Genomic DNA, 114,407 nt, shown 5'->3' with positions numbered 1-114,407 from the left:
CAGGCCGTACGGACGATCCGCAGCGTGGAACACCTCGTTGTCGTTCTCCACTCCGAAGCGGCCGAGTGCATATTCGAAATGATGCTTGTTGGGTGCGGACAGTCGAACCTCCGCGATGATCGGGAATTCCTCGAGGATTGCCTTGCCGATGTGGAAGAGCGTCTGCTGCAGGGCAAGTGAATGTACCTGTGCGAACTGCTTGACGATCTGTGCCTTGATGCCCGCGTAGACCGATTCCCAGTCGACGTCGGTGGTGACGAATCGCCACTGGGCGACCAACGTCGTCGCCATGACGCGGTCGTCGGTCGGCTCGAGAACGGTGTACGGATCTTCGAGAAAACCCGAGAACTCACTACCGGTCGATTTGAGGATCACCAGGTCCTTCAAGCCGCCGATCACCCATGTCCCGGTATCGGCGATGGTGATCGACGCCGTCCGAACTTCCTGACCCTTCCGAATCCAGGTGTAGTCGTGCTCGCTGCCGTCGACAATCGCACGCTCCCAGGCGTATTCCTCGATCTCGATCCGCGCGCCACTGACCGGTTCGATGTCGTCGACGAAATGACGGGCGAGTTCGAGTCCGTACGTCTCGATCGAGATCAGGCCCTTTTCCTTGGCGTAGGAGTAGGCCGTTTGTTTCTGCGTGTCGGTCGGCAGAACCTTCGATTGATCACCGGTGAGGTACGCGTCGGCGAAATCTCCACGCAGGCAGGTGGAGACGTTGATGTCGTGAATTTCGTGACGGGGGGTGTCTCGATAGATTCGGACTACTCGATTTTCCGCTTTGCCGTACTGGTGACCCGATAGTTCGATCGATCCGCTCAACCGTTCGGTGTTCGTACTGCCGGTTGTGATGTTGCCGGTCGTGATGTTTTCGGTAGTCACGTGTTCAGCTCCCGCGATAGGTGGAATAAGCAAAGGGCGACAGCAACAGTGGGACGTGATAGCCCCGTGCCGTGTCGTCCACCCGGAAGGTCACTGTCACTTCCGGGTAGAAGTTTTCTTGTCCGTTGGTCTCGAAATACGTTCCGGTGTCGAAAGTCAGGGTGTAGTGACCGGCGGTAAGGCCGCTGGGAGCAAGTTCGGGGATGCGGCCGTCGGAGTCGGTCTCCGCAGTGGTGACGGAGGCGCCGTCTCGATCACGAAGTTCGACGCGAATCCCCGCCGCGGGGTTGCCCGTCGTCGCGTCGAGAACGTGCGTGCTGAGGGTCTTGCTCATGCTGTGCCTCCGGCGAGTGCATCGATCAGACGGGCGAGTCTGATCCGATTGATGGCGGCCAATTCGGTTCGAAGCACGGAACGCTCGGTCGCCGGGTCGTTTCGGAGACGACCTCGAAGGATGTCGAGGAGCTCCGTTCCAGATTTCCCCGACGCGCAGACCAGGTAAACATGGCCGAATGTCTCTTCGTACTCGGCGTTCTTCCGTCGAAGTTCCGCGAGTACGTCTTCTGTCGCCGACGAGACTCCCGACTGTTCACGGGTAGAGGCCGCGCTCTCGCTTCGCTCACCGATTCGTGGGTGGCCGGAGAGAGCGTCGTCGATCTCGGACTCGGGAAGCTCGGCCAGCACCGCATCTGCTTTGTCGAACAGAGCTTCCAGATCGGCGAACGGGCGAGACGAGGCGATTTCCTGTGCCCACACGGCGGAATGGCAACACTCGAGCAGCGCCGCGACTGCCTGGTGGTCACCGAGCGCATCGAAGGCTCCGAGACCACTGGAATTCGTTGTAGGCATGTCCACAGGATTACTTGAGCATGTTACGGATCTGTAGCGCAGCAATTACGGGAGATGATGTGTCTCGATCTTATTTCTCCGGCTGCTCTTCCCCGATCACGGTTTCTCGGCGACCGATACATTCTCAGGTATGACCGATACTCCGAAGCTGTCTTCCGTCGTACCGTCCCTGGCGAACCTCCGAGACATCGGTGGCCCCGAATCGAGCTTCGGTGGCACCGTCCGCACCGGGAGCGTGTTTCGTTCCACCGATCTGGCATCGCTCAGTGCGGACGGCGCACAGACCCTCGCCGATCTGGGCATCGTCACGATCTACGATCTGCGCACCGAATCCGAACGCGAGACGGCACCGGATCTGACGCCGGACGGTATCCGAGAAATCGGCCTGGACGTATTGGCGGACAAGCAGTATCGCGCCATTCCGGCTCAGATGCAGCAGATGATCGCCGACCCGGCGTTTGCTGCCGAAGCATTGGGCAGCGGCCAGGCGCTCGAGTACTTTCAGGGAAGTTACCGCGATTTCGTGACCTTGCCGAGTGCGGTCGCGTCGTACCGGCAACTGTTCGTCGACTTGGCCCAGCCGCCCAGCTCGCCGGCACTCATTCACTGCACCACGGGCAAGGATCGCACGGGTTGGGCCGCCGCCGCGTTACTTCTGTTCCTGGGCGCTTCCGAGGACGCGGTCTTCGCGGACTACCTCGAAACCAACAAGATTTTGTTGCCGATGTTCGCGCCGCTCCTCGAGCGATTCGAGGCGAAGGGGATCGACCCGACCCTGCTCGAGGGTGTCCTCGGTGTCAGGCGCGAGTACCTGGAGGCGTCGATGGCAGAGCTCGCGGAGGTACACGGATCCATCGAGGCCTACTTCACCGACGGCTTGAAGATCGACGCGTCGACCCAGGACCAATTGCGGAGCAACCTGCTCAGCTGATCAGGACCTGCTCGGCTCGTCTCGGCGGGAAGTTCGTCGCCTCGTCACGAGGCTGACGATACCGATCCCGATGGCGATGCCGAGCAGGTCGGCGCTGCCGTCCCAGATCGAACCGGAACGCGAAATGGGCAGCGCTGCTTGAAGAACCTCGGACGTCGCAGCAAAAATCACGAGCCACACCGCGGTGAGCCACGCAGGGATCCGGGCGTGCAACGAGGTGATCGCCAGCACCGCGAACATCAATGTGTGAGTGATCTTGTCGGTGTTCTCCGGGCTCGACGGGACAGTGGAACCCGGGGAGAAGAGCATGATCAGGGCAATGACCACGGCGATCGCCAACGGCCAGTACCGGGTGTTCTTCAATTCGTCTGCCCCTCGACGACGACGAGTCCGAGTGCACCTTCGGCGAACCTGGTGACGGCGTTGGCGGCTGTCGTGAGCGCCTCGGTGTGCCCGTCGCGGGCCCAGCCGGTGAGCAGGGCGGTGGAGTCGAGAGGCGTCAGAACGACCTCGGCGAGAAGCTCACCGGTGTTGGGTTGGCACACTGCCCAGGAGTAGACGCTGTTTTCGTGCCACTGAGCGCTTCGCTGACTCACGTAATCGGGGTCGGTGATACCACCATCGGCAAGGGCGGGGCGGTCGTCCACACGCTCGTCTGCGCGCAGTGCGCGTAGATACCAGCCGCCTGCGTTGATCTCGATCGGCTCCATCAGTCGGAGTCCCGCTCGCGGCGGCGCTTGGCTTTGCGTTCCCGGTCGGTACCGAACAGCAGTGCACCGGCCAGGGGAATCGCGAGGAACCACAACCAGGTACCGGTGACGAAGAACAGGATCACCGCGAGAATCGGGACGACGGCCATGACGCGACCGGACCAGTCGGTGTTGAAGCCTCGCTCCGCCGGTGCGTCGGGAGGCGTCACCATCGACAGGGGAGCGGTGCCGGGGGCTTGGTAGTTGCCCGGAAGATCGGCGAACACCGGAACGAGTTCACTGCGAGTTGTTGCGGCACTGACGATTCCGCTTCTCTCGTCGAACTCGGTGACGGTGAGGCGGCCTGCGGCGAAGTGCTCGCTCAGGAGATCGAGTGCCTGCTCGCGTTCTGCAGTGCCGATGCGAATGTCGGGGACGTCAGCCATCGTTACAGCCTACTCAAACGACTGTGCGCCTTTCCGGTAGTGGGGACTACCGGAAAGGCGCACGGGGCCGGAGGCCCTACTTCAGTTCTGCGAGAACCGTTCCCTGCGTGATTGCTGCACCCGGCTCGACGGACAGTCCGGTGACGACACCGGCCTTGTGCGCGTTGACGGGGTTTTCCATCTTCATGGCTTCGAGAACGGCGATCAGATCGCCTTCTGCGACTTCCTGGCCTTCGGTCACTGCAACCTTGACGACGGTGCCCTGCATCGGAGCCGTGACAGCGTCACCCGATGCTGCACCTCCGCCGGCGCCGCCGCGCTTGCGCGCCTTCGGCTTCTTGCGGATCGCACCGGAGGCAGCGCCGCCGCCGTTGCCGAGCGAGAACTGGCCCGGGAGGGAAACCTCGACGCGACGTCCACCGACCTCGACGACGACGTTCTGACGCGGCAGAGCCTCGTCCTCGTCGTCTACGGGAGCACCGGCGCCTGCGTACGGCTCGATGGGGTTGACCCAGTCGGTTTCGATCCACTTGGTGTAGATGTCGAACTTCTCGCCGTCACCGATGAACGCCGGGTTCTCGACGATGTGGCGGTGGAACGGGAGAACGGTCGCGAGGCCGTCGATCTCGAACTCGGCCAGAGCGCGCGATGCCCGCTGGAGGGCTTCTTCGCGGGTGGCGCCGGTGACGATGAGCTTGGCGAGCATGGAGTCGAACTGTCCGCCGATGACGTCGCCGGCAACGACACCGGAATCGACGCGAACGCCGGGGCCCGTGGGCTCACGGTAGACGGAGACCGGGCCGGGGGCAGGCATGAAGCCGCGGCCGGCGTCTTCGCCGTTGATGCGGAACTCGAAGGAGTGTCCACGCGGGGTGGGATCTTCCTTGATGGAGAGTTCTTCGCCGTTGGCGATGAGGAACTGCTGACGCACGAGGTCGATGCCCGCGGTCTCTTCCGTGACGGGGTGCTCGACCTGCAGGCGGGTGTTGACCTCGAGGAAGGAGATGGTGTCGCCCTGAACCAGGTACTCGACCGTTCCGGCGCCGTAGTAGCCGGCTTCCTTGCAGATGGCCTTGGCGGATGCGTGGATGCGTGCGCGCTGGTCGTCCGTCAGGAAGGGAGCGGGAGCCTCTTCGACGAGCTTCTGGAAGCGACGCTGCAGCGAGCAGTCGCGGGTACCGGCGACGACGACGTTGCCGTGCTGGTCGGCGATGACCTGAGCCTCGACGTGGCGGGCCTTGTCCAGGTACTGCTCGACGAAGCACTCGCCGCGACCGAAGGCTGCGATGGCCTCACGGGTGGCCGACTCGAACAGCTCGGGGATTTCCTCGATGGTCTGGGCGACCTTCATGCCGCGTCCACCGCCACCGAAGGCAGCCTTGATCGCAACCGGGACGCCGTATTCCTTGGCGAATGCGACGACCTCGTCGGCGCCCTTGACGGGATCCTTGGTGCCTGCTGCCATCGGCGCCTTCGCGCGTTCTGCAATATGGCGTGCCGTGACCTTGTCGCCGAGGTCGCGGATGGACTGCGGTGACGGACCGATCCAGATGAGGTTCGCGTCGATGACGGCCTGGGCGAAGTCGGCGTTCTCGGAGAGGAAACCGTAGCCGGGGTGGATGGCGTCGGCGCCGGACTTCTTGGCTGCGTCGAGGATCTTGTCGAACACGAGGTAGGACTCGGCGGACGTCTGTCCACCGAGGGCAAATGCCTCGTCTGCGAGCTTCACGAACTGCGCGTCTGCATCGGGCTCGGCGTAAACGGCAACGCTGCCGTAGCCGGCATCCTTGGCCGCCCGGATGACCCGTACCGCGATTTCACCGCGGTTCGCGACAAGCACCTTCGTAATGTGCGCGCTGGCATGACTGGGCACTGAGCCTCCTGTGGTTCGCATAGTCTGTCTCCGCGGTGTATTCCTCTGGGATTTCACCATCGGGGGATTGGCATCACTTCGGAGTGTATGCATCGCTTCGGCGCTGGTTGTAACCGGATCGCTAAAGCCCACTCCGGCTTAGGAAACGGTTTCGAAAACTACCGATGAGTAGCTGTCGGAGGTGGCGGCGTCCGGTTCGGTGACGATTTCTTCGATGGTCCGGCGCAGTGCGGCCACGTAGGCGTGAACCGCGGCGTTCGCCGTCTCGTTGCCTGGGTACCTGACCGCGAGGTTGAGTCCCTGGGGTGTGCGGTTGATCCAGATGTAGACGTCGTGCGTATATGCCTTGCTTCGAAGTGCTCTGGCGTTCCATTCGGGCCACTGTGCGGCTTCGGGCACGAAGCGAACGTCCATGTAGGACACGACGAATCGCGGTCGGATCGGGGTTTCGAGGTGCTCACCGATCCGATCGAACGGGACAGCTGCGGCAGGCTTGACCGAAGCGATGGATTCGGCGGCGCGTGTCGCGAGGTCGCCGAACGAACAGTCCGATCCAACGGCGAACTCGACCGGGCACAGTCCGACGAACCAGCCGAGCGCACCCGCCCACTCCTGAGCGCTGCGGGTGTGAACCGGCGTCACGACCTCGAATCGATCGGATCCCGCGACTTCGCGACCTACAGCGGCAAGTCCGCCGAGAAGTCCGGCGAAGTACCCCACGCCGGTGGCTGCACACGTCGAACTGAAGGCCTTGGACTGGTCGGCGTCGAGCAGCCAGGTCGACAGGCCGTTCTGAGAATCGGTTCCACGGTCACCGATCGGTAGCGGGAACTGGGGTAGACCGTCCGTGCCGAGAGCCTTTCGCCAGATCTCGACCGCAGCCTTCTCGGCTTCCATGTCGGCCATCTGCTCGCGTTCGACGGCACCGAAATCGACGTAGCTGCCCACCGGAAACAGATTTGCAGCACTACCGGTCGAGGCCTCGCGGTACAGAGCTGCGATCTCGTGAGCGACCAGCACGATCGAGAACCCGTCGATGATCGAGTGGTCCGCCGCGAAGAACACGGTGAACGGACCGTCGCCACCGCGGGGCGTCAACGTCGCGAAGACGTACGACGGCCAACTGTGCGGGGACGCGTAATCGTCGAACAGGCGGTGAAGGTGGTCGAAGTTGTCCTGGCTGGACGCGTCGTAGCCGTGGCTGACGACCCCGATGTCGATTCCGCCGAGCGGGACCGTGTGCCGGGTGATCTCGCCGCTCGAGGGTTCGAGGACGGTATGCGAGCGCAGAACTTCGTGACGGTCGATCCACCGGCCGAGAGCGACTCGGAACGCATCGACGTCGAGCGGGCCGGAAATCTCGAAAGCTGTTCCCAGCCAAGACTTGTCGCCTGCGCCTGCAGCGGAACGGTTGAGATGTGCCTCGTGAATGTAGGAGACGGGCCGCGGATCCGGAACCCAGGGCCCGGTTGCGCACGGCAACCATTCGACGAGTGCGCCGGCCGGAATCGCATAGTCGGCCAGTTCGGTGAACTCCATGTTTTCAGCCCCGCAAGTGCCGCTTGATGCGCGCGAGCATGGCCGACATTCCGCGCAGACGGAGCGGGCTCACGGCTTCTGCGAGACCGAGCGCCGAATAGAAGTCGTCGGGTACACCGAGGATCTCGTCGGCGCTGTGGCCGTCGAGCCCCTGCGCGAGGATCGATGCGAAACCACGCGTCGTGGGAGCCTCGGGGGGAGCGCTGAAGTACAGACGGACGTTGTCGCGATCCGAATCGTCGACCGAGAGGAAGAGCGGCGACTGACATTCGGGGACCGGCTCCATCGCGCTCTGCTCGAGCTCCGCCGGCAACGGCGGCAGCTCTCGGCTGAACTCGAGAAGAAGGGTGAGCTTGTCCGAGGCGCCGACGGCCGCGAAGTCGTCGACGATCTCGGCCAGAGCCGAAGGAAGAGCGCTCATGACGCCGATACAGAGGACGGAACGGCGCCGGGCTCTTCGCCCTGGACGATCGGGACGCGCACGGCATTGCCCCACTCGGTCCACGAACCGTCGTAGTTACGAACGTTCGGGTAGCCGAGAAGATGAGTCAACACGAACCAGGTGTGACTGGAACGCTCACCGATGCGGCAGTACGCGACGATGTTGTCGTCGGCCGACAGGTCGCCGTAGATCTCGCCGAGTTCGGTACGGGTGCGGAAGCGGCTGTCCGGTGCCGCTGCCTTCGCCCACGGGATGCTGAGCGCGCTGGGAATGTGTCCACCACGCAACGCACCCTCTTCGGGGTAGTCGGGCATGTGGGTGCGCTCGCCGGTGTACTCCTGCGGAGATCGCACGTCGATGAGCGGCCCGTCGCCCAAGTGCGCGAGAACGTCGTCCTTGAATGCGCGGATGGGAGCGTCGTTGCGCTCGACGACCGGGTAATCGGTCGACGTGATGTCGGGAACGTCGAAAGCGGTGTCGCGGTTCTCGGCGATCCACGCATCGCGGCCACCGTCGAGAAGACGGACGTCCTCGTGGCCGAAAAGAGTGAAGACCCACAGTGCGTAGGCCGCCCACCAGTTGCTCTTGTCGCCGTAGATGACCACGGTGTCGTCGCGGCCGATGCCCTTGCGGTTCATCAACTCTGCGAACTTCGCACCGTCGATGTAGTCGCGGGTGACCGGATCGTTGAGGTCGAGATGCCAGTCGATCTTCACGGCTCCGGGGATGTGGCCGACGTCGTACAACAACACGTCTTCGTCGGATTCGACAACCTTGAGGCCCGGCGCACCGAGATTCGCCGAGAGCCATTCCGTCGAGACCAACCGGTCGGGATGCGCGAACTCGGCAAACGCGGTTGAGGGATCGGGGGCAACGGGCACGGGCGTACTCCTGAAGACGAATCGTTCGGTTCGAACACGGACTTGATCGATTCTATGCGCTGTGCGCAAGTTGAGACGCCCGGAAGCAGGTTCTGCCTGCTCGTGCCCGTTGCCGACCCTAAATCCTCGGTGTTCCTGCTCCGACGCTCGAATCTCTCAATTGTTCGGTGACACTTCCGATCGGCGTCACGCCCCGGGCGCAGACCTCTCTCAGAATCCGGTCGAGTTCGGTGAGGAAATTCACCATGGTGTCGTTTGCCGTCTCGGTGTCGGGAAAGCGTGAACGCAGCGAGAGACCACGGTTCGTTCGCGAAATCCAGAACTGGGCATCGTCGGCGACCGTCACATTGCTGATGTGATGGGCGTTGAGGAGATCATGATCGTCTGTGCCGGGTAGTTTGCGGTAATCGATGTAGGACACCATGAAGACGTCGGTGCGCGTGCGTCGAATCTTGTCGCCCAAAGCATCTCGAACCTGGGCCATGGTGACGCCCTCGAGCGTCAACGCAACTCGGAACGACGCGTGCGTATGTGCAAGGGATGCACCGAAATCCGCATCGGGAGTGATCTGGACCGTGATCGGCGCGCTGGTGGTGAGCCAGCCGATCGCGTCGGCCCAACGCGGATCTTTGCGAATGTGAAGCGGAAATTGCAGCGGAAGCGTCGACTGCCCGGTGTACGAGTGGACGGAAAGTCCCATCGCAGTGAGGATTCCGGTGAACACGCTACCGCCGGCGGATAGGCAGATCTCGTCGAACGTCGCCGTCAACTCCTCGTCGAGCAGCACGCGCACATCGGCGCCCTGCGGCGCGGGCTTTCCGCCCTCGACGCCGAGATCCAAGGGGAAACTCGGTGATGTGCCACCGCAGATCTCGTAGAACCTTGCCCACTCGCGGATTCGAGGGTCGTTGTCGACTGGAAGCAGAGCGTCTGCCTCCAGTTCGCAGTACCGCACGAAACTTCCCGGGTCACCCAGTCGGCTCATCACTGCGTCGACGGCCTCGTGGTCGGTCAGATCGGGTAGGGCGATCAGTCCCTCGTAGATCTGTCGCAGTTCCCCGAGAGCGATGACCAACGAGTAGCCGTCGACGAGTGTGTGATCGAACGCGCTCAGGACCGTGTAGTGCTCTTCGCGTTCGACCGTGGCAAACGTGTATGCAGGGAAGGTCAGTGGATCGCATACCGTCGTGAATCGCTTCTTGAGATGCGCTCGGAGGTCTTCGGTCGAATCGAATTTCAGAGGTTCCGAAGTCTCGATGTGTGTGCCGTCGGGATCGAGTCCCATTCGGGTGGTGGTGAACTCGCCCACCTCGAATCCTGTGTGCAGAGTGTCATGGCGACTGATGAACAGGCGCAGCGCGAGATCGAGTGCAGGCCGATTCAGTTCTCCGGGAAGGTCGAATGCGGCTGCCATCCACACACTTCGGCCCATGCCGTGTGTTCGCGCAGTCTCGAGGTGAAAATGCTGGTTGTACGACGGTGGTACTTCCGACTCGGTGACGGCGCCGTCCGCGGGCTGGAGCGACCATTCGGTGACGATTCCGGGCTCGAGTCCGTATCGATCGATCGAGGTGACATGCATCAGGCCGCTCCCTCTGGTGCCGCGAACGAGTAGTCGCCCTGAGCTGCAACAGTTTTGATGATCTTGGAGACGTGCTCGGCGAAGCGGGTGGCCGATTCGTGGGCAATGGGGGTGTCAGGGTGGGACACGGCGATCCAGGTTCCGGTGTGCATCCGGTTGATCCACATCGACGCGATCTGAGTCTCTTTGCCGCCGACGATTCCCGTTGCCTTCGTCTCGGCATAACTGTACGGATCCGGCATGCGGCGGCCGTCGATGTACGAGACGATCGGCGGCGGGGTGAGCGTCTTCGACAGTCCGCCGGGTGCGGAATCCGACTCGGCCAAGCTCGACAGAACCAGATCGATGACCTGCTGCACGGAGACATCGAGGAGTGCCTTGCCGTCGTGGTACCCCTGCTGCCCGAGCTTTGCCAACTCGGTGAAGCGTCGCTTGTCGTCGACGTCGATGCCGACCGGGATCAGGTTGATGTACCAGCCCTGTGCAAACGAGTCGGTCTCGGTTCGTGTGCTGACCGGCGAGAGGGCGATGTACTTGTCGCGCCCGGCCAGTTCGAATTCCGCAATCGCGAGCGCGGTGAATATTCCACCGATGAAGTTGGCGCCGTTGGCTTTACAGACCGCACCGAACTTCTCGCACTCGATGTCATCGGCCAGGTCGAAGCGTGAACCGATTGCCGGTTTGGGCGCGTCTTCGGCCCCGAGCGGGAGCGGAAATCCGGGGAACGAGCCGCCGCTGCGCATGAGGTAACCGAGCCACTGGTGCACTTCGGGTGACTGCATCGTCAGTTCGGTTGTTCGCTCGCGTTCGACGCGACCGAACTGTGCGTAACTTCCCGCGGGGCCCAGTTCGGGATGTGACCCGGTCGTTTCCGCTGCGTAGAGCTGACGCAATTCCGCGTACATCAACACCATCGAGTTCATGTCCGAATGGGCGTGGTCGACCGCATGGAACAGGGTGAAGCTCGGATCGGCTTCGAGGTCGGCATGGTGGTGCTCGACGGCACCGAACACGAAGGCCGGCCACTGCAGCGCGCTGGTTTCGGTGGCGAACTTGGTCGCGACGAGCGCGCGGATCGCCTCGGATTCGGAGACGTCGTCGCCCACGCGGTACTCGAGTTCGATGCTTTCGACCGGCACCACGTGTCGACGGACCTCGAACGAGGTGTCCGCAGCGTCGGTGGTTGCTTCGTCGAACGAGAACCAGCTGTGCAGCGTGTCGTGGCGACGGATGTAGCGCTGAAGGGCTCGCGTCATGGCGTCGCGGTCCAGTGTTCCTGCAAAATCGAAGGCGATACCGATCCACGGAGACTGCGGATCGCCCTTCTCTGCGGTGACGCGGGCGCGTCGCAGGTGGCGATCCTGCATCGTGGTCGGGGGTAGTTCTCGGTCGATCTCGGCTTCGGCGGCTCGTTGAGCGGAAGCATGCGTGACGCCCCATTCGATTACCCGCCCAGGAAGCGGGTGCCAATGGGTGATCAAGTTCAGATCCATCGAGTAGAACTCCTGCGTGTGTCGTCGAGAAGCCTGCTCTGAAAATGGGCAGACGACGAACTATCCCATCTGGGGGACTGAATTGTCCGAAATACTACAATCTAAACAAGAACAGGTTCTAGAAGCGTTGTGTTCGATTAGGATCATTCGGTGCTTCCGGACCCTTTAGGTGACGCTGTCGGCGCCGACCACAAGGGCGGGCGGCGAGCTGGTTCTCTGACGCCCTGGCTCGGGTTGGCGACGAGTCTGGCGGCGGCATTCATGCAATTGCTCGACGCGACCATCGTCAACGTCGCGCTTCCGAGTATCGCCGTCGATCTTCAAGCAGGCGTATCGGCGCAGTTGCTCATGGTCAGCGTGTACATCCTGGCTTTCGCGTGTTCGTTGATCACTGCAGCGCGGCTGGGGGACCTGTTCGGCCGTAGAGTTGTTTTTCTGACCGCCTTGTCCGTATTCGTGGTTGCCTCGTTGCTGTGCGGGCTCGCGCAGAGCGCGACGATGTTGATCGTCTTCCGGGGTCTGCAAGGATTGGCGGCCGGTTCGATGTCCGCCCAGACGTTCGCCATCATCTCGGGTCTGTTTCCGAAGGCCAGGCATCCGCGAGTCTTCGGGATCTACGGTGCGACCATCGGGCTCGCAACGGTCAGCGGGCCTCTGATCGGCGGGCTGCTGATCGAGTGGAATCTGTTCGACTGGGGCTGGCGCCTGATCTTCTTCGTCAACATCCCGATCGGCATCGCCGCCTTGATTCTCGGATATTTCCATCTCGTCGATGCTCGCGCTGAGCATGTGCGCTCACTGGACCTCATCGGCGCCGCACTGTCATCACTGGCGCTGTTCCTGCTGATCCTTCCCCTGGCCGAGGGAAGGGCGCGCGGATGGCCCACAGGTCTTGTCGTAATGCTCGCGATGTCGGCGCCGGTGGCAGTGGCGTTTGTGCTCTACGAATCGCGTTTGGCGAAACGAGGCGGCGATCCGGTCCTTCGTCTCGAGCTTTTCCGCGACCGAGCCTTCACAATCGGCGCGGTTCTTGCGTTCGTTTTCTTCGGAACCCTGACTTCCTTGATCTTCACCATCAGTCTCACCCTTCAGTTCGGCTTCGGGTTCTCCGCATTGCGAGCGGGCGTCATGACGCTGCCGTGGGCCGTCGGAATGGGCGTGGCGGCGGTTCTCTCATCGGCGGTGTACCGGATGCTCGGAAACCGTGTTCTGATCCTGGGGATGGTCGTCTTTGCCGGCTCGCTGATCGCGCTGTCGATCATCCTCGAACGCGAAGGAACCGATCCACGCTGGCTCGCGCTCGCCGGTCCGCTGCTTCTCGGGGGCGCAGGTCTCGGACTGTTCGTGGCACCACTGCAAACCGCGATCCTTGCGACGGTCGAACCCGCGCACGCGGGTTCGGTGTCGGGACTGCTTCCTACCGTTCAGCAGGTTGGCAGCTCCATCGGACTGGCCTTGATCGGAGTGGTGTTCTTCTCGCTCGTCGCGGGGCAAGCTCCGCAAGCAGTGCAGGGGGAGCGGCCCGAGTACGTTGCGAACCTTGAAGCTGCCGGCGTTGGTCCCGGCCTGATCGACATCGCCGAAAAGGCCTTTGTCGATTGCGCAACAAGCCAATTGGCATCCGGAACACCGATGGAGGTGGCGCCGGAATGTCGCCGGGACGGCTCCGCCGGTGCCGGGGGTCAATCCGTTCAGGTGGCAGTTGATGCCGCGTACGCATCGACTCGCGCGGCGGCCGGCGAAGCATTTCTCCAAGCGCAGCGCCGTGTGCTCGCGATCATCGCAGCAATTGCGCTCGGTATCGGATTGGCGTCGACTGCTCTGCCGCGGGTCAATTCGCCGGTCTGAAAATTGCCCTTGACTCGAACGGGTGTTCGAGTACCCTGTATGCAGGGGATCGGGGGATTCAATGAGTGTCTTGTTGTCGGATGTGGTGTCTGGTTCTGCGGTGGGGTTACGTGGACGTCTGTGGCAGTTGTCGGCTGCTGAGTTACGTGCGGCTGCGGTGTCGGCGAGCGCGGAGATTCTTCGTCTCGAGGCTGTGCGGGTGGCTGTGGTCGACGAACTCTCGTTGCGGCCGGATGATCAGGTGATCGCCAGTCGCGGGGTGGGTGCGTGGTTGGCGGCTAACACGATGTTGCAGGTTCGGGACGGGAAGAAGATCGCCGCGTTGGGTGCGGCTTTGCGGCCGTTTCCGGCGGTGGCGGCTCGGTTCGATGGCGGGGATTGCTCCTTCGATCATGCCGTGTTGATCGTGGCGTTCTGTGAATCACCACCGAAGGGGATGCCGGAGGACGCGCTACCGAAGTGCATCGATTTGTTGCTCGCTGCTGCGTCGGGTGTGGAAGCGACGACGACGAAAGTGCGGAACGTGATCGCGACCTTGGAGCGGTTGTTCGAATCGGATGAGATCCCGCCCGCCGAAGATGTCGATCTCAATGAGTTGCGGATCGCGTCGACGCTCAATGGTCGGGTGGTGGTGCGTGGGGATTTCGATGCCCTCACCGGGGAAATGTTGCTGTCGGCGTTGTCGAATCTGACGATGCCGACCCCGGCACCGGACGGGACTCCCGATGCCCGGTCGGCGGCGAAGCGGACTGCGGATGGGTTCACCGAACTGATCCGGCGTTATCTCGATTGCGCCAAGACCGGTACCGATGGTGGTCAGCGTCCGCATGTGAACGTGCACATCAATGCTCGTGATTTGGCTGAGCATCGGGATTGTGCCGCACAGTCTTCGGATTCGGGTGATGACGGCTCACTGGAGCTGTCCGATCTTGATGTCGGGCACATGCCCTGGCTGGGACCGCTGTCGGTGTCGCAGACCAGGCTTCTCGGGTGCGATTGTTTCCTCTCCACCGTCCTGCTCGACGATCACGGCGCGCCGCTCGATGCGAAACCAGGGAAGAGGTTGGTCACCGCCGAACAGCGAGTGGCGTTGATTGCCCGAGACAGAGGCTGTGCGTTCCCGGGTTGCACATGTGTACCGGCGTGGACCGATGCGCACCATATCCGGCACTGGGCGAACGGCGGCCCGACGGTGATGAACAACCTGGTCCTGCTGTGCCGTTCGCACCACCGGTTGATGCACCGGAAATCAGGGTTCGTCGGGAAATGGGATATCCGTATCGGTGTCGACAACAAACCGTGGTTCATTCCGCCGCCCTCGATCGACCCGCAGCAGCAACCGAGGCCGGCGAACACCACCTTCAAAACCTGAAGGGTCAAACCTTTTCGGTGACAACAAAAACGACCAGCTTCGCATCGGCATGGACCCGATGCGGGGCTGGTCAGTGGTGCTTGGAGAAAACGTGCTTGGAGAAAACGCGTCAGAAGATGCTCTGCGTGCGCCAGAGATCCGAGACGGAAACCCCGACACGCTCGAGAAGTGTTCGTACCAAAGGTAATCCGATACCGATGACACTCGAGGGATCACCCTCGATCCTCTCCACGAACCAGCCGCCGAGACTGTCGAGCGTGAATGCTCCGGCGACTTGGAGCGGCTCGCCCGTTGCCAGGTATGCCTCGAGATCCTCGGTGGACGGTTGCGCGAAATGAACCACTGTTGCGCTGTGATCCGAGGCCATGCGGACGATGCGGCCGTCGGCGACGCGTAGGACACAGTGCCCGGTCAAGAGAGTGGCGCTGCGTCCGGCCATTGCGGCCCATCGCTTACGGGCGATATCGACGCTGCCCGGCTTGCCTTGAAGTTGCCCGTCGATCAGGAGCATCGAATCGCACCCGACAACGACTACGTCGGTGAGATTGTCGGCGGCAAGACCGGGAACGATCTCGGCGGCCTTGGCCTCCGCCAGTACCGTCACGACTTTTTCGGGGGCGGCGTCGGGTCCGAGGTTGTCGGCGATCTTGTCCTCGTCGACGCCGGAGACACGCACAAGCGGCGAAACCCCGGCCGCCCGCAGAACTGCGAGGCGAGCCGGGGACGCTGAAGCTAGAACCAGTTGAGTCACGTCAGCAGAGTGATCGTCAGCTGCGACGGATCGCGGGGTTCAGGTACGCGTACGGCGAGAACGGCGCACGCGTGCGGTGGAACTGAGTCGGATCGCCCCAGGTCTCCGCGGGAACGTTCGACTCGGGAGCTTGACCGCTGCCGGCAGCCGCAGCAAGCACGCTGACCAGTGCCGCGATCTCGACGTCCGTGGGCGAACCCTTGACGATCTTGATGACCGACGCGTCGGAGGTCGACGTCTCGGTCAGCTCCGTGAGCGAAGCATCCGTCGCGGTTCCCTCGACGACCGCACCGTTGGTCGGTGCGGTCTCCGCCAGTGCGACATCTTCGCTGAGAATGTCCTCGGTGGTTGCGGTCATAGGGGAATGTTCCCATGCTTCTTGGGCGGAAGGGAAACGGCCTTGCGCTCTAGCAGTCGCAATGCGGAAACGATTTGTCCGCGGGTGTGCGACGGAGGAATGACAGCGTCGACGTATCCGCGCTCAGCGGCGACGTACGGGTTGACGAGTGTGTCCTCGTACTCGTTCTGCAGCTTGAGGCGCAGTGCATCGACGTCTTCGCCGTTCTTCGCGGCTTCGAGAAGCTGCTTGCGGTAGACGAATCCGACTGCTCCGGATGCACCCATGACGGCGATCTGAGCGGTCGGCCATGCCAGGTTCACATCGGCGCCCATGTGCTTGGAGCCCATGACGTCGTACGCTCCGCCGTAAGCCTTGCGGGTGATGACCGTGATCTTGCCGACCGTTGCCTCGCCGTACGCGTAGAGGAGCTTCGCGCCGCGACGGATGATGCCGTTGTATTCCTGCTCGGTTCCGGGGAGGAAACCGGGAACGTCGACGAGGGTGATGATCGGGACGTTGAACGCGTCGCAGGTACGCACGAAGCGAGCGGCCTTCTCCGAGGCGTCGATGTCGAGGCAGCCCGCGAACTGGGTGGGCTGGTTGGCGACGATGCCGACCGAGCGTCCGTCGACGCGACCGAAACCGACGATGATGTTCATCGCGCGCTCGGCCTGGACCTCGAGGAACTCGTCGTCGTCGAGGATGCGACGAATGACCTCGTGCATGTCGTACGGCTGGTTGGCCGAGTCCGGGATGAGGGTGTCGAGTTCGATGTCCTCGGCGGTCAGGCTGTCTTCGATCGAACCGACGATGGGGTCGGTGATCTCGCCGCGGGGAGCTGCTGCCTGGTTGTTGGACGGCAGGTAGCTGAGCAGGTCCTTGACGTAGTCGAGTGCGTCCTGCTCGCCGGAAGCGACGTAGTGGGCGACGCCGGACTTGACCATGTGGGTGCGAGCGCCGCCGAGGTCTTCCATCGTGACGTCTTCACCGGTGACCGTCTTGATGACGTCGGGGCCGGTGACGAACATCTGGGAGGTCTCGTCGACCATCACGACGAAGTCGGTCAGTGCGGGGGAGTACACGTGGCCGCCGGCGGCGGGTCCCATGATCAGTGAGATCTGGGGGATGACACCCGAGGCCTGGACGTTGCGGTGGAAGATCTCGCCGTAGAGGCCGAGCGAGACGACGCCTTCCTGAATGCGCGCGCCTGCACCTTCGTTGATGCCGACGAGGGGCCGTCCGGTGCGGATCGCGAGGTCCATGACCTTGACGATCTTCTCACCGTAGATTTCGCCGAGCGATCCGCCGAAAACGGTGGCGTCCTGTGAGAAGACACAGACGTCGCGGCCGTCGATGGTGCCGTAACCGGTGACGACGCCGTCGCCGACCGGGCGGTTGTCAGCGAGACCGAAGTTCACGCTTCGGTGCCGTGCCAGTGCGTCGAGTTCGACGAAGGAGCCCTCGTCGAGGAGGGCGGTGATGCGCTCGCGGGCGGTCAGCTTGCCTTTGGCGTGCACCTTGTCGATGGCGGCTTCGCCGCTCGGTGCCTGCGCCTGGGCTTGGCGATTCCGCAGGTCCGCGAGCTTTCCCGCGGTCGTGTGGATATCGGGTGCGGCCGCCGCCTCCGGCGCGTTCGGCTCTTGGACAGTGGTCATGGACGTGAGCTTAACGAGAGTGCGTGGGGGGCTTCGAAGGCAGGTCCGATTGTCGCTGTCTTGCAGGCTCAAGCTACTGACCAGTACATTCTCGCCGTCGTCATAGGCTGGGGCTATGTGGACCGACTTGAACCGACCGCCCCTCGACGGCAATGCCCTACGACGCGCACTCGTGCGCAGTGACAACGACGACGCGCGCGTTTTCTGGAACCGCCTCGACGTTGTCGAGGAGACCGGTTCGACGAACGCGGATCTCCTTGCGCGAGCGGCAGATCCGGATGCCGACCGTCACGTTCTGATCGCCGAATATCAGGCGAGTGCCCGTGGCCGTCATTCGCGCACGTGGGTGAGTCCGCCGCAAGCGCAGATCTCGATGTCGGTTCTGCTGTCGATGCCCGGAATGAATCTCGCGGACATGGGTTGGCTCCCGCTACTGTCGGGAATCGCGGTCGTCGACGCGCTGCGCAACGTGGCCGAAGTGCCCGCAGAACTCAAGTGGCCGAACGACGTTCTCATCGGTGACAAGAAGGTCGCCGGCATTCTGGCCGAGGTGGCGAGGACGGCGCCCGATCCCGCGGTGGTGGTGGGGATCGGGCTGAACGTGAGCCTCGGCGTCGAGGAGTTGCCCGTCCCGACCGCTACGTCACTGCTGATCGAAGAAGCATCGACTGTCGACCGCGACACTCTCGTTCGCGCAATCGCCCGTGAATTGGCGACGCAATTCCGTGCTTGGGAATCGTCGAAATGGGATACATCTGTGTTGGCTGCCGAATACCGGCAGCGCTGCGGGACGCTGGGCAAACGAGTCCGCGCGGTCTTGCCGGGCGACAAGGAGGTGTTCGGTATCGCGACCGACGTCGACACTTCCGGACGCGTCGTCATCGAAATCGAGGGAACAGATGGGGAGACCTTTGCGGTCGCAGCGGGTGATATCACGCACCTTCGCGCCGCCCCGGTCACCGAATCGTGAACGTTGCCGGATTTTCTGGCACCAAAGTGCTAATTTTTGGCCCGGACCGGTTTTGAACCAACCGTCCGTCCTTCATTTCACTCAACTGCGGGATTTACCGAGCTGCCTAGGGGCGTCATGACCACACCGATCGTTGTTCCGACCGAAGCCGAGACGGCCGAGAGCGCTCGCCGCGTACTCACCGGCGTGACGGTGCTGCTCGGTGTCCTCACATTGGGACTGGGTATCGCGGTACTCGCGTGGCCGGATGCCACCCTGTTCGTGGTCGCGGTTGTCATTGCGATCCAGCTGTTCGGATTCGGAATCGTTCAGATCATCCGTTCGTTCGCGGACGTGACGGCTTCGGGTGGAACTCGCACGCTCGTCGCGATCTCCGGCGCGTTGGCAGTGCTCCTCGGATTCTTGGTTCTCCGTAGCCCTTTGCAGACGGTGGTTCTGATCGCGTTGGTGATCGGTGCCTGGTGGGTATTCCGTGGCGTTCTCGATCTGGTCGACGCGGCGTCCGGGCACACCGTCGATCGCGGTCTGTCGATCGTGCTCGGAGTCATCAGCATCGTCGCGGGTGCAATCGTCCTTCTGCAGCCCGAACTCTCGCTCGACGTCTTCCGCATCGTGGTCGGCGTGTGGATGGTGCTGTACGGCATCATCATCGTCGTGACCCCGTTGGTGCTGCGAAAGATCGCGCAGCCCTGAGCGTTGCCCTGAAGGCGGGTGTGCCTGAAAGTCGGTGTGCCTGAAAGTCGGTATGCCTGAAAGTCGGTGCGGGGTGGCAGACTTCCCGTCATGGGATATCCCGAAGACGCCCTCGCTCAGGACGAGGAACTGATACTGCATCGCCATCCTCATTGGAAGATGTTGGTGCTTCCGGCGCTGACGTTCGTACTTGCGACGGCCGTCGCCGGTTTCTTGTTGGGCCTCGCACAGACGAGATTGGACGGCACGGCTCGCACCGTGTCGTCCATTGCCGTCGGAATCATCTGGCTCGGTGTCGTGGCCTGGCGATCGGTTGCGCCGTTCACGGTCTGGAAGTTCACGCATTTCATCGTCACCGATCGGCGAGTGCTCATCCGCCACGGAGTGCTCACGCACACGGGTATCGACATTCCCATGGGACGGATCAGCAATGTTCAGTTCCGTCACGGCCTGATCGATCGAATGCTCAAGACCGGAACTCTGGTCATCGCATCTGCCAGTGACGATCCGCTCGAGTTCGACGACATTCCTGACGTCGAGCACGTTCACGCCCTGCTGTATCACCAGGTTTTCGATTCCATGCAGCAGCCACCATCGCAGGCACCGCAGTGGCCGTCAGGTGAAAACGACGACCCGAATGATCGAAATGGCTGGTAATCAACGTGCAAAGGCGTGTTGTCCGTAGTCTGTTCGTGTGACTGCCGTATTGCTAGCCGAAGACGACGAGGCCATTGCTGCACCCCTTTCCCGCGCCTTGGGGCGTGAAGGGTATTCGGTGACGGTCGAACCGACCGGACCCGCTGCGTTGCAGCAGGCGCTCGAAGGTGATTTCGACCTGTTGATTCTCGATCTCGGCCTTCCGGGCATGGACGGCCTCGAGGTCTGCCGACAGATTCGTGCGCATCGCACCTCGCTCGCCGTGCTGATGTTGACCGCCAGGACCGACGAAGTCGACTTCGTGGTCGGGTTGGACGCGGGCGCCGACGACTACGTCAGCAAGCCGTTTCGTCTCGCCGAGTTGATGGCACGTGTGCGAGCACTCCTGCGTCGCCACGGTGGCCGCGAGGACACGATCGTCGAGGTCGGTGGCATCAGGCTCGAGCCCGCGGCACGACGCGTACTCGTCAACGGCTCCGAAATCGCCTTGGCCAACAAGGAATACGAGCTTCTGCGGGTCCTCCTCGAGCACGCCGGGGAAGTGGTCTCGCGCGATACGATCCTTCGTGAGGTGTGGGGCGACGTCGAGCTTCGTGGATCGAAGACGCTCGACATGCACATGTCGTGGCTGCGCCGCAAGATCGGCGACGAGGGCCCCGCCGTGGAACGCAGGATTGCCACCGTCCGCGGTGTCGGTTTCCGAATCAACACCGACTAACTTCTCGAGAATCAGGAACTGCCGGCATGCGGCGTCGCATATTGCAGTCGATTCTCGCTGTCGTGATCATGACGGCGTTGCTGCTGGGGGTTCCGCTGATCTACACGGCGTGGCTCTGGGTGGAGGACGTGACGCGAAGTGATCTCCGGGTGCGCCTCGACCGGATGGCCGCTGAGGTCATCGCGCAAGAGGGGACGAACGGACTCGTCGAAGGTGCGTTGAACACAGATTCGCTCAAGGTTCTCACCCCGAACGACGGGCGCCTCGTCGTCGTGTATCCGACCGTCGTCGACGGCGCCGCACGCGTCGACGTCGGTGAGGCGACGGTCAAGAACGCACTCGTCGAATCGCTCGCGATGGGAACGTCCGGCTCGTTGCGTCTCGAGGTGCCGTCGGAGAACCTGCGCACCCAGCAGAAGCAGGCGGTGATGGCTGTCGGCGTGCTCGTGCTTCTGTCCATCACGGCAGGCACCGTGGTTGCTGTGGTCACTGCGCGTCGGCTTGCCGATCCGCTGCAGGATGTGGCCGACCGGGCGGCGCGCCTCGCCGAAGGCGACTTCCGGCCGGATCCTCGTCGGCACGACATCCCCGAACTCGACCGCGTGTCCGACGTCCTCGATGCGGCAACCGTGGAGATTTCGGTGCGGCTGCAACGAGAGCGCGCGCTGGTTGCGGACGTCTCGCATCAACTGCGCAGTCGACTGACTGCAGTGCGGCTGCGCCTGGACGAGTTGTCCGTTCACGAAGATCCTGACGTCGTGAACGAGGCCGAGGAAGCCATGGCGCAAGTGGACAGGCTCACCGACGGAATCGACGACCTGATTCGCTCGTCGCGCACCAGTGGGTCATCGGCGAGTCTGGTGTCGGTAGTCGGCGAGCTGGAACAGGTGACTCGCGACTGGCAGGCTCAGTTCGACGGAGAGGGACGCAGGCTGCGCCTACGCGGCGATCGCACGGTGATGGCTGCGACCACAGGTTCGCGTCTGCGTGAAGCTGTTTCCGTTCTGGTCGACAATTCGTTCGAACACGGTGAAGGCACGTGCACGGTGTCGGTGCGATTGATCGACGGTACGGGTCGCAGCTCGTCTCGCCGTGACTCGATGGTGTGCGTCGAGGTCACCGACGAAGGCTCCGGTGTGGAGAACGATCTGGCGCCGCACATCTTCGACAGAGGATTTTCGGGGGCGGGGTCCACCGGCGTCGGGTTGGCGCTCGCACGTGCACTGATCGAAGCCGACGGGGGCCGACTGGAACTGCAGAGGCGTAAGCCTGCCTTGTTCGCCGTCTTCCTGCCGGTGGCCAACACGGCGCCGACCGCGGACGTCGTTCCGCGCCGCGAACCGCGCTGACCGAAAGGCCGGCGCAGACGGAAAACTCAGGAGTGCCCGAGCTCCTCTTCGGCGTCAGGAATTACCGGCTCAGGCGCTGTGGTTTCGGATAACGCTGTGGTTTCGGGCAACCCTGTGGTGTCGGACAGTTCGAGCGGTTCCGGATTCTCGTCGGGAAACACGAACTTGCGGAAGGCCCAGAATCGGAACGCCATCTGCAGCAGGTTGCCGATGACATATGCACTGATGAAGTCGGCGATGTTCTCCGTCGCCAAGCTGACTTCGGGTACGCGCAGGTTGAAGACGTAACTGGAGATGTACAGCGGGATGAAGCTGATGACGACACCGATGGCGCTGATGATGAAGAACAGCGCAGCTTCGTGCGCTGGTTCACGGCCACCACGGTTCTTGAACGACCACTCGCGGTTGAGAATGTACGACGCGATCACCGCGACGACGCCGGCGATGATCTTGGCCGTGATCGGCTTGGATTCGAGGATCGACAGCTTGAGTGTGTAGAAGATGCCCGAGTCGATGAGGAAGGTCGTTCCGCCGACGATCGCGAATTTGATCAGCTCGCTGTGACGCAGAGCGATGTCACGAAACGGTTGGGGTATGCGGGCAATGACCCCGTCGACAAATGGCACAACAGATGAGTTTACGAAACGAAACCGCGTTACCACCAATTTGCCGCGGATTCATCAGCAGAATCACAGATTGGGAACGCTGAATGAACGGGCGAACGCGGCACATGACAACATAGAGAGCCGTGACCGGCAACAACGATCCCGCGCAGATCCCCGCCCGCCCGACCACCCCTCGACCGGCAAAAGCATCCATGCCCGTCGTCACCATGATCGGTGGCGGACAGTTGGCCAGGATGACTCACCAGGCGGCGGTGGCCCTGGGCCAGACGCTCCGAGTGCTCTCCGGGACTTCGGACGAGCCGGCAGCTCAGGTCAGCCCCGACGTCGTGCTCGGCAGCCACACCGACCTCGACGCTCTTCGACGCGCAGCGGTCGGTTCCAACGCGTTGACGTTCGACCACGAGCACGTGCCCACGGAGCATCTCGAGGTTCTTGTTGCCGAAGGCGTGAACGTTCAGCCGCCGCCGCAGGCTCTGATCTTCGCTCAGGACAAACTGCTGATGCGTCGCAAACTTGCCGAACTGGGCGCGCCCGTACCTGTGTACGCCGAAGTGACGTGGGCAGAAGACGTCGTGCGTTTCGGTGCGCAACACGGTTGGCCGCTTGTCATCAAGGCAACTCGCGGAGGCTACGACGGCCGCGGAGTCTGGATCACCGACGATCAGGACGAAGCAGAAGCCATCGTCACCGAGCAGCTGGACAAGGGTGTTCCGCTGATCGTCGAGGAAATGGTCTCGATGCGTCGGGAACTGTCCGCCATGGTCGCGCGGTCGCCGTTCGGCCAGGGCGCTACGTGGCCGGTCGTAGAGACCGTTCAGCGCAACGGCCAGTGCGCCGTCGTGATCGCACCTGCTCCCGCCCTTTCGAGCGCCGTTGCCGAGGAAGCCGAACAATTGGCGTTGCGCATCGCGTCCGAGCTCGGTGTTGTCGGCTCGATGGCCGTGGAACTCTTCGAGACGACTGACGGCACTCTCGTGGTCAACGAGCTGGCCATGCGCCCGCACAACTCCGGTCACTGGACGATGGACGGCGCCCGCACCTCTCAGTTCGAGCAGCACCTGCGCGCGGTTCTCGACTACCCGCTCGGAGATACGTCGCCGATCGCGCCGGTCACCGTGATGGCAAATGTTCTCGGTGCGCCGGAAGCTCCCGAGATGACGATGGACGAGCGCGTCCATCACCTGTTCGCGCGGATGCCCGACGCGAAGATCCACCTGTACGGCAAAGGTGAGCGCAAGGATCGCAAGATCGGACACGTCAACATCGTGGGCGGCGCCGGATCCATCGACGATCCGAATTACGTTGCCGCAGTTCGGGAACGCGCCGAGCGCGCAGCATATTGGCTTTCGTACGCAGTTTGGACCGACGGATGGGATGTACACGGTGAGTGAGAGCGCGCAGGTCGGCCTGATCATGGGCAGCGATTCGGATTGGCCGACCATGGAAGCTGCAGCCGAAGCTTTGGCCGAGTTCGGTATCCGCTTCGAGGTCGGTGTCGTCTCGGCGCACCGCACGCCTCAGCGGATGCTCGACTACGCCAAGGAAGCTTCCGGCCGCGGAATCAAGGTCATCATCGCCGGTGCCGGTGGCGCCGCGCATCTTCCGGGCATGGTTGCCTCGGCCACGCCGTTGCCCGTCATCGGTGTTCCGGTGCCGCTCAAGTACCTCGACGGTATGGATTCGCTGCTTTCTATCGTCCAGATGCCGGCCGGCGTCCCGGTGGCGACAGTGTCGATCGGTGGCGCCCGCAACGCCGGTCTGCTGGCTGCTCGGATTCTCGGTGCTTCGGATCCCGCACTGCAGCGGCGGATGGTGGCGTTCCAGGAGAGCCTCGAGTCGATGGTGCTCGACAAGGACAAGGCGCTCCGCGAGAAACTGCTGGGCTGATTCTCTCGTGTGTGCACGACGCGGGCTGCCGCTGATCCGAGCGAGTCGGGGCAGCGCGCAGTCCGCATTCGTCACCCGCGTCGCCCTGTTCTACGCCGGGATTCTCCGCGCGGACATCCGCTTCGACGACGAGTCCGGGATCTTCGTCGCTTCCGGGCTGCGCAGCGGGTTCGCCAGAGGGGGAACAACTCTCGGTGGTGTGTATCTCACGCGGCGAAACACGACGCGATCCGTCCTTCGCCACGAGGCAGTCCACGCGGACCAATGGGCCAGGTACGGAATCATATTCGGGTTGTTGTACCTCCGTGAGGAACTGCGTCACAGGGGGCCGCGGAACCGATTCGAAATCGAGGCCGGACTCGAAGACGGCGGTTACCGCACCTGAGTGAAAGCTCGTCAGTAAAAGCTACTCTTGGCGGCATGGCTCGTTTTCCGACTAGTGAACGCTTCGTCCGCTGGAGCGCGGAACATGCTCGCGGTGTGGACATCTGCATTGCGACGGTTGCCGCACTGTTCAGCGTTGTCGTGGCGGTCGAGGCGAGTCCGCTGGCGGTGTTCATCTCGCTGGGTATGACCGTTCCGTTGGTTTGGCGACGCTCGCGCCCCGAACTCTCCGGCATGGTGATCGCAGGATTCGCGGTTCTACACGTGATCTTCATCGGCAACACACTGCTCGCATCGGCCGTTGTCGTACCCATCTCCCTGTACGCGCTGGCCGCCTATGGTGCTCGGTGGAGTTCACTCACCGGGCTGGTGCTTGCGTTGCTCGGCTCGATTGCCGGGACTGTTCGATACTTCGGCTACGACGGAATCCCGGTGTCCTCGCAGGTCATGCAGTCCGTGGCCGTCATGATCTTCATGCTCGCGGTCTGGGCGTTCGGTGATTTGCGTCGAGTTCGCACCAAACAATTGGAAGGTCTGACCGAGCGCGCACGGTTGCTCGAACTCGAGCGTGCGCAGGAAGCGGAAATCGCGACGATCAGCGAACGCTCGCGGATTGCGCGCGAGATGCACGACATCGTCGCGCATTCGTTGACCGTTGTCATCGCTCAGGCCGACGGTGGACGCTACAGCGCGGCCAAGGATCCTCAGGCTGCAATTCAGGCACTCGAGACAATTGCCTCCACCGGCCGCCAAGCGTTGACCGACATGCGATCGCTGCTGTCCGTCCTGCGTGAGGACACGCCCCGTGATTTCTCGGTGATCCCGGGCGCCGGCGACATCGACAGTCTCTTCCACGAGTTACGCAGCAGCGGACTCGACATCGCCGTCAGTGTGACCGGGGAACCACGCGAACTCTCTGCGGGTGCGGGGTTGACGGCGTATCGCATCGTGCAGGAATCGCTGACGAACGTTCTCAAACATGCGGGGCCTGGAGCACAGGCGAGCGTCGAGATGACATGGGCTGAAACCGAACTCGTTCTCGGTATCACCGACGACGGACGAGGCGGCAGCGCCGCGCTGGTCGAATCGTCACCAGGCGGACAGGGACTGATCGGAATGGCCGAGCGAGCCAAGCTGCACGGAGGCAAAGTGACCGCCGGACCGAAATCAGGCGGCGGATACAGCGTCCGGGCCGTCTTGCCGTACGAACGAACGTCTGGGTAGGTCTTGAAACGTCCGAAGGTCTTAAGGTGAGTGGCATGGACGAACACGTGGCTCCGATCGCAGTGGCACTGATCGACGATCAGCAGCTGGTCCGCGCAGGTTTTCGAATGGTCATCGACTCACAGCCGGATCTGTCGGTGGTTGTCGAGGCTTCGGACGGTCAGCAGGCGTTGACCGAGTTGGCCGCCCGTCATGTCGACGTCGTTCTGATGGATGTCCAGATGCCGAAGATGGACGGCATCGAGGCGACTCGTCGGCTCCTGGCCGACCCCGATGCGCCGAAGGTCGTGGTGCTCACCACCTTCGACAACGACGAGTACGTGATGTCGGCTATCCGGGCGGGCGCCAGTGGTTTCCTGCTCAAGGACGTGCCACCGGAGCAGTTGCTCGACGCCATCCGCACCGTGCACCGCGGGGACGCGGTGATCGAAGCCCGGGCCACTCGGCGACTGCTTCAGCACGTCGGGCCACTCCTGGAAGGCTCGGCGCCCGAAGCGCAGTTGCCCGAAGAGTTGACGCCGCGCGAGGTCGAGGTGCTCGAAGCCATGGCGTACGGGCTGTCGAATTCGGAGATCGCTGCGAAATTCCACGTCTCCGAGACGACAGTGAAAACCCATGTCGGACGGGTTCTTTCAAAGACTCATTCTCGTGATCGTGTACAGGCAGTCGTCTTCGCCTTCCAGATCGGACTTGTCCGGCGCGCAGATCTCCTCGGCACCGAGGGCTGACACGCCGCCCTGTCCAGTCCTACCCCGGGATGACACCGGGCTCTCCAAGATCGCCCCGCACTCCGACGCGGAGACCACTTGCGCTGCAATAACGTCGATTCCGTCATAGCGAGAAGCTTTACGGAGGGCAAAAAATGCATGCGCACACCACGACGGAACCAGCCGCAGTGCCGGCGATCACTGCCCGCGGTGTCACCAAGGTGTACGGCACCGGTGAGACCACGGTTCACGCGCTCGGCGGAGTCGACGTGGACTTCGGTCGCGAGCGGTTCACCGCGATCATGGGCCCGTCCGGCTCCGGAAAGTCGACGCTCATGCACTGCCTGGCCGGACTCGACACGGTCTCGGGTGGGCAGGTTTTCCTGGGCGACACCGAAGTCACGAAACTCGGCGACACGGAGCTCACCGAACTGCGACGCGAGCGGATCGGATTCGTCTTCCAAGCGTTCAACCTGCTACCGGTGCTCACTGCTCGGGAGAACATGCTGCTGCCGATGAAGCTGGCAGGTAGTGAACCCTCGTCCGAGTGGATGGACGAGGTGATCGGAAAGCTGGGCCTGTCGCAGCGCCTCGACCACCTGCCGCACGAGTTGTCCGGCGGTCAGCAGCAACGTGTAGCTGTCGCCCGTGCATTACTGCCCCAGCCCGACGTGATCTTTGCCGACGAGCCTACCGGCAACCTGGATTCCCGTTCCGGGACAGAGGTTCTGGGACTCTTGCGCACCAGTGTCCGGGAGACCGGTCAGACGGTCGTGATGGTGACACACGATCCGGTGGCGGCGTCGTACGCGGATCGAGTCGTGTTGATCGCGGACGGGCGTATAGCCGGAGAGATCGACCATCCCACCGTCGACTCGGTGATCGGTGCCATGCGAGCTCTCGGTGCCGACGACCTGGCCGATGTTCCTGCAGTTTCGGGTGCACTGCGATGAGAGGTCTGGCTTTTGCGCAGGCGCGGGCACATGCCGGGCGCTATGTGGCGTCGATACTCGCGGTGGTGATCGCCGTCGGATACATCGTCGCGACTTTGACCTTGAGCTCGACGGTCGACGCGAGTGTGAGCAAATCACTTGCGACGCAATACGAAACCACAGATGTCGTCGCGTCCGGTCCAGGCGTGACAGAAGCACTGCTGAGCGCGGTGCCGGGCGTCTCGGCGGTGGCCGACGACGTGTCGACCTATGTTCGTGTCGACTCCGAGGCAAAGGGCGCGTCCTACGGGGATGCGCTCTCGATTGCCGACAATCCCGAATTGCGTTGGGAGAAGGTGTCGGAGGGATCGATTCCGGCCGGTCTGGGGCAGGTGTTGGTGAGCGCGGACTCCGGGATACCGATCGGTGCCCGAATCACAGTCACGGCACGGGATTCGACGGTCGGTGCCGCCGCACCCACCGCGGAGGTAGTCGGACTGGTCGACCTCTCCGGTTCGGCGCAACGACTGGGCGGGATCAAGATATTCACCACCGCCGAGCAGGTGAGCGCGTGGGCCGGTGACAGTGCCGAACGTGAGTTCCGTGTCGCCGGTGACGGTTCACGCTCTCAGCAACAACTCGTGGATTCGATCGCGAGCGCGTTGCCCGCGGACTCCACCGTGCTGACCGGCGAAGAAGCCACAGACAACGCCGCAGCCGAATACATGGGCGGCACCAAGATCCTCAGCACGGTGTTGCTCGCCTTCGGCGCCATCGCCGTTGTTGTTGCCGCGCTGGTGATCGCCAATACATTTGCCGTGCTGCTCGCGGCGCGCACTCAGGAACTTGCGTTGCTGCGATGCGTCGGCGCCACGGCCAAACAGGTTCGCCGGAGCATTCGCAGTGAAGCCGCGGCGGTCGGCGTGATCGCCTCGGTGATCGGCGTCGGACTCGGTGTCGGACTTGCCTGGGCAATCGGTCGCGTAGCAACGGCCGCAGATGTGCCGGTTCCTCTTTCGTCACTGAGCGTCACCCCGGTGACCGTGCTCGTCGGTCTTGCCGTCGGCATCGTGATGACGATGCTCGCTGCATCTGCGCCCGGGCGGGCGGCAACGAGGCTCTCCCCGCTGGCAGCACTGCAGCCGATGGAGTCCAAGCCTGAGAGCGTTCAGGTATCGGTGGTGCGCCGGGTTCTCGGCGTCGTGACCCTGCTCGCGGGCATCGCGATGACCGTCCTGGGAGTGACGAATCAGCAGGTGCCGGCGGCAACCGCCGGTGGACTGTTCTCGTTCCTGGGGATCGCGGCACTGTCCGGTCGAATCGTGCCTGCACTGATCAATGCGGCCGGCGGAGTGTTGGCGAGACTGATCGGTCCGGTGGGAAGCCTGGCAGCAGGCAACGCCGGTAGGAACCCACGCCGCACCTCGGCGACGGCCACCGCATTATTGATCGGTGTTGCCTTGACGAGCACGCTCGTCGTGGGAATCGCGACGGTCAAGGAAGCCGCACCCGCGGCGATGGACAGTCAATTCCCCGTCGACGTCATGGTGAGCAGTTCAGGTTCGGCACCGCTTCCCGCAGGGTTGGGCACAGACATCGCCGCGGTCAACGGTGTCGGCGCGGTGAGCGGTCTGGACAAGGCCGAACTGACGATCGACGGGCGCGGTTCGTTGGCCGGATTCGGCGTCGACGCTGCTCGGGTGAAAGATGTTCTGCGTACCGAGATCTCGGTACCCGCGGCCGGTCAGTTGGTGCTCTCGCCCGCTGACCTGACCGAATACAAGCTTTCGGCGGGCGATACGGCGACGGTGCGTGGGGATCGCGGCGTCGTGAACGTCAGCGTGGTCGAGGGCGTGAAAGGTCAACCAGCACTACTGGATCGAGGCGATCTCGGTGCAGCGGCCACCGCGCCGACCACCGATTCGTACTGGGTAAGGCTGGGGACGGATACTGACGAACAGGCTTTGGCCGCCACCGACCGCATCACCGAACTGGCACGCCAGGGAGCGCCGGGCAGCGATGTTCAGGGCATGACCGAGATGCGTTCAGCTCTCGATTCGATCCTCGACACCATGCTCATGGTGGTTGCCGGATTGCTGTCGGTAGCGGTGTTGATCGCTTTGATCGGCGTCGGAAACACCATGGCACTGTCCGTTCTCGAACGGCGCCGCGAATCCGGACTGCTTCGCGCACTCGGACTGACCAAGAAGGGAATTCGAGCCATGTTGATCTGGGAAGCACTGCTGGTGGCAGGAGTCGCATCGGTGATCGGAGTGCTGTTCGGGATGGTGTTCGGTGTAGCCGGTACCGCATCGGTATTCGGGATCGAGGACGTCGCCCTCAGCGCAGTGCCGTGGGTGCAGTTGGTAGCCATCGTGTTGATCGGCGGAATCTGCGGTGTGATCGCGTCACTGCTCCCCGCTAGGCGGGCGGGGCTGGTGTCACCGGTAACAGCTCTCGCGAGCTAGCGTTCAGAGCTGTTTCGTGACCTTCTCGGTGCCCACTCGGCGCGCGGTAGCTTCCGCGTCCGGGTGGGCCACCTGCACGAGTGAGGCACCCGCGGCGAGAACTGCCAGAAGCCCGTCGATCAATTCGTCTGCCGTGTCCCACGTGCGACTGGAGAGGACACGATCCGTCGACACCAATTCGACGTTCTTCGCCGATGTCCGTGCCGCGTCGATCGTGTCCGCTACGGACCGGCCTTCCAGCGCCGAACCGGCTCCGGCGCTACGGAACTGGTCGCCGTGCACACGGATGGAGGTTGCGTAGTCGGCGACGCCGAGCGGAAGATCGCTCAAACCTTTGCCGAACGCGTCGAGGGAGAGTGCGGCTACTTCCGGTACGTCCGCAACATCGTCCAGTCGGTCGGCAGTGACAAAAGCCAGTTCGGCGTCGGCGTCGGGGGAGAGGACCACCTCACCGCCTGCCCACCACACACCCAGCAAGACGGCGACGCTCTGCCAGTGCGCGGGAAGCAGCACGGCAACTTTGCCGCCGGGCTCGAGAGCGAACTCGTCGCGAACCATGTTCGCTGTCTTTGCCGCCCAATTGGCCAGAGTGCTCGCAGACAATTCGATGCGCTCGCCGGTGGCGTCGTCGTAGTAGGTCACGCGAGGGCCGGCCGGGTCGGCAGCCAGGATCGGTCCGAGGAGGGCGTCGGTCAGGTTGTCTACAGGCGAAGGCACGTCGTCAGCTTACGCAGCCGCTCAGTTCACACAATTTTTCAGTTGACACAGCGCGGGCCGTTGGAGGCCGCGTCGATCGGCGGACCGGGAGGGGCGGGAGTGGGGCTGGTCTCGGTGGTGCTCGACGATTCAGTCGTGCTTGTCGCTCCTTCGGACGGGGACACCGCGTCCGCGGACTGCGGGCCGCTGTAGTCCTCGGCAATGACAACCCGAACCTTGCCCGAGGACAATGACGAATCCGCCTTGACCGTCAGACCGCCGAGTGCCTCGGCGACCGCGAGTGCTGCGTCGTCGTCCGCGGACTTTGCGAACACCGTCGATTCGGTGACGTCGGAGCCGGTGTTGTTGCCGACCTGACCCTGCTTGTACCCGAGGGCACTCAACGCTTCGGAAACCCCGCTGGCCAACCCTGCGATGTCACTGGCGTTTGCGACGTCGACCGTGATCGAGGACGCATTCACCGTGGTCGGTGCTTCGGAGGTCTCCTCCGAGTCCTCGCTGTCGGCGCCGACCAATCCCGCGATGTACTTCTTGACGGCCTTGGGATCGACCTTGACGATGGACTCGCCGTAATCGGTCATGCCGTTGATGTCGAGAACGGGAATTGTCTCGAATTGCACCTTGCCGCCGGCCAGATTCTGCAACTGCTTGGCGAACTCGATGATGTCCCAGTCGTCGTCGATCACGACGGAACGCTGGACAGCCGAGGTCAGCTGACTGAGCTTGCCGGGGTCACTGAGGGTTTTTGCGCTGAGTACCTTGCTGACGAGAGAAGCCATGAACACCTGCTGGCGAACGATCCGGTCCAGGTCGCCGCGAGGAAGATCGTGTCGTTGTCGCACGAAGCTCAGCGCGTCGGCACCGTCGAGTGTCTGTTTCCCGGCCGCGAAATTGGCTCCGGACATCGGTTCGTCTACCGGCGCGTTGAGGCACACGTCGACTCCGCCCACTGCGTTGGTCAGCAGGACGAATCCGAGTAGTCCGACTTCGGCGTAGTGATCGACGGTGATGCCGGTCAGATTCGCCACCGCTCCGATGAGCGCGGTCCGGCCGGCTTCCGTCGACTTCTTGTCTGCGTCGCTGTCGGACGACCCGTTGTTGACCAACTTCAGCCGTTCGGTTTCCTTGGTGGCACCGAACGCGGCGTTGATCTTCGACATACCGATACCCGGGACGTTGACGTACGCGTCGCGGGGAATCGAGATCGCGGTCGCGGAACTCCCGTCGTTGGGGACGCGGATCAAGATGATGGTGTCGGTATTGGACGCAACTTCCTCACCTGCGCGCAACGAGTCGAGCTCGCTTTGTGAGAGCGGGTTGCCGTGCGCGTCCGTTCGACTGTCCGTTCCCACCATCAGAATGTCGATGGCGCCGTCCTTGCCGCCACCGAGGCCGAGTCCGCTGGCAGTGGCAAGGCTGTTTCTCAACGAGTCCACACCCCGCCACGCGAACCCGGTGACCAGCAGTACGAGCACGGACAGCACCGCGACCGCTATGCGAGCCGGGCTCGTCTTGGTCCGAATCGGCGCAGGTCGTGGACGCGCGCGGCGCTGCGGTTGCTGGTGGGACACCCCTTCAGGTTACTGGTCCGATGCTCGGCCGCGGGTACCTCGACGCGGCGTGCCAGACTCAACCGTGTGACGAATATCCTGCTCACCGGCGCCCGAGGGCAGCTCGGAACACGTATCGATGCTCTCGCAACGTCGGCGGGTCACACTGTGACGGCCGTCGGTTCCCGCGAGCTCGACATCACCGACAGCCGCGCGGTCGACGACTTCGTCTCGCCTGATTCGGTGCTGATCAACTGCGCTGCGTACACGGCCGTCGATGCTGCCGAGACCGACCAGGAGGCGGCGAGGGCGGTCAACGAGATCGGACCGCGGAATCTCGCGCAAGCCTGTGCGCGGGCGGGTTCGCGGTTGATCCACGTTTCGACGGACTACGTCTTTCCTGGCGATGCAAGCTCGCCATACGACGTCGATGCACCGACCGGTCCCGCGACGGTCTACGGCCGAACCAAACTGGACGGCGAGATCGCTGTTCGAGAGTCGGGGGCTGACGCGGCCGTTGTCCGCACCGCGTGGGTGTATTCCGGTGTCGGCACGGATTTTGTCGCCACGATGAGAAGGCTCGAAGCCGAACGCGAATTCGTGAACGTCGTGGACGACCAGATCGGGTCACCCACGTACAGCGTCGATCTGGCCGGCGGCATCGTCGAACTCGCGCTGCTGGACTTCACGGGTGCGTCGACATTCCACGTGACGAACGGCGGGCAAGCAAGTTGGTACGAGTTGGCGCGAGCTGTTTTCGAGGAGATCGGAGCAGACCCTGCTCGGGTGCGCCCGTGCAGTAGTGCGGAGTTCGTACGCCCTGCCCCGCGCCCGGCATATTCGGTCTTGTCCGAGCGCGCGTGGGTTACCGCGGGAATGACGCCGCTGCGTCCGTGGCGAGAGGCTCTGCACGCCGCTCTGGCGTGAGCATTGTTCGGGACAGTGGCCGCGGACGGCTAGGCTGACCGGCGTGAGTCCCAAGCTGGCCGTGGTAACGGTGACCTACTCGCCAGGCGAGCATCTCGAGAATTTCTTGAGCACGCTCGCTGTGGCGACGACAGAAAAACCCCAGGTCATCATGGCCGACAATGGGTCGACCGATGGTGCCCCCGAGGCCGCCGATGCCAAGTACGAGCATGTCCGTCTGCTTCGAACCGGCGGAAACATCGGGTACGGGGGAGCGATAAATCGGGCTGTAGCGGAGATCGATTCGTCGATCGAATTCGTCGTGATTTCCAACCCGGACGTCCAATGGGCACCCGGTTCACTCGACGAATTGGTGGCTGCGGCAAATCGGTGGCCAAGGGCCGGTGCACTGGGGCCGAAGGTCCTCGAACCGGACGGCAGTGTCTATCCGTCGGCGCGAACGGTGCCCGACATCACCTCGGGCGTCGGGCACGCGTTGCTCGGTACCGTATGGCCGAAGAACCCGTGGACTGCTCGTTACCGTCAGGAGAACGAGGCCGTCACCGAGCGTGCAGTGGGGTGGCTTTCCGGGTCGTGCCTGCTGGTGCGACGCGACGCCTTCGACACCATCTCAGGTTTCGACTCTCGTTACTTCATGTACATGGAGGACGTGGACTTCGGTGACCGCCTCGGAAAAGCCGGGTGGCTCAACGTATTCGTCCCCTCGGCCGTCGTCACCCATGCCAAAGGCCATGCGGCAGGACGTCATCCGGAACTGATGTTGCCTGCCCATCATCGCAGTGCGTACCAGTTCCAGGCTGATCGCCATCCGCACTGGTGGCAGGCTCCGCTACGACTTGCCTTGCGCGGTGGCCTCGCGGTGCGATCCAAGATCGCCGTAGCTTCTGCAGTTCGCGAGCGCGCTCGCACCGACAACTCGACCGACAACCCATCAGTTTCGAACCACGGGGGAAAATGATGTCCGATTCGAATCCGACCGACGCCGTAATCCTGGTAGGCGGCAAGGGCACTCGGCTGCGTCCGTTGACGCTGTCGGCGCCCAAGCCGATGCTTCCGACAGCCGGCCTTCCGTTCCTGACGCACCTGCTCGCCCGCATCGAGGCAGCCGGAATCAAGCACGTCGTGCTCGGAACGTCCTTCAAGGCAGAGGTATTCGAGGACTACTTCGGCGACGGCTCCAAGATGGGCCTCGAGATCGACTACGTCTTCGAGACCGAACCGCTGGGCACCGGTGGCGGAATCCGCAACGTGCTGCCGAAGTTGCGCGGTGACAACGTCATGGTGTTCAACGGCGACGTGCTCGGTGGCACCGATCTGAACGGCATTCTCGAGACCCACGAGAAGACGGACGCCGACGTGACCCTGCATCTGGTTCGTGTGGGAGACCCGCGAGCATTCGGTTGTGTTCCGACCGACGAGGACGGACGAGTCTCGGCATTCCTGGAGAAGACCCAGGATCCGCCGACGGATCAGATCAACGCCGGCTGCTACGTCTTCAAGCGCGAAATCATCGAACAGATCCCCGAAGGACGACCGGTATCGGTCGAGCGCGAGGTGTTCCCGAATCTGCTGGCCGAGGGCAAGCGGGTGTTCGGTCACGTCGACTCGTCGTACTGGCGTGACATGGGAACCCCCGAGGACTTCGTTCGCGGTTCCGCCGACCTGGTGCGAGGTATCGCACCTTCGCCGGCTCTCGAAGGTCCGCGCGGCGAGTCGCTGGTTCACCCCGGAGCCGGAATCGCGCCGGGCGCTGTCCTGATCGGCGGCACGGTTGTCGGTCGGGGCGCAGAAGTCGGCGCAGGCGCTCGCCTCGACGGTGCAATTCTCTTCGACGGCGCCGTTGTGGAAGCCGGCGCGGTGGTCGAACGATCGATCCTCGGATTCGGCGTCCGTATCGGACCCCGAGCGCTGGTCCGCGACGCTGTCATCGGCGACGGCGCGGACATCGGTGCGCGGTGTGAATTGTTGCGCGGCGCACGCGTGTGGCCGGGGGTGACGCTGCCGGACGGTGGCGTGCGCTTCAGCACAGATGTGTGATCGTTAGCTGACCTACTGGAATACTGGCGGGTATGACTTCTCTTCCGAGCCGTTACGTTGCCCTCGGTGACTCGTTCACCGAGGGCGTCGGCGACGCCGACGAACGATTCCCCAACGGTCTGCGCGGGTGGGCAGACCGAGTGGCCGAGCAGCTGGCGGTGAACAATCCCGACTTCCGCTACGCCAACCTGGCGATTCGTGGTCGCCTACTCGGACCGATCATCGACGAGCAGTTGGAACCCGCTCTGGCGTTGAAGCCCGATCTGGTGACCATCTACGCCGGCGGAAACGACATGATGCGTCCGAAGCTCGACATCGATGCGATGGTCGCCCGCTACGATTCGGCAATCGGTCAGCTCACTGCATCCGGCGCTCGGGTTCTGATGTTCACCGCGTACGACACCGGATGGTCCGCCTTCTTCGGCAAGCTCCGCGGACGTCTGGCGATCTACAACGAGCTTGTTCGCGAGGTGGCCGACCGCCACGACGCGACCCTCGTCGACTTCTGGCGATTCTCCGAATATCAGGACCTTCGGATGTGGGACTGGGATCGCCTCCACATGTCGCCCTCCGGGCACGAGAACATGGCGACGCGTGTGCTCGACGTGCTCGGCGTCGAACACGGATTGACCCCGCCCGATCTCGGGCCTGCGCCGGTTCTCACGAAAGCCGAAACTCGTCGCGAGGATCGTCAATGGGCGCGAGAGTTCTTGGTGCCGTGGGTAGCTCGGCGCGTGAAGGGAACATCTTCGGGCGACGGCGTGAGCGCCAAGCAGCCCCAGCTTTCTCCGATTCAGTCCTGATTCTTGCGCTGACGGGCGAGCGCGACCAGGTGGTCGATGGTCTCGCGTTCCGCTGTAGGTGGGAGCGCGTCCACCGGCCACCATCTGAGGTCGGTGGACTCTGCGCTGCGGACGATATGTGAATTGTCCGGCGCCACAACAAGAAACCGTAGATCGAGATGGCGAGTCGGTACTCCGAGTGAGCACGTGATCGGATGCGTGTGGGCGGAGAGTAGGTCCGCGTCTATCCGAACGTCGTGAATTCCGGACTCCTCGCGAGCTTCCCGCAATGCCGCATCTACCACCGTCTCGTCGTCGGGCTCGCAGTGGCCGCCGAGCTGAATCCACCTGCCCACCTTGGGATGCAGGGTCAGCAAGACGTGGCAGCCACTCTCGTCGAGAACGAGAGACGACGCGGTGATGTGTCCCGGTGCGTGGCGACGAAGGCAGCCGTCCGGAGCCGAATCGAGGAACGCGAGCATCGTGTGCCGCAATGATTCGTCCGCTTCGGAGGACGTCTCCCAGCCCTCCAGGACGCCCTTGGCGGAGGCGTGCAGCGATTCGGCTGACATGGACCTACAGCTCCACCAACGCGTCCCCGGGGGCGGAGACAGAGCGCGGAGTCAGTGGTTCGAGGGGGTGCCCGATTGCGATGGCACCGAGTGGCTGCCAATCCGCCGGGAGATCGAGTTGTTCGCGTACGAGATCGGCGGCGAAGATCGTCGATCCGATCCAGCAGCTTCCCACGCCGCGGGTGGCCAACGAGACCAGCAGTCCCTGCACTGCCGCGCCGGCGGCGACCGTGAACATCGTCGACTCCGCCGCGGTTCGTCCGGCATCCGGATAACTGTGTGCGCCATCGGGCACGCAGAAGGGAATGACGACCTCGGGGGCGTCGAACAGGATGTTTCCGCGGGCAACCCGGGCCTCGACGGATTCGTCACTGCGACCGTCGGCGCGAAGATCGGCGGCCCACTTCTCGCGCATCTGCTCGAGAAGAGCCGTGCGGACCGACTCCGTGCGTAGCCACACGAATCGAACCGGTCTCGTGTGGTGCGGTGCGGGAGCGGTGAGTGCCTCGGCGATCGAGCTGCGAATGATCTCCGCGTCGACGGGATCACTTGCGAACTGTCGAACCGATCGACGCAACAGCAGCGCCTGGCCACGGCCCATCGCCGTAGCTTCCTCGGTGCCCAGCCAGAACAGATCGTCCGGGCCGCGGCGAATCAGATCCTGGCCACTCGAACCGTCGTCCTCGAACCGAAGCCCACGAACGACGGCGACGGGAACGCCGCCCAGCTTGCCCTTGACCAAGTCGCCCGCAGCGGCGATTTCGTCCGCGATCGCGATCTCGGTGACGATCAGATCGTTGCCCTGACTGTCCTGTGCTCCGAGGTAGCCGTGCAGGACCGGAATGCCGGACGAACCGATTGCGGCGTCGGTCTGCCCGTTGCGCCACGCACGACCCATCGTGTCGGTGACGACGACGGCGACGGACTTGCCCGTGCTCTCGAGAATTCGGGCGCGCAGACCCGCAGCGCTCGCATCCGGATCCACGGGGAGTAGCGCCAATTCGGCACCGTCGACGTTGGAGCCGTCGATGCCCGATGCGGCCTGCACGATTCCGAGTTTGTTCTCGGTGATCAGAGTGCGGCCCTTGCGTGCCACGACGCGGACGGCTTCCTGATCCACCAGGAGGCGTCGTGCCGCGTCGCGCTCTTCCGGATCGGTCGGTGAGGAAACGACGCGACCCTCGACTTTGGAGAACACCTTGCTCGTGACGACAACGACGTCGCCGCTTTCGAGCCACGGCGTCGCGTCGACGACAGCTGTGGCCAAGTCGTCTCCGGGCCGGAACTCGGGAAGCCCGAGCACGGGAATGACTTCGATTGCGGCGCCGGGGGAGTGATCACCGGGAGAGTGATTTCTGTCGCGGCTTGCTTCGGTTCCGGGCTCGGTCACAGTTCGACTCCGGCGATCTCGAAAGCCGTGCGAACCATTTTGGCGGTCTCTTCGGGGGACGTCATCAAAAGTGGGATGCTTCGCACGTCCACCCCGTCGATGTCGGCCGTGTCACCTTCGTCGACGAGCCAGCCGTCGAGAATACCGTTGATCGAACGAGCTCCGTAGTGGCGACCGATCGCCTCCGAAGTCGTCTCGACCCCGATCACCTCGAGGCACTCGTCAGCCATGCCGCGCAACGGTTTTCCGCCGATGACGGGGGAGAGGCCGACAACCTTGGCCGCGGTTGTTCGCAGGGCACCGCGAATGCCGGGCACCGCGAGGATCGCGCCGACGCTCACGACGGGATTGGACGGTGCGATCAGCACGATGTCGGCACCGTCGATCGCCTCGACTACCCCTGGCGCAGGCTTGGCCTGCTCGGCGCCGACGTGAGCGAAGCTGTGCGTTTCCACCTGTGCCCGATGGCGTACCCACCACTCCTGGAAATGAATCGCCTTCTGCTCACCGTCTTCCGGATCGGTGATCACGACGTGTGTTTCGCTGCGGTCGTCGCTCACGGGAAGCAGTGCGACACCGGGATTCCAGCGATTGCACAACGCTTCGGTGATCGCGGACAACGGATATCCCGTGCGGAGCATCTGGCTGCGAATCAAATGCGTTGCGATATCGCGATCTCCGAGGCCGAACCAGTCCGGCTTCGCGCCGTACGCGGCGAGTTCTTCTTTCGCATTCCAGGTTTCGCCGGCGTGCCCCCACCCGCGTTCGGTGTCGATGCCGCCGCCGAGTGTATACATACAAGTGTCCAGATCGGGGCAGATGCGCAGACCGTGCATCCACACGTCGTCCCCGACGTTGACGACGGCCGTGATGCGATGTGGGCCTTCGTATTTCTCGAGGGATTCACCACCGGCGATTCCGAGCGCGTTTTGAACACCTTGAAGGAAACGGGCCCCGCCGACGCCGCCAACCAATACAGTCACGTTCACGACAACAGAGCCTAGGCGGTCGGCGCGTCGTCGTGTCTGGCGGGCAGAAGGTCCCGTCAATTGAGGGCCGGAATACTAATGGATTCATCTCGTTTAGCTTGACCGCGACACGCTGGACGTGTGTAATCTCAAATGTGTCATTCCAACCGCTACTTGTGAGTTCACTTGCAGCGGGGCCGGTTTCGAACACAGTTTCGAACGGTCGACGGGGTGGGGTTGAAGATGGAGTGAAAATTCTGCGCTATTACAGGTGAGGAGGCGGAACGATGCCCAATGAAAATGTCGAGATCAGTTCTCTCGCAATGACAGTAAGCGACGAACCGCAGACCGATTCCCGAGCAGGCGCAGCAGAAGGTGCCTGCAGCAGTGAGTTCGACGGTATGAGTACTCGGCCAGTGCTGAGTCTCGTCACCGGCTTCGAAGAATTGTTCGACACCATCGAGGATCAGTGGCAGGAGCGTGCTCTCTGCGCGCAGACCGATCCCGAAGCGTTCTTTCCTGAAAAGGGAGGATCGACGAGGGAAGCAAAACGGATCTGCCTCGGTTGTGAAGTTCGTGACGAGTGCCTCGAGTACGCGCTCGCGAACGACGAACGGTTCGGAATCTGGGGAGGGTTGTCCGAGCGCGAGCGTCGGCGACTCAAGCGGGGGATCATCTGATCTGCTGCTGAATCGGTTCTGTCAGCGTCGGGGCTGACGGGCGGTCTTCGAAAGTCTGACCTGCAACGGGGAATTGCAGGTCAAGCAACGACTGTTTTGTTCTTCGTGTGGATTTACTTCTTCGTGTGACATCAGTTTTTTCGTCTGACAGTGCGTCAGTCCTCGTCGGGCAGTATCAGTCCTCGTCGGGCAGCGTGGGGTCGATGACCTGTGGGTCGACGCCCAGATACGTGCCGACTTGATGGACCAACACGTCGTGCACCAGATCCGTGAGTTCTTCCGGATCCTTCGCTCGCTGCTCCAATGGGCGGCGAAACAGCACAATTCTTGCGCGAGTCGTATTTCCGTGACGGTCGATTCCGGCCGGAATCAGTCGTGACAGTGGAACCGGGCCGTCTGCGATGACCTCCGGCGGCCATGTGACGGACTCCGGATCGTGCGCGTGAATCTTCGGAACTTCGTCCACTGCGATGTCGAGTTTCGTCAGCCGGTCGTGCCATGCGAGGTCGACGGGAGAGAAGGCGTCGAGCACCAGGAGATCGAACTTCTCCGCGCGGGTACGCCTGGCGGGCACCTCCGGGGGAAGTAGCGGTCCGCGCAGGCCACGGCCGTGTCGCTCGATGGAACGAGTGGTGACCGAGCGTCGGCGGCGGGCTTGTGGCATGGCGCCAGATTACGACAGGAGAAACTGCTCGGTGTGTCCGAGTAGGTTCCGGACGTGGGGAGGGCTAGGCTCCGTACCTGTGAGATCTCTGCGTCGCTGCTGCCGCCCCGGGTGCAAGAACCCCGCCGTCGCGACGCTTACGTATGTCTACTCGGACTCCACTGCGGTTGTCGGGCCGCTGGCAACCGTCGCCGAGCCCCATTCATGGGATTTGTGTGACACTCACGGCTCTCGAATCACCGCCCCCAAGGGGTGGGAACTCGTCCGCCACGAAGGCGGATTCGCGTCGAGTACTCCCGACGAAGACGATCTGACCGCTTTGGCCGAAGCTGTACGGGAGGCCGGTCTCGGAGATCGCAGCAAGTCCAACGTCGATGCAGATGAGGACATACGTCCCGCAGCTCCGAGTACTGCCCGTACAGGGCGTCGTGGACACCTACGCGTTCTGCCCGACCCGTCCAACTGACGCGAGATTCGTCGCCGTAGACGCTAGGCTCGACCGAGTACTTCCACACCCGAGTACTGCGAATCTCCGGACGCCATGCGCCCGGATGTTCCCGTCTGTGAGGGTGCATGCACAAGGAGAGTTTTCAGTGGGGCGAACAGCCGAGTCGGTTGCTGCAATCATCAAGGCGTACGACGTACGCGGTGTGGTCGGTGAGCAGATCGACGAAGATTTTGTCCGCGACGTCGGTGCGTCGTTCGCCCGCCTGGTCCGCGACGAGGCCGGCGCCGCCACGACGGTTGTGATCGGCTACGACATGCGCGCATCGTCGCCCACACTGTCTTCGGCTTTCGGTGACGGCGTGCTTGCTCAAGGGCTCGACGTCGTCTACATCGGATTGGCGTCGACCGACGAGCTCTACTTTGCATCCGGTTTGCTGAACTGCCCGGGCGCGATGTTCACGGCGAGCCACAATCCCGCCAAGTACAACGGCATCAAGATGTGTCGGGCCGGCGCCAAGCCGGTCGGTCAGGACACCGGCCTCGCAGTCATCTCCGCCGAGGTCGTCTCGGGTGTTCCCGCGTACGACGGACCGGCAGGCACCGCCAGCACCAAGGACGTCCTCGAGGAATACGCGAGCTACCTCCGCGGATTGGTCGACCTGGCTGCGTTGCGCCCGCTGAAGGTCGCAGTCGATGCAGGCAACGGTATGGGTGGCCATACCGCGCCGGCCGTATTCGGGCCGATGCCCCTCGACGTCCTGCCGCTGTACTTCGAGCTCGACGGCACGTTCCCCAACCACGAAGCCAATCCGCTCGATCCGGCCAACCTCGTCGACCTGCAGGCCTACGTGCGCGAAACCGGAGCGGACATCGGCTTGGCGTTCGACGGTGACGCGGACCGTTGCTTCGTCGTAGACGAGAAGGGCGACCCGGTCTCGCCGTCCGCGGTGACGGCACTTGTCGCCAAGCGCGAACTCGCGAAGGAACCGGGCGCGTCGATCATCCACAACCTGATCACGTCACGGGCAGTGCCCGAACTGGTCGAAGAACTCGGCGGCGTCGCTATTCGTACCCGAGTCGGCCACTCGTTCATCAAGCAGGAGATGGCCGAGACCGGTGCGGTGTTCGGCGGCGAGCACTCCGCTCACTACTACTTCCGCGACTTCTGGGGCGCCGACTCCGGCATGCTCGCGGCGCTGCACGTACTCGCCGCACTGGGCGAGCAGGATCGTCCGCTCTCCGAGTTGATGGCGGAGTACACCCGCTACGCGGCCTCGGGCGAGATCAACTCCACCGTGGCTGACGCGGCAGATCGTACGGCCGCTGTACTGGCGGCATTTGCCGACCGCACCGAGTCGGTGGATCGCCTCGACGGTGTCACGGTCAGTCTCGAGGGAAATGCCTGGTTCAACTTGCGCGCGTCCAACACCGAACCACTGCTGCGACTCAACGTCGAAGCACCCACGTCCGCCGATGTCGACGCATTGGTGAACGAAATTCTGGCGATCGTCCGGGCTTGAATCCGAGTCTGATCGGTTTGTCGGTGAGCCGAAGCCCTGGGATAGTTGGGGGACTATCTCAGGAACGACGGCCTCGGGAACGAGGGCTTTGCCACCACGGACCGCGTGGAGCTGGAATGCTGGATGGTGCGGGAACTGCTAACGGAGAAGGGGGTGCGGTGAGATGACAGCGCCGATGCCGCTTCTCGACCTCGACGACAGCGAGGGTTTGTCAGCTGCCGATTCGGAAGGGCTACTGCGGTCTGTAGCCATGGGCGGCGCACAGATTCGGGCCACCGCGTCGGCCGTCGGTGAGGGTGTGATCTCCCGATTGGCCGGTCTGCGTCCGCGCAGCGTCGTACTGATCGCCGGCGCGGGTGGCGCCCGGCATGGAGCCAGGATCGCGCTTGCTCTCGTCGGAGATTCGGTCGGTTGCCCGCTCCTCGTTCTCGACCGGACGCCGTCGTGGGCCGGGCCGTTGGATGTGATCGTCGTCGCCGGTGACGATGCCGGTGATCCACGCCTCGTCGAATCCGTTGACAGTGCCGTACGCCGCGGCGCCGAGGTTGTTGTCGCCGTTCCCGACGAGGGGCCCATGCGAGCCGTGGCGGCCGGGCGCACCATGCCCTTGCCGCCGCGGCTCTACGCTTCGCCCCGGCACACGATGACGCGGTTCCTCGCCGTCTTCCTCGCGGTTGCCGCCGAGATCGAGGGCAAGGGATCGATCGAGGACCGTTCGGCGGTGCTCGGTCGAATCGCCGACGCAGTTGATGCGGAGGCGCTGCGGGACGGACCGGCCAACGAGGTATTCCACAACCCGGCCAAGTCGTTGGCCACCAGGATGAGCGGCCGGCGAGTCGTTCTGTGTGGAAGTGGTTCCGTGACAACAGCACTCGCAGAGTTCTCGAGCGTTGCGCTGATGAGCTCCGGCCTGAACGCCGCTGCCGCCGAGATGTCCGAGGTGATTCGTTCGGCGCGAGCACTGTTCGCGCCGGACGCAGCTTCACGTGATTCGGTGTTCCACGACCCCTTCTTTCACGATCCGCAACTCGACGGCGCGCTGCCGACCCCGCCGGCGCGCGCGTTCGTCTTCGCGACCGAATCCACGCGCGGGGAGGCGAGGCGCCGGATGGACGCACTGGCTGACGCCGACCTGGTGGTTGCGGCAGACGAAGACCAGACCAACGTGGTCATATCGGAGATGGAGCAGGTATTCGTGTTGGCGTCTCGAGTAGACATGGCCGCGGCGTACGTGCAGTTGACGGGCGGTGCGAAGTAAGTGCGTGAACTCGAAGGTGCACTTCGTTCTTACGCGTGGGGCTCGCGAACGGCAATTGCCGAACTACGCGGTCTTTCGACTCCGTCGAATCATCCCGAAGCGGAATTGTGGTTGGGCGCGCACCCGGGTGACCCGGCGCGCGTGATCACCGAATCCGGAAGCGAGTCGTTGCTCGAAGTCCTGCACCGCGAACCCGAACGCGAACTCGGCCGTGAGAACCTCGAGGCATTCGGTGAGCGACTCCCATTCCTGCTCAAGCTGCTTGCGGCGGAAGAACCGCTGTCGCTTCAAGCGCACCCCAGCGCCGTTCAAGCCGACGAGGGATTTCGTCGTGAGAACGCACTCGGCGTTCCCATGGAATCGCCGATTCGCAACTACAAGGACGGCAGCCACAAGCCCGAACTCGTTGTCGCGCTCAGCAGATTCGAAGCGCTTGCCGGATTCCGCGAGCCGACGCGGACTGTCAAACTGCTGCGCGCTCTGGCCGTCGACGAGTTGGAGCCGTACATCGGTCTGCTCGAAGGCCAACCCGATTCCGACGGACTGCGGGCGTTGTTCACGACGTGGATCACGCTGCCGTCCACGGTGCTCGGGACCTTGCTCCCTGCCGTACTTGCCGGGTGCATCACCTACGTCGCGCACCACGACGCCGAATTCGTGACCGAGATCCGCACCGCGCTGGAATTGAGCGAGGCGTACCCCGGCGACGCCGGTGTTCTGGCGGCACTGCTGCTCAACCGCGTCACCCTCGAGCCCGGCCAAGGACTGTTTCTCGCTGCCGGCAATCTCCACGCGTATCTCCATGGACTCGCGGTCGAGATCATGGCCAACTCCGACAACGTGCTGCGCGGTGGGCTGACACCGAAGCACGTCGACGTGCCCGAATTGCTGAGGGTTCTGGACTTCGTCGGGGCCGATATCGAAGTGCTCGATCCGGCCCCGTCATCTGGATCAGGTCAGTCAGGATCAGGTAGATACGAGTACGTCACGCCGGCGCCCGAATTTCGTTTGACGCGTCTGGAGTTCGACGCGAATTCCACGGACATCGTCGTCGACGCTTCAGGCCCGCGGATTCTGATCTGCACCGACGGCGCGGTCACTGCGACGTGCGGCGCCGACACTCTCGACCTCGATCGAGGCCGAGCGGCGTGGATCGCTGCCGACGAGCCCGCGATACACCTGAGCACACGGACCCCGACTGCGCAGGTTTTCAGTGCCGTAGTCGGAAACTAGGAGACATTGTGTCGGCTCATGGTGGCAAGAAGGCAATTCTGGCGGCCCTCGGAGCCAATGCCGGAATTGCCGTAGCCAAGTTCGCCGGATTCTTGATCACCGGATCGTCGTCGATGCTCGCCGAATCGGTGCACTCGGTGGCCGACACGTCCAATCAGGGTTTGCTGCTCCTGGGGCAGAAGAAGGCAGAACGTGACGCGGATCAACTGCACCCGTTCGGCTACGGGCGCAACCGATACTTCTATTCGTTCGTCGTTGCACTGGTGCTCTTCACCCTCGGTTCGCTGTTCGCGATCTACGAAGGCATTCACAAGATTCAGCATCCGGAAGAACTCAATTCGGCTTTCGTGGCAATCGCGATTCTTGTCATAGCGATTTGTCTGGAGGGCTACAGCTTCCGGACCGCAGCGAAGGAATCACGACCGCTCAAGGGAAATGCGTCGTGGTGGAACTTCATCCGAACCTCTCGTAGCCCGGAACTCCCGGTTGTGCTGCTCGAGGACACCGGCGCATTGATCGGTCTCGTCCTTGCACTCGGCGGCGTCGGCCTCACGATGGTGACCGGAAATCCGGTCTTCGACGGCATCGGAACTCTGTGCATCGGTGTCCTGCTCGGCATCATCGCGATCATTCTGATCATCGAAATGCAGTCGCTGCTGATCGGTGAGGGCGCAACGGCGGTGGAGACCGAACTGATCCTCAACGCCCTGGTCGACGGAACTCGTATCGAACGCGTGATTCATTGCAGGACGCAGTACCTCGGTCCCGAGGAGATCCTTGTTGCTGCCAAGGTTGCGGTGCCGATCGGATCGACGATCTCGGACGTGGCGACGGCGATCGACGAGGCCGAGTCTCGCGTGCGCGCTGCAGTGCCTGCGGCGCGGGTGATCTACCTCGAGCCGGACCTGGATCGTCTCAGCGCAGGAGATCGCCCTGAAACAGATCTACAGGCTCCCGACAAACCCTGAACAAAGCTGCGCCTGCGGGCTTAGGCTGATGCCATCTCTCTACTTGCCCATGGTGGGACCTGTTGGTCCCCAGCAAGGAGGCGGCAATGGCTGTCAAGGACGAGCAGGCCGGATCTGGACGGTCGAAGCTGTTTCGAACCAAATCGATCGAGCAGTCCATCAAGGACACCGACGAGCCGGAAACCAAACTCCGGAAAGAACTGAACTCGTGGGATCTCACGGTGTTCGGTGTCGCAGTCGTCATCGGTGCGGGCATCTTCACACTCACGGCTCGGACGGCGGGAAATGTCGCCGGGCCGTCGGTCTCGCTCGCGTTCGTCATTGCCGCCATCGCCTGCGGACTGGCAGCGCTGTGTTACGCCGAATTCGCGTCGACGGTCCCGGTTGCCGGTAGCGCGTACACGTTCTCGTACGCGACGTTCGGCGAATTCGTCGCCTGGATCATCGGCTGGGATCTCATCCTCGAATTCGCCTTGGCGTCTTCGGTGGTCGCCAAAGGCTGGTCGCTGTACCTCGGCGAAGTGATGGGCTCACGCAGCCCGATCGTCGAGTTGGGGCCGATCTCGTTCGACTGGGGTGCGGTGCTGGTGATCGCTGTCATCACGATCCTGCTCGCGACCGGCACAAAACTCTCGTCGAGGGTGTCGCTGGTGATCACGGCGATCAAGGTCGCGGTGGTGTTGCTGGTGATCGTCGTCGGCCTCTTCTACATCGACACCGACAACTACTCGCCGTACATTCCGCCGTCGGAGCCGGGCTCGACGGGAGAGGGCATCCACCAGTCGTTGTTCTCGTACGTGACCGGGGCCGGTGGCAGCACGTTCGGGTGGTACGGATTGCTCGCGGCAGCCAGTCTGGTGTTCTTCGCGTTCATCGGCTTCGACGTCGTCGCCACGACGGCGGAGGAGGCGAAGGAGCCGCAGAAGGCGCTGCCACGCGGCATCCTGGGTTCTCTCCTGATCGTCACGGTTCTGTACGTGGCGGTGACACTGGTGCTGACGGGGATGGTGAAATACACCGAGCTCGAGGGCGATACCTCCAACCTGGCAACGGCATTCGCTTTCCACGACATCACGTGGGCGAAAAACGTCATCTCGTTCGGCGCTTTGGCCGGTCTCACGACAGTGGTGATGGTGCTGATGCTCGGGCAGACCAGGGTGCTCTTCGCGATGGCACGCGACGGTCTGATGCCACGACGCCTGGCACCGACCGGCAAGCACGGAACCCCTGTGCGGATCACGATCTTGGTCGGCGTCGTGGTCGCGGTGCTCGCCGGCGTTTTTCCGATCGGCACCCTCGAGGAAATGGTCAACATCGGCACACTGTTCGCTTTTGTTCTCGTCTCGATCGGGGTTCTCGTGCTCCGTCGGACGCGTCCCGACCTACCTCGCGGATTCAGGGTGCCGCTGGTCCCGCTGGTCCCGATTCTGGCCGTCCTCGCGTGTCTGTGGCTGATGTTCAACCTGTCGGTGGAGACCTGGATGAGGTTCGTGGTCTGGATGGCCCTCGGCGTTGTCATCTATTTTGCCTACAGCAGACAGCATTCGATGATCGGGAAGCGTGAACGCGGCGAAATCGAGTAGATGTACAAAGTTTATGATTTGTCTATCACTTGTACAAAATCAGTAGTACTGTCTACCTCATAGTGAACTGACTCACAGTTTTCGGGTCGGTCCGAATCGAGGAGGTAGACCGTGTCGACGCACGTGGACTCGCAATCCGGCCAGACGCTCCCGCCCGAGCAGTGGCGTGACAAGAAGAGATACCTCTGGCTGCTCGGCCTCGTGCCGCCGACGGCGGTCTTCATCGCCGTCGGATTGGTCGCGTTGTTCAACAGTCTCGGATGGAATGCGGTCTCGCCGGTGTGGTGGTGGATCGGGCCGCTTCTCGTCTACATCCTGCTCCCGATCCTCGACGTCTTCTTCGGCCCGGACGGCGAGAATCCGCCGGACGAAGTGATGGAGCGCCTCGAGAACGACAAGTACTACCGGTATTGCACCTACATCTACATACCGTTCCAGTTGGTCAGCCTGGTCCTGGCCTGCTACCTCTGGTCGGCGACCGATCTGTCCTGGCTCGGAATCGACGGGGGACTTGGGCTGATCTCCAAGATCGGTCTGGCGATCAGTATCGGTTGTGTCGCAGGAATCGGGATCAACACCGCACACGAGCTCGGTCACAAGAAGGACGATCTCGAACGCTGGTTGTCGAAGATCACTCTGGCGCAGTCGTTTTACGGCCACTTCTACATCGAGCACAATCGTGGACACCACGTGCGCGTCGCCACGCCCGAGGATCCGGCGTCGTCTCGCTTCGGTGAGAGCTTCTGGACCTTCCTGCCGCGCAGTGTGTGGGGATCTCTGCGCTCGTCGTGGTCCCTGGAAAAGGCCAGACTCGATCGACTGGGTAAGAAGCCGTGGACAATTCGCAACGACGTCCTGCATTCGTGGTTGATGTCCGTCGTACTGTTCGGTGTCCTCGTCGCCGTCTTCGGCCTCTCGGTACTGCCGTTCCTGGTGCTGCAGGCCGTGTTCGGATTCTGTCTGCTCGAAACCGTCAACTACCTCGAACATTACGGACTGAAGCGTCGTCGTCTGGACAGCGGGCGGTACGAGCGTGCAGCACCGGAGCACAGTTGGAACAGTGATCACATCTGCACCAACATCTTCCTGTATCACCTCCAGCGTCACAGCGATCATCACGCGAACCCGACGCGTCGTTATCAGACGCTTCGAAGCATGGACGGTGCGCCCAACCTGCCCAGTGGGTACGCGAGCATGATCATCCTCGCCTACGTTCCACCGCTGTGGCGAAAAGTGATGGATCCCAAAGTCCTTGCGCACTACGGCGGCGACATCACCCGCGTCAACGTTCAGCCGTCCAAGCGTGATCGCCTCCTTGCTCGGTACGGAGCAGCGTGATGAGCAGCTATCGATGCCCGGTGTGTGAATACGTCTACGACGAATCGAAGGGTGCACCACGAGAAGGGTTTCCGGCGGGCACGCCGTGGGATGCCGTGCCGGACGACTGGTGCTGTCCGGACTGCGGCGTGAGGGAAAAGCTGGACTTCGAGCCGATGCCGGCAACGGCGGGGAGTGAATCATGAACGACTACAAGCTGTATCAGTGCGCGCAATGCGGCTTCGAGTACGACGAGGCAGTCGGCTGGCCGGAGGACGGTATCGAACCGGGCACTCGCTGGGACGACATTCCCGAAGACTGGAGTTGCCCGGACTGCGGGGCGGCGAAGAGCGACTTCTTCATGGTTGAGGTCGAACGACGGTGAGATGCGTCGGCGTCGAACGGACCTAGGTGCGGCGGTAGTGTCGTCACCATGACTTCGACGCCCACTCGTCTGCCGCAGAAAGAAGCGTCGCGCCTGCTGCTGCGTACGTCGGTGCTCGATTCGATGCGTGAGTTGTTGACCGAGCGCGACTGGTCCGAGGTGACGCTGACGGTTCTGGCCAAGCATGCCGGTGTGAGTCGTCAGACGCTCTACAACGAGTTCGGCTCGAGGCAAGGGCTTGCCGAGGCGTACGCGCTTCGCCTTGCTGACGGCTTCGTCGACGCGGTGGACGAGGCCATGGTGGCGAACGACGGACGTGCAGTCGAGGCATTGACGGCGGGTTTCGGATCGTTTTTCGCCTCCAGTGCAACCGACCCGTTGGTGATCTCTCTGCTCACCGGTGAGGCCAAGCCGGACCTGCTTCGCCTGATCACCACCGACAGTGCGGTCATCATCGAGCGCGCGTCGTCGCGGCTTGCGGAGAGTTTCCAGCGAGGGTGGATTCAGGCGTCACCCGCCGACGCCGGAATTCTGGCCAGGGCGATTGCGCGTCTCGGGCTGAGCTACATTTCGATGCCGCCGGAGTCCGAGGCTTCGGTGGCGGAGGATCTGGGCATACTGCTCGGGCCGTTCATCGACGTGGCGCGCGAGGGCCGCGCAGTAGAGGGGCGGGCGGGAGAGGGCGTCTAACCGATAGCCTGGTACACCGATAGGCTTGTGCAGAGTATGCACGTCAACCAGGAGAGGCAGATGACGACCTCAGTTTCAACAACGCCCGTGGCCGAGAGCCGTAACGGCATCGACTTCAAAGTTGCAGATCTTTCGCTCGCGGAGTTCGGTCGCAAGGAAATCCGTCTGGCAGAGCACGAGATGCCCGGCCTCATGGCGCTTCGTCGCGAATACGCAGAGGTGTTGCCGCTCAAGGGCGCTCGCGTTTCCGGCTCGCTGCACATGACCATTCAGACCGCGGTGCTGATCGAGACGCTGACCGCGCTCGGCGCCGAGGTCCGCTGGGCTTCATGCAACATCTTCTCCACGCAGGATCACGCTGCCGCCGCCATCGTCGTCGGTCCGCACGGCACCCCGGAAGAGCCCAAGGGCGTTCCGGTTTTCGCCTGGAAGGGTGAAACCCTCGAAGAGTACTGGTGGGCAGCCGAGCAGATGCTGACCTGGCCGGGTGAGCCTGCCAACATGATTCTCGACGATGGCGGCGACGCCACCATGCTGGTGCTCAAGGGCGCACAGTTCGAGAAGGCCGGCGTCGTCCCGCCGACGGACGACGACCAGGATTCCGACGAGTACAAGGTCTTCCTTGCACTTCTGCGTCAGTCCCTCGAGTCCGACAAGGGCAAGTGGACGGCAATCGCCGAGTCCGTCCAGGGCGTCACCGAGGAGACCACCACGGGCGTTCTGCGCCTGTACCAGGTTGCCGCTGCCGGTGAACTCACGTTCCCCGCTATCAACGTCAACGACTCGGTCACCAAGAGCAAGTTCGACAACAAGTACGGCACGCGCCACTCGCTGCTCGACGGCATCAACCGCGGCACCGACGTTCTGATCGGCGGCAAGGCTGCGCTGGTCTGCGGTTACGGAGACGTCGGCAAGGGTTGTGCCGAGGCACTTCGCGGCCAGGGCGCTCGCGTCGCGGTCACCGAGGTCGACCCCATCAACGCCCTGCAGGCGCTCATGGACGGCTTCGAGGTCAAGACAGTCGAGCAGGCCATCGGCTGGGCCGACATCGTGATCACGTCCACCGGTAACAAGGACATCATCACGTTCGAGCACATGAAGGCCATGAAGCATCAGGCCATCCTGGGCAACATCGGTCACTTCGACAACGAGATCGACATGGCCGGCCTCGAGAAGTCCGGCGACGTCACGCGGATCAACATCAAGCCGCAGGTCGACGAGTTCACGTTCGCCGACGGCCACTCGATCATCGTGCTGTCCGAAGGCCGCCTGCTCAACCTCGGCAACGCGACGGGCCACCCGTCGTTCGTGATGAGCAACAGCTTCTCCAACCAGGTCATCGCGCAGATCGAACTGTGGACGAAGCCGGACGAGTACGACAACGAGGTCTACCGCCTCCCGAAGCACCTCGACGAGAAGGTCGCCAAGATCCACGTCGAGGCACTCGGTGGCACGCTGACCAAGCTCACGAAGGATCAGGCAGAGTACATCGGCGTCGACGTCGAAGGCCCGTACAAGCCCGAGCACTACCGCTACTGACCCGGTGATTCGTCACTGAGGATGTAGTGTCCGCCGTCCCCCGGTCTGCGCAAGCAGGCCGGGGGATAGGCTTGTCCGCCGTGGGAACACTGGTGGCATTGGAAGGCCTCGACGGCGCTGGAAAGCGAACGTTGATCGGCAAAGTGGAGAGCGAACTCCGCCGCGGCGGCACGTCGATCGCGACTCTGGATTTTCCGCGGTACGGGAAGTCGATCCACGCGGATCTTGCTGCCGAGGCACTCAAAGGATCGCACGGAGACCTGGCTGAATCCGTGAACGCGATGGCAGTCCTGTTCGCCCTGGACCGCGCGGGTGCGGCGGATCGGATCTCGGACCTGTTGTCCGCCAACGACATTGTTCTCCTCGACCGCTACGTGGCGTCCAACGCCGCCTACAACGCGGCGCGCGCGCATCAGGGCGTGGACGGCGAGATGGTCGCCTGGGTCCGTGAATTGGAGTTGGGTCGACTCGCTCTTCCCGCTCCCGATCTGCAGTTGTACCTCGACGTACCGGTAGCTCTGGCCGAGCAGCGTGCCCGCTCGCGTGAGGCCGAGGACGCGTCGCGTCAGCTCGACGCCTACGAGCGCGACGGCGGCCTGCAGGCCAGAACCGGTGAGCTCTACAAGCAGTTGGCAGCGACGGACTGGGTCTCGCCCTGGTGGATCGTGGGGCCGGAGACGGACCCGGGCGAACTGGCGCGCAGGCTCGCGGATTTCGCGTGATCGGTCACCCTTGCGGCCGGGATTCGAACTTTCCGGCACAGTAGAGGGAAAGACGCGGCACGCCGCACGGCCTCGTAACGGTCTGATTCATCGCTCCGAGATGCAACGATAGGGATATGAAACCAAGGATTCTGGTTGTCGACGACGACACGGCACTCGCCGAGATGCTCACGATCGTGCTGCGTGGTGAGGGTTTCGATCCCTACGTGGTAGGCGACGGAACCCTGGCGCTCGCGGCAGTGCGTGAGACCCGGCCCGACCTCGTCCTGCTCGATCTCATGCTTCCCGGAATGAACGGGATCGACGTATGCCGAGTTCTGCGTGCGGATTCCGGCGTGCCCATCGTGATGTTGACGGCCAAGACCGACACCGTCGACGTCGTGCTCGGCCTCGAATCCGGTGCGGACGACTACATCATGAAGCCGTTCAAGCCGAAGGAGCTGGTGGCGCGGGTGCGTGCTCGCCTGCGCCGTACGGAAGAGGAGCCGGCCGAACTGCTGAGCATCGCCGACATCGTGATCGACGTTCCGGCACACAAGGTCAGCCGCGGCAGCGAGCAGATCTCGCTCACACCACTCGAATTCGACCTGCTGGTCGCATTGGCGCGCAAGCCGCGCCAGGTGTTCACCCGTGAAGTCCTCCTCGAGCAGGTGTGGGGATACCGCCACGCCGCCGACACCCGCCTGGTGAACGTGCACGTTCAGCGTTTGCGCGCCAAGGTCGAAACTGATCCCGAGAATCCCGAAGTGGTTCTGACGGTCAGGGGGGTCGGCTACAAGGCCGGACCGCCGTGAGCGGAGTTTCCAGGTGGCGTCGTCGTCTCAACCGACGGCTGACGCCATTTCTGCGGTGGTGTCACTCGATGAGCAACACCCTCGCGCACACGTGGCGACGCTCGCTCCAATTGCGAGTGGTCGTCTCGACTTTGACGTTGTCCTTGATCGTCATCGTCATTCTCGGTGTCGTGCTGACCAGCCAGATCACCGATCGGCTGTTGGAAACGAAGATCACCGCGGCGACCGAGGAAATGGACCGAGCCCGCGGCATCGTCGAAGACCAACTCGCGGGCGTCGACGATTCGACGGCGCTCAACGTTCAATTGGAAAGCGCTGCATCCGGACTGACGAGCCGTCGAAACCAGACCTCGGGCCAGGCCTCCGGGTCGGCCGGCACCTTCGACCCGGTGCTCATCGTGCCAGGGGACGGGCCGCGCCAGCCGACGAGTTCGGGACCGGTCGATCAGATCCCCGACAACCTTCGCGAGTTCGTCAAACGCGGCCAGATCAGTTACCAATTCGCGACGGTGTCCAACCCGAACGGTTACTCCGGACCCGCGCTGATCATCGGTAGCCCCACCGCGTCGTCGATATCGGGACTCGAGCTGTACCTGATCTTCCCGCTCGCCAGCGAAGACCGGAGTCTGTCGCTTGTTCGAAGCACCCTGCTGATCGGTGGAGCCGTGTTGCTGGTGCTCCTGGCTGCGATTTCGCTGTTGGTTGCCAGGCAGGTCGTGCTTCCCATCCGATCGGCCTCACGAATCGCGGTGCGTTTCGCAGACGGCCGACTCAAGGAACGAATGCCGGTCCGCGGCGAGGACGACATGGCGCGCCTGGCCATGTCCTTCAACGAGATGGCCGAGAGTCTGTCCAAACAGATCACCCAGCTGGAGGAGTTCGGCAGTCTCCAGAAACGCTTCACCTCCGATGTCAGCCATGAACTCCGCACACCTCTGACCACGGTCCGGATGGCAGCCGACCTGATCTACGACGGCAGCGAGAACCTCGACCCGATGCTGCGTCGGTCGTCGGAACTGCTTGTCGCCGAACTGGACAGGTTCGAAGGGCTACTGGCGGACCTCCTCGAGATCTCCCGTCACGACGCCGGTGTCGCGGAACTTGCGTCCGAACAACTCGACGTCCGTATGTGTGCGCGAGCGGCCGTTTCCACGGTTCGCCATCTCGCCCGCGAATCCGGCACCGAACTGATCGTGGACATGCCCGACGAGCCGGTCATGGCAGATGTCGATCCGCGCCGCGTCGAACGCATCCTGCGAAATCTCCTTGCCAACGCCATCGACCACGGTGAGGGGAAGCCGATTCTGCTTCGCCTTCGCGCCGACGACAATGCCCTCGCCTTCATCGTCCGCGACAGTGGCGTCGGGTTGCGTCCGGGCGAGGAGAAGTTGGTCTTCAACCGGTTCTGGCGATCGGACCCGTCCCGCGTGCGCCGCAGTGGCGGCACCGGACTCGGCCTCGCGATCAGTGTCGAAGACGCGAATCTGCACGACGGCAAGCTCGAGGCCTGGGGCGAACCGGGAGTCGGCGCCTGCTTCCGGCTGACGCTCTCGCGCACCCGTGGCAAGAAAGTCGTGTCGAGCCCACTGCCTCTCAAGCCGACGACCACAAAGTTCGTCCGCACGCCGAGCGAAGCCGACATCGTCGCCGATACCGTCGGCGAGGTCACGTCGTCCCTGCCGACTCCGCGCGAAACTGACTCACGGAACGAGTCCAACGGTGGGGATCGATCATGATCGGAACCCGCCGTCGTCTGGCACTTCTCGCAACAACGCTCAGCGTGCTGTTGCTGACCGGCGCGTGCGCGAGTTTGCCGGAATCCTCCTCGCCGCAGGCAATCGGAACTCTGGCAACCGCTGTGCCCGGAACCTCCGTCGAATCACCGGCCTCGGGGCGAGAGCCGGACCTGCTGGTACGTGACTTCGTCAAGGCGAGTACCGATCCGTCCAACCGGCACGCCGCAGCCCGTCAGTACCTGACCAAGGACGCTTCGGCGCGTTGGGACGACGCGGCAAGTGCTGTCATCGTCGACAAGGTCGATGTGCTCTCGGTTTCTCGAACCAGCACCGAAGCCGTCTACACGATTCGTGTGAACAAGGTCGGTCGCCTCGACCCGGGAGGACTGTACGTTCCCGAAGAGGGCAGCTTCGAAGCGAGGATGACCCTGGCGTTGACCGACGGCGAATGGCGGATCAGTGATCTGCCTCCCGGCGTGATCATGGAGCGTCCGCAGTTCCTCGGCGCTTACCAGCGGAAGTCGTTGTTCTTCCTCGACCCCACCAGCCAGACGGTCGTCCCCGATCTTCGCTGGATCTCCGGCGGGCAGGACCAGGTGGCGGCTCAGCTGATCGGTCTGATGATCGACGGACCGAAGGCAGCGCTGGCGCCGGCTGTGCGAAACGAACTGGGCAATGGCGTGTCGGTGATCGGTCCGATCACCAAGGCCGACGGTAAGCCGGGACAGGTCGGAGTCGGTCTCGGTGGTGTGCGCATCAACTTCCGCCTTGACAACCCGATGGATGCTGCTACTCGCGGTTTGTTTGCAGCACAGGTCATTTGGACGCTCGCCAACGCCGATGTGGCAGGGCCGTACGTTCTGGAGATCGACGGCGAACCGCTGGACGCGGCTCATGCCGACGGCTGGACCACCGCCGACGTCGCATCCACCAACCCACTGGCCACCACGAGTGCAACAGTCGGACTGCATGCACTGCGCAACGGGTCACTGGTGAGTGTCACCGAGCAAGAGGCGACTCCGGTGCCCGGTTTCGCGGGCAATGCGGGCAACCTCACGGCGGCTGCTCTCTCACGGGACGGCAAGTTGGTGGCAGCCGTCGCGGACACCGCTCGGCCGGATCCCGGCACAAGATTCGACTTGTCGCTCGGGACATACGGCGAAGGGTCCGTTCCGGTACTCGAAGGCAGCGCCATCACCAGGCCTTCGTGGGAGTTGGACAACAACGCGGTCTGGACGGCTGTGAACGGCAATACCGTCGTTCGGGTCGTCCGTGAACCAGGCACCGGCCGGGTGTCGGTCACCAACGTCGACGTCGGGGCCCTGACGTCGGTCGGTTCCACGATCTCGGAACTGCGTCTGTCGCGGGACGGCGTGCGAGCGGCGATGATCATCGACGGCAAGGTCTACCTGGCTGTGGTCGTGCGCACCGCCAGCGGGGTCTACGCCCTGACGAGTCCACGCGCAGTGGCCTCCGGCTTGGGCAGTACCGCGCTCTCACTCGACTGGAGCAACAGCGACACCATCGTGATCGCGCGCAGTGGAGCCGACATACCGGTTGTCCAGGTCGCGATCGACGGCTCACGGATGGACGCGCTGCCGAGTGGAAACCTGACCGCTCCCGTCACCTCCGTGGATGCATCGCCGACCACCGAGTACGTCGCCGACGCGCGTGCGGTGTTCCAACTGAACAACAACGACCCCGCCGGGGATCGCCGCTGGCGTGAGGTGACCGTGCTGACCGGACAGAAGGCGATTCCGGTTCTGCCTGGCTGACGCCTCTGCGCTCTGGTGAATGTCTGCGCTCTGATGCATGTCGGTGCTCAGGTTCATGATTCGGCCATGGGGGACAAGAAATTCGGTGCCGGTCTGCTCGACCTGCTGTTGCCACGCGAGTGTGGTGGGTGTGGCCGCTCGGGGACTCTGTGGTGCGGTGAGTGCGCGGAACTGCTGCGCGATCATCCGCTTCAACTGAGTCCGCGCGTGGATCCGGGCGTGCCCGTCTGGGCACTCGGCCGCTACGACGGCCCCAGGCGGCGCAGTGTGATCGAGATGAAGGAACGGGGTCGTCGGGACCTCGCGATGCCTCTGGGGATCGCTGTGGCCGACGCGTTGGCCACTCTGGAACGGTGGGGCGAGCTCGGCAGCGGGGGTCGTCCGCCGATCGTGCTGGTGCCGGCTCCCACGCGCGCCCGAGCGGCGCGATCTCGCGGAGGTGATCCGATTCGCCGGATAGCCGAAAGTATGCGTGGAAAGCGGGAAATTGGTTCTGTCGCGGGTCGTCCGGTACGTGTCTGTCCGATTCTCCGGATGACGCGAGGTGTACGTGACTCGGTGGGACTGTCCGCGGCCGACCGGGTGACCAACGTGAACGGTCATGTGTCTCTCGACACCACTGCGATCTCTTCGATTGCCGGGGACAGTGACATCGTCCTGCTCGACGACGTCCTCACCACGGGAGCGACTGCGGCAGAGTCGGTTCGGGCCCTCTCGCTCAGTGGGATTCGGACAACTCTCGTGCTTGTCCTTGCAGGGGCTTAGATGAATTTCGTTGGAACAGTGGCACTCGCGCGCGTTACGTACTAGCGTCGGCGGCACACCCGAAAATACTGGTAGGAGGTGGTACTTCGATACTGGTGCCGGGCGGATCCCCTCTCGGTACTTGCAGAATTTGCCGCCGCCCACCGTGGGGCGGGGCCGTAATTGGGAGGTACGAGTGACGACCCCTTCGCAAGCCTCGTTTTTCATCGAGGACGCCACCATCGAGCGTTCCGAGAATGCCGCAGCTCCGAGATCCGACGTCGTAGTCAAGGGACGAAATGTCGAGATCCCCGATCACTTCCGAATCTACGTTTCGGAAAAGCTGGCGCGACTCGAACACTTCGACCCCTCCATATTCCACTTCGACGTGGAACTCCAACATGAACGCAACCGACGACAGGCCAAGAGTTGCCAGCGCGTCGAGATCACCGCTCGAGGTAAAGGCCCGGTGGCCCGAGCCGAAGCGTCCGCAGACAGCTTCTACGCCGCCTTCGAATCGGTGATCGACAAGCTCGAGAGTCGCCTCCGTCGAACCAAGGACCGCAAGAAGGTCCATTACGGCGACAAGCGACCGGTGTCCGTCGCGGAGGCAACCGCCTCCCTCGTCGACGCAGACTCACTCGGAGTCACACCGGACATTTCGCTGAACGGTCAAGAGCCGGACGAGTACGACGGCCCGGGACGCGTGGTCCGCACGAAGGATCACCCGGCCGAGCCGATGACCATCGACGACGCTCTCTACGAGATGGAACTGGTCGGACACGACTTCTTTCTCTTCCATGACAAGGAGTCGGACAAGCCGTCCGTCGTCTACCGTCGTCACGCTTTCGACTACGGATTGATCCGCCTGACATGACCCAATCGGTGGTGGGTTTGCTCGCTCGCCGCCGGTAGCGCCTACCATGGAATCCGGCCGGAGTTTTCGGACCCCGGCCGGATTTTCAGTGTGTGACCCCCTGTCGCCGAAGATTGAGGACGAAGAAGACTGTGCCGTCGCTGTCGCTATCGAAGCTGCTCCGTGTTGGTGAAGGTCGCATGGTCAAGCGGCTCAAGCACATCGCCGAGCATGTGGAATCTCTGTCGCCCGATGTCGAAGGCCTGACAGACGAGCAACTCAAAGCCAAGACCACCGAGTTCCGTGAGCGCTATGCCGCCGGGGAAACTCTCGACGAGTTGCTGCCCGAGGCATTCTCGGTTGCCCGCGAGGCGTCGTGGCGCGTGATCGACCAGAAGCACTTCCACGTGCAGATCATGGGCGGCGCGGCCCTGCACTTCGGCAACGTCGCCGAGATGAAGACCGGTGAGGGCAAGACCCTGACCTGTGTTCTTCCGGCATACCTGAACGCGATCGCGGGTGACGGCGTCCACGTGGTGACGGTCAACGACTACCTCGCCAAGCGTGACTCCGAGTGGATGGGCCGCGTTCACCGCGCCCTCGGCCTCGAGACCAGCGTGATCCTCTCGGGTATGACGCCGGCCGAGCGCCGCGTCGCCTACGCAGCCGACATCACCTACGGCACCAACAACGAGTTCGGGTTCGACTACCTGCGCGACAACATGACGCATTCGTTGGACGACCTGGTCCAGCGTGGCCATGCGTTTGCCATCGTGGACGAGGTCGACTCGATCCTCATCGACGAAGCCCGAACCCCCCTCATCATCTCGGGCCCGGCCGACGGCTCCAGCAAGTGGTACAGCGAGTTCGCGCGCATCGCGCCGCTGCTGAAGAAGGACGTTCACTACGAGGTCGACATCCGCAAGCGCACCATCGGTGTGCACGAGGCGGGCGTCGAACTGGTCGAGGACCAGCTCGGTATCGACAACCTGTACGAAGCCGCGAATTCGCCGCTGGTGAGCTACTTGAACAACGCGATCAAGGCCAAGGAGCTCTACACCAAGGACAAGGACTACATCGTCCGCGACGGTGAGGTCATCATCGTCGACGAGTTCACCGGCCGCGTGCTGGTCGGCCGCCGCTACAACGAGGGCATGCACCAGGCGATCGAGGCCAAGGAGAAGGTGGAGATCAAGGCGGAGAACCAGACCCTTGCCACCATCACCCTGCAGAACTACTTCCGTCTGTACGACAAGTTGTCGGGCATGACGGGTACCGCCGAGACGGAAGCTGCCGAGCTTCACCAGACTTACACGCTCGGTGTGATCCCGATCCCGACCAACCGTCCGATGGTCCGAGTCGACAACGGCGACCTCATCTACAAGACCGAGGAAGCCAAGTTCGACGCGGTGGTCGACGACGTCGTCGAGCGCCACGAGAACGGCCAGCCCGTCCTGATCGGTACCACCAGCGTCGAGCGCTCGGAGTACCTGTCCAAGCAGTTCACCAAGCGCGGCGTTGCCCACAACGTCCTCAACGCCAAGTTCCACGAGAAGGAAGCGACCATCATCGCCGAGGCCGGTCGCTCCGGCGCGGTCACCGTCGCGACCAACATGGCCGGCCGCGGTACCGACGTCGTGCTCGGTGGTAACCCGGACATCATCGCGGACATCGCGCTGCGCAAGAAGGGCCTCGACCCGGTCGCGACGCCGGACGAGTACGAGGCGGCTTGGGACGCAGTCCTGGACGAGGTCAAGGCTGAGGTCAAGGCAGACGCCGAGAAGGTCCGCGATGCCGGCGGCCTGTACGTCCTGGGCACCGAGCGTCACGAATCGCGCCGAATCGACAACCAGTTGCGTGGTCGTTCCGGACGTCAGGGTGATCCCGGCGAATCGCGGTTCTACCTCTCGCTCGGTGACGAGCTCATGCGCCGTTTCAACGGTTCGGCACTCGAGTCGATCATGACGCGCCTGAACCTGCCCGACGACGTCCCGATCGAAGCCAAAATGGTCTCGAAGGCCATCAAGAGCGCTCAGACCCAGGTGGAGCAGCAGAACTTCGAAATTCGCAAGAATGTCCTCAAGTACGACGAGGTCATGAACCAGCAGCGAACGGTCATCTACAAGGAGCGCCGCCAGATCCTCGAGGGTGAGGACATGGAAGGCCAGGTCGAGCAGATGATCACTGACGTGGTCACCGCCTACGTCGACGGTGCCACCGCCGAGGGATACGTCGAGGACTGGGATCTCGAGCAGCTGTGGACGGCGCTGAAGACGCTGTACCCGGTCGGCATCGATCACAAGACGTTGGCAGGGGAGGACGGCGCAGGCATCAACAGTGACCTGAGCCGTGACGACCTGCGAACCGCTTTGCTCGAAGACGCCCACGCGGCGTACAAGAAGCGCGAAGCCGAGATCGATGCGATCGCCGGCGAAAACGGTATGCGTGAACTCGAGCGTCGTGTCTTCCTCTCGGTCCTGGACCGTAAGTGGCGTGAGCATCTCTACGAGATGGATTACCTCAAGGAGGGAATCGGTCTGCGTGCGATGGCCCAGCGCGATCCGCTGGTCGAGTACCAGCGCGAGGGTTACGACATGTTCATCGGCATGCTCGACGGATTGAAGGAAGAGTCCGTCGGATTCCTCTTCAACCTGCAGGTCGAGGCAGCTCCGGCGCAGCCCGCAAGTGGAATTTCCGTCACCGCGGGCTCTGCCGCCGCGGCGTCCGCCACGGCGCCCAAGCCGCTCCCCACGCAGGAGGCTGCGGCCAGGACAGCCGGAACTGCCGCCCCGACGGCGTTGCGCGCCAAGGGACTTGACGACGAAGGTCCGTCGCGTCTGACGTACACCGGCCCGGACGAGGACGGCAAGGCAAAGGCAACACGTGACTCGGCTGCCGACACCGGCGACGGTGCCGCCTCTCGTCGCGAACGTCGTGAAGCCGCACGGACGCAGTCGAAGAGCAATCGAGCTCCGAAGTCCAAGCGCAAGCGCTGAGGTATTAGCGCAGTCAGTACTCGGCAGGCTGGACGGTCACACCACGTGTAGTGCGGTGACCGTCCAGCCTGTTTCGTCTGTGTGGTCGATCCGGCCTGCGACGGCAAAAGTCTGCGTGCCTCGTGTGTACGTCGCACAGACTTCGGCGGTACTCTCCGACACTGCTTGAACGTGGGTGCGGTGAACGGCCGCGCCGCCCAGCTTCCGGGCCGAGAAATCCGAAGTGTAAAGTCTCGCAACAACTTCCAGGACGGACGGCGTCAACACGCCCTTGAGTTGCCGTGGATTTCGTCGTCGGTCGACGGTTTCGAGAACCAGACGTAGTGATCGGTTCCAGAAGATGTCGGCACCTACCAGCCGCGGTTCCGGAGCGTGAGTGAACCCGGTACTGGGCGACGTTCCGTTGTGTGGCGTCTTTCGCGGGCGACGCAACATCCGGTCTGTTCGGCACTGCGTTCGGTCTGGCCGGCACTGCGTTCGGTCTGGCCGGCACTGTGGCCGCGACAGCACGACGGTATGCGGGTGAGGCTCGAATTGCGGCGCCGGCTCGAGAACGATCTTGCAGTCCTGCTCCATGACATCCCCCCGGATGATCCTGCGTCCGAGACAGCTGTCTCGGACTTCGCTCCCCCGAGCGATGGTGAGAAGCATGACACGAATCGCTCGAGATGTCGCCGTGATCACCATCGCGACTTAGGGTGATGGCGTGCGGGGACTTCTGTTGGATGTCGGTGGCGTGCTGTTCGGTCCGGGATCGGATCTCGACGGCTTGAGCGCGGTCGTGCGCGCGGTGAAGGCCCGCGGAATCGTGACGGGAATCGTCAGCAACGATCCCGGCGGCGCCAGTGCTCAGTGGTTGCGGGATCTCGGCGACGGGGTCTTGGTCGACGACGTGATCTTGTCCGGTGATGTCGAGATGGCAAAGCCCGACGCCGAGATCTATCTGTTGGCAGCGAGTCGTTTGGGCGTCGAGCCGGAGGATTTCGTTTTCGTGGATGATCTCGAAATCAACGTCCGGGCGGCTGTGGCCGTCGGGATGGTCGGGGTCCATCACGTCGGCTCGGAATCGACCATCGAGGAGTTGTCGATTCTGTTCGATCTCGGCGAAGGAGGGGACACGAAGCCATGGTGAACAGACTGACGACTCAGGATGCCGCTTTCTACTTCCTCGAAGCCGGGACGACGCCGATGCATGTCGGCTCGTTGGGGATCTTCAGGCAACTGCGAAACGGGATCGATCACGAGGAGTTGCTTCGACTTGTCGAAGAGCGGCTCGGATCGGTTCCGCGGTACCGACAGAGAGTTCGCGAGGTGGCGTTCGGTCTGGCCCGCCCCGTCTGGGTGGACGACTCGGATTTCGACATCACCTATCACGTTCGCCGATCTGCTCTGCCCAAACCGGGTTCCGACGAACAGCTGATGGATCTGATCGCGCGGCTGACGTCGAGACCACTCGACAGCACGAGGCCGTTGTGGGAGATGTACCTGGTCGAGGGGCTGACCAGAAACAGATTTGCCATCTTCACGAAGTCTCATTCGTCGTTGGTGGACGGCGAGGCGGCTCCCGAGATCAGTCAGGTGATCTTCGATCCGGAGAAGAATCGAGCGCCAGGCCCCGAAGAATTGTGGATGCCCGCCAGGCCGCCGAGCGATACCAGCTTGTTGGTCAGTGCACTGGCAGATCTCGTGACGAGCCCGGGGGAGGGGATCGCGCGGGCGCGTGCAGCGTTCAACGACGTGACCACGTCCGTCACCGAGGCAGTGAGTGCACTCGGGAAGCTTGCAGAAGTGGTTCGAACGGCGACCCAGGTGGCCCCGTCGAGCCCGCTCAATGCCACCATCTCGCGCAATCGGCGCCTTGCGGTGGCCAAGACGTCTCTGGAGGACTATCGACGCATTCGTGCGCGGTACGGGTGCGAGATCAACGACGTGATCCTGACCGTCATCGCGGGTGCGATGCGGAACTGGTTGCTCTCGCGCGGTGAACCGGTGACCGAGGCGACCATCGTGCGAGCGATGGTGCCCATGTCGGTCTACACCGACGGCCCGGAGAGTCCTGACGTCGACGATCCGCAAGCGCCCGGACATGTTTCCTCGTTCCTCATCGACCTGCCTGTCGGTGAACCCAACGCGGTGGTTCGGCTCTCGCACGTGGCCCATGCGACGGAGGCATTCGCGCGTCAGGGTCGGCGGGTCACCGCGCAGACGATGGTGCGAATGTCCGGGTTTGCGCCGGCGACGCTGCATGCGATGAGCTCGCGTGCGGCCAGCAGTCTGTCGCAGCGAATGTTCAACTTGATGATCACCAATGCGCCAGGGCCGCAATTTCCGCTCTACCTCGGTGGGGCTCGGATGCTCGAGATGTATCCCGTGTCGCCACTACTCAAGAATCAGACACTCAGCATCGCCCTGACGTCGTACGACGGAAATGTCTACTACGGTTTGAATGCCGACCGTGACGCGATGTCGGACGTCGACGTCGTTCGTTCGCTGATCTTCGAGTCACTCGAGGAATTGACGGATGCGAGTCGGTGACGAACGAGCATGAAGGTGGTCTCATGAGGGTGTACGTACCGGCGACGGTCGAGATTTTGCAGCAGTTGGTCGCAGATCAGGAGTTCGACCCGATGAGCCGGACGGCTTTTGCGGTCACCCCGACTCTGCGTGAGTCGTACGCGGCGGGGGACGACGACGAGTTGGCCGAGGTCGCCATGGGTGAGGCTGCGCGTGCGTCGCTGCGGCTGATCGCCGGAACCGAGGGTGACGTCACCTTCCGGCGTGCTGTCGTTGCCGCCGACGTCGACGATGCCGATGTGAAGTTACGGCCAGATCTCGACGATTCGGTAGTCCGATTGGCGGGTCCTGTCACGATGGCTCAGGTTGCATCTGTGCATGTCGACCTCGAACAGGCAGAATCGGACATCGAGCGCGCTGCTGGCATAGTCGACGCGGCAGATCTCGGTGACGCCGATGCCGAGTTCACGCTCGGTGACGCGGAGGACCACGAGTTGGCGTGGTACGCCGCGCAGGAGTTGCCGTTCTTGCTCGACCTGCTGTGAATGTGCTTACCGTGAAGTAACCTACGGTACCGTAACCTGATAACCTACGGTACCGTAGGCAGTGGGTTCGGAAGGTGAGAGGTGGAGGTCTGATGGGTCTGAAGGACTGGATCGAGGCACCGGCAGCGTCGGTAGTTCCGGCAGCGCGGTCGAAGCTCAATCTGCTTCGCGGTGCGGCGGCTCGGCTGACCACACCATTGCTTCCCGACGACTATCTTCACCTCGCGAATCCGTTGTGGTCCGCCCGCGAGCTGCGCGGCCAGATCGTCGAAGTCCGGCCCGAGACCACGGACTCGGCGACCATCGTCATCAAGCCGGGTTGGGGATTCGACTTCAACTACCAGCCAGGGCAGTACATCGGCATCGGTCTGCATATCGACGGCCGTTGGCATTGGCGGTCGTACTCACTTACCTCGCCTCCCAACTGGGAGAACAAGCGCATTTCCATCGCGGTCAAGGCCATGCCCGAGGGCTTTCTCTCGAGCCACCTCGTCAGCGGGGCCGTGCCGTCGGGAACCATCGTTCGACTGGCCACGCCTTCGGGCAACTTCGCGTTGCCGGATCCGCCACCGGAGAAGATCCTGTTCATCACTGCCGGCAGTGGCATCACTCCGGTCATGGGCATGTTGCGGACGATGAACCGGCGCGGTCAATTGCCCGACGTCATGCACATCCACTCGGCTCCGACGGAATCCGACGTGATGTTCGCCGACGAACTCACAGCACTGCACGCCGAGCACGAGGACTTCGTGAGCCACGTTCAACTCACGCGACGTGACGGAAAGTTCAAACTCAGTTCTCTCGACACGGTCTGCCCCGACTGGCGCGAGCGCCACACCTGGGCGTGCGGACCCCTCCCGTTGCTCGACGAGCTCGAAGACGTCTGGAAGGCGGAAGGCATCGAGGATCGACTCCACATGGAGCGGTTCGCCGTATCGCGCATCGACGCTTCGGCCGACGGTGGCACGGTCACGTTCGAGAAGTCGGGTAAGACGATCACCGTCGACGGGGCGACGACGCTTCTGGAGGCAGGCGAGCAGTCCGGTGCCTTGATGCCGTTCGGTTGCCGCATGGGCATCTGCCAGACGTGTGTCGTACCTCTCGTTGCCGGCCACGCGATCGATCTACGCTCGGGGAAACAGCACGCGGAGGGCGAGCGCATCCAGACGTGCATCTCCGCCGCCGCCGGCGACTGTACGCTGGACGCATAGCTTCTAGGCACACGGAGGACCACGGTGGCCATCACCGATATCAAAGAGTTTTCGCACCTCACCGAGGCCGATGTCGAAGCTCTCGGACGTGAACTCGATCAGATTCGACTCGACATCGAAGACTCTCGTGGGATCCGGGACGCCCGCTACATTCGTCGCGTCATTCGCGTCCAGCGGGCGTTGGAGCTCGGCGGGCGTATCGCACTGTTCGGCAGTCGGTACCGACCGGCATGGTTGGTCGGCACGACCCTGCTGAGCCTGTCGAAGATCATCGAGAACATGGAGCTCGGGCATAACGTCATGCACGGGCAATGGGACTGGATGAACGATCCCGAGATTCACTCCGTCTCGTGGGAGTGGGATCAGACCGGTCCTTCCGAGCATTGGAAGCGCGCCCACAACTACCAGCACCACACGTACACCAACGTCGTCGGTATGGACGAGGATCTCGGTTTCGGGATTCTGCGTATGACTCGTGACGAGCCGTGGAAGCCGATCAACCTCTTCCAGCCGATCGCCAACGTGATCTTGGCGGCCACGTTCGAGTGGGGCATCGCGCTGCACGACCTCACGGCGGCAGCCGAGTTGGAGGGCGCGGAAAAGGGGCAGCTGAACTCGCAGGCGAACAAAGACTTCGCGCGCAAGATCTTTCGTCAGGTGGGCAAGGACTTCATCTTGTTCCCGGCGCTGACGGGGCCGGCGTGGAAGTCGACCATGTCGGCCAATGCGACCGCGAACCTCGTGCGCAACCTGTGGGCGTACGTCGTCATCTTCTGTGGCCACTTCCCGGACGGTGCCGAGAAGTTCACGGTTGCCGAATTCGAGCAGGAGACTCGTCACGAGTGGTACCTGCGCCAGATGCTCGGTAGTGCGAACTTCAATTCCGGCAAGCTCATGGGACTCATGAGCGGCAATCTGAGCTACCAGATCGAGCACCACGTGTTTCCCGATCTGCCGAGCAACCGCTATCCCGAAATCGCTGTGAAGATGCGTGCATTGTGCGAGAAGTTCGATCTCCCGTACACCACCGGCTCGCTCTTCAAGCAGTATCTTCTGGCTCTGCGCACCATCCACAAGTTGGCTTTGCCGGACAAGTGGCTGACCGCAACCTCGGACAATGCTCCGGAAACGTCTTCGGAACTGCGGTTCCGCGACTCGGGATTCCGGGACGCAGCCATGGCGATGGTCGAGGACCTTCGTACCGATCCGATCACCGGTAAGCGTCTCGGTTTGTTGACCGCACTCAAGTCGCAGGCCCGTTCCCGCATGCCGAAGCGCCGGAAGTGATATAGGTTACATCGGGAAAAACCTAACCTACGGTGCCGTAAGTTACGCTACAGTAGGTGCAGTTGATCTGAACGATTCGAATCGATGATCGTTCTGCACTTACTACTTTGCGCCTAACTCACTGCTAGGAGGCTTTCCATGGCGATTGCAGATGTCAAGGAATACGCACATCTCACGGACGCCGACATCGAAGCGCTCGGCCGCGAACTCGACGCGATTCGTCGCGACATCGAGGAGTCGCGCGGCGAGAAGGATGCGCGATACGTGCGCAACGTCATTCGTCTGCAGCGTTCGCTCGAAATCGGCGGCCGCGCAGTGCTTTTCGCCAGCCGTCGTCGTCCGGCGTGGCTCGCCGGAGTTGGCCTGCTGACGCTCTCGAAGATCATCGAGAACATGGAACTCGGGCACAACGTGATGCACGGGCAGTGGGACTGGATGAACGACCCGGAGATCCACTCCACCTCGTGGGAGTGGGACGTCACCGGCCCGTCTGCGCACTGGAAGCAGACCCACAACTACCTGCATCACAAGTACACCAACGTCCTCGGAATGGACGACGACGTCGGATACGGACTCCTCCGCGTCACCCGCGATCAGCGCTGGAAGCCCTTCAACGCCGGCAACCTGGTCTACAACACGCTGCTCGCGCTGTTCTTCGAGTACGGCATCGCCGCACAGCACCTCGAGCTCGGCAAGGTGGCCAAGGGCCGCGCCGACAAGGAAGAGACGCAGCGCAAGCTCCGTGAGGTCGGCGAGAAGATCGGCAAGCAGGTCCTGCGCGACTACGTCATCTACCCGGCCATCACCGGCCCGGCGTGGAAGAGCACGTTGTCGGCCAACTTCACCGCCAACACTCTGCGGAACGTGTGGACCAACGCGGTCATCTTCTGCGGCCACTTCCCGGACGGTGCCGAGAAGTTCACCAAGGAAGACATCGACAAGGAAACGCAGGCTCAGTGGTACCTGCGTCAGATGCTCGGCAGCGCCAACATCGAGGGCAGCGCGCTCATGGACTTCATGACGGGCAACCTGAGCTACCAGATCGAGCACCACCTGTTCCCCGATCTGCCCAGCAACCGCTACAAGGACATCGCGGTCACGGTGCGTCAGCTCGCGGACAAGTACGACTTGCCGTACACGACGGGCCCGCTTGCCGTGCAGTACGCCAAGTCCTGGCGAACCATCGCCAAGCTGTCGCTGCCCAACAAGTACCTCAAGGACACCGTCGACAATGCGCCCGAGACGGCGTCGGAGCGGATGTTCGACGGCGAACTGACCTCGACTGTCGATCCCGTGACCGGGCGTCGCAGTGGCCTCAAGAGCGCCATCGCACGTAAGCGCAAGAGCGGAAAGCTGCGCAGCCTCCTCGGCCTGCGCTGATCGTCGACTGCGCTGATCGTCGACTGCGCTGACCGTAGACAGCAAGCGGCCCGACACCATTCGATGGTGTCGGGCCGCTTTGCTGTTCTCGCCCGGAACGTCGCTCGGGGGCGCTCAGTACTGATCGTTGGACTTGATCGCTTCCAGCAGTTGTCGCACAGCGACGACGCGTCGCGCTGATTTGCCCTCCAACAGGTCGAGCTTGCATTCGGGATCTGCCGGCGGTCCGAGGTGCGTGCATCCGCGCGGGCAATCCTCGATCGCCGCAGCGAGATCCGAGAACGCCGCCACCACGTTCTCGGGCGAGATGTGCGCCAGACCGAACGAACGGATGCCCGGGGTGTCGATCACCCAGCCGCCACCGGCGAGAGGGAGTGCCACCGATTGCGTCGACGTGTGCCGGCCCTTGCCGACGCCGGATACTATGCCGACCGCTCGATTGGCATCGGGGACAAGGCGATTGACCAGTGTCGACTTTCCGACGCCGGAATGTCCGATCAGGGCGGTCAACTTGTGCTCGAGGATCTGCGTCAGTTCGTCCAGGGGATCGTCGCGACCGGCGACGACCACTTGGATGTCGAGGTCGGCGAACGTGCTCGCGAATTCCTCCGGCGGTTCGAGGTCGCTCTTGGTCAGGCAGACGATCGGCGTCAGGCCACCCACGTAGGCGGCGACCAGTGCGCGCTCGACGAAGCCGGTGCGCGGTGGGGGATCGGCGAGTGCCACGACGATGAGAAGCTGCTCCGCGTTCGCGACGACGATACGTTCGAAGGGATCGGTGTCGTCGGCGGTCCGTCGCAGAACCGTCGAACGCTCGGAGACCCGGACGATGCGCGCCAGGGTGTCGGTTTTGCCCGACAGATCGCCGACTATGTCCACCTGATCGCCGACGACGATGGGGGTTCGGCCAAGTTCGCGGGCGCGCATCGTGACGATCAGCCGGTCGGGATCGCCGCCGAGGACGCAACCCCAACGGCCACGATCCTTCGACACCACCATCCCCGATTCGGCCGAGAGATGTTCGGGCCGAGTCTTCGTACGGGGGCGGGATCCGCGCCCGGGGCGTACCCGGACGTCGGACTCGTCGTACTGCCGCGGACTCAGAAGCTTGCCTTCGGTGTCGCAGGCGAACTCTCGAGCATGTCGATCCACATGTTCTCGAAGCCCGGCAGTGTCTTGGCTGTGGTTCCGACATCGTCGACCTCGACACCGTCGACGACCAGGCCGATGATGGCGCCGGCTGTTGCCATGCGGTGGTCGGCATACGAGAGCCATTGTCCGCCATGGAGTTCCGCGGGAACGATCGTCAGGCCGTCATCGGTTTCGGTGACGGAGCCGCCGAGTTTGTTGATCTCGTCGGCGAGGGCGGCGAGACGGTCTGTCTCGTGCCCGCGCAGGTGCGCGATTCCTCGTAGATGCGAGGTGCCCTCGGCGAGAGCGGCCAGGGCCGCCACGGTGGGGGTCAGCTCTCCCACGTCGTGGAGGTCGATGTCGATGCCGCGCAGTTTCTCCGGACCGCGGACGGTCAGGACACCATCGGCGAGAGTGACGTCGGCCCCCATCGAGGCGAGGATCCCGCGGATCGCGTCGCCGGGTTGCGTCGTCGACGACGGCCACATCGGGACGCTGACGGTTCCGCCGGTCACTGCGGCAGCGGCCAGGAACGGTGTGGCGTTGGAGAGATCGGGTTCGATCGCCCAGTCCACGGCGCGCACCGGCCCCGGTGCCACACGCCAGGTGTCCGCGTCACCGCCCGTGGCTGGCGTCGTCACGGAAACTCCGGCCTCGCGGAGCATCTCGACGGTCATGTCGATGTGTGGCATGGACGGGACGGGCTTGCCGTCGTGATGGACGGTGACACCCTCTTCGAACGCAGCAGCCGAGAGCAGGAGACCGGAGACGAACTGCGACGAACCGGATGCGTCGATGGTGACCGTCCCGCCGCGTAGGGACCCGGTTCCGGTGACGGTGAACGGGAGTGCGTCACCCTCGATCCGAGCGCCGAGACCGCGCAGTGCTTCCAAGATGGTGCCGAGCGGTCGTGTGCGTGCTTGCTCGTCGCCGTCGAAGTGGACGATGCCGTCGGCCATCGCGGCGAGTGGCGGCAGGAAGCGCATCACGGTGCCGGCCAGGCCGCAGTCGACCTCGCCGCCGCGCAGGGGTCCAGGGGTGATGCGAAGCGTGGTCGCATCACCGGCTTCCTCGACGCCGATGCCGAGGTCACGCAGAGCTGCGATCATCAGGTCGGCGTCACGGCTGCGGAGTGCACCGGTGATCGTGGACGGGCCATCCGCAAGTGCGGCCAGAATCAGAGCTCGATTGGTGATGGACTTGGATCCGGGCAGCGTCACCACTGCATCGACGGGTGCTTGGGCCCTCGGGGCGCTCCACAGACTCAGACTCACATGGTCCATCTTCTCTCATCGGTGGGGGAATGGTCGAAACCGTGCCACCCTGGGTGTCATGTGCGGAAGGTATGCGACCACAGCGGACCCGGCCACCCTGGCGGTGGAACTCGACGCGCTCGACGAGACCGACCACTCGGCGCCCGTCGAAGCCGATTACAACGTGGCCCCCACGACCGAGGTGTTGACCGTCGTCGAACGCCACGATCGGGAGAACCCCGACAGCGATCCGACCAAGAGGATCCGGCGGATGCGGTGGGGATTGGTGCCGTCGTGGACCAAGGAACTGGGCAAAGGTCCGGTCCTGTTCAACGCCCGCGCCGACTCGCTGGCGGAGAAGCCGGCGTTTCGGACCGCCTTCAAGTTCAAGCGTTGCCTGGTCCCCATGGACGGGTGGTACGAGTGGCAGACCGAGGCCACCGGGGGGAAAAAGGCAGCGAAGATTCCTTACTACATGCACCCCGACGACGGATCACGGCTGTTCATGGCGGGCGTGTGGTCTGCCTGGCGGGACCCGAGGGTCGAGAACGCGAGCCCCGTCCTGAGCTGCTCGATCGTCACGGTCGACTCTCTCGGTCACCTCGAGCAGGTTCACGACCGCATGCCCCTCGCCCTGCCTCGTGACCGCTGGGAGGCGTGGCTCGATCCCGACAACACCGTCGATTCGGCCCTGCTCGAGCCGGTACCGGACCTCTTCGAGCGGATCGACGTCGATCGAGTCCGGCCGCTGGTCAACAGTGTCAAGAACAACGGGCACGAGTTGATCGAGCCGGACGTCGACCGTGCCGGCGAGCAGATCAGCCTGCTCTAGCAGTCAGCCGAGAGCCCAGGTGACGGTCACTTCGAACGAGACCTGCTGGGTTCCCGGGGCGAGAACCATGTCGGACATCGAGGCGTCGGGAGCGCGCATGGTCTGACCGCCACTCGTGTCGTGTGCCTCGGTGATGGTCACGACGTTTTCGAGCGACGTCCCGGACAGATCCGCGTACTGCTCGGCACGGTTCTTCGCGTCCTCGAAGGCACGGGTGCGAGCGTCGGCCAGAAGCTGAGAGTCGTCGTCGATGGCGAAGGCGACGTTACCGAGCCGTGCCGCGTTTCCGCCCGCCGCGATGCCGGCGTCCAGGACAGAAGAGGCCTTGTCGAGATCGCGGACGACGATTCGTACCGAGTTGGTCGCCCGGTAGCCGGTCACGTTGCCGCCGACGAACGGTCCGCCGCTGGCGTCGTACTGCGGCTGGACGGACAGATCGCTTGTCTGCACGTCCTCGGGGGCAACCCCGGCGGCGACTATCGCGTCGATCATCTGACGGGCCTTGTCATTCGCCTCCGAGACTGCTCCCGATACATCCGGGGCAACCACCTCGATGCCGATGTCGGCATTGAGGATGTCCGGCGCCCCGCGGACCTGCCCTGATCCGACTACCGTGACTTCCTTGGCGGCATTGTCCGAACTCCCGCAGGCCGTCAGCGAGACGGTGAGAGCTGCCGTCGCAGCGGTCAGTGCAAGAGTTTTCAGGTGTGGTCGCATGGTGAGACCGTAGCGACCGGATACTCAGCCCGCCGTGATTTGCGCCGTGACCGCGCCACTGAGCTGCGCGAGGTCCGTCGGAGCCAGCTCGATTTCGAGCCCGCGTCGGCCGGCGCTGCAGAGAATGCGGTCCCAGTCGAGCGCCGACGCATCGATCACTGTCGGCAGTTTCTTGCGCTGGCCGAGCGGTGAGATACCGCCGAAGACGTAGCCGCTCGAGCGCTCGGCTTCGGCGCGATCGGCCATGACGGCTTTGCTCGCACCGAGGGCAGCGGCTGCTGCCTTGAGGGAGAGCTTGTCCGGGACCGGCAGGACCGCGACGGCGAGCTTGCCGGTGTCGAGTTTGACGACCAAGGTCTTGAAGATCTGGGCGGCCTCGACGCCTGTCGACTCTGCCAGTGCAGTGACCGCCTCGTCGCCGAAAGATTCGGCGCGAGGATCGTGGTCGTAGCTGTGGACGCGGTGCGGTGTCTTCGACTTGTCGAGAAGTACGGTCGCAGGGGTCGCTGTTCCGGCCATGTCGAACACCCTATGCGGATCGCCGACAGGTGCATTCGACCAGGCCGGGAACAGAGTCGCTGACTCCCGTGTTGGTACCAGTTGATGAAACTTGTCCCGAGAAGCGAAGGAGCGACCGTGCTGGCTGTGTGTGAGCCACCACCGGCCCGTGGGTCGGATCTTCAGTTGGCGGTAACCTTGATCCCTACGGCTAGTGAAGGGATCAGAGTGCTGGAACACGACCGGCCCAAGGACGAACCGTCAGGGGTAGCTGAACCTATCGACGGCGCAGTGTCCGAAACGCCCGAAACTGCGGATGAGTTGATTGCCCGGTTCGAGCGCGACGCGCTCCCGCTGCTCGACCAGTTGTACGGCGCTGCCCTGCGCATGACGCGGAATCCCGCTGATGCCGAGGATCTCGTGCAGGAGACGTACGTCAAGGCGTACACCGCTTTCCGTTCGTTCCGTGCCGGTACCAACCTGAAAGCCTGGCTGTACCGGATTCTCACGAACACCTACATCAACTCGTACCGCAAGAAGCAGCGCCAACCCGCGCAGTATCCGACGGACGAGATCACCGACTGGCAGTTGGCCGCCACCGCCGAGCACACTTCGACGGGGCTGCGATCGGCCGAGGTGGAGGCGCTCGACGCGTTGCCTGACGACGACATCAAGGCGGCGCTGCAGTCGCTTCCCGAGGAATTCCGTATGGCCGTGTACTACGCCGATGTCGAAGGATTCCCGTACAAGGAGATCGCGGAGATCATGGGCACACCCATCGGAACGGTGATGTCGCGACTGCACCGTGGTCGCAAGCAATTGCGTGGTCTTTTGGCCGATGTCGCAAAAGACCGGGGATTCAATCGGGACGGCGCGGTCGACACAGCCACAGTCGCAGCCACCGAGACGGAAGGTGTCACACGATGAGTGAGCAGGACGAATTCGAAAGGCTCGACTGCTCGGCAGTCATCGCCGACGTCTGGTTGATGCTCGACGGTGAATGCGACGATTCAAGTCGTGCTCGCCTGCAGCGTCATATCGACGATTGTGGATCGTGCCTCGAGGCCTACGGGATCGAAGAGAAGGTCAAGAGCCTGATCAACCGTAAGTGCGGCGGAGACCATGCGCCGGAAAGCCTGCGTCAGAGGCTCACCGTCGAGTTGCGTCGGACCATCGTCATAACGACTACCGAAACCGACAGCTAGCCCGTCAGCGAAGATCTGAGCGGCAGCAGTCGGAAGGCAGTAACGCCGAGGGGCGGGGAAGCAATGCTTCCCCGCCCCTCGGACGTTTTGTTGCGCTACATGTCAGGCGTTTGGACGCTTGCCATGGTTAGCGGCGTTGCCCTTACGGCTGCGCTTCTTACGACCACGCTTACCCATGATTGGTCTCCCTTCTGTTTCTTTCGCGTCATTGTTTCACGCCGATGCCGGTGTGGTTCCATTGGCAGGTCGATCGAGTGATCCGTCGACGTATTTTCGTGGTCAGAGTGCCGTTCCGACAGAAGTGAGGTTCACGATGGCAGAAGACGTGCGCGCCGAGATGGTTTCGACGGTCTACCAGGTCGTCGTGAGCGAGGGAGACGTCGTTGCGGACGGCGACACCCTGGTCATCCTCGAATCCATGAAGATGGAGATTCCCGTCCTGGCCGAGGTTCCGGGAACGGTGACGACGGTGGGCGTCAAGGTCGGCGACGTGATTCAGCAAGGCGATCTGATCGCCGTGATCTCCTAAGCCGGACGATGTCCACTCTCAGCGACCTCCTCGCCGAACACACCGACCTTCCCGGTGCGGCGGTCGACCATCTCCAGCGCGTCGTGGGGGAGTGGCAACTGCTCGCCGACCTCTCCTTTGCCGACGTTCTCTTGTGGGTGGGCACCGAATCGGAGAAGAACCGATCCGAGGGGACGGTCATCTGCGTCGCGCATTGCCGGCCGACAACGGCATCGACGGCTTTTCCGGAGGATGCGGTCGGAACGGTCGTTTCCGAGTCCGAGCACCCGCAGGTTCTTCGCGCTCTCGTGGAGGGCCGCGTCGTGCGCGGGGAAGACGAGACGTGGCGTGAAGGAATGCCGCCGCGTCGGGAAGCCGTTCCGGTGCGTCTGGACGGGCGAGTCATCGCTGTTCTGAGCCGCGACACCAACTTGTCGCACCAGCGAGCGCAGAGTCCGCTCGAACTCGCGTATCTCGATTGCGCCGAAGACCTGTGTCAGATGATCAGCGACGGAACCTTCCCGATCCGAGAATCGCGCTCCGACACGAACTCGAGCCCACGTGCGGGCGACGGCTTCATCCGTCTCGATACCGAAGGCACAGTCGTCTATGCCAGCCCGAACGCCCTCTCGGCCTATCACCGGATGGGTCTGAGCTCGGATCTGGTGGGCCAAGACCTCGCGGCACTGACCCGTTCGTTGGTCACCGACCCGTTCGAGTCTCAGGAAGCTGCGGGATACATCCGAGATACGTTGGCGGACAAGCCCGGTCGCCGTATGGAGATCGAGGCGCGCGGGGCAACCGTTCTGCTGCGGGCCCTGGTTCTCAAGCCTGGCGGCCGGCATGTCGGTGCTGCGGTCGTCGTCCGCGACGTCACCGAGGTCAAGCGTCGTGATCGCGCTCTCCTGAGCAAGGACGCAACCATCCGCGAGATTCACCATCGAGTGAAGAACAATCTGCAAACCGTCGCGGCGCTTCTGCGTCTACAGGCCAGGCGAACCGGCAACGACGAAGCGCGACAAGCGTTGACAGAGTCGGTGAGGCGCGTGACGTCCATCGCCCTCGTTCACGACACCTTGTCGATGTCGGTGGACGAAGAGGTGGATCTCGACGAGGTGATCGACCGGTTGGTTCCCATGCTCTCCGATGTCGCGGGAGTAGGTGTGCCGGTGACGATTCGGCGTGAGGGCAGTTTCGGAGTGTTCTCCGCCGAGCGCGCCACCCCGCTGGTCATGGTGCTGACGGAGTTGGTGCAGAACGCGATCGAGCACGCTTTCGATCCGGGTGTGACCGGCACGGTCACACTCAGTGCCGAGCGTTCTGCACGCTGGTTGGACGTGATCATCCACGACAACGGGCGCGGACTGCCGGAGAACTTCGACCTCGAGAAGTCCGATCGGCTCGGACTCCAGATCGTGCGGACTCTGCTGGGCGCCGAACTCGGTGGCTCGCTCGGACTGCACCCGGGAAGCGGAGGCGGTACCGACGCGGTTCTGCGTGTGCCGCTCGGTAGACGTTCTGCGCGTTACTGATTCGAGCCGCGTTAGCGATTCGAGCAGACAAAAAGCCCGGCACCATGTGGTGCCGGGCTGTCGTCTTCGACTGTGCAGAGGGGCTGTTCTCCGCCGCGAGTCGAACGTCTCGGTTCTACCTAGACGGAAGTGCGTGCACGGGTACGTGCGTTACGACGCTTGAGTGCGCGACGCTCGTCTTCGCTCATTCCGCCCCAGACGCCTGCATCCTGGCCGGACTCGAGAGCCCACGACAGGCACTCGGCGGTGACGGGGCAGCGGTTGCAGACAACCTTGGCATCAGCGATCTGAGCGAGGGCCGGTCCGCTGTTTCCCACGGGGAAGAACAGTTCGGGATCCTCGTCGCGACAGATTGCGTTGTGGCGCCAGTCCATCTTTTTTCGCTCCTTAATTGGGTGTGTATTCACACCATTTGGTACCAATGAGTTTGTGTGTGCGTCATCAATGTTTCCGCACTGTTACTTGTGAATGCTTTCACGAACTCGCGGTATGTCAATAGGTTTGAACGGGTTCGTGGGCCAACTCACTAATTTGTGACACACCTGACGGCCACCTGGGCGTCACCGGCATTTTACCCGATTTCGACCTTTTGGCACCAGAGTTTTTGCAGGTCAAACGTGTTGCCTGACTCACGTCGTAATCGGTGCGAACACTTCCAGCGCATCCGGGACCGAGGTGAATTCGACCTTTTCACGAAGTCCGATGTAGTCGCCGTCCATCTGGAGTCCGATCGGTCGCGACGATTCGATGGTGATTGTCGGGACGTCGTCGGTGCGTAAGAGGACCTTCGATTTCGGCTCCGCGCCGCGTGCGAGTAGTTGCCGCACAACCCGCAGGGACGGCAGAACTTTGGTGCTCGTCATGGCGAAGATGCCGAGTCCACTGTCGAAGGTCGTTCCCGGATTGGTGTGGACGGGACGCTCTTCCAGATATGTCCACGGGCTCGAGTTCGAGACGAATGCGTAGTGGACTCCGGAGACGGGATCCTGATCGGGAAGGTGGACGGTCAGCGCTGGTTCGGCTCGCTTGGCACGGAAGAACGCCGCGATCGCGGTTCGGACATACCGGGCGGGTGTGGCGGCGTCACCGTTCTTACGGCTGGCGTCGACGGCCTCGCACACATCGGCGTCGAGGCCCATTCCGGCGTTGAACGTGAACCAACGGTTGTCGCAGTGTGCGAGCCCGATTCGGCGCCTGGTCCGTTCGGAGAGGAGGTCGACGAGTTGGTTCGTGGCGTCGATCGGGTCGGCGGCAATACCGAGTGAGCGCGCGAAAACGTTTGCCGAGCCGCCTGGGACGACAGCGATCGTCGGGATCGGACCGACCGGAACCGATTTCATCGACGCGGGATGCGGTGACCCGAGCAGTCCGTTGACCACTTCGTTGACCGTTCCGTCGCCACCGTGGACGATCACCGAGCCGAAGCCGTCTTCGTGGGCTTCGCGCGCCAGTTCGGCGGCATGACCCCGATGTGTGGTGTGCGCCACAGTAAGTCGCACCCGACTCTCGAGGGCGTGTGCCAACAGGTCACGACCGGCAGCGGTGGTGGAGGTGGCATTGGGGTTGACGATCAGCAGTGCGCGCACGGGGCATGAGCCTATCCGGTGTCGTGTTCTAGGCTGGCCTCGTGCCGAATACCGCCAGTCCGAACGCCCTGCCCAAGACAGTCACATGGGCAGGTGCCCTCGTGACGCTTCAAGGGCTGGTTGCCGCCGGGTTCGCGATCGTCGCAGTGATTCGCGGTGCAACCGGCCACGATCAGAGCGTCACCAACGGATACGGATTTGCCGCGTGGGTCGCGATCCTCGGCGGCGCGGTGTTGGCTGCCGGTATCGCTTTGCTGACGGGCCGCCGGTGGGGCCGGGCAATCGCCGTCGTCGCGCAGTTGCTGCTCCTGCCGGTCGCCTGGTCGCTCCTGACCGATTCGCATCAGGTGCCGCTCGGCATCGTTCTGGGTGTCATCGTTCTCGGCGCTCTGGGCTGCCTGTTCTCGGCTCCGACGTCTCGATGGATGGCAGCGGAGTACGGAGCGTACGCAGACGAGGTGTCGCCGGAAGAGGGGCGCCCGGACGAGACCGAAGAGCCGCGGGACAAGTAGGACGGAACGCCTACGCTGCTTCAGACCTACTCAGCTTCCGCTCTACTCAGCTTCGGCGGCGAGAGCTCCGAGGTGAGTACCGGTCAGGCGATACGTGGTCCACTCCGTCTTCGCGTCGGCACCGAGTGACTCGTAGAACTTGATCGAGGGGGTGTTCCAGTTGAGCACCGACCAGGACAGCCGGGTGTAGTCGTTGTCGGTGCACTCCTTGGCGAGCGCGGCCAGAAGAGCCTTCCCGTGGCCTGATCCGCGCTGACTGGGCTTGACGTACAGGTCTTCGAGGTAGATGCCGTGAGCGCCGTCCCACGTCGAGAAATTGCGAAACCACAATGCCATGCCGACGACGTCGTCGGCCGAATTCACAGCGACGTGCGCGAAGGCCGTCGCGGCCGGCCCGAACAACGCCTCGCCGATCTGTTCCGCCTTCACGGTGCACTCGTCGAGGGCCTTCTGGTAGTCGGCCAACTCGTAGATCATGTCGGTGATCGGCTGGACGTCTGCGGGCGTGGCGCGTCGGATCATAGGGAGAATCTTAGGCCTCAAGCCTCGACGAGCGGCGGCACGTTGTGATGGACGAGGTGGGTGGCGCCGTGCTCGTAACCGAGAACCGAGTATGCGCCGGGGGACAATGCGAAACGCTTTCCTTCCGTCACCGGGAGCTCGAGCCAGCGGGCGATGAGTGCGCGTGAGAAGTGGCCGTGCCCGATCAGGATCACGTCGCGTTCGGGTAGTTGCGAACGCACCATCGACAGCACCATGTCGGTGCGGGCGTGGATCTGATCGGCCTGCTCGCCGCCGGGGCACGGGTGCGTCCAGACGGTCCAATCGGGCACCGTTGCGCGGATCTCGGGCGTCGTGAGGCCTTCGTAATCGCCGTAGTCCCATTCGGACAGCGCGTCCCAGGTTCGCTCTTCCGGCAGGCCGGCGAGATCACCCGTCAACTGTGCGCGCAGCCGCGGACTCGTCAGAATCATGGGGTTCCGGAGGTCGAGGGTTCGCAAGCGATTTCCGGTCGCGGTTGCCTGCATCTCGCCGAGCGGAGTCAGCGGAACCTCGGTCCGGCCCGTGTGTTTCCCGGTGCGTGCCCACTCGGTTTCACCGTGTCGCATGAGTACGACGCGAGCACCGAGGGGGATCGACGAGGGGGCGGACTGGGACGTCATGTCGACCATCATTGCAGGCTGCCTCGCGTGTGTAGCTCGCCTCCTGGCGCGAAGTGCGCAAGGATCTACGTGTGACGACGGTTCTCGCAGTGGCGAATCAAAAGGGCGGCGTGGCTAAAACCACCACCGTCGCTTCTCTCGGTGCGGCTTTGTCCGCGCTCGGACAACGAGTTCTGGTGGTGGATCTCGACCCGCAGGGCTGCCTGACGTTCTCGCTCGGACACAACCCGGATCGCCTCGAGCGTTCGGTCAACGAGGTCCTGGCGGGTGATCTCGACGCGGTCGACGCCGTGCTGAAGACGGACGACGGTATGGATCTCCTGCCGGCCACGATCGATCTCGCGGGCGCCGAAGCGCTGCTCCTGATGCGACCCGGTCGAGAGTTCGCGCTCAAGCGGGCGCTGTCTCCGCTCCTGGGCTCTTACGACGTCATCATCATCGACTGCCCACCGTCGTTGGGTGTGCTCACACTCAACGGATTGACTGCGGCGCAGTCGGTTCTGGTTCCACTGCAATGCGAAACCCTCGCACACCGCGGCGTCGGACAGCTGCTGCGTACGGTTCGTGAAGTCCAAGCCATCACCAACCCGGATCTTGTTCTGCTCGGCGCACTTCCGACTCTGTACGACGCTCGAACCACGCACAGTCGCGACGTGCTCGCCGATGTCAGCGACCGCTACTCCCTGGCCGTTCTGGCGCCTCCGATCCCACGCACCGTCAAGTTCGCCGAGGCGTCCGCGTCGGGCGCGACGGTCCTCGCCGGACGAAAGAACAAGGGTGCGGATGCCTATCGTGAACTCGCGGACAATCTCGTAAAGCATTGGGCTGGAAACGAAGTCGTGACTTTCGCGCCGGAGCTGGCGATCTGAGGAAGGTGAGCTTCTAGCGCAGCGCGAACAAGGTATCGCCGCGCTGTTCCAGAATCGTCTCGCCCGCACTGGCGAGCACGATCGGTGTCGCCGTCTCACCGCGGTCGACTGCGATCATGCGCTGCACCGCTCCGTCCGACGGACTGACGGCTGCAATGCCGCCCGGAACGGGGATGAGCATCTGACCGGCAACCATGCTTCCGGGTCCGGACGTTCCGTTGACGATCCACGTCGGAGCCAGATCGCTCAGGCGCAGGTTGACGGTCTGCGAGCCGGTCCACCACGTGATCGAAGCCTTGTCGGCGTGGGTGCGGGCGCCTTCGGTCACCGTTCCCTCGATCGGATAGTCGACGATCGGATTGCCGGATCCGTCGAAAATGGTGATGCGAGAAACGGTTCCGTTGGCGGCAGGGAGGTAGACGGCCGTCTTTTCGCCGGCCACGGCAAGCAGGCGGGCGCCCTCGGAGTCGAGGAGAATCGCGGATCCGTACTCTTCGGGTTCCTGGGCGTCCTTGGGTGCGGGATTCATCACCGTCAACCTGTTGGAGGCTTCACCGGGGCAGCGCTCGAGTACCGAGACTCGGTTGGCGCTCGACGCAGCGTCGAGCAGCGTGCATCCGGTGCGGGGTTGCTTGTTGGGGTTGACCTTCGCGTCGACCCGGCCGTACTCGAGGGTTCGGACGAGGTCCGAGCGCCACAGCTCCATTCGCTCACTGCCGCGCGAAATCAGGTAGGTGCCGTCCGCTGAAAGGCTGACCGCAGAATCGGCGTCGCTGTTGCGCTGGTCCTTTCGGGCGCCGGTGTCGGCGACCAGCGACGTGACCTGAGAGCAACCGCGATCGTCCTGATAGACGCTGACGACGCGATCCCACGAACCGATCGCGCCGCACAGCGGAATGTTGCGCGCGTATCGCCATACTTCTTCGCCCGTTGCCGGATCGCGGCCGATCACCTCGGAGCCGTCGGCGGTGACGACGGCATTTCCGACGGTGATCGGTGCCGTCGAGTCGGCACTGGGAGATTCCCACGTCTGCTTCAGGATGTCGGGTAACAACACCGACGTCGACAGAGGTGGGAGTGGAGATTCGGCGGTGACCGAGGTGGTTCCGCGCGCATCACTGCGCAACCACACAACGGTCACCGCCACGATTACGGCCAGCGCGATTGCCAGCGCACCGATGACATCTGAGCGAGTACGCCTTTCGGGAGCCAGCACATCGGCAGCTTACTCTGCGGCGCCTGCCGTCGCGGAAGCCGCGGGGCGACGACGCCGACGGCGACGCGGCTTGGCCGCTCCGTCTTCGTCCGAGTTCTCGGCAGCGGTTGCCGCGGGTGCCGAAGGGGGAGCTGTGGTGGCGCCGGCGGTGGTGGACGTCGCAGCGTCGGTCGAAGCGCCGGCGCGGGTGCGGCGACGGGTCCGGTTGCGGCGGGGAGCGGCTTTCTCTTCGTTGCCGTCCGAGTCGGTCGACTTCGGCGCGTCTGCTTTGTCCGTTGCTGCTTTGTCCGTTGCTGCCTTCTCAGGGGCGGCCTTGGCCTTGCGAACAGTGCCCTTGGCATCGGCCGGAATGGACAACTCTTCGTAGAGGTGCGGCGAGCTGGAGTAGGTCTCGACCGGGTCGGGGATTCCGAGGCTCAGTGCCTTGTCGATGAGCTGCCAGCGAGGGATGTCGTCCCAGTCGACCAGCGTGACGGCGATGCCGGTGCGTCCGGCGCGGCCGGTACGACCGATGCGGTGGACGTAGGTCTTCTCGTCCTCGGGGCACTGGTAGTTGATGACGTGGGTGACGTCGTCGATGTCGATACCGCGGGCAGCGACGTCGGTGGCGACCAGAACGTCGACCTTGCCGTTACGGAAGCCCTTCAGCGCCTTTTCACGGGCGATCTGGCCGAGGTCACCGTGGACGGCACCGACGGAGAAGCCGCGCTCGGCGAGATCGTCGGCGACTTTCTGGGCTGTGCGCTTGGTGCGGGTGAAGATCATCGTCGCGCCGCGGCCTTCGGCCTGCAGAACACGGGCGACCATCTCGGCCTTGTCGAGCGCGTGTGCACGGTAGATGTGCTGGCTGGTGCGATCGTGCACCGCGGAGGATTCGGCCTCTTCGGCGCGGATGTGCGTCGGCTGCGTCAGGAAGGTGCGAGCCAGGGTGATGATCGGGCCGGGCATCGTCGCGGAGAAGAGCATCGTCTGACGCTTGTCGGGGACCATGCCCATGAGGCGTTCGATGTCGGGGAGGAATCCCAGGTCGAGCATTTCGTCGGCCTCGTCGAGGACGAGAACGCCCACCTTGCCCAGGATCAGGTGCGACTGGTTGGCGAGGTCGAGCAGGCGACCCGGGGTGCCGACGACAACGTCGACGCCCTTCTGGAGTGCCGAGATCTGCGCCTCGTACGGACGGCCGCCGTAGATGGGCAGAACCTGGAGACCACGATCGCCGACGCGGAGGTACTTGCTGGCGTTCTCGAGGTCGCGGGCGACCTGGATGCACAGCTCGCGGGTGGGAACGATGATCAGAGCGCGGGGCGTGCCGTCGAGAACAGCTGTGCCGTTCTCGGCGGTGACGATGCGATGCAGGAGCGGGACGCCGAAACCGAAGGTCTTGCCCATTCCGGTGCGGGCCTGACCGATGAGGTCGTCACCGGCGAGAGCCAACGGAAGGGTGAGTTCCTGGATGGCGAAGGTGCGCTCGATGCCGATCTCGTTCAGTGCGCGGACGATTTCGTCGCGGACACCGAGTTCGGCGAAGCTCGGGGGTACATGGGTGTCGTCGAGCTGGACGGAAACGGTGTTCTCGGTTGCTTCGTCTTCGTGGTCGACAGTGATCTTGCTCAGGGGACTAGCCTTTCCTCGTGGCGGTACGCACGCACAAGGTAAGGGGCCAGGCCGTAAGTCGGCCGATGTCGATGCCCTCTTTTTCTTCGGTCATGCCTACGCCTCAGCACTGAATTCCACTCGGACGAATTCGAACCGTCCGGAGATCTCGGCGAAGCGGGCGACAACCGTCGATGCAGGTGCGCGCACATTATCGGTGGGGTTCGTGTGAATACAGCCGTCCCGGCTAACCAATTGGCCCGGGGGAACTGGCGAACTCCCAAGACCATTGTAGCTGCACGTTGTCCGTCCCTCGCGATGACATGTCGAAGATCACCGAATCGGACATGCGGTCCTTGCCGGTCGCGTCGGCCGTCGAAGCACTACAGTTCGTAGTCATGGGCGCACACGATCTTGATGCTTCGACGGACGCTGGAACCGGAGGCCGAGTCGCTTCCGATCACCCTGGCGTGATCGATTTGTTTGCCGTTCTCGCGTATGGCGAGATTTCGGCGTTCTACCGTTTGGCGGAGGACGCACAAATGGCACCGGACCTGCGAGGCAAGGTGGCGTTCGCCAGCATGGCCGCCGCCGAGATGGACCACTTCGAGACTCTGGAAACGGCGTTGACGGAACGTGGCCACGAGATCTTCGCCGTCATGGACCCGTTCGTTCGAGCTCTCGACAATTACCACGCGTCGACGACACCGTCGACGTGGCTGGAATCGCTCGTGAAGGCGTACGTCGGCGACGGAATCGCTGCCGACTTCTATCGCGAGATCGGGCACTCCCTCCCGGCGGATGTCGCGGAAATCGTCGAGGACGTGCTGTCCCAGACGGGCCACTCGGAGTTCGTGGTGCTCGAGGTGAAGGCAGCAGTGGAGGCCAGTACTCGCGCCAAGGACCGGTTGATGCTGTGGGGACGCCGTCTTCTGGGCGAAGCAATCACGCAGGCACAGTTCGTGCTGGCGCAGCGTGAAGATCTCACCGATCTGGTGATCTCCGCCTCCGGCGACCTCAACGGAGTTGTCGCGTTGTTCGACGGCATGCAGGCGAAGCATGCCGAGCGGATGGCGATTCTCGGACTCGTCTAGGTGCCTGTTCGCTCTGGGCACAGCGTGCAGAGGAGCGTGGGCGGTCGTTGCTGCATTAGCCTTGCGTCGACAACGGATGTAATTCACGAACAGTTCGGAGGTTGACCGTGGAGGTCAAGATCGGTGTAATCGACAGCCCGCGTGAGCTCATCGTCAACAGCGAACAGACCCCTGACGAGGTCGAGACACTGGTCGCGGCTGTCCTCGGTGGCCGCGAGCCGGTTCTGGCTCTCGTCGACGACAAGGGCCGCAAGTTCCTGGTGCAGGCTTCTCGTGTGGCGTACGTGGAGATCGGTCCGTCCGATATCCGCAAGGTCGGATTCGCGCCTACCGTCTGACGCGTAGCTGTAACAGCAGAATGGGCGGGCAGTCGTGAGACTGCCCGCCCATTCTCGTTCGGGTTCCGGTTACTTCGTTTCGGCTTGCAGCGGCACGTGTGAGAGACCGCCCCACGCGAGGGTCACGGTGATTTCCACGGCTTCTTCCTTCGGGATCGGCCGCGCGGCTTCGAGCCAGTACCGCGCAGTGAACTGGCTGGCACCGACAAGACCGACCGCAAGGATGCGCGCGCGGTACGGATCGAGTCCGGAATCCTGACTCACCAGGTCGAACACGGCGTCGACGCAGGCTTCGGTGGCTTGTTCGACGCGTGTCTGGACCTGAGGTTCGCCCATGATGTCGGACTCGAACACCAGGCGGAAGCCCTGGGAGTCGTTGTCGACGAAGTCGAAGAACGCCTGGACCGCGGCGCGGACACGCTGTTTGTTGTCCGTCGTCGATCGCAGGGCCTGGCGTACACCCGAGATGAGGCTGTCGACGTAACTCTGCAGGACTGCGACGTACAGTTCGAGTTTGCCTGGGAAATGTTGGTACAGAACTGGCTTGCTGACACCGGCACATTCGGCGATCTCGTCCATGCCGGCCGAGTGGTACCCGTTCGCAACGAATACCTCACTTGCAGCTGCGAGGAGCTGGAGGCGGCGCGCATCGCGCGGGAGGCGGGTGCTGCGACGTGTTCCGGCAGGCTTGCCAGCCGTTGTACCGCGATCGGAGTCAGTCCGATCCGCGAGTTCTGTCATGTCGCTTCCAATCTGAGCAAAAGTAATTCGGTCGGCGCGCGGATCCGCGAGTCGCGTGTGCGTACCCGCCAGTATCCTCCGTCACACCGGTCGTAGCCGAATGAACGATACCGTGTGTCGCCCGGGCGAGTCGCGCGTGCCTCGGTGAGCGAGACCAGCGGTCTTTCTCGTTACAGGACGGGCTGCCATGACACGCCAGGACCAGCAAGTTTCGGTCAGCCCGGGCGAGCGACTTGCCGTGTGTGAGATTCTGGACGACGTGACTGACCCAGGGGGACCGCGCATGCGTGGACGAACTACGCAGAACCCTGAACGTGAGGAACGTCGAATGCGTAGCGGAACTGGAGCGCCTCGCGACGAACGTCGGCCGGAGGTGCCGGATGATCGTGCCTACGGCGAACGCGACTATCGCGGCATTTCCTCCCATCAGCCTTTGCGCGCCCAATGGGATCCGACCAAACGAGAAGTGGGCCGAACCCCGCGTAATCCGCGACCGGACCGGGCAGCGCGAAAGCAGAGCAAGCTCGGGCGCTTCGTCTCGACCTACGGTTGGCGGGCCTACGCGATTCCGGTTCTCGTGGTGCTCACCATTCTTGTGATCGTCGATGCGGTACGGCCGGACGCCACAGACTCCGCGAGCAAGACGTCGGCCACCGCCGACCTCGCGCACAGCACCGACGGAACCGATGTCATCGGTGCCCCACCGGCCGGAGACGGAACTTTTGCCTCGTCGATACCGTCCGGTGCCCTTCCCGACGGTGGTCCGTTCACCGTCGCGGGGGGTGGAACGTGGCACGTCGTACCAGGTACGACGGGCAAGGTCGGACAGGGAACCGAACGCGAGTTCACGTACACGGTCGAGATCGAGGACGGCGTCGACACGACCGGCTTCGGCGGAGACGAATCGTACGGACGCATGGTCGACCAGACACTGGCCAATCCGAAGAGTTGGACCAACGATCCCAAGGTCGCGTTCCGGCGCGTCGACGCCGGCGAGCCGGACTTCCGGATCTCCTTGACCTCACAGATGACGATCCGCGAAGGCTGTGGATACGAAATCGAACTCGAAGGATCCTGCTACAACCCGAGCATGGACCGAGTCCTGCTCAACGAACCGCGATGGGTGCGAGGCGCCATTTCGTTCCAGGGCGACATCGGCTCGTATCGGCAGTATCAGATCAATCACGAGGTCGGCCATGCCATCGGATACGCCGCTCATCAGCCGTGCGAGACCGAAGGCGGACTCGCACCGATCATGATGCAGCAGACCTTCGGAACCGCGAACAACGACATCGCTAGGCTTGATCCCGAGGGCGTCGTTCCGATGAACGGACTCACGTGCCGCTTCAATCCGTGGCCGTACCCCCGAGCGTGACCGGATCGAGAATCCCTGATCTCGTCTTGAACTAGGAGTGTTTCGCGGTGTCTGCAACACCCGTCGTATTGCCACCACTGGTGGAGCCGGCAGCCGAGTTGAGCCGGGAGGAAGTTGCCCGATACAGCCGGCACCTGATCATCCCGAACGTAGGCATGACCGGTCAGAAGCGGCTCAAGAATGCACGAGTCCTGTTCATCGGCGCCGGTGGATTGGGTTCACCGGCACTGCTCTACCTCGCGGCCGCAGGAGTGGGCACCATCGGGATCGTCGAGTTCGACGAGGTCGACATGTCGAACCTGCAGCGTCAGGTGATTCACGGACGCTCCGACGTCGGACGCCCGAAGGCGCTCAGTGCGAAGGAGTCGATTCTCGAAATCAACGAGCACGTCGACGTCCGGTTGCACGAGTTCCGCCTGGACAACTCCAACGCGGTCGAACTGTTCTCCGAGTACGACCTGATCCTGGACGGTACGGACAACTTCGCGACGCGGTACCTCGTCAACGATGCTGCCGTCATCGCGGGAAAGCCGTACGTGTGGGGCTCGATCTACCGCTTCGAAGGGCAGGTCTCGGTCTTCTGGGAAGACGCCCCGGACGGCGCGGGACTGAACTATCGCGATCTTTACCCGGAGGCGCCGCCGCCAGGCATGGTCCCCTCGTGCGCCGAGGGTGGTGTGCTCGGAGTCCTGCCTGCGACCGTCGGTTCGATCATGGCGACCGAGGCGGTCAAGCTCATCACGGGGATCGGCGAACCGCTTCTCGGACGCCTGATGATCTACGACGCACTTGCGATGACGTTCCGGACGATCCGCCTTCAGCGTGATCCGACCCGCGTGCCGGTCACCGCCTTGATCGACTACGACGCGTTCTGCGGTGTCGTGTCCGAAGAGGCGAGTGCCGCTGCTGTCGGTTCGACGATCACGGCGCCCGAACTGGAGGCCATGATCGGCGAGGGACGGTCGATCGAGCTGGTCGACGTACGAGAACCGGTTGAATGGGACATCATGCATCTGCCGGGGGCCGTGCTGATCCCGAAGGACCGCATCCTGTCCGGTGAAGCTCTCGCGACGTTGCCGCAGAACAAGCAGATAGTGCTGTACTGCAAAACCGGCATTCGTTCCGCCGAGGCATTGGCATTTCTCAAGAACGCCGGTTTCTCCGACGCGGTCCACGTTCAAGGCGGCGCGATCGCCTGGGCGAACCAGGTGGATGCGAGTCTGCCGGTCTACTAGGCGCGCCTCGCGGGAGGCGGCGCCGCGCACCGGTAGCGTTGGGGTGTGAGCACAGGCCAACCTCCCCAGCACGTGTGCTCCACCTTCGGCCTCCGTGAAGTCGATCCCATCCCACTCGGTGCGGATTGGGACGGCGGGTGGCTGTGTGGAGACGTCGTCCTTTCAGCAGTCGCGGATCATGCCCGCGCAGCGTGGTCGGCGAAGGTGCGAGAGAACCTCGAAGTCGACGGCGTTCGGCTGGCTCGACCGGTGCGTTCGACCGACGGTCGTTACGTCGTCTCGGGCTGGCGTGCCGACACCTTCATCGTCGGATCGCCGGAACCACGTCACGACGAAGTGGTCTCGATGTCCTGCCGACTGCATGCGGCGACGGCCTCGCTCGAGCGCCCGCGCTTCCTTGCGCAACCGCCCGTGCCGCCGTGGGCCGAGGTCGACGTATTCGTCGCCGCTGATCGCGCGGCATGGGAAACGGTTCCGCTGAGGATCGCGAAGGGCGTCGAGCAACTCGAGACGCCCACTCCTGACGGTCGCAAAAGTCTGGAACTGATCGCCGGGCTCGCTACTTTGCGTAAGCCGGTGCAGAGCCCGGACCAGCTCGTGCACGGCGATCTGTTCGGGACAGTGCTGTTCTCGGGCAGTATGGCGCCCGGAATCACCGACATCACGCCGTATTGGCGGCCGGCTGCGTGGGCCGCCGCCGTCGCTGTGGTCGACGCGATCTCGTGGGGCGGTGCCGACGAGGCACTGGTCGGCCGGTGGGAAGATCTCCCCGAGTGGCCGCAGATGCTTCTACGTGCGGTGATGTTCCGCTTGGCGGTTCATGTTCTGCATCCTCGCTCGACGGCGGACGCGTTCCCGGGGTTGGCCCGTACGTCCGACATCGTGCGCTTGCTGCTCTAGATCGGGGCGCCGGTACCGAAGTCCGAGACCAGGCCCTCGAACAGCTCGCGTGCGGCGTTCGAGGCGGCCACGGTGTTCCCGTCGACGACAGCGTTGACGAGGTTCGCGTGCTGCGAGTGGAATCCTTCGCCGGTTGCATCGATGTGCTGTTGGATCGTGGTCTCGATGACCGGGAGCAGGGAGTCGTAGAACTCCAGGTAGACCTCGTTGTGGCTGGCCGCGACGATTGCTCGGTGCAGGGCGACGTCCGCGGTGGTGGCAGCGTCGACGTCCTGACCCTCCCATGACGCGGTGCGAAGCTCGAGTAGCCGCGTCAGTTCGGCGATGTCGTCTTCGGTTCGCCGTGCGGCGGCCAGGGTGGCCGCGGTGATGTCGAGTGCGCGCCGAAGTTCGAGTACATCTCGCTGGTGGGCACCGGCAAAGTAGTTGCCGAGAGTGCCACCGAGGTCGGAGACAGCAACGACGTAGGTGCCCGATCCCTGACGACGTTCCAGCATTCCGGCGTGTACGAGCGCCTGGACCGCCTCGCGCACGGTATTGCGACCGGTCCCGGTCAGCTCCGACAGTTCCGGTTCGGTGGGGATTTTGGAACCGATCGGCCAGGTTCCGCTCCGGATCTCGTTGCGGAGTTGTTCGGTGACCTGCGAGATGAGACTTGCGCGTCGAACGGGTTGCACGTGGTTGTTTCCTCGGGTCCGGGTAAGTGGTGTGAATGTGACGGTAGATTACCGCGCTTGTGCGAGTTCGTCCGGTCATCCTATGATTTGCCGGTGACTGCTCAACTGGAGAGAACCGAAACCCACTCGTTGATACAAGGCCGTGTGCTCGTCTTCGCTGCGATTGCGATGTCTGCGCTCGTACTTCGACTTGCGGTGACCTCGTTCTCGCCCTTGGCGGCCGAGATTCGCGACGAGATCGGCTTCTCCGCCTCGATCGTCGGTGTCTTCGGCATGGTTCCGACCGCAATGTTCGCCATCTTCGGTCTCATCACTCCCGCCATCGCGAAACGTATCGGGCTCGAGCGAACGGCCCTCGTTGCGATGCTCATGGCCGGCGTCGGAATGTTGTTGCGCGCCATGATGTCTCAGACATGGTCGTTGCTGGCCCTCTCGGCTCTGGCACTGGCAGGCATGGGAATCGGCAATGTCGTGATCCCGCCGTTGGTCAAGCGGTACTTCTCGGATCGCCTCGCCACCATGAGTTCGGTCTATATCGTGGCCGTGCAGATCGGCACCATCGTTCCGGCGTTTGTCGCAGTCCCGGTCGCCGACGCCTTCGGGTGGCGGTTCTCGATCGGCTGGTGGTCCGCCTTCGGCTTCGCCGCAGCAGTGCCGTGGTTGATCACCCTCGCTCGCTCGCGCAAGGCTCGCGCGAACGAAGCCGGGTCCGTCGAGAATTCATCGGATTCGGTTGCGGCAGTGGCAGAACAGCCACGCGGTCAGGTCTGGCGTTCTCCCGTGGCCTGGGGGATGGCCGGCATGTTCGGCATGACCTCACTGATCACGTATTCGATGTTCACGTGGATTCCCTCGATCCTTCGTGACGCCGGAGCCAGTGACGCCTTCGGCGGAACGATGGTCGGAATGTTCTCGGTGATCGGGCTCGTCGCAGCTTTCGGTGCACCGACGCTGTGCGCCCGCATGGCCAATCCCTTCCCTGTCGTGATCGCGTGTGCCGTCTGCTACCTCGTCGGCATGGGCGGGCTGTACTTTGCCCCGATGGCGGCGCCGGTCGTGTGGGTTGTCGTCCTGGGCCTCGGTCCGAGCACGTTCCCGATGTCGCTCACACTGATCAACCTGCGTACTCGTTCGCACATCGGTTCCTCGGCACTGTCCGGCTTCACCCAGGGCATCGGCTACTCCGTTGCCTGCCTCGGTCCGCTCCTGTTCGGCGTTTTCCACGACGTGTCCGGTGGATACGCTGCGCCGTTCGGCCTGCTCGTCGTCGCTGTGATCGTGGTGCTCCTGGGCGCCTACCAGGCATGCAAGCCTCGGATGCTCGAGGATTCCTGGCACGCACCTGCGAAAAACTAGCTCACACCCGGTCTTGTTACCGGGTGAGGATCAATTGACTTCGCGGTCATCGCACGCAGCACCGGCGCAATAACCGTTTTCTACCTTTGGGTCTCCAACATATTCAGGAGGCCCTGGTGAGTCATTACATCGAGCATTGGGATGCAGAGGACGTCGACGCCTGGGAATCCGGCGGCAAGGACATCGCGAAGCGGAACCTGATCTGGTCAGTGGTAGCCGAACACGTCGGCTTCTCGATCTGGTCGATCTGGTCCGTGATGGTGTTGTTCATGCCGACGGATATCTACGGCATCGACGCGGCCGGAAAGTTCTTCCTCGTCGCAGTGCCCACACTTGTCGGGTCGGTCCTCCGCATTCCCTACACGGTTGCCACCGCACGGTTCGGCGGTCGTAACTGGACCGTCATGAGTGCGCTGTTCCTCTTCGTGCCAACACTTCTCACGCTCTACCTGATGATGAACCCGGGTGCGTCGTACACCACGTTCATGTTGGTAGCGGCCACTGCAGGTATCGGCGGCGGCAACTTCGCGTCGTCGATGACCAACATCAATGCCTTCTACCCGCAACGCCTCAAGGGGTGGGCGCTCGGTCTCAATGCCGGCGGCGGCAACATCGGTGTGCCGATGATTCAGCTGATCGGTCTGCTGGTGATCGCCACCGTCGGTAACCGCGCTCCGTGGATCGTCTGCGCCGTCTATCTCGTGTTCATTGCGGCCGCCGCCGTCGGTGCCGCGCTGTTCATGGACAACCTGGGCAACCAGAAGTCGGACCTGCGCTCGATGGCCAAGGCACTCAAGTTCTCCGAGTCGTGGGTGATCAGCTTCCTGTACATCGGTACGTTCGGTTCCTTCATCGGATTCAGCTTCGCCTTCGGTCAGGTTCTGCAGATCAACTTCCTCGCCGGCGGTGCCACTCCGGCCGCGGCGGCGCTGCATGCAGCACAGATCGCCTTCATCGGACCACTCCTCGGTTCGATCGCCCGGCCGCTCGGTGGCAAACTGGCCGACCGCATCGGCGGCGGCAAGATCACCATGTGGACGTTTGTCGCCATGGCATTCGCGGCATCGATACTCGTGACGGCCGGAACGATGGACGACAACACCGCCGGCGTCGCCAGCGCCGGGATCATGGTGACATTCGTTCTCGGATTCATCGCTCTGTTCCTGCTCTCCGGCATCGGAAACGGATCCGTTTACAAGATGATCCCGGCGATCTTCGAGGCGAAGGCTCAGAGCTTCGACCACATGGATCGAAGCGAGAAGGCGACGTGGTCGCGCAGTATCTCCGGCGCTCTCATCGGATTTGCCGGTGCGGTAGGCGGTTTGGGCGGCGTCGGCATCAACCTGGTGCTGCGCGCGTCGTACAGCAGCCCCGCGAAGTCGGCGACCATGGCCTTCTGGGTGTTCCTGGCCTTCTACATCGCCTGCATCGCAGTCACCTGGTTCGTCTTCCTGCGCAAGCCGTCGACGCTGACCACAGACGTCGACGAGGCGAAGGTCGCAGTCACGGCGTGAGCGGTCCGCGGAATCTCAGAACTATCTCGTACCTCAGGAAGTAGGCGTCATGAGCAAGTCGGTTGTTGTCATCGGACACGGAATGGTCGGACACCGATTCGTCGAGGCACTGCGTTCGCGCGACGAAGCGAACAACTGGTCGGTGACCGTACTCTGCGACGAGCAGTACGCAGCGTACGACCGAGTCGGGCTGTCCTCGTACGTCGGAGCGTGGGACCCCAAGGAATTGGCACTGGCCGGCAACGATTACGTCGGTGACGGCCTGGTCGATCTCCGAGTGGGGGAAGGCGCGCTCTCGATCGACAAAGATGCACGCACGGTCACGACGACAACCGGCGAGACGATCTCCTACGACGCTCTGGTGATGGCGACCGGTTCGTATCCGTTCGTGCCTCCCGTGCCGGGGCACGACGGCGACGGATGTTTTGTCTACCGCACCCTCGACGACCTCGACGGTATCCGGGCCGCCGCCGAGAAGGCTGGCCCTGGCGCTGTCGGCGTCGTGGTGGGCGGCGGTCTTCTCGGACTCGAGGCCGCAAATGCTCTCTCGCTCATGGGAATGACGGCACACGTCGTCGAACACAATGCGCGATTGATGCCGATGCAGGTCGACGAGGGTGGCGGCGCATTGCTCGCTCGCCTCGTCACCGAACTCGGTCTCACCGTTCACACCGGAGTCGGGACGGCGGGAATTTCGCAGGCCGACAACGGAATCGTGGTCGAACTCTCCGACGGCTCCACCATCGACGCGTCGCTGCTCGTCTTCTCCGCCGGAGTACGTCCGCGTGATCAGCTGGCCCGCGACGCCGGCATCGCAGTGGGGGAGCGCGGTGGCATTCTGACCGACCTCGGCTGCGTGACTTCGGACGAGAACATCTATGCCGTCGGCGAATGTGCTGCGGTGGAAGGCCGTTGCTACGGTCTGGTCGCTCCCGGTTACACGACGGCCGAGATCGTGGCCGATCGTCTGCTCGGCGGCGCCGCGGATTTCCCGGGCGCGGACATGTCCACCAAGCTCAAGCTCATGGGCGTCGACGTCGCCAGTTTCGGTGACGCGATGGCGACCTCACCGGGCGCTCTCGAAGTCGTCCTCAGCGACGCGTCCAAGGGGACGTACGCAAAGCTCGTGGTCTCCGACGACGCGAAGATCCTGCTCGGCGGCATTCTTGTCGGTGACGCATCGGCCTACGCGTCGCTGCGCCCGCTGGTCGGTCGCGAACTACCCGGTGACCCGGCGACATTGATCTCGCCTGCGGGGGAGAAGCCGGGTGCAGGCTCGCTGCCCGACGACGCCGAGGTGTGCTCGTGCAACGCCGTGACGAAGGGAGCCATCTGCGGTGCAATCGCAGCCGGCGCATGCGACATCGCTTCGGTCAAGGCGTGCACCAGCGCCGGAACCACCTGTGGCGGTTGCCTTCCCACCGTGAAGCAGCTGCTGGCCGATTCCGGCGTCGTGATGTCGAAGGCACTGTGCGAACATTTCGCGCAGTCGCGGGCCGAGTTGTTCCAGATCGTCCAGTCGACACAGACCAGAACCTTCTCGGCGCTGATCGCCAAGTACGGCAAGGGTGCCGGTTGCGACATCTGCAAGCCCGTAGTCGCTTCGATTCTGGCATCGACGGACTCCGATCACATCCTGCACCGCCAGCAGGCGTCGTTGCAGGACACCAACGATCACTTCCTCGCGAACATCCAGAAGAACGGTACGTACTCCGTGGTACCTCGGATGCCGGGCGGCGAGGTCACGGGTGAGCAACTCATCGTCATCGGAGAAGTGGCGCGAGACTTCGGCTTGTACACGAAGGTGACCGGCGGTCAGCGCATCGACTTGTTCGGTGCCCGCGTCGAACAGTTGCCCGCGATCTGGAAGCGCCTCGTCGACGCCGGGATGGAATCGGGTCAGGCGTACGGCAAGTCCCTCCGGACGGTCAAGAGTTGCGTCGGTTCGAGTTGGTGCCGCTACGGTGTCCAGGATTCGGTGGGTATGGCCGTCGACCTCGAGAATCGCTACCGCGGTCTGCGTTCGCCGCACAAGATCAAGTTCGGCGTCTCGGGTTGCGCCCGTGAATGTGCCGAAGCGCGGGGCAAGGACGTCGGCGTCATCGCGACGGAGAACGGTTGGAATCTGTATGTGGGCGGTAACGGCGGACAGTCGCCCAAACACGCTCAGTTGCTTGCCGGAGGCCTCGACGACGCGACCTTGGTCAAGTACATCGACCGCTACCTCATGTTCTACATCCGTACTGCCGATCGCCTCCAGCGCACGGCGCCGTGGGTCGAATCACTCGAAGGCGGACTCGATCACCTCAAGGCCGTGATTTGTGAAGACAGCCTGGGTATCGGCGAGGAACTCGAGGCACTGATGGCCAAGCACGTCGAGGGTTACCAGGACGAATGGGCCGGTGTGCTGGGTGATCCGGAGAAATTGTCGAGGTTCGTCTCGTTCGTCAACGCACCGGAAGAAGCCGACCCGACGGTTGTGTTCGACGAGACCGGAGTGCGCAAGGTTCCGGTCCTGATGGGTATGCCGAGCATCCCCACGCGCCGGTAATAGTCGCGTAACCCGTGGGAAACACGGGATCCGTAGAAACGTAGACAAGAACCCGCGCGACGTTGTCGCCGGATCGACAGGAGGACTTCGATGAGTGTCATCGATGCGCAGATCGCCAAGCTGGATTCGGATCGACTCGAATGGACGTCGGCCTGCCCGCTGAGCCATCTGATCCCTGGGCGCGGAGTTGCCGTGCTTCTTCGCGGCGGCGAGCAGGTGGCACTGTTCCTACTCGAGGACGGCACACTCCGGGCTGTCAGCAACTTCGATCCGTACGGCCGCGCCGCGGTGATGTCTCGCGGACTCGTCGGCGACCGGGACGGTGAACCGATCGTGGTCTCGCCACTGCTCAAGCAGGCGTTCTCGCTGGTCGACGGCCGGGCGCTGGACGACTCGTCGGTTGCGCTGCCGGTGTACGGCGTTCGCGTGTGGGCTGGAGTCGTTCAGGTACACAGCCGGCAGATGCAGGGCGTTCGCTCGACTGTCTCCGATGCAGTCTCGTGAGTGACGACATGCCGTTGGCTGGATTCACGGTAGGTATCACTGCTTCGCGCCGCGCCGAGGAGTTCGCGACCTTGCTGACTCGTCGGGGAGCGGATGTCGTTCACGCTCCGGCGATTCGAATCATTCCGTTGGCCGACGACCGTGAGCTCGAAAGGGTGACACAGCAGATCATCTCGGATCCTCCCGAGGTGGTTGTCGCCACCACCGGGATCGGATTCCGGGGTTGGCTGGAAGCAGCCGACGGGTGGGGTGAGGCGGAAAATCTCGGATCCGCGTTGGGCTCGGCTCGTCTGCTCGCGCGAGGACCGAAGGCCAAGGGAGCAATCCGCGCGGCCGACCTTCGTGAGGAATGGTCACCGGCATCCGAGTCTTCCGCCGAGGTGCTCGAACATCTTCTGGCAGAAGGTGTCTCGGGAAAGCGGATCGCTGTACAACTGCATGGTGCGACCACCGAGTGGGAGCCGATTCCCGACTTCTGTCAGGTGTTGCGCGAGGCCGGCGCCGAGGTCATCGCGGTGCCCGTCTATCGATGGGAACCGCCGGAGGATCCGACGCTGCTCGACCGGATGATCGACGCCATAGCGTCAGCCGGAATCGACGCCGTCAGTTTCACCAGTGCACCGGCCGTAGCCTCGATGTTGATGCGCGCCGACAAGACCGGGGATCTCGGAGACATTCTCGACGCGATGCGGGGTCCGGTGGCGGCCATGTGCGTCGGCCCGGTCACTTCCGCGCCGCTCGAAGCGTTGAATGTACCGACCACAGCCCCGGCGCGGGCACGTCTGGGCGCGCTCGCGAGACACATCGTCGACGAACTCCCGCAGCGAGCCAACAAGATTCAAGCCGGCGAACACGAAATCAGCATTCGCGGCGGTTGCGTAGTCGTGGACGGTGAAGTGAAGCAATTGCCGCCGGCTGCGATGTCGTTGATCCGCACTCTCGGTGCCAGCCCCGGTCGAGTCGTCTCCCGCGACGAACTGCTGGCTTCTCTTCCCGGCGGCGGCGGCGACACCCATGCCGTCGAGACCGCCGTCGCCCGATTGCGCGCGTGCCTCGGCGCGCCCAAAGCCGTTCAGACGGTGGTCAAGCGGGGCTATCGACTTGCCCTCGACCCCGGCGACTACGTACAGAATCCAGGTGACTATGCAACGCGATGACGATGTCCTCGTCCTGGTAGCTCATGGCACGCGTAGTGCACGTGGCGTGGAAATGGTTGCCGCACTGGCCGACGCCGTCGGCACGCGCGTCGGACGCACGCGCGTTGCCTTTGTCGATGTGCTCGGTCCGTCACCTTCGGAAGTCCTCCGGGACACTCCGGGGCGAGCGATTCTCGTACCGGCGTTCCTGGCGTCCGGCTACCACGTTCACACCGATGTTCGACGCGAAGTGGCGATCAGTGAGCACTCGGCTGTGAGTGTGACGCCCGCACTCGGACCCGATCCGGCGCTTGCACGCGTGTTGCTTCGGCGCTTGACCGAAGCGGGGTGGAATCCGGGTGACGCGACAGTGCTTGCTGCCGCCGGGTCGTCCGATGCGCGGGCGCTGCGAGACGTCGAGCGTGCTGCGCTGATGCTTGCCGAAGCGGCGGGGACTCGTGTCGACATCGGGTACATCGCGACCGGGGAGTCGAAGGTAGCCGATGTTGTTGCAGCAGAACGCGTTCGCGGCGCGAAGCGAGTTTTTGTCGCCTCGTACCTCCTCGCGCACGGGCTGTTCCACGAAAGGTTGCACGCTGCAGGAGCCGATGGTGTGACCGAACCGCTCGGCGTCGATCCGGGAGTGGTGGACCTTGTCGTGAATCGGTATGAGAGTGCGCGAAGGGAACTAGTATCGCTGCATGACGTCTCACTCCGTAACGCCGACGTATGCCGACCTGGTCGCAGCAGTTCGTGAATCCGACGTCAAGGCACAGGCTCTCATCGGTGCACTGACCGAAGAGCAGGCGCGGGAGCCCTCCGGGCTCCCCGGGTGGAGTCGGGGACACGTCGTGACGCACATGTCGCGCAACGCCGACGCGCTGGGCAGATTTGTTGCCGGCGTGCAGGGCGGCGAATCGGGGGAGATGTATCCAGGGGGGCCGGATGCGCGCAATGCTGCAATCGAAGAGGGCGCAGATCGCCCGGCTGAATTGTTGGCCCTCGACTACCGCTTCTCGGGAACGAGGCTGGTCGACGCGTTGTGCGAGATCCCGACAGATCGACTGGACACACCGGTGCCGTGGCGCAAACCTGTGACGGCATTCGATCTACCGATCCTGCGCTGGAACGAGATCGAGATTCACCTGATGGACTTCGACATCGGTTACACCTGCCACGACTGGCCTGCCGAGTTCGTGGAATTCACTCTCGCCAGTCAGTTGGGCGCACTCGAGACGGCGGTCCCGGGTGTACGAGTGCCGTCGCTGTCCGACGCGGAGACCTTGGCCTGGTTGGTCGGGAGGCCGACGAGGGTGGGGCTGCCGACTCTCCCTGCCTGGCCGTTCTGAGATACAGCCGTTCTGAGATGCAGCCGTTCTGAGATGCAGCCGTTCTGAGAGTTAGAACAGGGTGGGGGCGCTCACGTCGTTGCGTGCTTGGGCCAATCGCGCACTCCACCTTTTCACCAACCACATCTCGACGATCTCGGGTTGGGTGCCGGCGGCATAGGCCCAGCTGTCGAGAAGTTCGCAGTACCGGCGGTAGCGACGCGTCGTGAAGCCGGTGACGGAAGGATCCTCGAGCCAGCCCTCGTGGATGAGCGTCGAGACTCCGTACTGGTCGATCATCTGAGCGCGTCGGCCTTCGTCCTGTACGCCCACTGCCCACATGAAAGCGGCCATCAGCGATACCCCGACACCGGGGGTGAGTGGCCACCCGGACCAGGTGTCGCGCCGCACGACGGGCATCGACTTGTTTTTCGAGCAGTGATCGAGAATGGCTGTGATCTGGGTCAGCGGATCCTCGTCCTCGCGGTGATGGGGATTGAAGACGTTGGGGAACCGCCGTGTGAAACGTCGGCTCTCGTGCGAGCCCTGCCAGGCCGCGCAGAGAAACAGTAGTCCGAGGCCGTCGTGCTGGGCGACAACGAGATCGCTCGACGGGCGAAGGTCGTTGCGTTGAACGATGGCTCGACCTTCGGTGATCACTTTGCCGTCGAGATCACGCCCGCGAAGGCTGATGGTGTGGCCGGCGTCCTTCAGGTGTGCGTTCCACCAATCCAGGTCGACGGTGGCTTCGTCGTCGAGGACGTGCAGTGGAAAGGTGCGGGAGCGGCACCACTCGACCAATGCGTCCGGCGGTTCGAATCCTTCGTCGACACGATTCATGGCGCGATGATCCCACGAGTCGCCGACAGTAATTCGTGCGACGCGCAGTCCACCGGGATGGAACCGGACACTCGCGGTACGCTCCGCTCATGAAATTCGCGTCCTCGCAGGTGCGGTCGGCGCTGTGGACGGTAGCCATCGCCTTGGCGGCCACGAGTCTGAGCGGATGTATCGGTGCCGTCGATCGGATGGATTTCGACAATCAGATGCGCGAACGTGGCGGTGGGATGACGTCGGAGTTGGTGCGAGGCGGGTTCGACAGCCTCGCACATAGATACGGCGTCGACGCGGTATCGGTGACCAGCATCGACATCAGCCCGATCGAGACGCTCGGAGTCACCGTTCGAGACCCCGGGAAGCCGACCCAGCTCGACAGATTCTCTTTCGACGGAGTCATTCTCGGCGAGCCGAGCCCCGTGCAAGTCAGTGTCACCGACGATCTCGATGCACGATCGTTCACGCTGGATCAAGTGCCGGCATTGACGAACCTCGAGAAGTTGGTCGACGACGCGCTGGAGAACAGCGGTGTCGACGACGGCGAAGTCACCGGGATCTCGGTCAGTCGCACCGAGGCGATTCGCGCATCCGTGATGGTGGAATCTCCACGCTCGCGGGCGCTGGTGGTCTTCGAGCCTGACGGAACTCCCTTCCTGGTGCACCCGCTGTGAGCCGCCGTATCGCTCCGTTGGTGATCTCCGTAGTGGTGATCGTGGTCGTGGGAATCTTTGCTGCACTACTGTCTTCGGTGATCTGGCCAGGACAGGTCGCTCATTTGGCGCCGATTTTCTGTGAAGCTCCCACATCGAGCGCGATGGTCGTCTCGGATACCTTTTCCGACGGCGACGGTACGTCCACCAATTTCACGCTGTACTGCGTCGGACCGCGCGGTCAGACCGTTGATGCCGGCTGGTTGCTGCCGTTCTTAGTGCTGTGGGGCGTGTATTCGCTGGTGCTTGCGACAGTGGTCGGCGTGGTCGGGGTCAACCGGCGTAGGCGCCCAAACGACTGACCCGATCAGCGTGGGAGGACAACCACTTCGGCGACGGCACCGTCTTCCGCGTGTGGCGGAACGAGTGCAAACGCGGAGCGCCCGATCAACCCCGCCAGGTGTGCGGTACTTACAGACGGTTCGGCGCGCCAGCGACCGTCGGCGGATTGTGTGACCGGCAGTAGGCGTACCGCATCGGAAGTCACCGCAGCGGCGTTCTCGATGATGCCGAGCAGTGGCGGTGGTGTGTCGCTTCCCGTCAAGGCGGCCACGACGGTGGGCAGCATCGTCAACAGGGTGGTCACTGCGGCGTACGGGTTGCCGGGGAGGCCGAGAACCACCCGACCACTGGGCAGGACAGCCGTTATCTGAGATCCGCCCGGGCGCGAGGCGACTCGCCCGACAATCGTGCGAGCGCCGAGTCGATCGAGCGCACTGCGCATTTCGTCGGCAGCGCCGCCGCCCGTCGCACCAATGACAACAAGCAGGTCCTGTTCAGTCGCATCCGCCAGTACACGCTCGAAACTGTCGGCCGTGTCCCTCAGGTGCGAATTCGCCACGCACCGTACGCCGTTGCTTTCCAATAGGTAGGGGAGAATCCCACCGACGGAGTCGCGGGTCTGACCTTCACGCAGTGGACCGGTCCGCCGGATCTCGTCGCCGGTGACTGTCACGCGTGCCCGTACCGGACCACGGACGAGGGCGTCGAACACTTCACCGCTGGCAGCTGCGGAGACCACCGCCGGAGTCACCGCGGTACCAGTCGGGGCGATCGTGAATCCGGTGGTCCAATCTTCCCCTCGTGGTCGAGCGTCGTTGCGGTGCGGCGCATCCGGCAGTCTCCGTACCATCCGAGATGGCTCGTCGACGGACAGATACTCGTCACGAATCACCGAGGTGGCGCCGAGGGGCAGGTGTGCTCCCGTGGCAATGCGAATCGCTTCGCCTTCACCGAGTTCGAGTTGCCCGTCGGCGCCCGCGATACGGATCTCGGTGCGGATTCGCCAGGGACCCTCGCCGGAGACGGCGTACCCGTCCATCGCCGAGACATCGGATCGAGGAAGATCACCCAGGGCGACGAGAGGCTGCGCGAGCGTTGCTCCGAGACTGTCGGCGAGGGCGGCCCGGTGTGGTGACAATGCTGTCAGTGAGTTCCTGACGGCGGCGCGGGCTTGCTCGATCGTCAGGCGCGGATGGTTTCGCGCGCGGTCGATGTCCGCCGGTGTGTCGCAGTCAGTGGTACCAGTGACACGCAGCGTCGAGAACGGTTCGGTGACAATCGCTTTCATAGGTTGATTCTCCAACCCCGAACTCTCCCGCAATGTGGACAGGCGTTGCCGGAGCTCGCGAAATGTCCACGCGGAGAGCAGGAATTGGGTTCGGTTGTTCTCGTCCACGGCACACGTCACCGGACTGTCCGTCGACGTGGCAGCTATCAAAGCGTCGACTGATACGGCCTCGATGTGCGGCAGATCGGACGCCAGGACCACCACCACGGCGTCGTCGGGTAACCGGGTCGCAGACAATCCGGCCCAGATCGCCTCGACAGGGCCGGCTCCGGCCGGAGTTTCCTGAGTTTGAGTGATGCCAGGATCAAGTTCAGGGCGATGTGGACCGACCACGACGACGGCGTCCAGATGCGCCGTCGCTGAAAGCGCGATGTCGAGGAGCCTGCGGCCGTGAACGAGCAGGCCGGGTTTGTCGACACCACCCATTCGGGTCCCGCGACCACCCGCCAGAATGAGGGCGGCTGTCGGCGGCGTGACGGTCATACCTCCATGCTGCCCCATCGCCCGCGTCACGACGACCGGTGACACGTGAATCAGAAGTGATACCGAGCTTTCTTCAGGTCGATCCGACCGTCCTTGATCGGCACGCCTTCGAGTTCGAGCTTGGCGATCTGACGATGAGCCAGGTGCGCCGACGGTTTGCCGGAGGCGCCGAGAACCCGATGCCACGGCAGGTCGGCAGAGTCCGTTCGCATGATCCAACCGACCGTGCGAGCACTGGAAAGTCCTGCAGCATCAGCGATATCGCCGTACGTCGCCACGAAACCGGCCGGAATCGACGCGATGAGGCGCCGTACCTCTTCGATCTGCTCTTCGGTGGTGGCTGCCATGTCGGTTCCTTCAGAGCATGCTGCGAACGAGGGCGGCGACTTCGTCGGCCCGCACGTGCGGGACCATGTGGTCACAGTCGAATTCGACACCGGTCAGATTTTCACCGAGGTGCTCGGTGAGCGCTGCCCGGAACTCGTCGGTGACGTACGGCGGTTGGACCTTCATCGCCTGAACCAGCACGGTTGGCATCGACGACGGAGGCAGCACGATCGGACGAGCGAGTTCGCCCCACCCGGTCACGATCGCGGGCGTGGACAGGCGCCAGTTGACGCGTCCGTTGCCCAGTTCGATCAGGTGTTCAGCCATCTCGACGTCGAGGTCCTGGGTGGGAACCTCACCCCACGAGCCGTGAATCTTCTCGGAGTAGGCCTCTGCCGCATCGGTGTAATCCGGTGAGCCGATTGTGAGTTCGGCCACTTCCTGCATGAAAGTCGGATCCAACCCGATCGCCGGGTCGAGCAGGACGAGCCCACGAACGCGTTCCGGTGCGGTGGCCGCGAGGTGCAGCGCCAGCATTCCGCCGAAAGAATGCGCGACGATCACCACCGGTCCGGTGGCATGTTCGTCGAGCGTCTCCAGCAGGCTCGCCACGTGGGATTCGATGTTCCACGGAGGAGCCCAGGTGGAACGCCCGTGACCGCGTAGATCCGGCGAGATCCAGCGCGCTTCGGGCAGTTGGTTCTCGGCCATCGACTGCCAACGTCGGCCGTGACCGGTCAGACCGTGCAGCGAAAGGATCTCCGGTGCCCCGACGGGTCCGTAGAGATACGTATGGAGTGCAGACACGAGGTCAATCATGCCGGAAGCAGGCGATGTGTGAGTTGTCGGTGCGCTCTGGTGGAATGCCTGGGTGAGTGAGACGGCAACACGCAGCAAGGTCACCATCCCGCGGGCGCGGTTGGTGCACCGAACTGCGCCGTCTCCGATACCCCGAACATGGGACGAAGGGACGGCCCGGCTGTTCGCGCCGCCGTCCGAGGATCCGTTCCAACTCGCGTTCGGCCCTGTTTCATTCGGCTCGGGGGCCGCCTGGAGTCCCTGGCAGGTACTCGGCAGCCCCGGAACCGGCAAGACGTCCCTTCTCGTGGATCTGGCAGTGCAGAAGATCTCCGGTGGCGAAGATCCTGAATCGGTCCTGGTGCTCACCCAGTCGCGCCGGGCAGCGACGCAGGTCCGCGAGCAGATCACGGCCGGGTTGCTCGGGTACGAACAAGAACGCGGACCGCAGGCAACTCGTGAGCCGTTGGTCCGCACCGTTCACTCGTACGCCTTTGCCGTACTCCGGCTTCAAGCCGCAGCGCACGGCAACGCGCCGCCACGCCTGATCACCGGCGCCGAGCAGGACTCGGTGCTCCGAGAGATGTTGCGCGGCGACATAGAAGACGGTGCGCTCCGGTGGCCGGAGCGCCTGCGACCCGCATTGGGTTTGAACGGCTTTGCCGTCGAACTTCGAGATCTGATGTTGCGAGCGAACGAGCGCGGACTCGGCCCCGAAGATCTGGTCAAGCTCGGCAAGAAGCGTGGACGTCCGGAGTGGGTGGCGGCCGGGCGGTTCGCCGAGGCCTACGAGCAAGGCGTGCTGCTACGCGGCAGTGTCGGTGTCGAGGCTCCGGAGGCGACGGCGCCGGCGCTCGACGCGGCCGAGTTGATCGGTGCGGCATTGACCGCGTTCGCCACCGATCCCGAATTGCTTCGCTCCGAGCGCGCTCGGATCCGGCACCTACTCGTCGACGACGCACAACATCTGGATCCGCAGGCGGCGCAGCTGGTTCGGCTGATCGGAACCGCAACTGCGGGCACGGTCATCGCCGGTGATCCCGATCAGTCGGTCTTCGGGTTCCGCGGTGCGGATTCGGCGTTCCTACTCGGACTCGCCGAGCGCGGAGACGAGCGCCAGATCGTCCTGCCCACCACGTTTCGCAACAACGCCGACGTCGCGTCGATCGCGGCGAAGATCGCTGCGCGGCTGCCCGGCAACCTCGCTCATCGCATCGCGGTTCCATCCGATCTCACCGATGAGGACCCGGGGCGGGCGTCGGTGCGGGTTCTCGGTACGACGGCCAAAGAAGCGGCAGTCGTCGCAGATACCTTGCGCCGGGCGCATCTGCTGGACGGGATTGCTTGGTCCGACATGGCCGTCATCGTTCGGTCGGTCCCGCGCACTCTCGCCCCTCTCCGGCGAGCCCTGCTCGCGGCCGGGGTACCCGTCACGACCGCTGCCACCGAATTGCCGCTGGCCAGGCAACACGGAGTGTCCGGCCTGCTGCTGGTCCTTCGGGCGCTCGGCGGCGATCAGTTCACCGGCGACGACGCGCTTGCCCTGATGGCCGGTCCCATCGGCGGCGCCGAGCCGGTCACCCTGCGCCGGTTGCGTCGTGGCCTGCGCCGGGTCGAGTTGGCATCGGGAAGTGATCGGGACTCCTCGGAGTTGTTGCGGCTCATTCTGATCGACGAGGATCGTGCGCAGTCCAAGCGCCTCATGGGCAAGTTGACAGACGTCGAAGCTGCGGCACTCAATCGCGTGCTGTCGGTCCTTCGCAAGGCCCGAGTGCCTCTCGAGCGAGGTCTCGGGGTCGAAGAAGTTCTGTGGGCGGCATGGCAGGCGACGGGGCTGGAACGACGCTGGGCGGCTGCGTCGGCGCGCGGCGGACCTATCGGCTCACAGGCCGATCGTGACCTCGACGCAGTCGTCGCACTTTTCGACGCGGCCGCCAACTACGTCGACCGGTTGCCGCGTTCGCAACTCGCCGGTTTCGTCGACTACTTGACCAGCCAGGAGATACCGACCGACTCGCGGAGCCGATCGGTCATCACTCCCGACGCCGTCACCGTGGTCAGCGCTCACGCCGCGGCGGGTCGCGAATGGGCGGTCGTGGCGGTGGCGGGTGTGCAGGAGGGACTCTGGCCGAGTTTGCGGGCACGCGGATCGCTACTGCGTACCGAAGCGCTGATCGACCTGGTCAACGGAGTCTCCGACGGCAGTGACTCGGCTGCCGAACGACTCTCGCGAACCGCACCGCTTCTGGCCGAAGAACGCAGGTTGTTCCTGGTTGCCTGTAGCCGTGCTCGTCGCCGTCTGCTGATCACCGCAGTCGAATCGGCTTCGGGGGACACCGACTTGGTGCCTTCGCGGTTCGTGGACGAATTGATCCGTGGTGACGCGTACTCGGACGATCCGTCCTCCGATCTCGACGTCGTTGCACCCGAGACCGGGGATACCCGGGTTCTGTCGCTGCCTGCACTGGTCGCACAGCTTCGCAGCGTCGTGTGTGATCCCGACATCGCGCATTTCGACCCCGAGAAGCATTCCCGGGCCGCTCGCCAGTTGGCACGTCTGGCTGCTGCCGGGGTACGCGGCGCGCACCCGGATCAGTGGTACGGCACAGCCGAGCCGAGTACCGCTGCTCCCATGTGGCAGCCCGAGGACGGACCGGTTTCACTATCGCCGTCCACCATCGAGCTTCTCGAAACATGCCCTCTCCGATGGGTGTTCGAGCGTCATGGCGGCAGCGACGGAGACAACACTCATGCGATCGCCGGTACGCTGGTCCATACCTTGGTGCAGGCATTGGCCGGCCGGATTCCACCGGATCAGGTCGAGAAGGCACTCGAAAATGCCTGGGAATCCATCGATCTGGGATCGCAGTGGTACTCGCGCCGCGAACTCAATCGAACTCGGGAGATGCTGGCGACGTTCACCGCCTGGATGAACGCAACTCGCGGCGAACTGACCGAAGTCGGCGTCGAGGTCGCGGTCGAGGGGGTCCTCGAACCACGTGAGGAGGGAGCGCCTGCGGTCAAGCTTCGTGGCCGGATCGACCGGCTCGAGCGCGACACCGAAGGCCGTCCGGTGGTTGTCGACGTCAAGACTGCGCGAAACCCTGTCAGCAACGAGGCCGCGCAATCTCACGCGCAGTTGGCGGCGTACCAGGTCGCAGCGGCCGAAGGTGCGATTGCCGGCGAACCGGCCACACAACCCGGCGGTGCACGCCTGGTATTCGTGGCCAAGTCCAACAAGAAAGACGGTGCGGCGCAGCGAGTTCAGCCGCCGCTGACGGCCGAAGCCGTCGAGATGTGGCGAGACGTCATCCACAACGCAGCGGCAGCGACACAAGGGCCGCAGTATCTGGCCAGGGTCAACGACGGATGTAGACATTGCCCGGTGCGCTCGAGTTGCCCGGCACACGACGAGGGACGACAGGTGAGTAACTAAGTGGCTGCCGCGACGCAGAAGGCACGCCGACCGAAGATCGATCCTGTCGACCTGGCGGTCGCGCTCGGTCAACACCCGCCGACGCCGGAACAGGCGGCAGTCATCGCCGCACCGCTCGGTCCGACATTGGTCGTCGCCGGTGCCGGTGCCGGTAAGACCGAGACGATGGCTGCTCGCGTCGTGTGGCTGGTGGCCAACGGCTTCGTCGATCCCGAGGCCGTTCTCGGATTGACCTTCACGCGCAAAGCGGCACAACAGCTCACGTCGCGAATCCGCAAGCGCTTGGCGCGACTGGCGGGTTCGGACGTTCTGCGGGCACTCGACCCGACCGGCGGAGTGCGTTCCCGGATTCTGGCCGGGGAACCCGAAGTCAGTACCTACCATGCTTACGCGGGACGGTTGCTGTCCGAGCACGGACTGCTGTTGCCGATCGAACCCTCGGCGACGCTGTTGTCCGAGACCGAACTGTGGCAGGTTGCGCACCGCGTCGTGAGCGGCTGGGACAGTGATCTGGACACCGACAAGAATCCGGGGTCCATCACCGAAACCGTTCTGGCCCTTGCCGGTCAGTTGGCGGAGCACCTGGTCGACCCCGAGCAGTTGCTCGAGGCTCACACCGAGTTGGACAAGCTGATTCACACTCTGCCCGCCGGTCCGAAACAGCGGGGTGGGCCGAGCAAAGAGCTGTTGAATTACCTTGATGTGCAACACAAACGCATCGAGCTACTGCCCCTCGTTGCCCGGCTGGGTGAGACGCTGCGGCGTGAAGGCGCATTGGATTTCGGCAGCCAGATGTCGCTGTCGGCCCGTGTCGCCTCCGAACATCCCGAGGTCGGGCAAACCGAGCGTGAGCGCTTTCGGGTAGTTCTGCTCGACGAGTACCAGGACACCGGTCACGCTCAGCGAGTGTTGTTGTCCTCGTTGTTCGGCGGGGGAGCCGACGGCCGGTTGGCGCTGACAGCCGTCGGCGATCCGATGCAGTCGATCTACGGTTGGCGAGGCGCGTCGGCGGCCAACCTGCCACGGTTTGCAACCGACTTCCCGCTTGCCAACGGAAAGCCGGCTCCGACGCTCGAACTGCTCACCAGTTGGCGTAACCCGCCGGAGGCTCTCGAACTGGCAAACCTGTCGTCGGCACCGTTGCGCCGACGCGGTGTGGCCGTCAGCACACTTCGTGCGCGGCCGGGAGCCGTCGCCGGAGACGTTCGACTGGCGCTGCTCGGAGACGTCGAACAGGAACGTCAGTGGGTTGCGGAGAAGATCGCCGAAGAATACGAGGCGGCACGTGCCGAAGACCGCCCGACGCCCACGGCAGCGGTGTTGATCCGCCGCAACGCCGATGCTGCCCCGCTGGCCGAGGCTTTGCGGTCCAAAGGTCTGCCAGTCGAAGTGGTCGGACTCGGTGGGCTCCTGCACACACCCGAGGTGGCGGACGTGATCGCCATGCTCCGAGTGGTCGCCGATCCGCTGGCGGGCAGCGCCGCCGTTCGGCTGCTCACCGGAGCGAGATGGCAGATCGGCGCGAAGGACCTCGCCGCACTCTCGCAACGCTCCCGCGAACTTGCCATCTCCGCCGGATACGGAACAGCGGGTGCGGTCACGGACGCCGAGGCGCTCACCTCGGCAGTTCAGGACGCGCTGCCGGGGGAGAACGCCGAGCAAGCAGGATTGGTCGATTCGATCTCCGATCCAGGCCCGGCAGAACGTTATTCAGCTCTCGGGTACACACGCATCAACGCGATAGCGGCAGAGTTGGCGTCGTTGCGCGAACGTATCGGCCAGCCGCTCACCGAACTGGTGGCGGAGGTCGAGCGGGTGCTCGGTATCGGAATCGAGGCAGGCGCGCGAACCCGAGTCGGTGTCGTCGGGACCGCGGGCCGCGAGCATCTCGACGCATTTGCCGACGTCGTCGCCAATTACGCGACGCGTCCAACAGCCAATCTGCCCGGGATGCTCGCATTCTTCGCGGCCGCCGAACAGATCGAAAAGGGCCTCACCCCGGGCGAAGTGGAGGTGGCGCCGGATCGCGTGCAGATCTTGACCGTGCACTCGGCGAAGGGGCTCGAATGGGAAGTAGTGGCGATCCCGCATGTCAGCGACGGGGTGTTCCCCTCGACCACCGCGTCCGGATCGTGGCTCGGGGCGCTCGCCGAACTGCCACCGTCGTTGCGTGGGGACCGGGCCGTCGACGCGGATTCGGCCGACGGAGTTCCGGTGCTCGACCGCGAGGAGCTCTACAACCGCAAGGACCTCGAGAACGCGATCACGGCGCACAAGAAGGCCTTGTCCAACCGTCGACTGGACGAGGACCGGCGACTGTTCTACGTCGCGCTGACCAGAACCGAACGGGCGCTGTTCATCTCGGCGCATCACTGGGCGGAATCCGGTTCGGAACCGAAGGGGCCTTCGGAGTTCCTGGACGAGCTGCATCAGATGGTCGCGGCCGAAAACGATGCCGATGAGGAAGACTCGCGCGGTGCGATCGGCGTCGTGGAGGAGTGGGCGCCTGCACCGGAACCTGACACCGAGAACCCGTTGGCCGCCACGCCCCGTACGGCGCAGTGGCCGCCGGATCCGCTGGGTGCGCGGCGCGGCGCGGTCGAGGCCGGAGCCGCAAGCGTCCTGTCCGCACTTGCTTCGCTGCCGCAAGACAGCCAAGAGGCGGAAGAACCGGAGGACGATCCGGAGAACTGGGCCTCGGACGTCGACGTGCTCTTGGCCGAGCGCGAAGCCCGGGCAAACGCGCGTGCCGAAGTGATTCTCCCGGCGCAGCTTTCGGTGACTCAGCTCGTCGACCTCAAGGCAGATCCGGATGAACTCGCGGCACGGCTGCGTAGACCACTGCCGTACCCACCGAACCCGCTCGCTCGGCGCGGCACGGCTTTTCACGCCTGGATCGAGCGAAGGTTCGGTGCGACCCGACTGTTGGATCTCGACGAACTACCCGGCGCCGCGGATACCGGCGCGGGTCCCGAGACCGATCTGGTGAAACTTCAGGATGCGTTCCTGCGGTCCCCGTGGGCCAATCGCAGCCCGATCGAAGTGGAAGTTCCTTTCGAAACATCCATTGCCGGAACGGTTCTCCGCGGTCGGATCGACGCTGTGTTCGCCGATCCCGACGGCGGATGGACGGTGATCGACTGGAAGACCGGTGCCGAACCGTCGGCCGCTAACGAGGACGCTGTTGTGATGCAGTTGGCCGCGTATCGGGTGGCCTGGGCCGAATTGATGTCGGCCAGAGCCCGTTCGGCGGGGCGCAACGAACAGTTTCCGGCCGACAAGGTGCGGGCGGCGTTTCACTACGTTCGATCGGGTCGCACCATCGCACCCGAGAACCTGCCGGACGGTGAGGCTCTCGCTCGCCTCATCCGAACGGCAGGCGCGCAAGATTAGCTTGCGTTTCGACGAGCCTTGAGTGCTTCGGTCACCAGCGGAACCTGCAGGGGAAGACGTGCGATCGAACCGATCTTCTGCGGTGTGGACGTCTTCGGGCTTCGGCACCAGTCGATCGCCATCTGGATGTTGGCGGGGAACACGGCGACAAAGAGCGCGGCGGCAAGGCCCGCGCCGAGCTTGCGGGTCTTCGGCACGGCCAAGGCAGCGCCGATCGCCAGTTCCGCGACGCCGGACACCTGGGTGTAGGTGCGGGCCTGTCCGGGAAGCTGGCGGGGAACGGTGCTGTCGAAGAAGGAAGGCGCCACGAAATGCATGGTGCCGGCGCCGAGAAGGAGGGCCGACAAACGAAGAGCGGCCGCTTGGCTGGGAGTGGACGTCGAACCGGTGAAAGGCATTTGCCCAGCCTGCCTCACGGTGGACCTTCTTGCCACTACCGGCGCCACGACCCGCGCGCTATTCGGCGCCCGAGTTCCGAAGTCGATCTTCGAGGGTTACGCTGCCTGCCGATGTCCGTGTAGGTATTTCGTAAGTTCGAGTGAGAGAGTCGATGTATGGCCGGTAAGCTCCGGGCGCGTTTGACCAGGTCGGAAGCATTGACCGATCAGCCTGACTTCGCCCTTGTCGGGGTGCTGCGCATTCCCCAGCTACAGACAAGTCCGGCGCGGGCCATCTACAAGCGAGTTCTCATCGCGTTGGGTGCTCTCGGCGCCGCCGTGTTGATCGTGTACATCGATCGCGCGGGATACCGGGACGCACAGGACAACGAGCTGTCGCTGCTCGACTGCATTTACTATGCGACGGTTTCGCTCTCGACCACCGGCTACGGCGATATCACTCCGTTCACGCCGTCGGCGCGCCTGGTCAACGTCCTGTTGATCACGCCACTTCGGATCTTCTTCTTGATCGTGTTGGTCGGAACCACACTTTCAGCTCTGACCGAGAGTTCGCGTCAGGCGTTCAAAATTCAGCGTTGGAGGCAGCACGTGCGTAATCACACCGTCGTCGTCGGATACGGGACCAAGGGGCGGACGGCAATCGAAGCAATGCTCGGTGACGGTGTACCGGCGTCGGAGATCGTGGTCGTGGACACCGATCAGACCGTCCTCGATTCGGCGGCGAGCAAAGGCCTGGTGACGGTATTCGGTTCGGCGACGAAATCGGACGTACTTCGGTTGGCAGGTGCGCAGAATGCGTCGTCGATCATCGTGGCAACCAACCGTGACGACACCGCAGTGCTCGTGACGCTGACAGCCCGCGAAATCGCGCCGAAAGCCAAGATCGCCGCAGCCATCCGTGAAGCCGACAACGCGCATCTTCTGCGTCAGTCCGGCGCAGACTCCGTCGTCGTGTCCTCGGAGACGGCGGGTCGACTCCTCGGCATCGCGACCACGACGCCGACCGTCGTGGAGATGATCGAAGACCTGCTGACTCCGGAGGCCGGATTCGCGATTGCCGAGCGTGCCGTCGAGCGCGACGAGGTCGGCGGCTCTCCGCGTCATCTCTCCGACATCGTGCTCGGGGTCGTTCGCGACGGCCGTCTGGTTCGCGTCGGTTCGCCCGAGGTGGACGCCGTCGAGGAGAACGATCGACTGCTCTACATTCGCCGCGTCACGAACTGAGTGTTACCGAGCTTCGTGCGCGCAGTAATGTCGTGAGCGTGAACGACTTCCAGCTGACCGAAACACCTCTGCTCTCACGCTCGAGCGTCGGCCGCGCCGAGGAATTGCGGTCTGACGCCGCTGCACTGACGACGGGTTGGGCGGACGCACTGCTCCTCCGTGTGAATTCACGGGGTCAGGTCAAGGTGTCGCCGGAAGGTCAATTGGTCTTCGCCGAGGCAACCGAGTTGGGGCCCGAACCGGTGCGCGGCGCGGTGTTCCTGGGAATTCGGGAGAATCGCCACGTCTGGGCGGTGCGGGTGTCGCTGCTGGCGGGCACCTTGTCTGAATTGCGGATGCTCGGCGGAACACTCGACGACGCGGACGCCGGTTTGTTGACCGGTGCGGTCGCGATTCTCAACTGGCACGACAGTGCCGGATTCAGCGCTATCGACGGCGCACCGAGTGAACCCACGATGTCCGGCTGGTCACGCATTTCCACGTCCACCGGCCACGAGGAGTTTCCCCGAACGGATCCGGCGGTCATCTGCCTGGTGCACGACGGCGGCGATCGAGTTCTACTCGCGCGTCAGCCGACCTGGCCGCAGCGCCGTTTCTCGATTCTCGCGGGATTCGTCGAGGCCGGGGAGTCACTCGAAACGTGTGTTGTCCGCGAGATCAAGGAAGAAGTCGGTATCGACGTGCACAGCGTTCGATACCTCGGGAGCCAGCCCTGGCCGTTCCCTCGCTCGGTGATGTTGGGCTTCGCCGCAATCGGCGACCCCGCCGCTCCGCTGCTGTTCGCGGACGGCGAGATCGCCGAGGGCACCTGGTTCACGAAAGACGAGGTGCGCGCCGCTCTCGAACTCGGCGACTGGGGTTCGGAAGCGGACGCGCCACTGCTGCTGCCCGGGTCGATCTCCATCGCTCGCGGAATGCTCGAGAGCTGGGTCAAGTAGCAGCCGGAGAAGGTCTACAGACCCAGAGCCTGCTTGACCTGGTTGAGCGACGGGTTGGTCGCAACGCTGCCGTCGCCGTACTTCACGGTCGGAACGACGTGATTGCCACCGTTGACGCTGCCGACGAAATCGGCTGCTGCCGGATCGTTCTCGATGTCGATCTCGGTGTACTCGATCCCCGACGCGTTGAGCTGCGTCTTGAGGCGACGGCAGTAGCCGCACCACGTGGTCGAGTAGATGGTCAGGGCAGGCGCATTTTCGGTAGAAGTCACGGCGGATACAACACCACGACCGAGAGCGTTGTTCCGTATCGGCCCGTGTTCTCTTGCCCACATACCGTCGGGCGCGGCGAATGGAGTGTCGGAACGTCCTGCCATGATGGTCCCCATGCCTGCGGACACCGGACTGGATCCAGAACAATCGGCCGCCGTGCTCGCGCCACGCGGCCCGGTATGTGTCCTCGCGGGCGCTGGAACAGGCAAAACCCGCACCATCACGCGCCGGATCGCTCATCTGGTTGCCGACGGTCACGTGTCGGCCGGTCAGGTGCTTGCCGTGACGTTCACCGCTCGTGCGGCCGGGGAAATGCGTGGACGTCTCCGTGAGCTGGGCGTCGGCGGGAGTGGGCCGCAGGTGCAGGCTCGAACTTTTCACGCTGCTGCTCTCCGTCAACTGAAGTACTTCTGGCCGCAGGTTGTCGGCGACACGCCGTGGCGTCTGCTGGACCGAAAGTTCGCGGTTGTCAGCAGTGCCGCAGCCCGGGTGGGATTGTCCACCAGCACGGAAAGCGTCCGCGACCTCGCCAGTGAAATCGAGTGGTCGAAGGCGTCGCTGATCGCGCCGGAGGATTACCCACGCGCGATCGCCAAGATTCGCCGTGAGGCACCGGTCGATGCCACCAAGGTGGCCCAGGTGTATGCCGCATACGAAGAGCTGAAAGCACGCGGCCAGGACGGCATGCTGCTTGATTTCGACGATCTCCTACTGCACACGGCGGCAGCTCTCGAAGAGCATTCGACAGTCGCCGACGAGTTCCGCGAGCGGTATCGCTGCTTCGTCGTGGACGAGTATCAGGACGTCACCCCACTGCAGCAGCGTGTGCTCGACGCCTGGCTGGGCGACCGAGACGATCTGACCGTGGTGGGCGATGCGAATCAGACCATCTACTCCTTCACCGGAGCCACCCCCAACTATCTGTTGGACTTCTCCCGGAAATTCCCCGAAGCGACCGTCGTTCGGCTCGAACGGGATTACCGCTCCACCCCTGAGGTCGTGTCGTTGGCGAACCGCGTGATCGGTGCCGCGCGCGGGCGGATCGCCGGGACGCGTCTGCAGCTGATCGGGCAGCGCGCTCCGGGGCCTGAGCCGGAGTTCATGGAGTTCGACGACGAGCCGGCCGAAGCACTCGGCGTTGCGCGGGCGATCAAACGGCTGATCGCGGCAGGCACCCCTGCGGCCGAGATCGCTGTTCTGTACCGGATCAATGCTCAGTCGGAGGCGCACGAGCAGGCCCTGACGAAGCTGGGCATCCCGTTCCAGGTGCGCGGTGGAGAGGGCTTCTTCACTCGCACCGAGGTACGTCAGGCGGTGGCAGCGCTGCGTCAGGCAGCTGGACGCGACGACCTCCCCGAAGGTGCAGACAACGGCGAAGCGCTGGTCTCACTCGTCCGCGCTGTGCTCGCGCCGCTCGGCCTGACCAACGAAGAGCCTTCGGGTACTCAGGCACGCGAGCGCTGGGCGTCGCTCTCGGCTCTCGTGGCGCTCACCGAAGAACAACTTGTCCACGAACCTGAACTGACGCTCACCGGGCTTCTACAGGAGCTCACGGCCCGAGCCGAGGCGCGGCACCCACCGACCGTGCAAGGTGTGACGCTGGCCTCCCTCCACGCGGCCAAGGGGCTCGAATGGGATGCGGTGTTCCTGGTCGGCCTCAACGACGGCACCCTGCCTATCCAACACGTTCTCGGCGACGCCAATTCGGGCGCCGACGACGTCGCGGTGGAGGAGGAGCGTCGGCTTCTCTACGTGGGGGTTACTCGCGCTCGCGAGCATCTGCAGCTGTCGTGGGCATTGGCCCGCAATGAGGGTGGACGCAAGTCCCGTCGCCGGTCGAGATTTCTCAACGGACTAATCCCGGAGGACTCGCCGGCCTCGCGCGTCGCCGCGCCGTCGTCGGGAAACAAGAAGCGTCCGCGCTGCCGCGTATGCGGCAAACCGTTGATCGGGACGTCGGCGACCATGCTCGGGCGCTGCGAAAAATGCCCGTCCAATGTCGACCTGGAATTGCTCGAGCACCTCAAGGCCTGGCGTCTGGACAAGTCCAGAGAACTCAAAGTTCCGGCCTATGTCGTCTTCAGTGACAACACACTGATGGCTATTGCCGAACAACGACCACAAGATAATCGTGGACTGGTTTCGATCCCTGGAATCGGGCCGAAGAAACTCGACAACTTCGGGGAAGACGTACTAGCTGTCATTCGCGGTGAACTGCGAGCGGCAACACTCGATATCTGACAACACATCCGAATCGACAACGGTGAGTTACATAACCGCAGGTCAAAAATAGGTTGTGCAGATTCGGCAGATTCTCTACTCTGGTTTTCAGTGTTACGGGGCAACCTGTGCGCAGAAACTATCCGGACCGACACGAAATGGAGGTGGCAAAAAAATGACGAACTTGATCTCTTACGAAGCGTGCGCAAGCGCAAAGTTCGCTGTTGCCGCCCCCATGCTGCCGCGTGCAGCGGGATGGGCGCAGCATGCGCTCCGCCTGCGCCCTCAAGCAGCAGCAAAGAAAGCAGCTGTCGAGTCCGTGTTCTTAAGCCATCGAGGTATTTCTCGGTAGGACACATCCGTTCACTTACGGCCACGGACCCGCAGCCCCTGCGGACCGTGGCCTTTGTGTTGGATAGCCCTCTTCATCTGGTTTCCGACTCGGCTCAGGTTCGCAC

The 114,407-nt window shown here is 63.5% G+C and carries 112 protein-coding genes (1 of these 112 running past the window's edge); 70 read left to right on the top strand and 42 right to left on the bottom strand.

All coding sequences use genetic code 11. From position 1 onward, the window contains the following. The 3 genes from pucL to uraD all read right to left on the bottom strand — a co-directional run. Positions 1-825 carry the 5' portion of a factor-independent urate hydroxylase gene (gene pucL / locus RhoBH5_RS05010; protein WP_030535035.1) on the bottom strand. 78 nt of this gene lie to the left of the window's left edge, so the window shows 825 of its 903 coding nt (coding positions 1-825); its start codon is at positions 823-825; the stop codon falls past the left edge of the window. Between the two features lie 64 nt (positions 826-889). Continuing rightward, positions 890-1,219: a hydroxyisourate hydrolase gene (gene uraH / locus RhoBH5_RS05005; RefSeq protein ID WP_003940720.1), complete on the bottom strand. Its 330-nt coding sequence runs from the start codon at positions 1,217-1,219 to the stop codon at positions 890-892. After that, the gene (gene uraD, locus RhoBH5_RS05000; protein WP_030535033.1) at positions 1,216-1,734 is read right to left on the bottom strand and encodes a 2-oxo-4-hydroxy-4-carboxy-5-ureidoimidazoline decarboxylase; all 519 of its coding nucleotides are present in this window, start codon (positions 1,732-1,734) and stop codon (positions 1,216-1,218) included. The genes uraH and uraD overlap by 4 nt, the downstream gene beginning before the upstream one ends. A 130-nt stretch (positions 1,735-1,864) precedes the next feature. Here uraD and RhoBH5_RS04995 point away from each other — a divergent pair, with 130 nt between their 5' ends. After that, the gene (locus RhoBH5_RS04995) at positions 1,865-2,665 is read left to right on the top strand and encodes a tyrosine-protein phosphatase (RefSeq protein WP_270007996.1); all 801 of its coding nucleotides are present in this window, start codon (positions 1,865-1,867) and stop codon (positions 2,663-2,665) included. Here the strand turns inward: RhoBH5_RS04995 and RhoBH5_RS04990 are convergent, their stop codons facing one another. The 9 genes from RhoBH5_RS04990 to RhoBH5_RS04950 form a co-directional block, all read right to left on the bottom strand. Next, positions 2,666-3,028: a VanZ family protein gene (locus RhoBH5_RS04990; RefSeq protein ID WP_083057790.1), complete on the bottom strand. Its 363-nt coding sequence runs from the start codon at positions 3,026-3,028 to the stop codon at positions 2,666-2,668. It lies immediately after the preceding gene. Further along, the gene (locus tag RhoBH5_RS04985) at positions 3,025-3,375 is read right to left on the bottom strand and encodes a hypothetical protein (RefSeq protein WP_270007995.1); all 351 of its coding nucleotides are present in this window, start codon (positions 3,373-3,375) and stop codon (positions 3,025-3,027) included. Before RhoBH5_RS04985 ends, RhoBH5_RS04990 begins: the two co-directional genes overlap by 4 nt. Further along, positions 3,375-3,800 carry a DUF1707 SHOCT-like domain-containing protein gene (locus RhoBH5_RS04980; RefSeq protein WP_270007994.1) on the bottom strand — a complete coding sequence of 142 codons (426 nt, stop codon included), beginning with the start codon at positions 3,798-3,800 and terminating at the stop codon, positions 3,375-3,377. Before RhoBH5_RS04980 ends, RhoBH5_RS04985 begins: the two co-directional genes overlap by 1 nt. Before the next feature lie 76 nt (positions 3,801-3,876). Next, positions 3,877-5,673 carry an acetyl/propionyl/methylcrotonyl-CoA carboxylase subunit alpha gene (locus tag RhoBH5_RS04975; RefSeq protein WP_030535031.1) on the bottom strand — a complete coding sequence of 599 codons (1,797 nt, stop codon included), beginning with the start codon at positions 5,671-5,673 and terminating at the stop codon, positions 3,877-3,879. 138 nt (positions 5,674-5,811) lie between these two features. After that, the gene (locus RhoBH5_RS04970; protein ID WP_003940858.1) at positions 5,812-7,212 is read right to left on the bottom strand and encodes a condensation domain-containing protein; all 1,401 of its coding nucleotides are present in this window, start codon (positions 7,210-7,212) and stop codon (positions 5,812-5,814) included. Between the two features lie 4 nt (positions 7,213-7,216). Beyond that, positions 7,217-7,633 (bottom strand): SufE family protein, encoded by a 417-nt coding sequence (locus tag RhoBH5_RS04965; RefSeq protein WP_003940804.1) that lies wholly within the window; start codon positions 7,631-7,633, stop codon positions 7,217-7,219. Next, complete coding sequence (locus tag RhoBH5_RS04960; protein WP_003940962.1) at positions 7,630-8,535, bottom strand: sulfurtransferase; 906 nt, start codon at positions 8,533-8,535, stop codon at positions 7,630-7,632. The genes RhoBH5_RS04965 and RhoBH5_RS04960 overlap by 4 nt, the downstream gene beginning before the upstream one ends. A gap of 118 nt (positions 8,536-8,653) precedes the next feature. Continuing rightward, positions 8,654-10,117 carry a condensation domain-containing protein gene (locus RhoBH5_RS04955; RefSeq protein ID WP_075832831.1) on the bottom strand — a complete coding sequence of 488 codons (1,464 nt, stop codon included), beginning with the start codon at positions 10,115-10,117 and terminating at the stop codon, positions 8,654-8,656. Then, positions 10,117-11,610 (bottom strand): condensation domain-containing protein, encoded by a 1,494-nt coding sequence (locus RhoBH5_RS04950; RefSeq protein WP_270007993.1) that lies wholly within the window; start codon positions 11,608-11,610, stop codon positions 10,117-10,119. Before RhoBH5_RS04950 ends, RhoBH5_RS04955 begins: the two co-directional genes overlap by 1 nt. A 150-nt stretch (positions 11,611-11,760) precedes the next feature. Between RhoBH5_RS04950 and RhoBH5_RS04945 the strand changes: the two genes are divergently transcribed. Beyond that, entirely contained in the window at positions 11,761-13,458 is a 1,698-nt protein-coding gene (locus RhoBH5_RS04945; protein ID WP_003940674.1) for an MFS transporter, read from the top strand. A 61-nt stretch (positions 13,459-13,519) separates the two neighbouring features. After that, positions 13,520-14,830 (top strand): HNH endonuclease signature motif containing protein, encoded by a 1,311-nt coding sequence (locus tag RhoBH5_RS04940; protein ID WP_270007992.1) that lies wholly within the window; start codon positions 13,520-13,522, stop codon positions 14,828-14,830. A 109-nt stretch (positions 14,831-14,939) separates the two neighbouring features. On the opposite strand, the gene RhoBH5_RS04935 is transcribed toward RhoBH5_RS04940, so the two are convergent. From RhoBH5_RS04935 to RhoBH5_RS04925, 3 genes are read right to left on the bottom strand one after another with little or no spacing between them, the layout of a single operon-like run. After that, positions 14,940-15,581, bottom strand: a complete 642-nt coding sequence (locus tag RhoBH5_RS04935) for a Maf family protein (RefSeq protein WP_007731146.1) — start codon at positions 15,579-15,581, stop codon at positions 14,940-14,942. A 16-nt stretch (positions 15,582-15,597) separates the two neighbouring features. Beyond that, a complete protein-coding gene (locus tag RhoBH5_RS04930) occupies positions 15,598-15,939 on the bottom strand; it encodes an acyl-CoA carboxylase subunit epsilon (RefSeq protein WP_007731147.1) in 342 nt (113 codons plus the stop codon). Further along, entirely contained in the window at positions 15,936-17,576 is a 1,641-nt protein-coding gene (locus RhoBH5_RS04925) for an acyl-CoA carboxylase subunit beta (RefSeq protein ID WP_003940853.1), read from the bottom strand. Before RhoBH5_RS04925 ends, RhoBH5_RS04930 begins: the two co-directional genes overlap by 4 nt. A 115-nt stretch (positions 17,577-17,691) precedes the next feature. Here RhoBH5_RS04925 and RhoBH5_RS04920 point away from each other — a divergent pair, with 115 nt between their 5' ends. The 5 genes from RhoBH5_RS04920 to RhoBH5_RS04900 all read left to right on the top strand — a co-directional run bounded on the left by RhoBH5_RS04920 (position 17,692) and on the right by RhoBH5_RS04900 (position 21,963). Continuing rightward, on the top strand, positions 17,692-18,546 hold the full coding sequence (locus tag RhoBH5_RS04920; protein ID WP_003940755.1) for a biotin--[acetyl-CoA-carboxylase] ligase: 855 nt from the start codon (positions 17,692-17,694) through the stop codon (positions 18,544-18,546). 117 nt (positions 18,547-18,663) lie between these two features. Further along, positions 18,664-19,239 carry an HdeD family acid-resistance protein gene (locus tag RhoBH5_RS04915; RefSeq protein ID WP_003941007.1) on the top strand — a complete coding sequence of 192 codons (576 nt, stop codon included), beginning with the start codon at positions 18,664-18,666 and terminating at the stop codon, positions 19,237-19,239. A 90-nt stretch (positions 19,240-19,329) separates the two neighbouring features. Further along, complete coding sequence (locus RhoBH5_RS04910) at positions 19,330-19,896, top strand: PH domain-containing protein (protein WP_003941034.1); 567 nt, start codon at positions 19,330-19,332, stop codon at positions 19,894-19,896. A gap of 37 nt (positions 19,897-19,933) precedes the next feature. Next, complete coding sequence (locus RhoBH5_RS04905; RefSeq protein ID WP_003940916.1) at positions 19,934-20,614, top strand: response regulator transcription factor; 681 nt, start codon at positions 19,934-19,936, stop codon at positions 20,612-20,614. 26 nt (positions 20,615-20,640) lie between these two features. Then, positions 20,641-21,963, top strand: a complete 1,323-nt coding sequence (locus tag RhoBH5_RS04900) for a sensor histidine kinase (RefSeq protein WP_003940828.1) — start codon at positions 20,641-20,643, stop codon at positions 21,961-21,963. Between the two features lie 26 nt (positions 21,964-21,989). On the opposite strand, the gene RhoBH5_RS04895 is transcribed toward RhoBH5_RS04900, so the two are convergent. Next, positions 21,990-22,589: a GtrA family protein gene (locus RhoBH5_RS04895; protein WP_081557655.1), complete on the bottom strand. Its 600-nt coding sequence runs from the start codon at positions 22,587-22,589 to the stop codon at positions 21,990-21,992. Between the two features lie 191 nt (positions 22,590-22,780). Between RhoBH5_RS04895 and RhoBH5_RS04890 the strand changes: the two genes are divergently transcribed. From RhoBH5_RS04890 to RhoBH5_RS04860, 7 genes are all read left to right on the top strand, one after another. Then, positions 22,781-23,980: a 5-(carboxyamino)imidazole ribonucleotide synthase gene (locus RhoBH5_RS04890; protein WP_442972451.1), complete on the top strand. Its 1,200-nt coding sequence runs from the start codon at positions 22,781-22,783 to the stop codon at positions 23,978-23,980. Next, positions 23,964-24,476 carry a 5-(carboxyamino)imidazole ribonucleotide mutase gene (gene purE / locus RhoBH5_RS04885; RefSeq protein WP_054187636.1) on the top strand — a complete coding sequence of 171 codons (513 nt, stop codon included), beginning with the start codon at positions 23,964-23,966 and terminating at the stop codon, positions 24,474-24,476. The genes RhoBH5_RS04890 and purE overlap by 17 nt, the downstream gene beginning before the upstream one ends. 7 nt (positions 24,477-24,483) lie before the next feature. Continuing rightward, on the top strand, positions 24,484-24,861 hold the full coding sequence (locus tag RhoBH5_RS04880; protein ID WP_054832030.1) for a hypothetical protein: 378 nt from the start codon (positions 24,484-24,486) through the stop codon (positions 24,859-24,861). A gap of 35 nt (positions 24,862-24,896) precedes the next feature. After that, the gene (locus tag RhoBH5_RS04875; RefSeq protein WP_165638244.1) at positions 24,897-26,084 is read left to right on the top strand and encodes a sensor histidine kinase; all 1,188 of its coding nucleotides are present in this window, start codon (positions 24,897-24,899) and stop codon (positions 26,082-26,084) included. A 35-nt stretch (positions 26,085-26,119) separates the two neighbouring features. Then, entirely contained in the window at positions 26,120-26,812 is a 693-nt protein-coding gene (locus RhoBH5_RS04870; protein ID WP_003940960.1) for a response regulator, read from the top strand. A gap of 134 nt (positions 26,813-26,946) precedes the next feature. Next, positions 26,947-27,744, top strand: coding sequence for an ABC transporter ATP-binding protein (locus RhoBH5_RS04865; protein WP_007731166.1), 798 nt, complete (start codon positions 26,947-26,949; stop codon positions 27,742-27,744). Continuing rightward, on the top strand, positions 27,741-30,191 hold the full coding sequence (locus tag RhoBH5_RS04860) for an ABC transporter permease (protein WP_070162703.1): 2,451 nt from the start codon (positions 27,741-27,743) through the stop codon (positions 30,189-30,191). The genes RhoBH5_RS04865 and RhoBH5_RS04860 overlap by 4 nt, the downstream gene beginning before the upstream one ends. Positions 30,192-30,194: 3 nt before the next feature. Here RhoBH5_RS04860 and RhoBH5_RS04855 read toward each other — a convergent pair whose 3' ends face one another. Continuing rightward, entirely contained in the window at positions 30,195-30,908 is a 714-nt protein-coding gene (locus tag RhoBH5_RS04855; RefSeq protein ID WP_270007990.1) for a TIGR03089 family protein, read from the bottom strand. 38 nt (positions 30,909-30,946) lie between these two features. Continuing rightward, positions 30,947-32,479 carry an LCP family protein gene (locus RhoBH5_RS04850; protein WP_269616166.1) on the bottom strand — a complete coding sequence of 511 codons (1,533 nt, stop codon included), beginning with the start codon at positions 32,477-32,479 and terminating at the stop codon, positions 30,947-30,949. A 66-nt stretch (positions 32,480-32,545) separates the two neighbouring features. Here RhoBH5_RS04850 and rfbD point away from each other — a divergent pair, with 66 nt between their 5' ends. From rfbD to RhoBH5_RS04830, 4 genes are read left to right on the top strand one after another with little or no spacing between them, the layout of a single operon-like run. After that, positions 32,546-33,385, top strand: a complete 840-nt coding sequence (rfbD, locus tag RhoBH5_RS04845) for a dTDP-4-dehydrorhamnose reductase (protein WP_054802243.1) — start codon at positions 32,546-32,548, stop codon at positions 33,383-33,385. A gap of 43 nt (positions 33,386-33,428) precedes the next feature. Continuing rightward, positions 33,429-34,343, top strand: coding sequence for a glycosyltransferase family 2 protein (locus tag RhoBH5_RS04840; protein ID WP_003940999.1), 915 nt, complete (start codon positions 33,429-33,431; stop codon positions 34,341-34,343). Further along, positions 34,340-35,422, top strand: a complete 1,083-nt coding sequence (locus tag RhoBH5_RS04835) for an NDP-sugar synthase (RefSeq protein WP_270007989.1) — start codon at positions 34,340-34,342, stop codon at positions 35,420-35,422. The genes RhoBH5_RS04840 and RhoBH5_RS04835 overlap by 4 nt, the downstream gene beginning before the upstream one ends. A 32-nt stretch (positions 35,423-35,454) precedes the next feature. Beyond that, positions 35,455-36,225: an SGNH/GDSL hydrolase family protein gene (locus RhoBH5_RS04830; protein WP_003940765.1), complete on the top strand. Its 771-nt coding sequence runs from the start codon at positions 35,455-35,457 to the stop codon at positions 36,223-36,225. On the opposite strand, the gene RhoBH5_RS04825 is transcribed toward RhoBH5_RS04830, so the two are convergent. The 3 genes from RhoBH5_RS04825 to cofD are packed head-to-tail and all read right to left on the bottom strand — an operon-like array spanning position 36,216 to position 39,155. Then, entirely contained in the window at positions 36,216-36,776 is a 561-nt protein-coding gene (locus RhoBH5_RS04825; RefSeq protein ID WP_003940680.1) for an NUDIX hydrolase, read from the bottom strand. The two genes, RhoBH5_RS04830 and RhoBH5_RS04825, sit on opposite strands and share 10 nt — an antisense overlap. Positions 36,777-36,780: 4 nt before the next feature. Beyond that, positions 36,781-38,166, bottom strand: a complete 1,386-nt coding sequence (locus RhoBH5_RS04820; protein WP_042450117.1) for a coenzyme F420-0:L-glutamate ligase — start codon at positions 38,164-38,166, stop codon at positions 36,781-36,783. Next, entirely contained in the window at positions 38,163-39,155 is a 993-nt protein-coding gene (gene cofD / locus RhoBH5_RS04815) for a 2-phospho-L-lactate transferase (protein ID WP_003940958.1), read from the bottom strand. The genes RhoBH5_RS04820 and cofD overlap by 4 nt, the downstream gene beginning before the upstream one ends. Positions 39,156-39,535: 380 nt before the next feature. Here cofD and RhoBH5_RS04810 point away from each other — a divergent pair, with 380 nt between their 5' ends. Beyond that, entirely contained in the window at positions 39,536-39,814 is a 279-nt protein-coding gene (locus tag RhoBH5_RS04810; RefSeq protein ID WP_020907098.1) for a WhiB family transcriptional regulator, read from the top strand. Positions 39,815-39,989: 175 nt separating this feature from the next. On the opposite strand, the gene RhoBH5_RS04805 is transcribed toward RhoBH5_RS04810, so the two are convergent. Then, positions 39,990-40,478 (bottom strand): metallopeptidase family protein, encoded by a 489-nt coding sequence (locus RhoBH5_RS04805; protein WP_003940797.1) that lies wholly within the window; start codon positions 40,476-40,478, stop codon positions 39,990-39,992. A 79-nt stretch (positions 40,479-40,557) separates the two neighbouring features. On the opposite strand from RhoBH5_RS04805, the gene RhoBH5_RS04800 reads away from it, so the two are divergent. From RhoBH5_RS04800 to secA, 18 genes are all read left to right on the top strand, one after another. Further along, entirely contained in the window at positions 40,558-40,944 is a 387-nt protein-coding gene (locus RhoBH5_RS04800; protein ID WP_007731177.1) for a DUF3499 domain-containing protein, read from the top strand. Between the two features lie 127 nt (positions 40,945-41,071). Next, the gene (locus tag RhoBH5_RS04795) at positions 41,072-42,445 is read left to right on the top strand and encodes a phosphomannomutase/phosphoglucomutase (RefSeq protein WP_003941022.1); all 1,374 of its coding nucleotides are present in this window, start codon (positions 41,072-41,074) and stop codon (positions 42,443-42,445) included. Between the two features lie 163 nt (positions 42,446-42,608). Next, complete coding sequence (locus RhoBH5_RS04790; protein ID WP_030535017.1) at positions 42,609-43,703, top strand: hypothetical protein; 1,095 nt, start codon at positions 42,609-42,611, stop codon at positions 43,701-43,703. Beyond that, positions 43,704-44,936, top strand: a complete 1,233-nt coding sequence (manA, locus tag RhoBH5_RS04785) for a mannose-6-phosphate isomerase, class I (RefSeq protein ID WP_063316634.1) — start codon at positions 43,704-43,706, stop codon at positions 44,934-44,936. Positions 44,937-44,944: 8 nt separating this feature from the next. Next, positions 44,945-45,904 carry a cation diffusion facilitator family transporter gene (locus RhoBH5_RS04780; RefSeq protein WP_270007988.1) on the top strand — a complete coding sequence of 320 codons (960 nt, stop codon included), beginning with the start codon at positions 44,945-44,947 and terminating at the stop codon, positions 45,902-45,904. A gap of 86 nt (positions 45,905-45,990) precedes the next feature. After that, positions 45,991-47,487 carry an amino acid permease gene (locus RhoBH5_RS04775; RefSeq protein ID WP_007731185.1) on the top strand — a complete coding sequence of 499 codons (1,497 nt, stop codon included), beginning with the start codon at positions 45,991-45,993 and terminating at the stop codon, positions 47,485-47,487. A gap of 111 nt (positions 47,488-47,598) precedes the next feature. Then, positions 47,599-48,825, top strand: coding sequence for an alkane 1-monooxygenase (locus RhoBH5_RS04770; RefSeq protein WP_007731187.1), 1,227 nt, complete (start codon positions 47,599-47,601; stop codon positions 48,823-48,825). Further along, complete coding sequence (locus RhoBH5_RS04765) at positions 48,825-49,010, top strand: rubredoxin (RefSeq protein ID WP_003940827.1); 186 nt, start codon at positions 48,825-48,827, stop codon at positions 49,008-49,010. Before RhoBH5_RS04770 ends, RhoBH5_RS04765 begins: the two co-directional genes overlap by 1 nt. Further along, entirely contained in the window at positions 49,007-49,189 is a 183-nt protein-coding gene (locus RhoBH5_RS04760; RefSeq protein ID WP_003940894.1) for a rubredoxin, read from the top strand. The genes RhoBH5_RS04765 and RhoBH5_RS04760 overlap by 4 nt, the downstream gene beginning before the upstream one ends. Positions 49,190-49,237: 48 nt before the next feature. Further along, a complete protein-coding gene (locus RhoBH5_RS04755) occupies positions 49,238-49,879 on the top strand; it encodes a TetR family transcriptional regulator (RefSeq protein WP_003941024.1) in 642 nt (213 codons plus the stop codon). A gap of 60 nt (positions 49,880-49,939) precedes the next feature. Further along, entirely contained in the window at positions 49,940-51,418 is a 1,479-nt protein-coding gene (ahcY, locus tag RhoBH5_RS04750; RefSeq protein ID WP_003940766.1) for an adenosylhomocysteinase, read from the top strand. An 80-nt stretch (positions 51,419-51,498) separates the two neighbouring features. Beyond that, entirely contained in the window at positions 51,499-52,140 is a 642-nt protein-coding gene (locus RhoBH5_RS04745; RefSeq protein WP_007731190.1) for a dTMP kinase, read from the top strand. A 116-nt stretch (positions 52,141-52,256) separates the two neighbouring features. Then, positions 52,257-52,934 carry an MtrAB system response regulator MtrA gene (gene mtrA / locus RhoBH5_RS04740; RefSeq protein ID WP_003941013.1) on the top strand — a complete coding sequence of 226 codons (678 nt, stop codon included), beginning with the start codon at positions 52,257-52,259 and terminating at the stop codon, positions 52,932-52,934. After that, positions 52,931-54,670: an MtrAB system histidine kinase MtrB gene (gene mtrB, locus RhoBH5_RS04735; protein WP_042450112.1), complete on the top strand. Its 1,740-nt coding sequence runs from the start codon at positions 52,931-52,933 to the stop codon at positions 54,668-54,670. Before mtrA ends, mtrB begins: the two co-directional genes overlap by 4 nt. Further along, positions 54,667-56,445, top strand: coding sequence for an MtrAB system accessory lipoprotein LpqB (gene lpqB / locus RhoBH5_RS04730; RefSeq protein ID WP_003940768.1), 1,779 nt, complete (start codon positions 54,667-54,669; stop codon positions 56,443-56,445). Before mtrB ends, lpqB begins: the two co-directional genes overlap by 4 nt. Before the next feature lie 33 nt (positions 56,446-56,478). Next, complete coding sequence (locus RhoBH5_RS04725; protein ID WP_064074961.1) at positions 56,479-57,210, top strand: ComF family protein; 732 nt, start codon at positions 56,479-56,481, stop codon at positions 57,208-57,210. Between the two features lie 175 nt (positions 57,211-57,385). Further along, entirely contained in the window at positions 57,386-58,066 is a 681-nt protein-coding gene (gene hpf, locus RhoBH5_RS04720) for a ribosome hibernation-promoting factor, HPF/YfiA family (RefSeq protein WP_003940893.1), read from the top strand. Positions 58,067-58,197: 131 nt separating this feature from the next. Then, a complete protein-coding gene (gene secA / locus RhoBH5_RS04715; protein ID WP_270007987.1) occupies positions 58,198-61,041 on the top strand; it encodes a preprotein translocase subunit SecA in 2,844 nt (947 codons plus the stop codon). Positions 61,042-61,077: 36 nt separating this feature from the next. Here secA and RhoBH5_RS04710 read toward each other — a convergent pair whose 3' ends face one another. Then, positions 61,078-61,476, bottom strand: a complete 399-nt coding sequence (locus RhoBH5_RS04710; RefSeq protein WP_270007986.1) for an Rv3235 family protein — start codon at positions 61,474-61,476, stop codon at positions 61,078-61,080. 271 nt (positions 61,477-61,747) lie between these two features. On the opposite strand from RhoBH5_RS04710, the gene RhoBH5_RS04705 reads away from it, so the two are divergent. The 6 genes from RhoBH5_RS04705 to RhoBH5_RS04680 all read left to right on the top strand — a co-directional run bounded on the left by RhoBH5_RS04705 (position 61,748) and on the right by RhoBH5_RS04680 (position 67,978). Further along, on the top strand, positions 61,748-62,173 hold the full coding sequence (locus RhoBH5_RS04705) for an HAD-IA family hydrolase (RefSeq protein ID WP_003940859.1): 426 nt from the start codon (positions 61,748-61,750) through the stop codon (positions 62,171-62,173). Next, complete coding sequence (locus RhoBH5_RS04700; protein WP_007731194.1) at positions 62,167-63,576, top strand: WS/DGAT/MGAT family O-acyltransferase; 1,410 nt, start codon at positions 62,167-62,169, stop codon at positions 63,574-63,576. The genes RhoBH5_RS04705 and RhoBH5_RS04700 overlap by 7 nt, the downstream gene beginning before the upstream one ends. A gap of 23 nt (positions 63,577-63,599) precedes the next feature. Next, the gene (locus RhoBH5_RS04695; protein ID WP_030535010.1) at positions 63,600-64,100 is read left to right on the top strand and encodes a DUF6912 family protein; all 501 of its coding nucleotides are present in this window, start codon (positions 63,600-63,602) and stop codon (positions 64,098-64,100) included. 92 nt (positions 64,101-64,192) lie between these two features. After that, the gene (locus tag RhoBH5_RS04690; protein WP_003940928.1) at positions 64,193-65,311 is read left to right on the top strand and encodes a ferredoxin reductase; all 1,119 of its coding nucleotides are present in this window, start codon (positions 64,193-64,195) and stop codon (positions 65,309-65,311) included. A 24-nt stretch (positions 65,312-65,335) separates the two neighbouring features. Continuing rightward, positions 65,336-66,598: a fatty acid desaturase family protein gene (locus tag RhoBH5_RS04685; RefSeq protein WP_003940901.1), complete on the top strand. Its 1,263-nt coding sequence runs from the start codon at positions 65,336-65,338 to the stop codon at positions 66,596-66,598. Between the two features lie 138 nt (positions 66,599-66,736). After that, positions 66,737-67,978, top strand: a complete 1,242-nt coding sequence (locus RhoBH5_RS04680; RefSeq protein ID WP_003940700.1) for a fatty acid desaturase family protein — start codon at positions 66,737-66,739, stop codon at positions 67,976-67,978. 114 nt (positions 67,979-68,092) lie between these two features. On the opposite strand, the gene rsgA is transcribed toward RhoBH5_RS04680, so the two are convergent. Beyond that, complete coding sequence (rsgA, locus tag RhoBH5_RS04675) at positions 68,093-69,130, bottom strand: ribosome small subunit-dependent GTPase A (protein ID WP_037129054.1); 1,038 nt, start codon at positions 69,128-69,130, stop codon at positions 68,093-68,095. Next, positions 69,079-70,392 (bottom strand): 3-phosphoshikimate 1-carboxyvinyltransferase, encoded by a 1,314-nt coding sequence (gene aroA / locus RhoBH5_RS04670; RefSeq protein ID WP_042922161.1) that lies wholly within the window; start codon positions 70,390-70,392, stop codon positions 69,079-69,081. Before aroA ends, rsgA begins: the two co-directional genes overlap by 52 nt. 49 nt (positions 70,393-70,441) lie before the next feature. Between aroA and RhoBH5_RS04665 the strand changes: the two genes are divergently transcribed. After that, positions 70,442-71,194, top strand: a complete 753-nt coding sequence (locus tag RhoBH5_RS04665; RefSeq protein ID WP_020969226.1) for an SOS response-associated peptidase — start codon at positions 70,442-70,444, stop codon at positions 71,192-71,194. Between the two features lie 3 nt (positions 71,195-71,197). Here the strand turns inward: RhoBH5_RS04665 and RhoBH5_RS04660 are convergent, their stop codons facing one another. Together RhoBH5_RS04660 and ybaK are read right to left on the bottom strand one after the other, a co-directional pair. Beyond that, positions 71,198-71,911 carry an SIMPL domain-containing protein gene (locus RhoBH5_RS04660; protein WP_030535006.1) on the bottom strand — a complete coding sequence of 238 codons (714 nt, stop codon included), beginning with the start codon at positions 71,909-71,911 and terminating at the stop codon, positions 71,198-71,200. A 24-nt stretch (positions 71,912-71,935) separates the two neighbouring features. Next, entirely contained in the window at positions 71,936-72,430 is a 495-nt protein-coding gene (ybaK, locus tag RhoBH5_RS04655) for a Cys-tRNA(Pro) deacylase (RefSeq protein ID WP_007731205.1), read from the bottom strand. Between the two features lie 207 nt (positions 72,431-72,637). On the opposite strand from ybaK, the gene RhoBH5_RS04650 reads away from it, so the two are divergent. After that, positions 72,638-73,336: a sigma-70 family RNA polymerase sigma factor gene (locus RhoBH5_RS04650; RefSeq protein WP_042922166.1), complete on the top strand. Its 699-nt coding sequence runs from the start codon at positions 72,638-72,640 to the stop codon at positions 73,334-73,336. After that, the gene (gene rsrA, locus RhoBH5_RS04645; RefSeq protein ID WP_003940722.1) at positions 73,333-73,614 is read left to right on the top strand and encodes a mycothiol system anti-sigma-R factor; all 282 of its coding nucleotides are present in this window, start codon (positions 73,333-73,335) and stop codon (positions 73,612-73,614) included. The genes RhoBH5_RS04650 and rsrA overlap by 4 nt, the downstream gene beginning before the upstream one ends. A gap of 102 nt (positions 73,615-73,716) precedes the next feature. On the opposite strand, the gene RhoBH5_RS32635 is transcribed toward rsrA, so the two are convergent. After that, positions 73,717-73,791, bottom strand: coding sequence for a 50S ribosomal protein bL37 (locus RhoBH5_RS32635; RefSeq protein WP_022597109.1), 75 nt, complete (start codon positions 73,789-73,791; stop codon positions 73,717-73,719). Positions 73,792-73,927: 136 nt separating this feature from the next. Here RhoBH5_RS32635 and RhoBH5_RS04640 point away from each other — a divergent pair, with 136 nt between their 5' ends. Both RhoBH5_RS04640 and RhoBH5_RS04635 read left to right on the top strand, forming a co-directional pair. Beyond that, positions 73,928-74,143, top strand: coding sequence for a biotin/lipoyl-binding carrier protein (locus tag RhoBH5_RS04640; RefSeq protein WP_007731208.1), 216 nt, complete (start codon positions 73,928-73,930; stop codon positions 74,141-74,143). Between the two features lie 8 nt (positions 74,144-74,151). Further along, complete coding sequence (locus tag RhoBH5_RS04635; RefSeq protein WP_003940890.1) at positions 74,152-75,654, top strand: sensor histidine kinase; 1,503 nt, start codon at positions 74,152-74,154, stop codon at positions 75,652-75,654. A gap of 119 nt (positions 75,655-75,773) precedes the next feature. Here the strand turns inward: RhoBH5_RS04635 and RhoBH5_RS04630 are convergent, their stop codons facing one another. Then, complete coding sequence (locus RhoBH5_RS04630) at positions 75,774-76,028, bottom strand: WhiB family transcriptional regulator (protein ID WP_003940950.1); 255 nt, start codon at positions 76,026-76,028, stop codon at positions 75,774-75,776. Between the two features lie 255 nt (positions 76,029-76,283). Next, positions 76,284-77,240, bottom strand: a complete 957-nt coding sequence (locus RhoBH5_RS04625; RefSeq protein WP_007731209.1) for a diacylglycerol/lipid kinase family protein — start codon at positions 77,238-77,240, stop codon at positions 76,284-76,286. 41 nt (positions 77,241-77,281) lie between these two features. Here RhoBH5_RS04625 and RhoBH5_RS04620 point away from each other — a divergent pair, with 41 nt between their 5' ends. Beyond that, the gene (locus RhoBH5_RS04620; protein WP_270007985.1) at positions 77,282-77,752 is read left to right on the top strand and encodes a hypothetical protein; all 471 of its coding nucleotides are present in this window, start codon (positions 77,282-77,284) and stop codon (positions 77,750-77,752) included. A 42-nt stretch (positions 77,753-77,794) separates the two neighbouring features. On the opposite strand, the gene RhoBH5_RS04615 is transcribed toward RhoBH5_RS04620, so the two are convergent. Further along, entirely contained in the window at positions 77,795-78,274 is a 480-nt protein-coding gene (locus tag RhoBH5_RS04615) for a GNAT family N-acetyltransferase (RefSeq protein ID WP_003940724.1), read from the bottom strand. A gap of 17 nt (positions 78,275-78,291) precedes the next feature. After that, positions 78,292-78,915: an acid phosphatase gene (locus tag RhoBH5_RS04610; protein WP_080552758.1), complete on the bottom strand. Its 624-nt coding sequence runs from the start codon at positions 78,913-78,915 to the stop codon at positions 78,292-78,294. Between the two features lie 71 nt (positions 78,916-78,986). Between RhoBH5_RS04610 and RhoBH5_RS04605 the strand changes: the two genes are divergently transcribed. After that, complete coding sequence (locus tag RhoBH5_RS04605) at positions 78,987-79,784, top strand: ParA family protein (RefSeq protein WP_030535000.1); 798 nt, start codon at positions 78,987-78,989, stop codon at positions 79,782-79,784. A gap of 13 nt (positions 79,785-79,797) precedes the next feature. Here RhoBH5_RS04605 and RhoBH5_RS04600 read toward each other — a convergent pair whose 3' ends face one another. Both RhoBH5_RS04600 and RhoBH5_RS04595 read right to left on the bottom strand, forming a co-directional pair. Beyond that, entirely contained in the window at positions 79,798-81,000 is a 1,203-nt protein-coding gene (locus RhoBH5_RS04600) for an Rv3212 family protein (protein ID WP_030534999.1), read from the bottom strand. 9 nt (positions 81,001-81,009) lie between these two features. Then, entirely contained in the window at positions 81,010-82,614 is a 1,605-nt protein-coding gene (locus tag RhoBH5_RS04595) for a DEAD/DEAH box helicase (protein ID WP_030534998.1), read from the bottom strand. A gap of 377 nt (positions 82,615-82,991) precedes the next feature. Here RhoBH5_RS04595 and RhoBH5_RS04590 point away from each other — a divergent pair, with 377 nt between their 5' ends. Continuing rightward, a complete protein-coding gene (locus tag RhoBH5_RS04590; protein WP_029255047.1) occupies positions 82,992-83,687 on the top strand; it encodes a ferritin-like fold-containing protein in 696 nt (231 codons plus the stop codon). A gap of 107 nt (positions 83,688-83,794) precedes the next feature. Continuing rightward, positions 83,795-84,025, top strand: coding sequence for a DUF3107 domain-containing protein (locus RhoBH5_RS04585; RefSeq protein WP_003942312.1), 231 nt, complete (start codon positions 83,795-83,797; stop codon positions 84,023-84,025). A gap of 69 nt (positions 84,026-84,094) precedes the next feature. Here the strand turns inward: RhoBH5_RS04585 and RhoBH5_RS04580 are convergent, their stop codons facing one another. Continuing rightward, entirely contained in the window at positions 84,095-84,766 is a 672-nt protein-coding gene (locus RhoBH5_RS04580; protein ID WP_003942309.1) for a TetR/AcrR family transcriptional regulator, read from the bottom strand. Between the two features lie 328 nt (positions 84,767-85,094). Between RhoBH5_RS04580 and RhoBH5_RS04575 the strand changes: the two genes are divergently transcribed. From RhoBH5_RS04575 to RhoBH5_RS04565, 3 genes are read left to right on the top strand one after another with little or no spacing between them, the layout of a single operon-like run. Beyond that, positions 85,095-86,141: a DUF3152 domain-containing protein gene (locus tag RhoBH5_RS04575; RefSeq protein WP_007731223.1), complete on the top strand. Its 1,047-nt coding sequence runs from the start codon at positions 85,095-85,097 to the stop codon at positions 86,139-86,141. 47 nt (positions 86,142-86,188) lie between these two features. Then, entirely contained in the window at positions 86,189-87,376 is a 1,188-nt protein-coding gene (gene moeZ / locus RhoBH5_RS04570) for an adenylyltransferase/sulfurtransferase MoeZ (RefSeq protein WP_003942292.1), read from the top strand. Between the two features lie 45 nt (positions 87,377-87,421). After that, the gene (locus tag RhoBH5_RS04565; RefSeq protein ID WP_007731227.1) at positions 87,422-88,276 is read left to right on the top strand and encodes a TIGR02569 family protein; all 855 of its coding nucleotides are present in this window, start codon (positions 87,422-87,424) and stop codon (positions 88,274-88,276) included. Here the strand turns inward: RhoBH5_RS04565 and RhoBH5_RS04560 are convergent. Beyond that, positions 88,273-88,953 carry a FadR/GntR family transcriptional regulator gene (locus RhoBH5_RS04560; protein ID WP_003942319.1) on the bottom strand — a complete coding sequence of 227 codons (681 nt, stop codon included), beginning with the start codon at positions 88,951-88,953 and terminating at the stop codon, positions 88,273-88,275. The genes RhoBH5_RS04565 and RhoBH5_RS04560 overlap by 4 nt on opposite strands. A 93-nt stretch (positions 88,954-89,046) precedes the next feature. Between RhoBH5_RS04560 and RhoBH5_RS04555 the strand changes: the two genes are divergently transcribed. From RhoBH5_RS04555 to RhoBH5_RS04525, 7 genes are all read left to right on the top strand, one after another. After that, complete coding sequence (locus RhoBH5_RS04555; RefSeq protein ID WP_118602802.1) at positions 89,047-90,309, top strand: MFS transporter; 1,263 nt, start codon at positions 89,047-89,049, stop codon at positions 90,307-90,309. 113 nt (positions 90,310-90,422) lie between these two features. Next, on the top strand, positions 90,423-91,823 hold the full coding sequence (locus tag RhoBH5_RS04550; protein WP_085989607.1) for an MFS transporter: 1,401 nt from the start codon (positions 90,423-90,425) through the stop codon (positions 91,821-91,823). 49 nt (positions 91,824-91,872) lie between these two features. Then, on the top strand, positions 91,873-94,374 hold the full coding sequence (gene nirB, locus RhoBH5_RS04545) for a nitrite reductase large subunit NirB (RefSeq protein ID WP_070386895.1): 2,502 nt from the start codon (positions 91,873-91,875) through the stop codon (positions 94,372-94,374). 90 nt (positions 94,375-94,464) lie between these two features. Next, positions 94,465-94,878: a nitrite reductase small subunit NirD gene (nirD, locus tag RhoBH5_RS04540; RefSeq protein WP_270007984.1), complete on the top strand. Its 414-nt coding sequence runs from the start codon at positions 94,465-94,467 to the stop codon at positions 94,876-94,878. Beyond that, the gene (locus RhoBH5_RS04535) at positions 94,875-96,035 is read left to right on the top strand and encodes a uroporphyrinogen-III synthase (RefSeq protein ID WP_003942336.1); all 1,161 of its coding nucleotides are present in this window, start codon (positions 94,875-94,877) and stop codon (positions 96,033-96,035) included. Before nirD ends, RhoBH5_RS04535 begins: the two co-directional genes overlap by 4 nt. Then, a complete protein-coding gene (locus tag RhoBH5_RS04530; RefSeq protein ID WP_270008066.1) occupies positions 96,022-96,771 on the top strand; it encodes a sirohydrochlorin chelatase in 750 nt (249 codons plus the stop codon). Before RhoBH5_RS04535 ends, RhoBH5_RS04530 begins: the two co-directional genes overlap by 14 nt. Beyond that, complete coding sequence (locus RhoBH5_RS04525; RefSeq protein ID WP_270007983.1) at positions 96,716-97,363, top strand: maleylpyruvate isomerase family mycothiol-dependent enzyme; 648 nt, start codon at positions 96,716-96,718, stop codon at positions 97,361-97,363. The genes RhoBH5_RS04530 and RhoBH5_RS04525 overlap by 56 nt, the downstream gene beginning before the upstream one ends. A 51-nt stretch (positions 97,364-97,414) precedes the next feature. On the opposite strand, the gene RhoBH5_RS04520 is transcribed toward RhoBH5_RS04525, so the two are convergent. Beyond that, positions 97,415-98,182 (bottom strand): 8-oxoguanine DNA glycosylase OGG fold protein, encoded by a 768-nt coding sequence (locus RhoBH5_RS04520; protein WP_003942311.1) that lies wholly within the window; start codon positions 98,180-98,182, stop codon positions 97,415-97,417. A gap of 89 nt (positions 98,183-98,271) precedes the next feature. Between RhoBH5_RS04520 and RhoBH5_RS04515 the strand changes: the two genes are divergently transcribed. Further along, positions 98,272-98,850 carry a hypothetical protein gene (locus RhoBH5_RS04515; RefSeq protein WP_042922177.1) on the top strand — a complete coding sequence of 193 codons (579 nt, stop codon included), beginning with the start codon at positions 98,272-98,274 and terminating at the stop codon, positions 98,848-98,850. Continuing rightward, positions 98,847-99,191: a hypothetical protein gene (locus RhoBH5_RS04510; RefSeq protein ID WP_054826395.1), complete on the top strand. Its 345-nt coding sequence runs from the start codon at positions 98,847-98,849 to the stop codon at positions 99,189-99,191. Before RhoBH5_RS04515 ends, RhoBH5_RS04510 begins: the two co-directional genes overlap by 4 nt. Before the next feature lie 5 nt (positions 99,192-99,196). Here RhoBH5_RS04510 and RhoBH5_RS04505 read toward each other — a convergent pair whose 3' ends face one another. Genes RhoBH5_RS04505 through RhoBH5_RS04495 form a run of 3 tightly spaced genes read right to left on the bottom strand, consistent with a single transcriptional unit; the run spans position 99,197 to position 102,088 of the window. Beyond that, positions 99,197-100,942 carry an NTP transferase domain-containing protein gene (locus RhoBH5_RS04505; RefSeq protein ID WP_270007982.1) on the bottom strand — a complete coding sequence of 582 codons (1,746 nt, stop codon included), beginning with the start codon at positions 100,940-100,942 and terminating at the stop codon, positions 99,197-99,199. 50 nt (positions 100,943-100,992) lie between these two features. Then, the gene (locus tag RhoBH5_RS04500) at positions 100,993-101,289 is read right to left on the bottom strand and encodes an MGMT family protein (protein WP_003942322.1); all 297 of its coding nucleotides are present in this window, start codon (positions 101,287-101,289) and stop codon (positions 100,993-100,995) included. A gap of 10 nt (positions 101,290-101,299) precedes the next feature. Then, the gene (locus RhoBH5_RS04495; RefSeq protein ID WP_065352231.1) at positions 101,300-102,088 is read right to left on the bottom strand and encodes an alpha/beta hydrolase; all 789 of its coding nucleotides are present in this window, start codon (positions 102,086-102,088) and stop codon (positions 101,300-101,302) included. Positions 102,089-102,140: 52 nt separating this feature from the next. Between RhoBH5_RS04495 and RhoBH5_RS04490 the strand changes: the two genes are divergently transcribed. After that, positions 102,141-105,503 (top strand): ATP-dependent helicase, encoded by a 3,363-nt coding sequence (locus tag RhoBH5_RS04490; RefSeq protein ID WP_050654904.1) that lies wholly within the window; start codon positions 102,141-102,143, stop codon positions 105,501-105,503. Then, positions 105,504-108,896, top strand: a complete 3,393-nt coding sequence (locus tag RhoBH5_RS04485) for an ATP-dependent helicase (RefSeq protein WP_270007981.1) — start codon at positions 105,504-105,506, stop codon at positions 108,894-108,896. On the opposite strand, the gene RhoBH5_RS04480 is transcribed toward RhoBH5_RS04485, so the two are convergent. Continuing rightward, on the bottom strand, positions 108,893-109,294 hold the full coding sequence (locus tag RhoBH5_RS04480) for a DoxX family protein (RefSeq protein WP_003942341.1): 402 nt from the start codon (positions 109,292-109,294) through the stop codon (positions 108,893-108,895). The genes RhoBH5_RS04485 and RhoBH5_RS04480 overlap by 4 nt on opposite strands. A 156-nt stretch (positions 109,295-109,450) precedes the next feature. Here RhoBH5_RS04480 and RhoBH5_RS04475 point away from each other — a divergent pair, with 156 nt between their 5' ends. Together RhoBH5_RS04475 and nudC are read left to right on the top strand one after the other, a co-directional pair. Next, a complete protein-coding gene (locus tag RhoBH5_RS04475) occupies positions 109,451-110,518 on the top strand; it encodes a potassium channel family protein (protein ID WP_003942296.1) in 1,068 nt (355 codons plus the stop codon). A gap of 38 nt (positions 110,519-110,556) precedes the next feature. Further along, positions 110,557-111,456, top strand: a complete 900-nt coding sequence (gene nudC / locus RhoBH5_RS04470; RefSeq protein ID WP_007731249.1) for an NAD(+) diphosphatase — start codon at positions 110,557-110,559, stop codon at positions 111,454-111,456. Between the two features lie 14 nt (positions 111,457-111,470). On the opposite strand, the gene RhoBH5_RS04465 is transcribed toward nudC, so the two are convergent. Beyond that, entirely contained in the window at positions 111,471-111,728 is a 258-nt protein-coding gene (locus RhoBH5_RS04465) for a mycoredoxin (protein ID WP_003942350.1), read from the bottom strand. 103 nt (positions 111,729-111,831) lie between these two features. On the opposite strand from RhoBH5_RS04465, the gene RhoBH5_RS04460 reads away from it, so the two are divergent. Beyond that, positions 111,832-113,970: an ATP-dependent DNA helicase UvrD2 gene (locus tag RhoBH5_RS04460; protein ID WP_003942300.1), complete on the top strand. Its 2,139-nt coding sequence runs from the start codon at positions 111,832-111,834 to the stop codon at positions 113,968-113,970. Positions 113,971-114,407 lie beyond the last annotated feature (437 nt).

Source organism: Rhodococcus sp. BH5, from assembly GCF_027583855.1.
Classification (GTDB): domain Bacteria; phylum Actinomycetota; class Actinomycetes; order Mycobacteriales; family Mycobacteriaceae; genus Rhodococcus_F; species Rhodococcus_F qingshengii.
The sequence above is the reverse complement of the archived record's forward strand: the minus strand, read 5'-3'. Positions and strand labels throughout refer to the sequence as shown.

Coding starts and splice junctions, on each gene's coding strand:
- RhoBH5_RS04480 (WP_003942341.1), bottom strand. CDS start 109,294: ATGCCTTTCACCGGTTCGACGTCCACTCCCAGCCAAGCGGCCGCTCTT.
- rsrA (WP_003940722.1), top strand. CDS start 73,333: ATGAGTGAGCAGGACGAATTCGAAAGGCTCGACTGCTCGGCAGTCATC.
- lpqB (WP_003940768.1), top strand. CDS start 54,667: ATGATCGGAACCCGCCGTCGTCTGGCACTTCTCGCAACAACGCTCAGC.
- nirB (WP_070386895.1), top strand. CDS start 91,873: ATGAGCAAGTCGGTTGTTGTCATCGGACACGGAATGGTCGGACACCGA.
- RhoBH5_RS04690 (WP_003940928.1), top strand. CDS start 64,193: ATGGGTCTGAAGGACTGGATCGAGGCACCGGCAGCGTCGGTAGTTCCG.
- RhoBH5_RS04575 (WP_007731223.1), top strand. CDS start 85,095: ATGCGTAGCGGAACTGGAGCGCCTCGCGACGAACGTCGGCCGGAGGTG.
- RhoBH5_RS04760 (WP_003940894.1), top strand. CDS start 49,007: ATGAACGACTACAAGCTGTATCAGTGCGCGCAATGCGGCTTCGAGTAC.
- RhoBH5_RS04525 (WP_270007983.1), top strand. CDS start 96,716: ATGACGTCTCACTCCGTAACGCCGACGTATGCCGACCTGGTCGCAGCA.
- RhoBH5_RS04665 (WP_020969226.1), top strand. CDS start 70,442: ATGTGCGGAAGGTATGCGACCACAGCGGACCCGGCCACCCTGGCGGTG.
- RhoBH5_RS04860 (WP_070162703.1), top strand. CDS start 27,741: ATGAGAGGTCTGGCTTTTGCGCAGGCGCGGGCACATGCCGGGCGCTAT.
- RhoBH5_RS04930 (WP_007731147.1), bottom strand. CDS start 15,939: ATGACCGCAACCACCGAGGACATTCTCAGCGAAGATGTCGCACTGGCG.
- RhoBH5_RS04835 (WP_270007989.1), top strand. CDS start 34,340: ATGATGTCCGATTCGAATCCGACCGACGCCGTAATCCTGGTAGGCGGC.
- RhoBH5_RS04985 (WP_270007995.1), bottom strand. CDS start 3,375: ATGGAGCCGATCGAGATCAACGCAGGCGGCTGGTATCTACGCGCACTG.
- RhoBH5_RS04950 (WP_270007993.1), bottom strand. CDS start 11,610: ATGGATCTGAACTTGATCACCCATTGGCACCCGCTTCCTGGGCGGGTA.
- RhoBH5_RS04530 (WP_270008066.1), top strand. CDS start 96,022: ATGCAACGCGATGACGATGTCCTCGTCCTGGTAGCTCATGGCACGCGT.
- RhoBH5_RS04640 (WP_007731208.1), top strand. CDS start 73,928: ATGGCAGAAGACGTGCGCGCCGAGATGGTTTCGACGGTCTACCAGGTC.
- ahcY (WP_003940766.1), top strand. CDS start 49,940: ATGACGACCTCAGTTTCAACAACGCCCGTGGCCGAGAGCCGTAACGGC.
- RhoBH5_RS04920 (WP_003940755.1), top strand. CDS start 17,692: ATGTGGACCGACTTGAACCGACCGCCCCTCGACGGCAATGCCCTACGA.
- RhoBH5_RS04925 (WP_003940853.1), bottom strand. CDS start 17,576: ATGACCACTGTCCAAGAGCCGAACGCGCCGGAGGCGGCGGCCGCACCC.
- RhoBH5_RS04615 (WP_003940724.1), bottom strand. CDS start 78,274: ATGATCCGACGCGCCACGCCCGCAGACGTCCAGCCGATCACCGACATG.
- RhoBH5_RS04940 (WP_270007992.1), top strand. CDS start 13,520: ATGAGTGTCTTGTTGTCGGATGTGGTGTCTGGTTCTGCGGTGGGGTTA.
- RhoBH5_RS04980 (WP_270007994.1), bottom strand. CDS start 3,800: ATGGCTGACGTCCCCGACATTCGCATCGGCACTGCAGAACGCGAGCAG.
- RhoBH5_RS04970 (WP_003940858.1), bottom strand. CDS start 7,212: ATGGAGTTCACCGAACTGGCCGACTATGCGATTCCGGCCGGCGCACTC.
- RhoBH5_RS04775 (WP_007731185.1), top strand. CDS start 45,991: ATGGCTGTCAAGGACGAGCAGGCCGGATCTGGACGGTCGAAGCTGTTT.
- aroA (WP_042922161.1), bottom strand. CDS start 70,392: ATGGACCATGTGAGTCTGAGTCTGTGGAGCGCCCCGAGGGCCCAAGCA.
- RhoBH5_RS04660 (WP_030535006.1), bottom strand. CDS start 71,911: ATGCGACCACACCTGAAAACTCTTGCACTGACCGCTGCGACGGCAGCT.
- nirD (WP_270007984.1), top strand. CDS start 94,465: ATGAGTGTCATCGATGCGCAGATCGCCAAGCTGGATTCGGATCGACTC.
- RhoBH5_RS04865 (WP_007731166.1), top strand. CDS start 26,947: ATGCATGCGCACACCACGACGGAACCAGCCGCAGTGCCGGCGATCACT.
- RhoBH5_RS04700 (WP_007731194.1), top strand. CDS start 62,167: ATGGTGAACAGACTGACGACTCAGGATGCCGCTTTCTACTTCCTCGAA.
- ybaK (WP_007731205.1), bottom strand. CDS start 72,430: ATGGCCGGAACAGCGACCCCTGCGACCGTACTTCTCGACAAGTCGAAG.
- mtrA (WP_003941013.1), top strand. CDS start 52,257: ATGAAACCAAGGATTCTGGTTGTCGACGACGACACGGCACTCGCCGAG.
- RhoBH5_RS04695 (WP_030535010.1), top strand. CDS start 63,600: ATGAGGGTGTACGTACCGGCGACGGTCGAGATTTTGCAGCAGTTGGTC.
- RhoBH5_RS04520 (WP_003942311.1), bottom strand. CDS start 98,182: ATGAATCGTGTCGACGAAGGATTCGAACCGCCGGACGCATTGGTCGAG.
- RhoBH5_RS04475 (WP_003942296.1), top strand. CDS start 109,451: ATGGCCGGTAAGCTCCGGGCGCGTTTGACCAGGTCGGAAGCATTGACC.
- RhoBH5_RS04805 (WP_003940797.1), bottom strand. CDS start 40,478: ATGCCACAAGCCCGCCGCCGACGCTCGGTCACCACTCGTTCCATCGAG.
- RhoBH5_RS04495 (WP_065352231.1), bottom strand. CDS start 102,088: ATGATTGACCTCGTGTCTGCACTCCATACGTATCTCTACGGACCCGTC.
- RhoBH5_RS04755 (WP_003941024.1), top strand. CDS start 49,238: ATGACTTCGACGCCCACTCGTCTGCCGCAGAAAGAAGCGTCGCGCCTG.
- RhoBH5_RS04870 (WP_003940960.1), top strand. CDS start 26,120: ATGGACGAACACGTGGCTCCGATCGCAGTGGCACTGATCGACGATCAG.
- RhoBH5_RS04900 (WP_003940828.1), top strand. CDS start 20,641: ATGCGGCGTCGCATATTGCAGTCGATTCTCGCTGTCGTGATCATGACG.
- RhoBH5_RS04955 (WP_075832831.1), bottom strand. CDS start 10,117: ATGCATGTCACCTCGATCGATCGATACGGACTCGAGCCCGGAATCGTC.
- RhoBH5_RS04680 (WP_003940700.1), top strand. CDS start 66,737: ATGGCGATTGCAGATGTCAAGGAATACGCACATCTCACGGACGCCGAC.
- RhoBH5_RS04580 (WP_003942309.1), bottom strand. CDS start 84,766: ATGACAGAACTCGCGGATCGGACTGACTCCGATCGCGGTACAACGGCT.
- RhoBH5_RS04810 (WP_020907098.1), top strand. CDS start 39,536: ATGAGTACTCGGCCAGTGCTGAGTCTCGTCACCGGCTTCGAAGAATTG.
- RhoBH5_RS04635 (WP_003940890.1), top strand. CDS start 74,152: ATGTCCACTCTCAGCGACCTCCTCGCCGAACACACCGACCTTCCCGGT.
- RhoBH5_RS04995 (WP_270007996.1), top strand. CDS start 1,865: ATGACCGATACTCCGAAGCTGTCTTCCGTCGTACCGTCCCTGGCGAAC.
- RhoBH5_RS04500 (WP_003942322.1), bottom strand. CDS start 101,289: ATGGCAGCCACCACCGAAGAGCAGATCGAAGAGGTACGGCGCCTCATC.
- RhoBH5_RS04725 (WP_064074961.1), top strand. CDS start 56,479: ATGCATGTCGGTGCTCAGGTTCATGATTCGGCCATGGGGGACAAGAAA.
- RhoBH5_RS04765 (WP_003940827.1), top strand. CDS start 48,825: ATGAGCAGCTATCGATGCCCGGTGTGTGAATACGTCTACGACGAATCG.
- RhoBH5_RS04890 (WP_442972451.1), top strand. CDS start 22,781: ATGCCCGTCGTCACCATGATCGGTGGCGGACAGTTGGCCAGGATGACT.
- RhoBH5_RS04710 (WP_270007986.1), bottom strand. CDS start 61,476: ATGTTGCGTCGCCCGCGAAAGACGCCACACAACGGAACGTCGCCCAGT.
- RhoBH5_RS04590 (WP_029255047.1), top strand. CDS start 82,992: ATGGGCGCACACGATCTTGATGCTTCGACGGACGCTGGAACCGGAGGC.
- uraH (WP_003940720.1), bottom strand. CDS start 1,219: ATGAGCAAGACCCTCAGCACGCACGTTCTCGACGCGACGACGGGCAAC.
- RhoBH5_RS04610 (WP_080552758.1), bottom strand. CDS start 78,915: ATGACGTCCCAGTCCGCCCCCTCGTCGATCCCCCTCGGTGCTCGCGTC.
- RhoBH5_RS04515 (WP_042922177.1), top strand. CDS start 98,272: ATGAAATTCGCGTCCTCGCAGGTGCGGTCGGCGCTGTGGACGGTAGCC.
- RhoBH5_RS04965 (WP_003940804.1), bottom strand. CDS start 7,633: ATGAGCGCTCTTCCTTCGGCTCTGGCCGAGATCGTCGACGACTTCGCG.
- RhoBH5_RS04505 (WP_270007982.1), bottom strand. CDS start 100,942: ATGACCGTCACGCCGCCGACAGCCGCCCTCATTCTGGCGGGTGGTCGC.
- RhoBH5_RS04825 (WP_003940680.1), bottom strand. CDS start 36,776: ATGTCAGCCGAATCGCTGCACGCCTCCGCCAAGGGCGTCCTGGAGGGC.
- RhoBH5_RS04460 (WP_003942300.1), top strand. CDS start 111,832: ATGATGGTCCCCATGCCTGCGGACACCGGACTGGATCCAGAACAATCG.
- RhoBH5_RS04830 (WP_003940765.1), top strand. CDS start 35,455: ATGACTTCTCTTCCGAGCCGTTACGTTGCCCTCGGTGACTCGTTCACC.
- purE (WP_054187636.1), top strand. CDS start 23,964: ATGTACACGGTGAGTGAGAGCGCGCAGGTCGGCCTGATCATGGGCAGC.
- uraD (WP_030535033.1), bottom strand. CDS start 1,734: ATGCCTACAACGAATTCCAGTGGTCTCGGAGCCTTCGATGCGCTCGGT.
- RhoBH5_RS04910 (WP_003941034.1), top strand. CDS start 19,330: ATGGGATATCCCGAAGACGCCCTCGCTCAGGACGAGGAACTGATACTG.
- RhoBH5_RS04915 (WP_003941007.1), top strand. CDS start 18,664: ATGACCACACCGATCGTTGTTCCGACCGAAGCCGAGACGGCCGAGAGC.
- RhoBH5_RS04875 (WP_165638244.1), top strand. CDS start 24,897: ATGGCTCGTTTTCCGACTAGTGAACGCTTCGTCCGCTGGAGCGCGGAA.
- RhoBH5_RS04630 (WP_003940950.1), bottom strand. CDS start 76,028: ATGGACTGGCGCCACAACGCAATCTGTCGCGACGAGGATCCCGAACTG.
- RhoBH5_RS04790 (WP_030535017.1), top strand. CDS start 42,609: ATGACAGCGCCGATGCCGCTTCTCGACCTCGACGACAGCGAGGGTTTG.